The 115,343-nt window shown below is 43.0% G+C and carries 114 protein-coding genes, 12 tRNA genes, 1 rRNA gene, 1 riboswitch and 1 other annotated feature (1 of these 129 only partly in view); of the genes, 26 read left to right on the top strand and 101 right to left on the bottom strand.

Annotated elements, in window-relative coordinates; genetic code table 11:
• From eis to sfsA, 10 genes are all read right to left on the bottom strand, one after another.
• Nucleotides 1-870, bottom strand: the 5' portion of a protein-coding gene (gene eis, locus A5877_RS14465) for an enhanced intracellular survival protein Eis (protein WP_086317026.1). Its footprint begins 312 nt before the window's first position; only the first 870 of its 1,182 coding nucleotides appear in the window; the start codon lies at nt 868-870; its stop codon lies off the left edge, out of view.
• 60 nt (nt 871-930) lie between these two features.
• On the bottom strand, nt 931-1,344 hold the full coding sequence (locus A5877_RS14460) for a DUF3284 domain-containing protein (RefSeq protein WP_086317024.1): 414 nt from the start codon (nt 1,342-1,344) through the stop codon (nt 931-933).
• A 193-nt stretch (nt 1,345-1,537) separates the two neighbouring features.
• Nucleotides 1,538-1,759: a hypothetical protein gene (locus tag A5877_RS14450; protein ID WP_005236947.1), complete on the bottom strand. Its 222-nt coding sequence runs from the start codon at nt 1,757-1,759 to the stop codon at nt 1,538-1,540.
• Between the two features lie 59 nt (nt 1,760-1,818).
• Nucleotides 1,819-3,216 (bottom strand): PTS sugar transporter subunit IIC, encoded by a 1,398-nt coding sequence (locus A5877_RS14445; protein ID WP_005236948.1) that lies wholly within the window; start codon nt 3,214-3,216, stop codon nt 1,819-1,821.
• An 81-nt stretch (nt 3,217-3,297) separates the two neighbouring features.
• Complete coding sequence (locus A5877_RS14440) at nt 3,298-3,615, bottom strand: PTS lactose/cellobiose transporter subunit IIA (RefSeq protein WP_005236949.1); 318 nt, start codon at nt 3,613-3,615, stop codon at nt 3,298-3,300.
• A gap of 38 nt (nt 3,616-3,653) precedes the next feature.
• Complete coding sequence (locus tag A5877_RS14435; RefSeq protein ID WP_005229471.1) at nt 3,654-3,971, bottom strand: PTS sugar transporter subunit IIB; 318 nt, start codon at nt 3,969-3,971, stop codon at nt 3,654-3,656.
• A gap of 134 nt (nt 3,972-4,105) precedes the next feature.
• Nucleotides 4,106-6,820, bottom strand: a complete 2,715-nt coding sequence (locus A5877_RS14430) for a sigma 54-interacting transcriptional regulator (protein WP_086317022.1) — start codon at nt 6,818-6,820, stop codon at nt 4,106-4,108.
• Nucleotides 6,821-6,886: 66 nt separating this feature from the next.
• Entirely contained in the window at nt 6,887-8,161 is a 1,275-nt protein-coding gene (locus A5877_RS14425) for a DEAD/DEAH box helicase (protein WP_086317020.1), read from the bottom strand.
• 14 nt (nt 8,162-8,175) lie between these two features.
• On the bottom strand, nt 8,176-9,177 hold the full coding sequence (locus A5877_RS14420) for a Gfo/Idh/MocA family protein (protein ID WP_086317018.1): 1,002 nt from the start codon (nt 9,175-9,177) through the stop codon (nt 8,176-8,178).
• Nucleotides 9,178-9,195: 18 nt separating this feature from the next.
• Nucleotides 9,196-9,921 carry a DNA/RNA nuclease SfsA gene (sfsA, locus tag A5877_RS14415; RefSeq protein WP_016613175.1) on the bottom strand — a complete coding sequence of 242 codons (726 nt, stop codon included), beginning with the start codon at nt 9,919-9,921 and terminating at the stop codon, nt 9,196-9,198.
• A 182-nt stretch (nt 9,922-10,103) separates the two neighbouring features.
• Between sfsA and A5877_RS14410 the strand changes: the two genes are divergently transcribed.
• From A5877_RS14410 to A5877_RS14405, 3 genes are all read left to right on the top strand, one after another.
• Entirely contained in the window at nt 10,104-10,448 is a 345-nt protein-coding gene (locus A5877_RS14410) for a DUF4828 domain-containing protein (protein ID WP_008381130.1), read from the top strand.
• Between the two features lie 214 nt (nt 10,449-10,662).
• Complete coding sequence (locus A5877_RS17240; protein WP_008381128.1) at nt 10,663-10,827, top strand: hypothetical protein; 165 nt, start codon at nt 10,663-10,665, stop codon at nt 10,825-10,827.
• Nucleotides 10,828-11,068: 241 nt separating this feature from the next.
• Complete coding sequence (locus tag A5877_RS14405; protein WP_008381126.1) at nt 11,069-12,403, top strand: serine hydrolase; 1,335 nt, start codon at nt 11,069-11,071, stop codon at nt 12,401-12,403.
• A gap of 57 nt (nt 12,404-12,460) precedes the next feature.
• Here the strand turns inward: A5877_RS14405 and A5877_RS14400 are convergent, their stop codons facing one another.
• Complete coding sequence (locus A5877_RS14400) at nt 12,461-12,973, bottom strand: GyrI-like domain-containing protein (RefSeq protein WP_086317016.1); 513 nt, start codon at nt 12,971-12,973, stop codon at nt 12,461-12,463.
• 124 nt (nt 12,974-13,097) lie between these two features.
• Between A5877_RS14400 and A5877_RS14395 the strand changes: the two genes are divergently transcribed.
• Nucleotides 13,098-14,297 (top strand): YdcF family protein, encoded by a 1,200-nt coding sequence (locus A5877_RS14395; RefSeq protein WP_086317014.1) that lies wholly within the window; start codon nt 13,098-13,100, stop codon nt 14,295-14,297.
• 48 nt (nt 14,298-14,345) lie between these two features.
• On the opposite strand, the gene A5877_RS14390 is transcribed toward A5877_RS14395, so the two are convergent.
• Together A5877_RS14390 and A5877_RS14385 are read right to left on the bottom strand one after the other, a co-directional pair.
• Nucleotides 14,346-14,855: an HD domain-containing protein gene (locus tag A5877_RS14390; RefSeq protein ID WP_005236965.1), complete on the bottom strand. Its 510-nt coding sequence runs from the start codon at nt 14,853-14,855 to the stop codon at nt 14,346-14,348.
• Nucleotides 14,856-14,979: 124 nt separating this feature from the next.
• Nucleotides 14,980-15,741, bottom strand: coding sequence for an RNA methyltransferase (locus tag A5877_RS14385; protein WP_005236967.1), 762 nt, complete (start codon nt 15,739-15,741; stop codon nt 14,980-14,982).
• Nucleotides 15,742-15,836: 95 nt separating this feature from the next.
• Here A5877_RS14385 and A5877_RS14380 point away from each other — a divergent pair, with 95 nt between their 5' ends.
• The 3 genes from A5877_RS14380 to A5877_RS14370 all read left to right on the top strand — a co-directional run bounded on the left by A5877_RS14380 (nt 15,837) and on the right by A5877_RS14370 (nt 18,217).
• Complete coding sequence (locus tag A5877_RS14380; RefSeq protein ID WP_005236969.1) at nt 15,837-16,115, top strand: acylphosphatase; 279 nt, start codon at nt 15,837-15,839, stop codon at nt 16,113-16,115.
• Between the two features lie 124 nt (nt 16,116-16,239).
• A complete protein-coding gene (gene yidC / locus A5877_RS14375) occupies nt 16,240-17,166 on the top strand; it encodes a membrane protein insertase YidC (protein WP_086299625.1) in 927 nt (308 codons plus the stop codon).
• A 109-nt stretch (nt 17,167-17,275) separates the two neighbouring features.
• On the top strand, nt 17,276-18,217 hold the full coding sequence (locus A5877_RS14370) for an AEC family transporter (RefSeq protein WP_034872197.1): 942 nt from the start codon (nt 17,276-17,278) through the stop codon (nt 18,215-18,217).
• Between the two features lie 284 nt (nt 18,218-18,501).
• Here A5877_RS14370 and A5877_RS14365 read toward each other — a convergent pair whose 3' ends face one another.
• The 9 genes from A5877_RS14365 to rpsB form a co-directional block, all read right to left on the bottom strand.
• Nucleotides 18,502-22,851, bottom strand: coding sequence for a PolC-type DNA polymerase III (locus A5877_RS14365; protein ID WP_005236975.1), 4,350 nt, complete (start codon nt 22,849-22,851; stop codon nt 18,502-18,504).
• A 108-nt stretch (nt 22,852-22,959) separates the two neighbouring features.
• The gene (locus A5877_RS14360) at nt 22,960-24,669 is read right to left on the bottom strand and encodes a proline--tRNA ligase (protein WP_086317012.1); all 1,710 of its coding nucleotides are present in this window, start codon (nt 24,667-24,669) and stop codon (nt 22,960-22,962) included.
• Between the two features lie 69 nt (nt 24,670-24,738).
• Nucleotides 24,739-26,007, bottom strand: coding sequence for an RIP metalloprotease RseP (gene rseP, locus A5877_RS14355; RefSeq protein ID WP_086317010.1), 1,269 nt, complete (start codon nt 26,005-26,007; stop codon nt 24,739-24,741).
• A 150-nt stretch (nt 26,008-26,157) separates the two neighbouring features.
• On the bottom strand, nt 26,158-26,964 hold the full coding sequence (locus A5877_RS14350; RefSeq protein WP_005236992.1) for a phosphatidate cytidylyltransferase: 807 nt from the start codon (nt 26,962-26,964) through the stop codon (nt 26,158-26,160).
• Entirely contained in the window at nt 26,961-27,761 is an 801-nt protein-coding gene (locus tag A5877_RS14345; protein ID WP_005236994.1) for an isoprenyl transferase, read from the bottom strand. Before A5877_RS14345 ends, A5877_RS14350 begins: the two co-directional genes overlap by 4 nt.
• Nucleotides 27,762-27,952: 191 nt before the next feature.
• The gene (frr, locus tag A5877_RS14340) at nt 27,953-28,510 is read right to left on the bottom strand and encodes a ribosome recycling factor (RefSeq protein ID WP_005229434.1); all 558 of its coding nucleotides are present in this window, start codon (nt 28,508-28,510) and stop codon (nt 27,953-27,955) included.
• Between the two features lies 1 nt (nt 28,511).
• The gene (pyrH, locus tag A5877_RS14335) at nt 28,512-29,234 is read right to left on the bottom strand and encodes a UMP kinase (protein ID WP_005229433.1); all 723 of its coding nucleotides are present in this window, start codon (nt 29,232-29,234) and stop codon (nt 28,512-28,514) included.
• 147 nt (nt 29,235-29,381) lie between these two features.
• Nucleotides 29,382-30,263: a translation elongation factor Ts gene (gene tsf, locus A5877_RS14330; protein ID WP_086317008.1), complete on the bottom strand. Its 882-nt coding sequence runs from the start codon at nt 30,261-30,263 to the stop codon at nt 29,382-29,384.
• Between the two features lie 110 nt (nt 30,264-30,373).
• Entirely contained in the window at nt 30,374-31,162 is a 789-nt protein-coding gene (gene rpsB / locus A5877_RS14325; protein ID WP_086317006.1) for a 30S ribosomal protein S2, read from the bottom strand.
• 300 nt (nt 31,163-31,462) lie between these two features.
• Between rpsB and A5877_RS14320 the strand changes: the two genes are divergently transcribed.
• Nucleotides 31,463-31,933 (top strand): arginine repressor, encoded by a 471-nt coding sequence (locus A5877_RS14320; RefSeq protein WP_005236999.1) that lies wholly within the window; start codon nt 31,463-31,465, stop codon nt 31,931-31,933.
• Nucleotides 31,934-32,018: 85 nt separating this feature from the next.
• Here the strand turns inward: A5877_RS14320 and argS are convergent, their stop codons facing one another.
• The 10 genes from argS to A5877_RS14270 all read right to left on the bottom strand — a co-directional run bounded on the left by argS (nt 32,019) and on the right by A5877_RS14270 (nt 42,954).
• Nucleotides 32,019-33,710, bottom strand: a complete 1,692-nt coding sequence (argS, locus tag A5877_RS14315) for an arginine--tRNA ligase (protein WP_086317004.1) — start codon at nt 33,708-33,710, stop codon at nt 32,019-32,021.
• Between the two features lie 127 nt (nt 33,711-33,837).
• Nucleotides 33,838-34,031, bottom strand: a binding site (T-box leader).
• 80 nt (nt 34,032-34,111) lie between these two features.
• Entirely contained in the window at nt 34,112-35,125 is a 1,014-nt protein-coding gene (gene argF / locus A5877_RS14310; RefSeq protein WP_086317002.1) for an ornithine carbamoyltransferase, read from the bottom strand.
• A gap of 136 nt (nt 35,126-35,261) precedes the next feature.
• Nucleotides 35,262-36,281 carry a tRNA (adenosine(37)-N6)-threonylcarbamoyltransferase complex transferase subunit TsaD gene (tsaD, locus tag A5877_RS14305; RefSeq protein ID WP_016621244.1) on the bottom strand — a complete coding sequence of 340 codons (1,020 nt, stop codon included), beginning with the start codon at nt 36,279-36,281 and terminating at the stop codon, nt 35,262-35,264.
• Nucleotides 36,274-36,747, bottom strand: a complete 474-nt coding sequence (gene rimI / locus A5877_RS14300; RefSeq protein ID WP_086316999.1) for a ribosomal protein S18-alanine N-acetyltransferase — start codon at nt 36,745-36,747, stop codon at nt 36,274-36,276. Before rimI (A5877_RS14300) ends, tsaD begins: the two co-directional genes overlap by 8 nt.
• Nucleotides 36,740-37,282 (bottom strand): ribosomal protein S18-alanine N-acetyltransferase, encoded by a 543-nt coding sequence (gene rimI, locus A5877_RS14295; RefSeq protein ID WP_008381099.1) that lies wholly within the window; start codon nt 37,280-37,282, stop codon nt 36,740-36,742. The genes rimI (A5877_RS14300) and rimI (A5877_RS14295) overlap by 8 nt, the downstream gene beginning before the upstream one ends.
• Nucleotides 37,266-37,991: a tRNA (adenosine(37)-N6)-threonylcarbamoyltransferase complex dimerization subunit type 1 TsaB gene (gene tsaB / locus A5877_RS14290; protein ID WP_005237009.1), complete on the bottom strand. Its 726-nt coding sequence runs from the start codon at nt 37,989-37,991 to the stop codon at nt 37,266-37,268. Before tsaB ends, rimI (A5877_RS14295) begins: the two co-directional genes overlap by 17 nt.
• Nucleotides 37,992-38,255: 264 nt before the next feature.
• Nucleotides 38,256-39,236, bottom strand: a complete 981-nt coding sequence (locus tag A5877_RS14285) for a LacI family DNA-binding transcriptional regulator (RefSeq protein ID WP_008381095.1) — start codon at nt 39,234-39,236, stop codon at nt 38,256-38,258.
• 32 nt (nt 39,237-39,268) lie between these two features.
• The gene (galT, locus tag A5877_RS14280) at nt 39,269-40,753 is read right to left on the bottom strand and encodes a UDP-glucose--hexose-1-phosphate uridylyltransferase (RefSeq protein WP_086316997.1); all 1,485 of its coding nucleotides are present in this window, start codon (nt 40,751-40,753) and stop codon (nt 39,269-39,271) included.
• A 3-nt stretch (nt 40,754-40,756) separates the two neighbouring features.
• Complete coding sequence (galE, locus tag A5877_RS14275; protein WP_081118772.1) at nt 40,757-41,755, bottom strand: UDP-glucose 4-epimerase GalE; 999 nt, start codon at nt 41,753-41,755, stop codon at nt 40,757-40,759.
• Between the two features lie 41 nt (nt 41,756-41,796).
• Nucleotides 41,797-42,954: a galactokinase gene (locus A5877_RS14270; RefSeq protein ID WP_008381089.1), complete on the bottom strand. Its 1,158-nt coding sequence runs from the start codon at nt 42,952-42,954 to the stop codon at nt 41,797-41,799.
• Nucleotides 42,955-43,104: 150 nt separating this feature from the next.
• Between A5877_RS14270 and A5877_RS14265 the strand changes: the two genes are divergently transcribed.
• The gene (locus tag A5877_RS14265) at nt 43,105-43,272 is read left to right on the top strand and encodes a DUF3042 family protein (RefSeq protein ID WP_017144401.1); all 168 of its coding nucleotides are present in this window, start codon (nt 43,105-43,107) and stop codon (nt 43,270-43,272) included.
• Between the two features lie 55 nt (nt 43,273-43,327).
• Here A5877_RS14265 and A5877_RS14260 read toward each other — a convergent pair whose 3' ends face one another.
• From A5877_RS14260 to A5877_RS14220, 9 genes are all read right to left on the bottom strand, one after another.
• Nucleotides 43,328-43,684, bottom strand: a complete 357-nt coding sequence (locus A5877_RS14260) for a DUF488 domain-containing protein (RefSeq protein ID WP_016613158.1) — start codon at nt 43,682-43,684, stop codon at nt 43,328-43,330.
• Nucleotides 43,685-43,832: 148 nt separating this feature from the next.
• A complete protein-coding gene (locus A5877_RS14255) occupies nt 43,833-44,234 on the bottom strand; it encodes a rhodanese-like domain-containing protein (protein ID WP_005237036.1) in 402 nt (133 codons plus the stop codon).
• Nucleotides 44,235-44,316: 82 nt separating this feature from the next.
• Entirely contained in the window at nt 44,317-45,288 is a 972-nt protein-coding gene (locus A5877_RS14250; RefSeq protein ID WP_008381084.1) for an ROK family glucokinase, read from the bottom strand.
• Nucleotides 45,288-45,497, bottom strand: coding sequence for a YqgQ family protein (locus A5877_RS14245; protein WP_005229394.1), 210 nt, complete (start codon nt 45,495-45,497; stop codon nt 45,288-45,290). The genes A5877_RS14250 and A5877_RS14245 overlap by 1 nt, the downstream gene beginning before the upstream one ends.
• A 30-nt stretch (nt 45,498-45,527) precedes the next feature.
• Nucleotides 45,528-46,196: a rhomboid family intramembrane serine protease gene (locus A5877_RS14240; RefSeq protein WP_005237037.1), complete on the bottom strand. Its 669-nt coding sequence runs from the start codon at nt 46,194-46,196 to the stop codon at nt 45,528-45,530.
• A gap of 12 nt (nt 46,197-46,208) precedes the next feature.
• Nucleotides 46,209-46,748 (bottom strand): 5-formyltetrahydrofolate cyclo-ligase, encoded by a 540-nt coding sequence (locus A5877_RS14235; RefSeq protein WP_086299630.1) that lies wholly within the window; start codon nt 46,746-46,748, stop codon nt 46,209-46,211.
• Nucleotides 46,749-46,838: 90 nt separating this feature from the next.
• Entirely contained in the window at nt 46,839-47,816 is a 978-nt protein-coding gene (locus tag A5877_RS14230) for an iron ABC transporter permease (protein ID WP_016621237.1), read from the bottom strand.
• Complete coding sequence (locus tag A5877_RS14225) at nt 47,816-48,796, bottom strand: iron ABC transporter permease (protein ID WP_005237040.1); 981 nt, start codon at nt 48,794-48,796, stop codon at nt 47,816-47,818. Before A5877_RS14225 ends, A5877_RS14230 begins: the two co-directional genes overlap by 1 nt.
• Nucleotides 48,793-49,584 carry an ABC transporter ATP-binding protein gene (locus tag A5877_RS14220; protein ID WP_061053916.1) on the bottom strand — a complete coding sequence of 264 codons (792 nt, stop codon included), beginning with the start codon at nt 49,582-49,584 and terminating at the stop codon, nt 48,793-48,795. The genes A5877_RS14225 and A5877_RS14220 overlap by 4 nt, the downstream gene beginning before the upstream one ends.
• 202 nt (nt 49,585-49,786) lie before the next feature.
• Between A5877_RS14220 and A5877_RS14215 the strand changes: the two genes are divergently transcribed.
• The 6 genes from A5877_RS14215 to A5877_RS14185 all read left to right on the top strand — a co-directional run bounded on the left by A5877_RS14215 (nt 49,787) and on the right by A5877_RS14185 (nt 54,615).
• Complete coding sequence (locus A5877_RS14215; protein ID WP_016621235.1) at nt 49,787-50,746, top strand: ABC transporter substrate-binding protein; 960 nt, start codon at nt 49,787-49,789, stop codon at nt 50,744-50,746.
• Between the two features lie 137 nt (nt 50,747-50,883).
• Nucleotides 50,884-51,033 carry a 50S ribosomal protein L33 gene (rpmG, locus tag A5877_RS14210; protein WP_005229384.1) on the top strand — a complete coding sequence of 50 codons (150 nt, stop codon included), beginning with the start codon at nt 50,884-50,886 and terminating at the stop codon, nt 51,031-51,033.
• Between the two features lie 652 nt (nt 51,034-51,685).
• The gene (fosX, locus tag A5877_RS14200) at nt 51,686-52,096 is read left to right on the top strand and encodes a FosX/FosE/FosI family fosfomycin resistance hydrolase (RefSeq protein ID WP_008381069.1); all 411 of its coding nucleotides are present in this window, start codon (nt 51,686-51,688) and stop codon (nt 52,094-52,096) included.
• A gap of 64 nt (nt 52,097-52,160) precedes the next feature.
• Nucleotides 52,161-52,547 (top strand): VOC family protein, encoded by a 387-nt coding sequence (locus A5877_RS14195; protein ID WP_061053912.1) that lies wholly within the window; start codon nt 52,161-52,163, stop codon nt 52,545-52,547.
• Between the two features lie 254 nt (nt 52,548-52,801).
• Entirely contained in the window at nt 52,802-54,196 is a 1,395-nt protein-coding gene (locus tag A5877_RS14190; RefSeq protein WP_016613094.1) for a Y-family DNA polymerase, read from the top strand.
• Between the two features lie 143 nt (nt 54,197-54,339).
• Nucleotides 54,340-54,615: a hypothetical protein gene (locus A5877_RS14185; protein ID WP_008381063.1), complete on the top strand. Its 276-nt coding sequence runs from the start codon at nt 54,340-54,342 to the stop codon at nt 54,613-54,615.
• A 35-nt stretch (nt 54,616-54,650) separates the two neighbouring features.
• Here the strand turns inward: A5877_RS14185 and A5877_RS14180 are convergent, their stop codons facing one another.
• The 4 genes from A5877_RS14180 to A5877_RS14165 all read right to left on the bottom strand — a co-directional run bounded on the left by A5877_RS14180 (nt 54,651) and on the right by A5877_RS14165 (nt 57,104).
• A complete protein-coding gene (locus tag A5877_RS14180) occupies nt 54,651-55,109 on the bottom strand; it encodes a hypothetical protein (RefSeq protein WP_008381061.1) in 459 nt (152 codons plus the stop codon).
• A 67-nt stretch (nt 55,110-55,176) separates the two neighbouring features.
• Complete coding sequence (locus A5877_RS14175; protein ID WP_086316995.1) at nt 55,177-55,545, bottom strand: thioesterase family protein; 369 nt, start codon at nt 55,543-55,545, stop codon at nt 55,177-55,179.
• Between the two features lie 7 nt (nt 55,546-55,552).
• A complete protein-coding gene (locus tag A5877_RS14170; RefSeq protein WP_086299632.1) occupies nt 55,553-56,767 on the bottom strand; it encodes a CCA tRNA nucleotidyltransferase in 1,215 nt (404 codons plus the stop codon).
• Entirely contained in the window at nt 56,754-57,104 is a 351-nt protein-coding gene (locus tag A5877_RS14165; RefSeq protein ID WP_008381054.1) for a nucleotide pyrophosphohydrolase, read from the bottom strand. The genes A5877_RS14170 and A5877_RS14165 overlap by 14 nt, the downstream gene beginning before the upstream one ends.
• 136 nt (nt 57,105-57,240) lie before the next feature.
• Between A5877_RS14165 and A5877_RS14160 the strand changes: the two genes are divergently transcribed.
• Nucleotides 57,241-58,146 carry a YitT family protein gene (locus A5877_RS14160; RefSeq protein WP_005237068.1) on the top strand — a complete coding sequence of 302 codons (906 nt, stop codon included), beginning with the start codon at nt 57,241-57,243 and terminating at the stop codon, nt 58,144-58,146.
• A 44-nt stretch (nt 58,147-58,190) separates the two neighbouring features.
• Here A5877_RS14160 and A5877_RS14155 read toward each other — a convergent pair whose 3' ends face one another.
• The 16 genes from A5877_RS14155 to A5877_RS14080 all read right to left on the bottom strand — a co-directional run bounded on the left by A5877_RS14155 (nt 58,191) and on the right by A5877_RS14080 (nt 75,236).
• On the bottom strand, nt 58,191-58,748 hold the full coding sequence (locus tag A5877_RS14155; protein ID WP_008381051.1) for a YpiB family protein: 558 nt from the start codon (nt 58,746-58,748) through the stop codon (nt 58,191-58,193).
• A gap of 9 nt (nt 58,749-58,757) precedes the next feature.
• Nucleotides 58,758-60,017: a lipopolysaccharide assembly protein LapB gene (locus tag A5877_RS14150; protein ID WP_086316993.1), complete on the bottom strand. Its 1,260-nt coding sequence runs from the start codon at nt 60,015-60,017 to the stop codon at nt 58,758-58,760.
• Nucleotides 60,018-61,067, bottom strand: a complete 1,050-nt coding sequence (locus tag A5877_RS14145; protein ID WP_008381049.1) for a hypothetical protein — start codon at nt 61,065-61,067, stop codon at nt 60,018-60,020.
• 165 nt (nt 61,068-61,232) lie between these two features.
• Entirely contained in the window at nt 61,233-62,486 is a 1,254-nt protein-coding gene (gene ilvA, locus A5877_RS14140) for a threonine ammonia-lyase IlvA (RefSeq protein WP_035007051.1), read from the bottom strand.
• An 11-nt stretch (nt 62,487-62,497) separates the two neighbouring features.
• Nucleotides 62,498-63,487, bottom strand: a complete 990-nt coding sequence (gene ilvC, locus A5877_RS14135) for a ketol-acid reductoisomerase (RefSeq protein WP_008381047.1) — start codon at nt 63,485-63,487, stop codon at nt 62,498-62,500.
• A gap of 50 nt (nt 63,488-63,537) precedes the next feature.
• Nucleotides 63,538-64,014 carry an acetolactate synthase small subunit gene (gene ilvN / locus A5877_RS14130; RefSeq protein WP_005229349.1) on the bottom strand — a complete coding sequence of 159 codons (477 nt, stop codon included), beginning with the start codon at nt 64,012-64,014 and terminating at the stop codon, nt 63,538-63,540.
• Between the two features lie 4 nt (nt 64,015-64,018).
• Complete coding sequence (ilvB, locus tag A5877_RS14125; protein ID WP_086316991.1) at nt 64,019-65,719, bottom strand: biosynthetic-type acetolactate synthase large subunit; 1,701 nt, start codon at nt 65,717-65,719, stop codon at nt 64,019-64,021.
• 2 nt (nt 65,720-65,721) lie between these two features.
• The gene (gene ilvD / locus A5877_RS14120) at nt 65,722-67,410 is read right to left on the bottom strand and encodes a dihydroxy-acid dehydratase (protein WP_008381045.1); all 1,689 of its coding nucleotides are present in this window, start codon (nt 67,408-67,410) and stop codon (nt 65,722-65,724) included.
• A gap of 318 nt (nt 67,411-67,728) precedes the next feature.
• Nucleotides 67,729-67,896, bottom strand: a complete 168-nt coding sequence (locus A5877_RS17235) for a hypothetical protein (RefSeq protein ID WP_176273477.1) — start codon at nt 67,894-67,896, stop codon at nt 67,729-67,731.
• A gap of 81 nt (nt 67,897-67,977) precedes the next feature.
• Nucleotides 67,978-68,253, bottom strand: a complete 276-nt coding sequence (locus tag A5877_RS14110) for an HU family DNA-binding protein (RefSeq protein WP_003126821.1) — start codon at nt 68,251-68,253, stop codon at nt 67,978-67,980.
• Between the two features lie 234 nt (nt 68,254-68,487).
• Nucleotides 68,488-69,798 (bottom strand): ribosome biogenesis GTPase Der, encoded by a 1,311-nt coding sequence (gene der / locus A5877_RS14105; protein ID WP_005237082.1) that lies wholly within the window; start codon nt 69,796-69,798, stop codon nt 68,488-68,490.
• A gap of 163 nt (nt 69,799-69,961) precedes the next feature.
• The gene (rpsA, locus tag A5877_RS14100; RefSeq protein ID WP_061053908.1) at nt 69,962-71,176 is read right to left on the bottom strand and encodes a 30S ribosomal protein S1; all 1,215 of its coding nucleotides are present in this window, start codon (nt 71,174-71,176) and stop codon (nt 69,962-69,964) included.
• A gap of 212 nt (nt 71,177-71,388) precedes the next feature.
• On the bottom strand, nt 71,389-72,060 hold the full coding sequence (cmk, locus tag A5877_RS14095; RefSeq protein WP_005237085.1) for a (d)CMP kinase: 672 nt from the start codon (nt 72,058-72,060) through the stop codon (nt 71,389-71,391).
• Between the two features lie 105 nt (nt 72,061-72,165).
• On the bottom strand, nt 72,166-72,792 hold the full coding sequence (locus A5877_RS14090; RefSeq protein WP_005237087.1) for an SAG1386/EF1546 family surface-associated protein: 627 nt from the start codon (nt 72,790-72,792) through the stop codon (nt 72,166-72,168).
• A 72-nt stretch (nt 72,793-72,864) separates the two neighbouring features.
• Nucleotides 72,865-74,247 (bottom strand): ATP-dependent DNA helicase RecQ, encoded by a 1,383-nt coding sequence (locus tag A5877_RS14085; protein ID WP_086316987.1) that lies wholly within the window; start codon nt 74,245-74,247, stop codon nt 72,865-72,867.
• Nucleotides 74,241-75,236, bottom strand: a complete 996-nt coding sequence (locus A5877_RS14080) for a helix-turn-helix domain-containing protein (RefSeq protein WP_086316986.1) — start codon at nt 75,234-75,236, stop codon at nt 74,241-74,243. The genes A5877_RS14085 and A5877_RS14080 overlap by 7 nt, the downstream gene beginning before the upstream one ends.
• Nucleotides 75,237-75,262: 26 nt before the next feature.
• On the opposite strand from A5877_RS14080, the gene A5877_RS14075 reads away from it, so the two are divergent.
• Entirely contained in the window at nt 75,263-75,478 is a 216-nt protein-coding gene (locus A5877_RS14075) for a ferredoxin (protein ID WP_005237096.1), read from the top strand.
• Between the two features lie 57 nt (nt 75,479-75,535).
• Here the strand turns inward: A5877_RS14075 and A5877_RS14070 are convergent, their stop codons facing one another.
• The 14 genes from A5877_RS14070 to tuf form a co-directional block, all read right to left on the bottom strand.
• Complete coding sequence (locus tag A5877_RS14070) at nt 75,536-76,129, bottom strand: ECF transporter S component (RefSeq protein WP_016613081.1); 594 nt, start codon at nt 76,127-76,129, stop codon at nt 75,536-75,538.
• Between the two features lie 150 nt (nt 76,130-76,279).
• Nucleotides 76,280-76,404: riboswitch (FMN riboswitch) on the bottom strand.
• A 79-nt stretch (nt 76,405-76,483) separates the two neighbouring features.
• Nucleotides 76,484-77,200 carry a pseudouridine synthase gene (locus tag A5877_RS14065; RefSeq protein ID WP_034872188.1) on the bottom strand — a complete coding sequence of 239 codons (717 nt, stop codon included), beginning with the start codon at nt 77,198-77,200 and terminating at the stop codon, nt 76,484-76,486.
• 2 nt (nt 77,201-77,202) lie between these two features.
• Nucleotides 77,203-77,787, bottom strand: coding sequence for an SMC-Scp complex subunit ScpB (gene scpB, locus A5877_RS14060; RefSeq protein ID WP_005229316.1), 585 nt, complete (start codon nt 77,785-77,787; stop codon nt 77,203-77,205).
• Nucleotides 77,780-78,529, bottom strand: coding sequence for a segregation/condensation protein A (locus A5877_RS14055; protein WP_008381030.1), 750 nt, complete (start codon nt 78,527-78,529; stop codon nt 77,780-77,782). The genes scpB and A5877_RS14055 overlap by 8 nt, the downstream gene beginning before the upstream one ends.
• A gap of 14 nt (nt 78,530-78,543) precedes the next feature.
• Complete coding sequence (gene xerD, locus A5877_RS14050) at nt 78,544-79,434, bottom strand: site-specific tyrosine recombinase XerD (RefSeq protein WP_005237104.1); 891 nt, start codon at nt 79,432-79,434, stop codon at nt 78,544-78,546.
• 232 nt (nt 79,435-79,666) lie between these two features.
• Nucleotides 79,667-80,119: a Fur family transcriptional regulator gene (locus A5877_RS14045; RefSeq protein ID WP_005237105.1), complete on the bottom strand. Its 453-nt coding sequence runs from the start codon at nt 80,117-80,119 to the stop codon at nt 79,667-79,669.
• A 109-nt stretch (nt 80,120-80,228) separates the two neighbouring features.
• Nucleotides 80,229-81,092, bottom strand: coding sequence for a S1 RNA-binding domain-containing protein (locus tag A5877_RS14040; RefSeq protein WP_008381026.1), 864 nt, complete (start codon nt 81,090-81,092; stop codon nt 80,229-80,231).
• Between the two features lie 34 nt (nt 81,093-81,126).
• Nucleotides 81,127-81,444, bottom strand: coding sequence for an AzlD domain-containing protein (locus tag A5877_RS14035; protein WP_086316985.1), 318 nt, complete (start codon nt 81,442-81,444; stop codon nt 81,127-81,129).
• The gene (locus A5877_RS14030) at nt 81,437-82,144 is read right to left on the bottom strand and encodes an AzlC family ABC transporter permease (protein WP_005237112.1); all 708 of its coding nucleotides are present in this window, start codon (nt 82,142-82,144) and stop codon (nt 81,437-81,439) included. The genes A5877_RS14035 and A5877_RS14030 overlap by 8 nt, the downstream gene beginning before the upstream one ends.
• A 118-nt stretch (nt 82,145-82,262) precedes the next feature.
• Nucleotides 82,263-84,152 (bottom strand): cell division site-positioning protein MapZ family protein, encoded by a 1,890-nt coding sequence (locus A5877_RS14025; protein ID WP_086316984.1) that lies wholly within the window; start codon nt 84,150-84,152, stop codon nt 82,263-82,265.
• Between the two features lie 309 nt (nt 84,153-84,461).
• Nucleotides 84,462-85,568, bottom strand: coding sequence for an RNA polymerase sigma factor RpoD (rpoD, locus tag A5877_RS14020; RefSeq protein ID WP_005229298.1), 1,107 nt, complete (start codon nt 85,566-85,568; stop codon nt 84,462-84,464).
• 23 nt (nt 85,569-85,591) lie between these two features.
• A complete protein-coding gene (dnaG, locus tag A5877_RS14015; RefSeq protein ID WP_086316983.1) occupies nt 85,592-87,427 on the bottom strand; it encodes a DNA primase in 1,836 nt (611 codons plus the stop codon).
• A gap of 157 nt (nt 87,428-87,584) precedes the next feature.
• Nucleotides 87,585-88,214, bottom strand: coding sequence for a lysozyme family protein (locus tag A5877_RS14010; protein ID WP_016621009.1), 630 nt, complete (start codon nt 88,212-88,214; stop codon nt 87,585-87,587).
• 215 nt (nt 88,215-88,429) lie between these two features.
• The gene (tuf, locus tag A5877_RS14005) at nt 88,430-89,617 is read right to left on the bottom strand and encodes an elongation factor Tu (RefSeq protein ID WP_005237121.1); all 1,188 of its coding nucleotides are present in this window, start codon (nt 89,615-89,617) and stop codon (nt 88,430-88,432) included.
• A 244-nt stretch (nt 89,618-89,861) separates the two neighbouring features.
• Between tuf and A5877_RS14000 the strand changes: the two genes are divergently transcribed.
• Complete coding sequence (locus A5877_RS14000) at nt 89,862-90,221, top strand: YxeA family protein (RefSeq protein ID WP_008381011.1); 360 nt, start codon at nt 89,862-89,864, stop codon at nt 90,219-90,221.
• Nucleotides 90,222-90,349: 128 nt separating this feature from the next.
• Here A5877_RS14000 and A5877_RS13995 read toward each other — a convergent pair whose 3' ends face one another.
• Nucleotides 90,350-91,354 (bottom strand): nucleoid-associated protein, encoded by a 1,005-nt coding sequence (locus A5877_RS13995; RefSeq protein ID WP_005237126.1) that lies wholly within the window; start codon nt 91,352-91,354, stop codon nt 90,350-90,352.
• Between the two features lie 168 nt (nt 91,355-91,522).
• Between A5877_RS13995 and A5877_RS13990 the strand changes: the two genes are divergently transcribed.
• From A5877_RS13990 to A5877_RS13980, 3 genes are all read left to right on the top strand, one after another.
• Nucleotides 91,523-92,362 carry an aldo/keto reductase gene (locus tag A5877_RS13990; protein ID WP_042890321.1) on the top strand — a complete coding sequence of 280 codons (840 nt, stop codon included), beginning with the start codon at nt 91,523-91,525 and terminating at the stop codon, nt 92,360-92,362.
• Between the two features lie 25 nt (nt 92,363-92,387).
• On the top strand, nt 92,388-92,669 hold the full coding sequence (locus tag A5877_RS13985; RefSeq protein WP_005237130.1) for a hypothetical protein: 282 nt from the start codon (nt 92,388-92,390) through the stop codon (nt 92,667-92,669).
• 114 nt (nt 92,670-92,783) lie between these two features.
• Nucleotides 92,784-93,488 (top strand): hypothetical protein, encoded by a 705-nt coding sequence (locus tag A5877_RS13980; protein WP_005237132.1) that lies wholly within the window; start codon nt 92,784-92,786, stop codon nt 93,486-93,488.
• Nucleotides 93,489-93,526: 38 nt separating this feature from the next.
• Here the strand turns inward: A5877_RS13980 and A5877_RS13975 are convergent, their stop codons facing one another.
• Nucleotides 93,527-96,001, bottom strand: a complete 2,475-nt coding sequence (locus tag A5877_RS13975) for a hydroxymethylglutaryl-CoA reductase, degradative (protein ID WP_016621005.1) — start codon at nt 95,999-96,001, stop codon at nt 93,527-93,529.
• Nucleotides 96,002-96,193: 192 nt separating this feature from the next.
• On the opposite strand from A5877_RS13975, the gene A5877_RS13970 reads away from it, so the two are divergent.
• The 4 genes from A5877_RS13970 to A5877_RS13955 all read left to right on the top strand — a co-directional run bounded on the left by A5877_RS13970 (nt 96,194) and on the right by A5877_RS13955 (nt 100,588).
• Entirely contained in the window at nt 96,194-97,354 is a 1,161-nt protein-coding gene (locus A5877_RS13970) for a hydroxymethylglutaryl-CoA synthase (RefSeq protein ID WP_016613067.1), read from the top strand.
• Nucleotides 97,355-97,854: 500 nt separating this feature from the next.
• Nucleotides 97,855-98,832, top strand: a complete 978-nt coding sequence (locus A5877_RS13965; protein ID WP_005237146.1) for an ABC transporter substrate-binding protein — start codon at nt 97,855-97,857, stop codon at nt 98,830-98,832.
• A gap of 29 nt (nt 98,833-98,861) precedes the next feature.
• Nucleotides 98,862-99,782 carry an ABC transporter permease gene (locus A5877_RS13960; protein WP_005237148.1) on the top strand — a complete coding sequence of 307 codons (921 nt, stop codon included), beginning with the start codon at nt 98,862-98,864 and terminating at the stop codon, nt 99,780-99,782.
• Nucleotides 99,782-100,588 (top strand): ABC transporter ATP-binding protein, encoded by an 807-nt coding sequence (locus A5877_RS13955; RefSeq protein ID WP_005237149.1) that lies wholly within the window; start codon nt 99,782-99,784, stop codon nt 100,586-100,588. The genes A5877_RS13960 and A5877_RS13955 overlap by 1 nt, the downstream gene beginning before the upstream one ends.
• A gap of 75 nt (nt 100,589-100,663) precedes the next feature.
• Here the strand turns inward: A5877_RS13955 and A5877_RS13950 are convergent, their stop codons facing one another.
• From A5877_RS13950 to arcA, 10 genes are all read right to left on the bottom strand, one after another.
• Nucleotides 100,664-101,308: a V-type ATP synthase subunit D gene (locus A5877_RS13950; RefSeq protein ID WP_005229243.1), complete on the bottom strand. Its 645-nt coding sequence runs from the start codon at nt 101,306-101,308 to the stop codon at nt 100,664-100,666.
• Nucleotides 101,308-102,696: a V-type ATP synthase subunit B gene (locus A5877_RS13945; RefSeq protein ID WP_005237151.1), complete on the bottom strand. Its 1,389-nt coding sequence runs from the start codon at nt 102,694-102,696 to the stop codon at nt 101,308-101,310. Before A5877_RS13945 ends, A5877_RS13950 begins: the two co-directional genes overlap by 1 nt.
• Nucleotides 102,696-104,471 (bottom strand): V-type ATP synthase subunit A, encoded by a 1,776-nt coding sequence (locus tag A5877_RS13940; protein ID WP_008380990.1) that lies wholly within the window; start codon nt 104,469-104,471, stop codon nt 102,696-102,698. The genes A5877_RS13945 and A5877_RS13940 overlap by 1 nt, the downstream gene beginning before the upstream one ends.
• Nucleotides 104,472-104,502: 31 nt before the next feature.
• Nucleotides 104,503-104,817: a V-type ATP synthase subunit F gene (locus A5877_RS13935; RefSeq protein ID WP_005229240.1), complete on the bottom strand. Its 315-nt coding sequence runs from the start codon at nt 104,815-104,817 to the stop codon at nt 104,503-104,505.
• A complete protein-coding gene (locus A5877_RS13930; protein ID WP_005237156.1) occupies nt 104,810-105,811 on the bottom strand; it encodes a V-type ATP synthase subunit C in 1,002 nt (333 codons plus the stop codon). Before A5877_RS13930 ends, A5877_RS13935 begins: the two co-directional genes overlap by 8 nt.
• Before the next feature lie 14 nt (nt 105,812-105,825).
• Nucleotides 105,826-106,416 carry a V-type ATP synthase subunit E gene (locus tag A5877_RS13925; RefSeq protein WP_016613061.1) on the bottom strand — a complete coding sequence of 197 codons (591 nt, stop codon included), beginning with the start codon at nt 106,414-106,416 and terminating at the stop codon, nt 105,826-105,828.
• Between the two features lie 16 nt (nt 106,417-106,432).
• Nucleotides 106,433-106,906, bottom strand: coding sequence for a V-type ATP synthase subunit K (locus A5877_RS13920; protein WP_005237160.1), 474 nt, complete (start codon nt 106,904-106,906; stop codon nt 106,433-106,435).
• Entirely contained in the window at nt 106,890-108,881 is a 1,992-nt protein-coding gene (locus A5877_RS13915; protein ID WP_008380982.1) for a V-type ATP synthase subunit I, read from the bottom strand. The genes A5877_RS13920 and A5877_RS13915 overlap by 17 nt, the downstream gene beginning before the upstream one ends.
• A complete protein-coding gene (locus A5877_RS13910; protein WP_008380980.1) occupies nt 108,882-109,193 on the bottom strand; it encodes a hypothetical protein in 312 nt (103 codons plus the stop codon).
• Between the two features lie 384 nt (nt 109,194-109,577).
• Nucleotides 109,578-110,795, bottom strand: a complete 1,218-nt coding sequence (gene arcA, locus A5877_RS13905; protein WP_086316982.1) for an arginine deiminase — start codon at nt 110,793-110,795, stop codon at nt 109,578-109,580.
• 432 nt (nt 110,796-111,227) lie between these two features.
• Here arcA and A5877_RS13900 point away from each other — a divergent pair, with 432 nt between their 5' ends.
• Nucleotides 111,228-113,225 carry a beta-galactosidase gene (locus tag A5877_RS13900; RefSeq protein ID WP_086316981.1) on the top strand — a complete coding sequence of 666 codons (1,998 nt, stop codon included), beginning with the start codon at nt 111,228-111,230 and terminating at the stop codon, nt 113,223-113,225.
• An 81-nt stretch (nt 113,226-113,306) separates the two neighbouring features.
• Here A5877_RS13900 and A5877_RS13895 read toward each other — a convergent pair whose 3' ends face one another.
• The 14 genes from A5877_RS13895 to rrf all read right to left on the bottom strand — a co-directional run bounded on the left by A5877_RS13895 (nt 113,307) and on the right by rrf (nt 115,221).
• Entirely contained in the window at nt 113,307-113,759 is a 453-nt protein-coding gene (locus tag A5877_RS13895; RefSeq protein WP_086316980.1) for an HIT family protein, read from the bottom strand.
• A gap of 187 nt (nt 113,760-113,946) precedes the next feature.
• Nucleotides 113,947-114,031, bottom strand: a tRNA-Leu gene (locus A5877_RS13890).
• 27 nt (nt 114,032-114,058) lie between these two features.
• Nucleotides 114,059-114,129 (bottom strand) — tRNA-Cys (locus A5877_RS13885).
• A gap of 41 nt (nt 114,130-114,170) precedes the next feature.
• A tRNA-Gln gene (locus A5877_RS13880) sits at nt 114,171-114,242 on the bottom strand.
• A gap of 10 nt (nt 114,243-114,252) precedes the next feature.
• Nucleotides 114,253-114,325, bottom strand: a tRNA-His gene (locus A5877_RS13875).
• Nucleotides 114,326-114,353: 28 nt separating this feature from the next.
• A tRNA-Trp gene (locus tag A5877_RS13870) sits at nt 114,354-114,427 on the bottom strand.
• Between the two features lie 5 nt (nt 114,428-114,432).
• Nucleotides 114,433-114,513 (bottom strand) — tRNA-Tyr (locus tag A5877_RS13865).
• A 1-nt stretch (nt 114,514) separates the two neighbouring features.
• Nucleotides 114,515-114,590 (bottom strand) — tRNA-Phe (locus A5877_RS13860).
• A gap of 36 nt (nt 114,591-114,626) precedes the next feature.
• Nucleotides 114,627-114,700, bottom strand: a tRNA-Asp gene (locus A5877_RS13855).
• A 4-nt stretch (nt 114,701-114,704) separates the two neighbouring features.
• Nucleotides 114,705-114,777 (bottom strand) — tRNA-Val (locus A5877_RS13850).
• A gap of 23 nt (nt 114,778-114,800) precedes the next feature.
• Nucleotides 114,801-114,872, bottom strand: a tRNA-Glu gene (locus tag A5877_RS13845).
• 11 nt (nt 114,873-114,883) lie between these two features.
• Nucleotides 114,884-114,972 (bottom strand) — tRNA-Ser (locus A5877_RS13840).
• 48 nt (nt 114,973-115,020) lie between these two features.
• Nucleotides 115,021-115,094, bottom strand: a tRNA-Asn gene (locus tag A5877_RS13835).
• 11 nt (nt 115,095-115,105) lie between these two features.
• Nucleotides 115,106-115,221 (bottom strand): 5S ribosomal RNA (rrf, locus tag A5877_RS13830).
• Between the last annotated feature and the right edge of the window lie 122 nt (nt 115,222-115,343).

Raw genomic sequence — 115,343 nt, 5'->3', positions numbered from 1 at the left:
TAGAAACCCTTCCACATCGATGACGCGCGCCATCATGTCCGGGCGCACTTGGTAGTGAGACAATGGTTTGGCCGCGTTTGCTTGTAGGACTTCCCCATCAAACCCTGGTCGATAGTTAATCTGTGCTACTGAATCTGCATGGGAGACGATAAACCGATTAAATCCTTGGTAAGCATTCGCAGTCAAATAGCCCCACTCTTGAATATCGAAACGTCCCCCAGCGATAAAGTAAATCAAGTAGCCTTCAGGGACCCCTGCTTCATTGCGATAAATCGCAAACGTATACGGTCGGCGCAAAACAAACTTGATTTCTTCCCACCAGGGTTGGCGAATCAGCCCGCCTTTTTGATGGCGCGGCAATTGATGATAAATCTCGTGAATGATCGGCTGTGCTTCCTCCCAATCCATGCGTTGAATCGTTCCATTCACTTTCTTGCCATCGGGCCATTGATGCGCATCAACTTCATAAACCGTCCGTTCAAAAGTGTACTCATAACCATATCTGCGATAAAACGCAAAGGAGAAAGGTGCCAGATAGGAAAGAACGATTTTTTGTTCATAGCAATCTTTAATGATTTGTTTCATGATCCGATCGATCCGACCTTGGCTGCGATACTCTGGATACGAAGCCACAAAACCGATCCCTGCCATTGGATAGGTCGTTCCATGAAAATTCACATCAAAAATCGTTGCCATGATTTGGCTCGCTAATTTTCCATCCCCATCGTAGGAACCATAATTCCAAGAATTTTCCGCAAGCTTGCGATAGCGCTTGATATTTGTTTCATTCAATTCCCACTGAAAGGCATAGGAAACCAAGTCCAGTACTTCTTGCGAACCGAATTCGGTCATTTTTTTGACATCTGTCATTCCTTCATCTCCTCTACTTAAAAACACGCAAGAAACGCAAAAAAGGCGTCAGTCGACCCCTTAATATGCTTCTTCCATCATACTCAACATTTTTTTAAACTGCTTGCGTTTGAAATATCCTAGAATCGTGCCTAAGAGCATGTCATTCAATTGCTGAATCATGCCTTCAGAAGTCATTTTCTCTTCATAGTGCAAGGTGCAATGCGCGTCATCTATCGCTTCAATTTGATAGTGTACACGGAAGGTATTTTTTTTCGTCGCTGTTTGGAACGCATAGGCTTGATTCTTCTTGACTGTTTCAATCGTTATGGTGGCATTGCTATCTTTATAAAATTGTTTTAGATAACTATAGCCTTCTAATTGCTCTTCAGTAAGTGTTTGATCTGTCGCTTGTTTAATATCATGTAAAACGGAATCGATGATCGTTTTATATAAAAAGTCAGCGGGTACATTCATTTTTTTAGTGATTTCCATCTTGCGCCTCCTTGTCTTTCTTGTTGCGTTTGTGTCCAATTGAAGCCATGATTCCTCCAATAGCCATTAGAATGACTGACGTGATGAGATTCACCCAGTGGTATTCACCTGACTGCGCGTTAGCGCTGTATATAAATAACATACTACCGATGCTTATAAAAAACAATCCATTTTTAAACATGATATCACCTCACTATTGACTAACGACGTTAAAGTATAGTACTCGACCCCAATCAGTATTTTTGATTGCGTCTTTGGCAAGTTTCGCTGCTTTTTCTTTGTCTTCTGCCGTTGTTTCAAAAATCAACTGAATCCCTTTTTTTTCTTTAAAGGTATACTTGATCTCACCTTCTGTCAGAGACTCAAGTAATGCTTTGATGTTGTCTTGTTGCATCGCGGAATTTACAATAATCATTTTTTCTCCTCCTAAAAAAGATAGCTAGATGGGTGAAGCCACCCATCTAGTTTATTTGATTAGTTCTCTTGGTCTGCTGGATTGATTTTGTTGGCAGCAATAATAAATGGTGCCCAGATCAATAAAGCTACAGCCAAATTAATAATTGTCAAGATGATCGCACGCCAGTCTCCACCGGTAGCTAAGAAGCCGCTTAGGATCGTTGGCATTACCCAAATCACATTTACCACAACTGGTGCAACTAACCCTAAAGTTGTTGCAAAGTAAGCAATCGTTGCTGTAACTAACGGTGCAACAATAAATGGAATGATAAACAATGGGTTTAACACGATTGGTAGACCAAACATTACTGGTTCATTGATATTGAACAACCCAGGTCCAATCCCTAGTTTACCAACTGTCTTATAGTCGGCACGTTTAGAGAATAGCAAGATTGCGATCAAGAGCATTAAAGTCACACCTGCTCCACCAGGCCAAACAAATGCTTCGAATGAACCTGCTACCCATTTATAAGGAACAGCTTCCCCTAATTGATAAGCATTAGTATTTTCAACCATTGCCACACCGTAGATCGATTGTAGAACAGGTCCCATGATATTTGTTCCATGTAATCCAAAGAACCACAAGACATGGACAAGTAAAACAATGATAAATACGGCAAAGTACCCTTGAGAGAGACCCAATAATGGTTTTTGGATCGATTCGGAGATCCAGTCAATTATCGGCATACCGACAAAGCGTTCAAATAGATAGTAAATCAAACCTGAAGCATATAGTCCGGCAATCCCAGGGATAATCGCTGCAAAGGCACGGGAAACTGCTGGTGGCACTGAATCTGGCATTTTGATAATAATATTTTTTTGCATCAATTTTGCAAAGATAATAACTGAAACGAAACCAAAGATGATTGCCGTGAACAATCCAGAGCCACCCATATAGGCGCTAAATGGGAAGTAGCCCCAGCCTGCAGCGCTGATCGTTGAACCATCTGCTGCAAATCCTGATGTAGCACTTGTACTGTTGATCATGTCTACCACGTTTGCTGGTAGTGCTTCTTCTAACGCTAAAGAAAGAGAAGCAGATTGTGGAATACCCATAATAAATGCTGCTAAAGAGACCAGCGCACCTGATAGTGCATCAACATTGTAAGCCTTCGCTAAATTATAACCGAATGAAGCTGAGAAGATAACCGCCATAATTGCTAAGGTACCTGTCCAAACTAAACCATTGACTGCGATCACTGGCGTGAAAAATTTCGTGATTGCATTGTCCGCACCAAGATAAGTGTTTGGAAAATCACGCATGAAGGCGTTCAATAATACTGCAATTGCCCCAGCCATCGTTGCTGGCATCATTCCGATAAAAGCATCCCGCAAGGCAACCAAATGCTTTTGCGCACCAATCTTAGCTGCAACCGGGAGAATGTGTCTCTCCATCCAACTTGTTAATCCATCCATTCTTAATTCCTCCTATAAGTTCTATTCGTCAAAGAAGATTTTTTGATTCATCGACAATAACTACTTCTATCCGTTCAAAGATTATTCGTTATTTAGACGTCGATAGACATCAATGATTTCTTTCGCTAAATCGGTAAATGCGATTGATGTCATTAGGTGATCTTGTGAATGCACGGTCAACAATGTCACGGTCATATGATTGCCTTGCGCTTCTTGTGTCAACAATCCTGTTTGCGAATGATGCGCTTCCACAAGAGATGCTTCAGCATCTTTGATTTTTTGGTCAGCTAATTCGAAGTTCCCTTCTTTTGCTGCTGCGATTGCTTCCATTGCGTCACTTTTTGCATTACCACCATACATGATCAATCCCATAATGGCTTCCAAATTTTGCTCATCCATCTTTAAAAATCCTCCTTACACTTCGATCCTAAAAAATCTTAGTTCATTAATGTTTCTGCTTGTTGCAATACTTTTTCGCCGTTCATCATGCCATAGTCTGCCATGTTGATCACGTCCAAAGGAATGCCTTTTGGTGCTAATTTTTGTTCAAATTGTGATTTCATGAAACGCACTTGTGGTCCTAACAATAGAACATCGACTGGTTTTGACTCCAAATGTTGGTCGGCTTCTGAAGCTGAAACAGCAAAGATATCTGCTTCCATTCCTTTAGCTTCGGCTGCTTTTTGCATTTTTGTCACCAATAGACTGGTACTCATTCCTGCTGAACAAACCAGCATAATCGTTTTTTTCGCCATCGCGCATCTGCTCCTTTCTGTTGTAAGTTACACTTTACTATAAAGCAAAAAGCGTGCCAAAAAAAAATAAGTTCAGACCTTTATTTATCAATGGTCTGAACCAATTTCTCGTTTACACACTCGCAGTTTTTTCATTACACACTAAAATTGTGTGCGGATTCATCATAATTTTTGATTTTGTTTTCTAAAAACATTTGGGTTAAATAGGCGATCTCCTCTTCAGAAAATTTGATTTGATAATTTTTTTCAATTTGTAATAAATGGGTTCGTAAAACATCCATTTCAATTCGGTACCGTTTTTGGAAAGTAGCTAAGTTGACGAAAGTACGGGAAGGCTCCTTCTTCAATAAACTTTCTACCAAAAAGGCTAAATGAATGACTAATCCTGCATCGACGGTTGGTTCTACAATCACATGCAATTGATTTTGAATCTGATGAACGATTCGTTGCAGGCTTTCGATCAGATGATAGACGGACCCAACATGAGTTATCGTATTTTCCAATGAACGCACGATCTTTTCGATCGGCACTTCATCTGAAGCGATTCGTTTTAGCACATTCAAGCGATTGTCATCAAAAACATCATAGGCGGAGAAAAACGGAATGTTTTGATAATCGATCTCGACGGTGCCGGCAATAGCTTTGATCTCATATTCTTCTAGCAAGCCGTCAATATGTTTTTTGAAGGTTTCTTTTTCAATAAATTGCATTTGGATGATCTCGACTTTTGATTGATCGACGACGGGATAAATTCGTTGATAAAGTTTGGCAGCGACACCTTCCCCAGTAAAGCAAGTAACGATGACTGCCTTTTTATTTCCTTTTGCTTCACGAACCGTACGGAACTGTTCTTGTACGATGGTTTCAAAAGAACGCTGAATGTTTTGATAGATATCTTCTAAACTGCGCCCACTCTCTGCCATCCGCAAAGCTTCTAAAACAATCATCGTGCTGACCATCGAAATAGCTTTCGTACGAATCCCCGTCTCTTCGGAAATCAAATTCGCAAATGAATTGAGGGAGCCCATATCGGTTAAAAGCAATAAGCCATTGCTCATCTTCTCTTTGTTTTCATTGATATAATTCAACAGCTGGTCATACATTTGCCCGACTTCCATATCCAAAGACATATTCATTGCCTTGCCATGGTCGGTCTCCAGCAGCTCTTGGGCTGTCTCCAGCATACTGCTGGCAGTTGCCTTGCCATGCATCAAGACAATGATCTCGATTTTTTCAAGGGGCAATGGCGAAGGCTGTTTGACTTGAATCGCTAAAAACATACTGATAAAGCCGATTTCATCAAATGGGATCTCGACATGACGTTCCTCTTCAATGATCGTCGATAAATCCATTGCCACTTGAAATTCGGATTTTAAGTTTTTTCTAATCGTGTTCAAATCCGGATGAACGATCATATGTCCCTCTTTAACACGTTCCAGCGTACTTTGCAAATGCAACGCAAAGGCAAAACGGGCTTTTTCACTATAAGTTCGATCTAACCTCTGACCTGCCAAGTCATAAAGAACATTGGTCAGTTTCCAAATGTCTTCTGGAATCAACTCTTTATGAACAGGGTTTTGGATCAATTCTTCGACATATTTTTCAAAGTAGGCATCCACATCCTTAGAGATCAAGTTTTCTAAATCAACATTGGCTACACCGGTTTCAATCAGTGTGCTGACTTTTTCTTCGATCTCATTGTACACCTGCATATTCCGTTGCGGATCACGAGACCAGACAACATCTGGGTCGCCGGGTTCGAAACTCAGAAAGTCGCCTTTGCCATCTAAAAACCGATCCAAGCGTTCTGACATTTCTTTGATCTTCAACAGCCCTTTTTGAACTTGCAGTGAGCAATCGCCTTTTCGAATCAGGAGGTGTTTTTTCCCATAGGTCCGATAATGTAAGAATGCCTTCGCACAGACGAGTTTCAGGTCGCGCTTGATTTGACCGATGTTGCCTTCTGCATCATAGAGCATAAAGGCCAATATCGCATCTCGCTCGACATCGATCCGCTGATTTAGACGGGTCGCCTCTTGCTTGATAAACAAGGAAATGATTTCATACCGTTCATCTAGCGAACGACTTTCCACATTTGGCAAAGTAATAGCCATGGGAATTCGCCGATTGAAGGTCGTCAAAAAGGTTTCTGATGATTCAGTGGTGGCACCAATGATCTGCACGGCGGCTTCATGAACTTGGTTGCTTTCCCCTAATGGGCGGTAGATCCCTTTGTCAATGAAGGTAAAGAGCATTTCTTGGCCTTCTGGCGGCAGTCGATGGATCTCATCCAAGAACAATATGCCGCCATCGGCTTTTGCCATAAGTCCTGGACTATCTTCTGCAGCACCTGTGTAGGCCCCTTTTTTGATGCCAAAGATGTGACCAAACAACAACTGCGGATTTTGTGCATAATCCGCACAATTAAACGATACGAAAGGAGCATCTTTTTCTAACATATTTGATTCAACCGCAAAGTGATACATACATTCGGCAAATAGGGATTTACCGGTACCTGTCTCTCCAAAAATAATGGTATGGAGTCCTCTAGGCGGATATAAAATTGCTGCTTTGGCTTGCTGGATACTTACTTTTAAAGAAGCTTGAACCCCAACAAGACTTTCAAAACTCACTTCAGAGGAAACATCCACATGCACCGTTTCTTCTAATGGCTCATAAACGACCGGACGGCCGGAACGTTTGCCGATTTTCTTTTCTTTATAAAGCTCACTGAGATAACGGCTTGCATTGCTGCGATCGATTTGTAAGATTTTAGCGACGTCAACTGCGGTCAACCCTTGCTTATGCAGTTCGATCGTTTGAAAAATCTCTTCTTTTCGCGAATTCATTCGATAGCCTCCTCATTTTTTTACACACTAATAATAAACAACGTTAATGGTAACACAAAAAGACGCTCAATGGCGTCTTTTTCCTTTGTCTTTTTGCTTTTTCGTCTTTTTCTTGGTCTTTTTAACAGGAGTGTGTAATTTTTCAGATGTTTTCTTGGAAATTTTCTGCACACTTACTGTTTTCGTTTCTTTCTTGCTTTCCTTTTCGATAACAGGTGCTTCTGTGTGTAATTGTCCCCCATGCAGATAGACTTCCTTGAGTTCTATGGACAATTGATTCGCGATTTTTTTCAAATCCTTCAACGAATGATCTTGAACGATCGTGACGACGGTTCCTTCTTTGCCCATTCGTCCAACACGTCCTGCCCGGTGCAGATAGGATTCTTTTTCTAACGGGACTTCCGTATTGATGACATAAGGCAAATCCACCACATCTAAGCCGCGAGAGGCGACATCGGTCGTCAATAATTCTACTAGTTTTCCTTGACGGAAGCTCTCCAGTGCGCCTTTTCGGGCAAGTTTGTTTTGGTCAGATGCTAATGATGCCACCGGCAAGCCGTGAAACAGCAGTTTTTCTTCTGCATTTCCCATCGCGCTTAATTCATTGAAGAAAACTAAGGCTTGAAAGCTTGGTAAATGAGCAAAGCGCCTTAAAGCATCCACGATTCGTCGTTGCGGATAATTTAAATAGTAGTGATGGATCACGCCTTTGCTCTGATCTTCTTGGGTAACATCAATGATCAGCGGCTCTTTTGTCACCAATGGTCGAATCTCATCAATCACTTCGTTAGCGGTTGCTGAAAAGAAACTACGCTGGATTTGTTTTGGCAATGTTTGATTGATCTTGGCAGCCAGTGTGAAGGCCCCTTCTTTCAATAATTGGTCAACCTCATCTAATACCAACGATTGCAACTGCTGGGTCTTGATTTTTTTTGCTTTGATCAATTCTAACACTCGGCCTGGGGTGCCAATCAAGACCTCGGGCTTGTCTTTCAGTTTTTCCACTTGGCGTTTTGTACTTGCGCCACCAATTAGCGGCAGAACGGTCAAACCAATGGCTTGGGCCCATTCCCGGGCCACTTCTGTGACTTGCATCGCTAATTCTTGTGAAGAAGTCAAAATCAGCAACTGATTGCCTTGCTTTGCCTCGACTTTTGTTAACAGTGGCAAGAGGTACGCCAAAGTTTTACCAGAACCGGTCGGTGATACTCCAATGACAGACTCACCATCTTTTAAAGGGCCAAAGGTTTTCTCTTGGATCAAGGACGGTGCGTGATACCCTGCCGCCTGCCATTTTTCCTGCCAGATGTCTGGCAATTGTGTCAATTCAAATACTGTCATAAATGTTCCATTCCTTATTTTTTATCTGCATCAAAAATGATGCCTGCTTGTTTACGCATAAGAGCGATGGTTTCATTGACACTGCGAGCAAGTTCCACCCATTCCTCATACCGTTGTCCTTGTTGGGGATCATTTTTGTTTTCGATGATGTCTGCAAAGTCTTGTGCTTCTTCGATCATCGGGTTTTCTAAAGAACTTACTGCTAATGCCTGGGTTTGTTTTGTTTTTCGCTCATAAAATGCGGCTTCTTCGATGGCATTGACGGCATTTAGGTCTAATGTACCGTCTTCAAAATAGATTTCTGAACGCAACTCTGAATCAGCGATTTTTCCTGTTTGGATTGTGACATCAAAGTCAGCATAGCGCAACACTGCAGTCCCGATACCATCTACACCAGTCGGTAATTTACGGGCAAAATAATGAACATCTTGCGGTTTGCCAAACCAAGCGACCGCCGCATAAATCGGATAGACGCCCAAATCTGCTAAGGCACCGCCAGAAAAATGTGGAGAAAAAATATTTGGTTCCTCCCCAGCTAGTACAGCGTCATAACGAGACGAATATTTCATATAAGAAAAGTTCGCCCCAAGAATGGCACCGCGTGTCGGTAAGAATTCGGCTACAGTAGAAAAACTTGCTTCATGGATGTTGCGAGCTGCTTCAAAGAATAATACCTGTTGCTGATTTGCCAATTCGATGATCTCCGCCATTTCCTCAGGCGTTGAAAAGGCTGGCTTCTCCACAATGACATTTTTTCCTGCTAAAATACCTTGCTTGGCTTGTTCAAAGTGCAAACTATTCGGAGACGCGATGTAGACCGTGTCCATATGAGCTAAGCCAAAAAAAGTGTCCAGATCGGTCGCATACTCGATATCCCCATATTTTTCTCCAAAACGTTGTGCCGTTGCTAACTTTCTTGAGTATACGGCAACCAATTGATAGCGTTTGGTTTCGTGGGCTGCTTGTACAAATTGATCGGTGATCCAATTTGTGCCGATAATCCCTAAATGAATCATGTTTTTTCCTTCTTTCTTCTATAGATTAGGGTCGTCAAAGACGACATTCAAATCAAAAGGGATTGGTTCTTTGACCGTGATCATCCCTTGGTTTACTTGGCAATTATAGGCAAACACTTCGACACCCTTGCTTTGCGCTTCAGCGATTTTAGTGGCCAGATCCGGTTGCATCTGTCGATGGATCGTGGCGATTTGCACCGCTTCAAATTGGATCATAAACAAAACCGCCGCATAATAGCCAGCTTCTTTGGCATGGATCAATTCATTGACGTGTTTCAAGCCACGAATGGTTGGTGCATCTGGAAAAGCACCGACTTGCTTGTTTTCAAGGGTCATTCCCTTGATTTCTAAAAAGCCTTTTTCTTGTTCATCTGTTTCAAAATAAAGGTCGAATTTTGATGTCCCATAGACAACTTCCCTTCGCAAAAGCGCGATTCTCCCTTTGATATTTGGCAACTGGATCGTGCCATCCAAGAGGCCTTCATAGCCTAAACGATTCGGTACTTGACTATCGATGTTGATCCATTGGTCTTGTTTCTTGACTGAGATCAAGTCGTAATTGGTTTTGCGTTTCGGATTGTCCCAATATTGCAGGGTAACAAGCGCACCTTTGTGCAAGAGCTCTTTTCCTCGTCCGGTATTTTTTACATGGACGATTACTTCTTGACCGTCAACGAGACATCGGGCAATGAACCGGTTGTCTCGCACGAGAAACGTGGCTAAAAGGGTATTCGGATAATTCATTTTTTCACCTGCTCTTTTGAATCATAGCATATTTTGATAAAAACTTCTAAACTTCAAACTAAAGTACCATGCTTTTTTACCTTCTCATGGTATACTTATGGCAATTATTTTCTAGTGCGAAAAAGTGGACACCTGTCCACAAGGCACAACTTGATGAATCGTAAATGATAGGACGTGTATAAATGAAGAAAAGGTCTATTTTGATTGGTTTATCTCTTGCAACGGGCGTGGTCAGCTCCTTGCTGTTGCGAAAAGAAAAACAAAAAAATGAGAATCGCCAGAATTTCATTGGTAATTGGCGTTTTACTTCCAAGACAAAAGAAGATGTCACGATAGAAATAGCCAATGATTATTCGTTGACCATCGAAGGCAAGCCTTTGACTGCTTCCATCGTTGAATTGACTCCGATGCGGTTAGTTTTACTGGACACATTTGGCTATCATTTAGTTCTTGAACAAAAAGGCTCCGTCATTACTTTATATGATGAAGCAGAAGATTGCCACTATTCTTTGACAAAAATCATCTAAAATCGCTGAGAAAGACAAGTTCATGTTTTCTTCACATTTTCTTCGGTCAATTCTCAGACTTTTTATCAGCATTTCTTGGCAATCCATGCTATCATTAACTTAACAAGTGGTTGAACAAGGTGTTCCGTTGAGTGATGTTTGATCGTTCATAGATTAAGGTGTAGGTTCGATTCCTACCTTCCACATTTATTTTAAATAGAAAGAAGGGATTTTTATGTTAACGACCTTTATTTCACTCTTTTCCATCTTTGCTTTAGCTGCATTGTTAGCTGGGACATTCTTTTTAGCAAAATTGGCTATGCAACAAGAAACGAAGGCGGTGAAAGTTCCCGTCAGAGTCCAAAACCAAAACCCGAGAATCCATTCCAATCGTCGCTAAGTGAATCAGTTTGACCCTAGGTCAATTCACAAAAACTTGCCTTCTATTTTATAGGAAGGTAATTTTTTTTGTTAGCTATTATTTACAGTAAACAACCTTAGTCACGTAACGTCTCAGTTTGTCTACTGAGGGATCGGTCTTACGCAATTAAATGCTAAGTTTTCTCTTAGAGTATTGCAACGGTGGATACTCTTTGTTAAAATTTTTGCTTAGATACAACTTTAAAGGAGCTACTACATATATGCAGAAAATAACCAAGTTCGGGTATTCCATCGTTGCTGCTTTGGCAATCCTCTTTGCTGCTGCCGGCTTACCCGTCGTTTCGTATGCTGATGATACAGCTATGAGCGCCGAAGAGATCCAAGATTTTTCAGTCGATGCAAAAGCCGCTTACTCCATTGATTTTGACACAGGCAAAGTGTTGTATGATCAAGATGGTGAGACCGCCATGGGCATCGCCTCCATCACCAAGATCATCAGTCTCTACCTTGTAGCTGAGCAAGTAGAGCAAGGAACCATCGCTTGGGATGATCCTGTCCCTATTTCAGATTATGCCGCGAATCTCAGCGTGTCGCCAAACTTATCGAATGTCCCTTTGCATCAAGACGTTACCTATACAGTAAAAGATTTGTATGATGCCAGTTATATCCAATCTGCAAATGCTGCAATCGTAGCGCTCGCGGAGCTGATTGCTGGGTCTGAAAGTGCCTTTGTTGATCAAATGCAAGAAAAAGTGCAATCATGGGGCATTACCGATGCAAAGATCGTTAATGCTTCTGGCTTGAACAATACTTATTTAGGGGACAATATCTATCCCGGGTCAACTTCCACTGACGAAAACGAACTATCCGCAAAAGATGTCGCCCTGATTGCTCGCCATTTGCTGCAAGACTTTCCAGACGTTTTAGAAGTAACAAGTCTTTCCACCAAACAATTTGGCGAAGGTTCCTATTCGCCTGTCGAGATGGTCAATTGGAACTGGATGCTTCCAGGCTTTACGAATACTAAAGATGGGGTTGACGGTCTTAAGACTGGTACGACAGATATGGCAGGCGCCTGCTTTGTCGGAACCGCCGTCAAGGATGGTCAACGAATTATCACCGTCGTGCTAAACGTCAATGGTCATGCGGAAAATCCAAGCGTACGTTTTATCGAAACAGGTCGGTTGATGGACTACTCCTTCGATGCTTGGGAACAAGTAGAAATTCTACCAGAAAATGCACAGTTAGAAGATACACAGACGGTGTCAGTCAAAGATGGGAAAGAATTGAGTGTTCCCGTTGCCTTAAATCAAGGTTTGACCTTATGGGTACGTGGAGATATGGATGCAACAGCCTTTGAAACAACCATTGACTTTAATGAGCATTATCGTGATTCTGCCCTGCAAGCGCCATTGACTGAGGGCACAGAAGTCGGTACTGTAAGTGCTTCGATTCCAGCTGATACGCTTGGTTATATTGATGCTTCTGATCATGACGAAACTGCAGGATTGGTCACAACACAAACGGTAGAAAAAGCCAACATCTTTGTTCGTGCTTGGCGCGGTGTGTCTACCTTTTTCGAGAATCTTTTTTAATCCAAACCAAAGAAAAAATCTGTCCTGAGCAAAGATTGCTTCTCGGACAGATTTTTTTTATTCTACCGTTTCCACCGTTGCTGCTGCCAAAGGCTCAACAGGGAAAAACAATTCAACTTCCCCTTCTTTAAAATGAGGAAGATATCTTTCTTGGATCGCTGCTGACAAGTGGACGTTATTTTCTGGTAAAACTTCGATCAACATTTTTTCAGTCATCATGGTCAAGTTTTTTTCATCCGTTTTTACAACGAGATAGGTCATTGCGGGCATTTCCCAACGGACCCAACCGACGGGAGGAAAATTTTCTGTATGGACTTGAACGCCTGCCAAATAACGGCCGGTTTCTTGCCAAGGCTCTAACCAATTAGTGCCATCACTCATTAAGCCCCAAAATTCCAGTTCTTCTGCCTTTTGATCGCTCACTAGAAATTCGATCTCTTCAAAATCCTTTGTTGCAAGTTCCCATAGCGCTGGTACCCAAGAAGCTCCTTCTTCCGCTAATCCCTTGCCTTCTTTTCCGATCACATAAAAAGCGGGCCGTTCAACGCGAATCACTTCACCTAATTGCATGTTCCTTCCTCCTTCTTTTCTTCATTTTAGCGAATTGCAAGAAATTCAGCAACTTTGACCTTAGCAACAAGCAATTTTTGTCATTTTTCGGTATACTAGGTGTATCGTTAAAGGAGTGAAAAACATGGATTTTACGCAATTGCTGATTTTTGCCATCAGCTATTTGACGGGTGTGATCGTCGTTCAAAAGTGGCGCAAGAATAAAGATGAGCCAGATATTTTCTTTTTTGAGTGCTGTTGGACGATTTTAGCCCTGCTGATTTATTTAGCCGTCTCAGAATTACGGACAGGCAGTTTCTTTATTCTAATACCAGTTGCCTTCGCCGGCCTTTTTTTATTTTCTTATCGGCGCAACAAGCACCGACTCGTAAATGGCTTGCTCTTTAATTTGTTTGTCTTAGCATTTGGTGGCTACCTAGTCATTAATCTATACCGAACACAAGATATTCTTGTAGGTGGTCTATTGGCTGTTTTGCTAGCGATCTTCTTTGCTGTATTATTATTCGGCTTAGCCATTCTCGTGGTCTTTCTTTACTGGAATTCCATTATTGTTTTACGAAGAGAGTCGCGATCAATCGCCAATCTATTGACCCTGATCTTAGCAATGATTTTGACCGTTTTATTATTTTCAGATACCCTTTTGCACTTTTTCCCGGATTGGATCCGAACCTTATTCGGCGTTGTTCCCCTAAGTCTGATGTATCTATTTGTGGTCTTTTTGAACTTTTTATCGATTTCAGTCATTTATCAGTTCAATCATCCTCGTTACAATCAAGATTTTATCATCGTCTTAGGAGCAGGTCTTTTGAATGGCACCACGGTCTCCCCTTTATTGGCCAAGCGTATCAATAAAGCAATCTCGTTCTACGAAGCGCAATTTAAAGCGAAAAAAACCGCTCCTCGGTTACTGATGTCAGGCGGCCAAGGAAGCGATGAAAAGCTGCCAGAAGCTGTCGCGATGAAAGAATATGCAGTTGCGCAAGGAGTGCCCGAAGGAGAGATTTTAGTAGAAACAAATTCCACGACTACTTATGAAAACATGAAGTTTTCGAAAGAAATCATGGATTCCTTAAAGCCAAATGGCTACAAAGTTATTTTTTCCTCCAACAATTACCATATTTTTCGTGCCGGTCTCTATGCAGATCAAGCACAACTTAAAGCGGATGGTATCGGAGCACCCACCGCCTTTTACTATTTACCAAATGCCTTCTTACGAGAATTCGTAGCGATCCTTTTTATGCACAAAAGACGACACTTAATGGTATTGATCACCTTACTGATCCTTTATGTAGGCGCAGCGATCCTCCAACTTATTTTTGGCTAAGCAAACAAAAAAAGTTCTTTGAACCGGCTGGTTCGAAGAACTTTTTTCTTATTGAATCGTACGATGTTTCTTCCAGAAACGTTGTTGCCATTTTTCTTTCATACTTTCTGTAAGTGGTTCTGATGCTTCTTTGATCGCACAATATTTGTCAACCATTGTGACAATATAGCTTTCTTTATAACGTGGCGGCGCAATCGTTGCTCCCCACATATGTTTCAAGATGATATCTTTTTCTAGATCACTTAGTTCAGTGATTTTTTCAGCATTTTTTACTGCAATTCGTGGATGCATATACGCATGGGTACCTTCATCAAACTTTGTGGTACGCCAGTCATAGTAGAATAAATCATGAAGGAGTCCTGCACGAGCTGTTGCACGAGCATCGCCGCCCCATTTCTTGGCCAATTTGTAACTATAATAAGAGACGCTGATCGAATGTTCCAAACGTGTGGAGTTCATATGCTGCACAAAGTTGGCTAATTTTTTTACAGCTTCTGTTTCTAACAGGTCAGCCACGTAAGACATATATTCGCTATCTTCTTGCCATTTTTCTGTCATAAATTTTTGTCTGCCACCTTTTTTTGATCTGCTTGATTGTTACAAGACAAAGTATAGCACCTATTCATCGAAGATTCTAGGTGAGGTGCAATAGATTCAAATAGTTTAACAGTTCCTTAAAAATCTAACTGACAGAAAAATACATCAAAATTCCGGCTGCAATGGCGACGTTCAATGATTCCGCCTGACCATAGATGGGAATATACACATTTTTGTCAGTCAAAGCCAACAGTTCTGGGTGAACCCCTTGTCCCTCGTTACCTAAAATGAAGGCAGCTGTTTGTTCTTTAGGAAGCTCGGTATAAGGAACGGCTTCTTTATTTAATTCGGTGCCATAAATCGTCACGCCAGCTGAGCGTAGCTGCTTTAGAAATGGCGGGATCGCTCCTTCTAAAATCGGTAAATGATAGTTGCTTCCTTGCATGCTGCGCAAGACTTTTGTGCTGTAAAGATCTGCTGTTCCTTCGCCGAGAAACACCCCGCTAAATCCAGCAGCATCCGCTGTTCGAATCATGGTACCAACGTTCCCGGGATCTTGCACATTATCTAAAATCAACCAATTACCCGTCAGTGTCTGTAAGTTTTGCTCTTGCTTTTCCACCACGGCAAAAATTCCTTGTGGTGTTGGTAAATCAGAAAGCATCGCTGCGATCTCCTCTGTGATCAAATAGCTTTCTTCCTGATAATCATCGAGCTGCCCGTTGGCTTCGCTTAACCCTCGCGGTGTCACCAACAACGCTTTGATAGGTACTTTGGCCTGCAGCGCTTCTTGCACTAAATGCCAGCCATCGATCAAATACGTATTGGTCTGTGTACGGTGTTTTTTTTGTGTTAGTTTTTTGATTTCCTTGATAAAGGTATTTTTTTTCGATTGAATTTCTTTCATGTGGTCACCTCAATTTATTATAGCATGAGTCAATCGATCTAACTTGTTCTTTTACTGAAAAAACGCTATCATTATAAGCAGAGGAGGGATTGTCCATGAAGAAACTACGAATCCATGTTCAAGGGCGTGTCCAAGGTGTCGGCTTTCGTTATACCACGAAAATGCTTGCCGATCAGTTAGGGGTCACAGGATCTGTAAAAAATGAGGCAGATGGTTCTGTTTCGATTGAAGCGATGGGAGATGAAAAAATCATCGATGCCTTTGTTGCCGGAGTGAAAGATTCTCCTTCTCCCGCTGGAAAAGTGAACCAAATCGACATCCAACCAGATGATACCATTAAAGAACGTACTAGCTTTGACGTAGTCTATTATTGATAATTGAATGTTTTCTAAGTCGAAAGATTGATTTTTCAATGAATTTCTCTTTGTACATTGAAATAGTCGGTCTTTTTTAGTATAGTTATTTTTGTCTAAATTTATTGTGAAGAGGAAGAATAGAATGTCTAAAATGAATAAATGGCTGCTTTCATCAGGATTATTTGGCCTGTTATTAGCATTATCAGGCTGTGTCAGTACCAATGCTGATGGTACGCCGAAAGAAACAGGAATGATTTATCGCTTTTTGGTGAAACCTTTAGGTGATATGATCACGATGCTCGTTGAAAACTTCAACTGGTCTTACGGCTGGGCGATCATCGCCGTAACGATCGTTGTCCGCGTCATTATCTTACCATTAGGGATCCATCAGTCTCGAAAAACGATGATTCAAAGTGAAAAAATGCAGTTTCTGAAACCTCAAGTGGATATTGCGCAAGCCAATTTGAAGAAAGCAACCACTCGGGAAGAACAAATGCAAGCGCAAGCGGAGATGCAAAAAATCTATTCTGAAAACAACGTCAGTATGTTTGGCGGTATCGGTTGTTTGCCTTTACTGATTCAGATGCCGATCTTCTCTGCCCTCTACTTCACCGCCCGTTACACACAAGGAATCCAAAACTCTGAGTTCTTTGGCGTATCATTAGGTGACCCAAGCATCCTCTTTGTGGCGATTGCTGGTATTTCCTACCTGGCACAAGGATACATCTCAACCATTGGGATTCCGGAAGAACAGAAAAAAACGATGAAAACCATGTTGATCGTTTCTCCATTGATGATCGTTTTCATGTCAATGAGTGCACCAGCTGGTGTGACACTTTATTGGGTAGTCGGTGGGGTCTTCAGTTGTATCCAAACATTTATCACGAATGTCATCATGAAACCAAAAATTCGTGCCCAAGTCGAAGCAGAAATGAAAGCCAATCCGCCAAAAACGGTGGTTACGCCTCGCAAAGATGTAACTCCTGAAAAAACAGAAGCTGTCAAAAAAGCGTTGAACACGACAAAGCCTAGTGGAAAAGGTCGTAACGCAGGCAAGCAGCAACGTTAGTAATTCTTGACCAAATCGCTCAATGAGTGGTTTGGTTTTTTGTTGTTTTCAAATGGGAATCAGTTGCTTCTTCTTCTGCCTTTCGCTATAGTAAATGAGAGGTGAGCACATGTTTCAAGCATATATCAATATTTTTGTCATTTTCAGTCTCATGTTTATCGGTTATTGGTTGTCTTACAAACAATGGTTTTCTAATCGAACCGCCGATACGTTTTCAAAATTGGTATTAAATGTCTCATTACCAGCCAATATGTTTTTAACGATTATTAAAAACTTTACGAAAGATGAATTTCTTTCATTGGTTTCGGGGATGATCATCCCATTACTTTCCATGATGATCACTTACTTCGCTGGTTATTTATGGCGACGTTTCGCGCAAGTTGAAGCCAAACACCAAGGCGCATTTTCCGCCATGTTTACCTTTTCCAATACGATCTTCATCGGCTTACCGATCAATTTAGCTATTTTTGGTGAAAAAGCTGTTCCTTATGTGTTGTTGTACTATATTGTAAATACGACATTATTTTGGACCATCGGTATTTTTGAGTTAGCAAAAGACAATCCTGATTTTGGTGAAGCCCGGATTTCCTTTCATCCATTGGTCATGCTAAAAAAGATTTTTTCACCAGCCTTGATTGGTTTCATCATCGGTTTGATCTGGATGCTATTCACCTTACCGCTGCCCTCATTTGTTGATGGCCTTGGAAGCTATCTAGCAGATTTGACGACACCCTTATCAATGTTTATTATCGGAATCATCGTCTACTTTGGGGGACTCAAAAATTTGCGAATGACGAAAGACATTGTCGGTGTCTTGTTTGGTCGTTTCGTTCTTTCGCCCCTCGTTGTGTGGCTGTTAAGCAGAATCATCCCTGTTCCTGAATTGATGCTTTCTGTGTTTATTATTCAAGCCTCTATGCCCGTCCAAAACTCTGTCCCGATCCTTGTACGAAACTACCAAGGGGATGAAGAGTTTGCAACTTCATGTTTAGGCTATTCCGTCTTACTGTACATGGTGTATTTGCCTGTTTTGCTTTTTTTCTTTTTTTAGCTATTTAACGAACTTTGTCGAAAAATACTCGTTACCAAAGGCATTCGCTTCTTTCGGTAACGAGTATTTTTCTCCTCTTTGTATGGTAAAGGTTCGATTGATTCGCTACCAAGGCTGGCCCCTATGATTTCCCACAATAGACCACGATCTTTCTGATTTTCGTCGGATTGTGGCTGCTTAGATCGATTTCACAAACAAGACAAAAAAGCACATCATCATAATGGCTAGTATAGCTAGTTTCTGCATGATGTGCTTTTTTTTATCTTAAGTGAACAGCCGGTGGTTTACAACATATCAAACAACGACAACTGATTTTCATCAGGTAAATCTTTTAGAACACCGTTATCCGTCATGTATTCAATCAAAGTCTTAGAAACTTTCCCGCGATTGGCGAGATCTTCTTTCGATAAGAAAGGACCATTTTTCCGTGCTTCCACGATTTGTTTCGCTACGTTTAGTCCCAAACTCGGCACTGCTCGAAATGGTGCGATCAATTTTTTTCCGTCGATCACGAAGTTTTCCGCATCCGATTTATACAGATCGATCATCCCAAATTCATAACCGCGCTCTAACATTTCATTGGCTAACTCCAGAACGGTTAACAGATTCTTTTCTTTCGTTGACGCATCCAATCCTTTGTCAGTGATTTCTTGCATCCGTTCTTTTACGGCGTCTTTTCCTTTTGACATGGCAATCAAATCAAAATCATCCGCCCGGACAGAGAAATAAGCACAGTAATAGAGAATTGGGAAGTACACTTTAAAGTAAGCCACCCGCAACGCCATCAAAACATACGCCGCCGCATGGGCTTTCGGGAACATGTACTTGATCTTCGAACAAGAATCGATATACCATTCAGGGACATTGTTCTCCCGCATCGCTTGCAAGTAAGTGTCCCGCAAGTCGTCAGGGATCTTGTTCCATTGCCCTTTACGAACCGTCTCCATGATTTTAAAGGCCATCCCGTCATCTAAGCCAGCATGGATCAAGTACACCATGATATCATCCCGACAGCCGATTACTTCTGCTAGACTGGCATCTCCGCGACGAATCAGTTCTTCGGCATTACCCAACCATACATCGGTACCATGGGAAAGACCAGAGATCTGCAAGAGCTCTGCAAACGTCGATGGATGGGTTTGATCCAACATCCCCCGCACAAATCGGGTCCCAAATTCTGGGATGCCTAATGTACCTGTTTTGGAGTAGATCTGCTCTTCAGTCACACCTAGCACGTCCGTACCACCAAAAATACGCATCACTTCCGGATCATCCGTGGGGATCGTTTTAGGATCGATTCCTGATAAATCCTGCAGCATCCGAATCACCGTTGGGTCATCGTGTCCCAGGATATCCAGTTTTAAAATATTGTCATGAATGGAATGGAAATCAAAGTGGGTCGTTTTCCATTCTGAATTTTGATCATCTGCTGGGTATTGAATCGGCGTGAAATCATAGACATCCATATAGTCTGGAATAACGATGATTCCCCCCGGATGCTGACCAGTTGTCCGTTTGACGCCAGTTGCACCCTTAGCCAATCGATCGACTTCAGCTGCTCGATAATGGAGATTATGATCGCGCTCAAAGCCTTTTACGAAACCGAAGGCTGTTTTATCGGCTACTGTACCGATCGTTCCGGCACGATAGACATATTCTTCGCCGAAGAGCACTTTCGTATAGTTATGGGCCTCTGGCTGATATTCCCCAGAGAAGTTCAAATCGATATCGGGGACTTTATCGCCATGGAAACCAAGGAAGGTTTCAAAAGGAATATCATGGCCATCTTTGTTCAGACGTGTGCCGCATTTTGGACATTTTTTCTCTGGCATATCATAACCAGAACCATACGAGCCGTCTTCGTAAAACTCAGAATACTGGCAATCGGGACAATAATAATGAGGGGCTAATGGATTGACCTCAGTGATCCCAGTCATCGTTGCTACGAAACTAGAACCGACTGATCCCCGTGACCCTACTAAGTAGCCGTCTTGATTGCTTTTATGAACCAGTTTTTGTGAGATCAAATAGATCACGGAAAACCCATTCCCAATGATCGAATCAAGCTCTTTTTTCAAACGTTTTTCCACAATTTCTGGTAATGGATCACCGTATAGCTCTTTGGCACGGTTGTAACTCAAGTCGGTGATCTCTTGTTCAGATCCGGGAATCTTTGGTGTATACAGATCATCTTTTACCGGAATGACTTTTTCACAGAGATCAGCGATTTTATTTGGGTTCGTCACCACAATTTCTTTCGCTACTTCCGGTCCTAAAAACTGAAAAGCGGTCAGCATCTCATCGGTTGTTCGGAAGTGTACATCCGGTAAACTATGTCGATTCAAGGGATTGGCGCCCCCCATTGAATTGATCAAGACCTTACGATAAATGGCATCTTCTTCGTTCAGGTAGTGGGCATTCCCAGTAGCAACAACGATTTTCCCTAACTCTTCACCCATTTGGATCAAATTCCGAATAATGTCTTCTAGGTCTTTTTCGCTTTTCACGAGCTCCGTTTCTAGGAGATGGGCATAAACTGCTTTGGGCATGACTTCGATATAGTCATAAAACTTAGCAAGTTCCCGCGCTGCATCGACCCCTTTTTGCATCATTGCGACAAAGACTTCCCCTTTATCACAAGCGGTTCCGACTAACAATCCTTCCCGCAATTTCACCAATTCTGAGCGCGGGATCCGCGGGACTTTATCATGGAAGTACTTCACATTCGACATCGAGATCAGCTTGAATAAATTCTTCAATCCCGCCTGTGTTCGGGCTAAGATCGTGGCATGGAAAGGCCGAGCTGCTTTATAGGAGTTCTCGCCCCCAACGTGTCGGTTCAAATCTTCGTGCAGCAGCATGTCATGTTTTTCCATTGCTTCTTTGACAAAGATCCACGCTAAATGACCGGTTGCCTCGGCATCGTAGATCGCTCGGTGATGTTGCTCCAAACTAACGCCGAATTTTTTGGAAAGGACACCTAAACCGAATCGCTTAAACTCTGGATACAAATAACGAGCGAGTTCCAATGTATCAATGACGGGATTTTCTGCTTCTGGAATACCGTATTTTCGATAACTTGTATTTAAGAAGCCCATATCAAATGACGCATTGTGGGCAACTAGAATGGCTCCTTCAGAAAACTCACGGAACAAACGTAAGACTTCTTCTTCCGATTTTGACCCCCGAACCATTTCATCGGTGATCCCCGTCAATTCTACGGTCGTTCGTGATAAAGGATGGCCAGGATCGATGAATTCATCAAAGGAGCCTTCCACGTTGCCTTTATGCATCCGCACAGCGGCCAATTCAATGATGGTGTCGTACACTGCAGACAATCCGGTGGTCTCCACGTCAAACACGATATAAGTGGCATCAGTCAGTGGGACAGGCTTCGGATTATAGGCAACCGCTACCCCGTCATCCACGATATTGGCTTCCACACCGTAAAGAATTTTTACCCCGGCTTTTTCTCCGGCGTGATGGGCATCAGGAAACCCTTGTGCGCCACCATGATCGGTGATCGCAATCGCCTTATGGCCCCACTTGCCAGCTTGAGCGACAAAGTCTGCCACATTGTTGGTTGCATCCATCGTACTCATATTAGAATGCAGGTGAAGTTCGACCCGTTTTTCGCCTTCAGGTGCATAATCTTTGCGGGCCTCGTGTTTGACTTCCAGCAAATCTTGCGCATTCATAACGAGATCTCGCATAAAAGTATCTTCTTGAACACTACCACGCACTTTGACCCAACTACCTTTAGCAATGGCATCAAAGACTTGTTCATCTTTTTCATTATTGGAGAATTTTTTCACACTAAACGACGACGTATAGTCGGTGATTTTCAAAATCAAAATCTTCCGTTTTGAACGCAATTCTCGAACTTCTTTATCAAAGACATACCCTTGGATCGTAACTCTGCGTTCTTCCTCAATGATATTGATCATCGGTGTCACAGGTTCATCGGCAGGAATATTACGTCCCAAGGCAATTGGTCCGTCAAATTCGACTGTTTTGACTTCTTTTTTGCGTTGCTCGTGGGCCATTAAGTTCTCAGCGGCTTGCAATTGGAAGGCTGCCGTTTGTTCTTCTTTTCGTGCTTCAAGTTCTTTCAAGGCTGCCTCAGCCTGTTCTTTGTCTAGCTGCGGCAAGATCCGAAATTTTTGAAACCCGAAAGTCCCATAATTTTCCTCAATGATCGGTAAGTACTGTTGCTGCAAAATCGTGATGACCGCATCATTGTTGACGGGTAAAATCACTTTGTTCTCTTGAATCATAGGCATTTGATTTTTAATCACTTGATGAACTAACGGCCGATCACAATTTTGATTGGCTAACGCTAATGGCCAGTATTCTTGAATGAACTGCTCATCGAAGGAACCATCTTGAGCTTCAATGACAATGCGAACTTCCGCGATCTCTTTAAACGCTAGTTCAATGTGTTGTTTAAAGGATTGATACACCATCACCGGTAATAAACGTTCAAATTGGAAATAAAACGTCCACGCTTTTGATTGTCGATGCACGGTTACTTGTCTGATTTGGGCAGTCTGCATCAACGGATGCTGCCGAAGATTTGGGGCAGCTGCAATTTGGTCTAATAATATCTCAAAGGTCTCTCTTTCTTTTGACAATTGAAGATCCTCCTTTTCTCAGTACTCACTAGTATACCTCTTTTTGTCTTCACTTTCATTAAAAAATCGAGAAAGGAATTCCTCTCTCGATCTACCATTTGTTCCGATTTATTCTTGGTTGGCTAATAAAATCGTCAAGGTCGAAGCGACTTCTTCTTTCCTCACTTCAACGGTTGCGCCAGTATGCTTGATTTTGATCTCCACGATGCCTTCTACGGCTTTTTTACCGATGGTCAAGCGAATCGGACAACCAATCAAATCGGCATCTGCAAATTTGACCCCTGCACGTTCATTGCGGTCATCCACCAATACTTGATAGCCGACTTGGTTCATCATTTCTTCTACTTCTTCACTTAAGGCATTTTGATAGCTATCTTCAATCGACGTTTGGATGATATGCACATCAAATGGGGCAATTTCTTGGGGCCAATCGATCCCAAACTCATTGCCGTATTGTTCGACGATTGTTGAAAGCAGCCGAGAAACGCCCAGACCATAACAGCCCATGATGATTGGTTGTTCATCGCCATTTTCATCGACAACCGTCGCTTCTTGGGCCTCGCTGTACTTGGTTCCTAACTTGAAGATATGCCCAACTTCGATTCCTCGCGTAAAGGTTAAGGTTCCTTTTCCATCTGGGGAAGTATCGCCTTCTTGAACCAAGCGAAAATCGGCAAAGGCTAGTGGTTGAAAATCACGGCCTACATTTGCATTGAGAAAATAGCTCTGTTTTTCTGCCGCTGGGACGATCAGATTCGCCATATCTTGGACATGCTGATCCGCATACAATTGGATCGAATCAGCAAGCTCAATGGGGCTGCGAAGTTGTGTGTCACTGGTCAGATAGGACTCGGCTTCTTCAGCAGTCAGAACCTTCACTTGATCAGCCGCTAAAAAATGCTTGATTTTTGTTTCATTGAGACTGTGATCACCTCGAAGCAATACCATAATGACTTGCTCGTCAACGAGCAGCAAAAATACTTGAACGATTTTTTGCAAATCCGTATCGTGTGTTTTCGCCAGTTCCTCTAACGATAATGATTCTTTATGAACGACTTTTTGTAACTCTAAGTAGGTCTCATGAGATTTTTTAGCGATATACTGACTAGTTGCTAGTTTCCAATTGGCGACATAGTCGCTTTCAGTCGAATAACAGATCAGCTCTTCGCCGATTCCAGACAATGCCAAAAACTCTTTTGAATCTCGGCCACCCATCAAGCCATTATCCCCGACCACTGCCCGATACTCGATCCCACAGCGTTTCAATATGGCATGGTAAGCCATTTCGTAGCGATTATAGGTTTGATCTAAGCTGGCTTCATCGGCGTGAAAAGAATAGCCATCTTGCATGATAAATTCACGGCTGCGAATCAATCCAAAACGCGGCCGCTGTTCGTCCCGATATTTCGTTTGGATCTGATATAAGCTCAAAGGCAGCCGCTTATAAGACGTGATCTCGTTTTTGATCAATGTCGTGAACGGCTCTTCGTGAGTGGGCCCTAAAACGATCTCTCGTTCGTTTCGATCTGTCAACCGATACAAAGACTCACCATACAATGAGGCCCGTCCAGACTCCTTCCATGGTTCATACGGAAGCAAAGAAGGCATCGCCATCTCCACAGCATCGATTTCTGCCAGCTCCTCACGAATGACCCGTTTGATCTTTTCTAACACCCTTTGAGCTAATGGCAAGTAGACATAGATGCCTGCCGCCACTTGTCGAATATACCCTGCCCTAACTAACAGTTGATGACTTAACGTCTCCGCATCGCTGGGGGTTTCCCTCAATGTCGGAATCAAACATTTTGACTGTTTCATTTTTTTCTCCTTTGCTACAAAAAATCATGTTCACCCGATCAACAATTGATTTGCTTGTGCGTCTTATTTTTAAAAGAAGAAACGTTGGATATCATTCCAGGTAACGAGAACCATCAGCAGCATCAAAAACCCAAACCCAATCAGGGTAATGATGCCTTCTTTTTCTTGACTGATTGGCTTGCCTCGCACACCTTCTAAAATATTTAAAACCAGTTTCCCACCATCTAATCCAGGAATCGGCAATAAATTAAAGATCCCCAAATTGATGGAAATCATCGCCATCATGGCGATCACCGTTGTGACACCTTGCGATGCGGCTTGAGAAGACAGTTGGAAAATCGCTACCGGTCCGCCCAATTTATTGATATCTGGTTGGGCGATCAAGTTGCCGACTGCTCTAAAAATAACCAGCGAATTGTCAATGGTCGTTTGTAAGCCACCCAGTAAGATGTCTCCGATCCCAGTTTTTAACGAAGCCGTGATCCCTAAGAAACCGATCGTGGTCTCCCCTGATTCTTGACTCGCAGGAGTTGCTGTCAAATCAAGTGTTTCCGCTCCTCGTTTGACTTCTAGAGTAATCTTAGTAGCTGGGTACTTTTGGATCTCTGTCGTCAATTCTGACCAGTTGGAAACATCGACGCCTTCAACTGCTAGGATTTCGTCGCCATTTTGCAGCCCGGCTTCAGCTGCCGGGGTTCCTGCTTCGATTCCTGTCACGACGGTTGCATCTTGATTCGCGACACCACCTTGCGCAAACACCAACCCAGTGAATAAAACCAAGGATAAAATAAAGTTATTCATCGGTCCTGCAAAATTCGTCAGCATTCGTTGCCACAGCTTTGCAGACTGGAATTGAACGTCTTTTGGTGCGATCCGAACTTCAACGCCATCTTCATGAATGATCGTTGCGTCATGATCCACAGCGTACGTAACCGCTTCTTGTTCATTGCCGTTGATGAAGCCAGTGATCGTCAACTTCTCCTCCAAGTCAAAGTCGGTCACTTCCATGGGGATCGCTTGCTGCAATTGGATCTTTTTGCTTGTATTGATTTTGATGACTTTGCCAGTTGCATCTTGAACCAAGGAGACTGGCATGCCAGGCGTTAATTCAGTCTCATCTTCGCCCCAGCCTGCCATTTGGACATACCCGCCTAATGGCAGCATCCGAATCGTGTAGGTCGTCCCATCTTTCGCTTGATGCGCGAACAATTTAGGCCCCATACCGATGGCAAACTCTCTTACTAAAATACCTGCCCGTTTTGCAAAGAAGTAGTGTCCAAATTCGTGAATCACTACCACCACGGAAAAGATAATGATAAATACAAGTATCGTTTTCATGCTCGTTCCTCTCTTTCACAGCATCCCTCTCATCCAGGGCAGCCTTTCCTTATTTTATCACACCGGTTCCCGTTGAGGAACTCACATTCCCGTTGTAACAAGAATTTAAAAAAAGAAGCGCAAGCCAAGCCTGCACTTCTTAAAAATTTTCTAAAAGACACCGAATAAATACATGATTGGAAACACAAACAACATGCTGTCGAAGCGATCTAAGATTCCTCCGTGACCTGGCAGGATATTCCCTGAATCCTTCACGCCATAGTGACGTTTGATCGCGGATTCCACTAAATCACCAAATTGCCCAGCGATCGAAAAGAGGACCGTCAATAAAATCATGATGGCACTACCGTGTCCAAAATAATCTTTCCCAGGAAATGCTAATAGATACAAACCAGCTACGACCACCGCAGCAGCAATCCCGCCTAGGGCCCCTTCGATGGTTTTATTAGGAGAAATCTCCGGCCATAATTTTCGTTGGCCGTAACGCCGTCCCACCATGTAAGCCCCAATATCCGTTGCCCACACGATAAACAGCCCGAAAACTAAAACAACTAATCCATCCGTTGCTGACCGTGCCGTCAAGAAACGTTCAAACCCGACACCGGTATATAAGCTAACGATCACCGGAAACCCAGCTTCATCGATGGTATACGTATTTTTCGAAATAACCGCGATCCCTAGTAACAAAAGAACGATCAGATAGTACAAGGCACTTTTATCTGTCCCCTCTGGCAAAAAGAAAAACCAGCGTTCTTGAGGCAAAACTAAGATCACCGCTCCGAGGATTGAAAGAATTCCTTCAAAACTGAAAATAGCTAGTCCTTTCATCCGAAATAATTCATAAACACCAATTCCTGCCATTGCTGCTGCCAGCAATTCGACGGCAATACCGCCAACATAAATAATTGGCAGGAAAAAGGCTAATGCGACGACCGCAGTGATTACACGTTGTCTCACTCTTCTTCCTCCTCTGTTTTCAAACCGCCAAAACGCCGGTTTCGTTGTTGAAAGCTCCCAATCGCGTCCTCTAATAACGCAGCATCGAAATCAGGCCAGAGCGCCTTCGTAAAGAATAACTCGCTGTATGCAATCTGCCATAACAAGAAATTACTGACACGTTCCTCACCACTCGTTCGAATCACCAATTCAGGATCCCGCAAAGGGCTTGGTAAAAAACCAGTCATCAAATGCGTCCCCAGCATGTCTTCCGTGAGCTCTGGTAGGGCTTCGCCGGAAGCCGAGAGTTCTTCATAAAGCGCTTGGACAGCTGTCAAAATTTCTGCGCGGCTGCCATAATTCAAAGCAAAATTCAAGATCATTCCCGTATTGTCTTTGGTTTGGTCGATCGCTCGCTTGACCGCTTCTTGCGTGTGTAGGGGTAAAGAATCCGTGAACCCCATCACTTTGACTTGAACATTTTCTTTGATTAGCTCAGGAACAAAGGTGTCGAAAAAGTCGACTGGTAGTTGCATCAAAAAGTCTACTTCCTCGTTCGGCCGTTTCCAATTCTCTGTCGAAAATGCATAAAGCGTCAATACCTTCACACCTAAGTGTGAAGCGTGTTTCGTGATTTTCTTTACCGTCTCCATGCCTTCTTTGTGGCCAGCTACTCTTGGCAAGCGCCGATTTTGCGCCCATCTGCCGTTACCATCCATAATGATCGCGATGTGTTGGGGAATCGGCAGTGATGGATCAAATTCATGTTCAGCCGCTTCTTTGATATATTTGTCTTTTTGTGGAAAAAAACGCAGCATCGTATTCGCTCCTCTTCCAATTCTTGAAATTCATCTTTTACATTATAACAATAATCAGATTTCTTGCCTATGAAAACCAAGAAAAGATTTCCATATTAAGAAAAAACAAAAAAACAGCTGTCATATTCAAGTACATGAGATAGTTTCGCCCATAAAAAAAGAGCCGCTGAAGCGACTCTTCGTCATTCCTTTTAAACTTCAAGTAATTCTTGTTCTTTTTCAGCTGCGATGGCATCGATTTCTTTGATGCTGTTATCTGTAGCAGTCTGCACTTCTTTTTCAGATTCCCGCAAATCATCTTCTGTGATGTCGCCAGCTTTTTCTTGTTTCTTGTAAGCTTCCATGGCATCCCGACGAATGTTACGGACGGCGATTTTCGCATTTTCAGCTTCTTTTTTCACGTCTTTTGCTAATTCTTTACGGCGTTCTTCCGTTAATTGAGGAATCACCAAACGAATCACTGTTCCGTCATTGGCAGGCGTGATACCAATATCACTTTGCATGATGGCTTTTTCAACTTCTTGGATCATTGTTTTGTCAAAAGGTGTGATCATCAAAATTCTTGCTTCTGGAATCGTAATTGAAGCCATTTGGTTCAAGGGTGTTGGTACACCATAGTAAGTAACCATTACGCGGTCTAAGATGCTCGCGTTCGCGCGGCCAGCACGGATTTGTCCTAGTTCCCGCTGCAAGTTTTCTGCTGCTTTTTTCATTTTGTCTTTTGCTTCTGTTAAAATTTTGTCAGCCATGTTATTTCCCCCTTACTGTCGTTCCAATATGTTCACCTAAAATGGCGCGGCGAATGTTTCCATGCTCATTCAAGTTGAATACGACTAATGGAATATCGTTGTCCATACTTAATGAACTTGCGGTTGAATCCATTACTTGCAATCCTTTGGAAATGACTTCTAAATGAGTCAATTCTTCAAATTTCACAGCACTTTGATCCGTTTTAGGATCTGCTGAGTAGACGCCATCAACATTGTTTTTTGCCATCAAAATGACATCGGCGTTGATTTCAGCTGCCCGTAAGGCTGCGGTCGTATCAGTTGAGAAATAAGGATTCCCGGTTCCGCCAGCAAAAATGACGACCCGTCCTTTTTCTAAGTGGCGTTCTGCTCTACGACGAATATAAGGCTCAGCGATTTGACGCATCTCGATTGAAGTTTGGACACGCGTTGGTACACCAGCGTTTTCTAGTGTATCTTGTAATGCTAAAGCATTCATCACAGTCGCTAGCATGCCCATGTAATCAGCTTGGGCTCTTTCCATCCCCATTTGCGCACCGATTTGTCCACGCCAAATGTTTCCGCCGCCGACCACGATCGCCATCTGTACACCTAATTCGTGGACTTCCTTGATCTCTTTAACGATCTCCTGGATGGTCGGTGGTTTGATCCCAAAGCCTTCGTCACCCGCTAATGCTTCACCACTTAATTTTAATACAACACGTTGATATTTTGGTTTGCCCATCATGATTCCTCCGTACATTCTCCAATACTATTGTAGCATATTGGTGCTCTTTCGTTGAAAATTATCTACACTATTTCTTCAAAAACCGTTTTTGCTTAAAAAAAGGGAGCGCACTTCCATGCGTTCCCATCTGTTCGAGGAACAGAATTATTTTTTCACTTGGCTCATTACTTCTTCAACGAAGTTGTCTTCGCGTTTTTCGATACCTTCGCCGACTTCAAAGCGGACAAAAGATTTCACAGTTGCGCCTTTTAATGCAACATATTTTTCAACTGTCATATCTGGGTCTTTAACGAATGGTTGGTCAACCAAAGCGATTTCTGCTTTAAATTTCTTCAAGCGTCCTTCAACCATTTTTTCAACGATGTTCGCTGGTTTGCCTTCGTTCAATGCTTGTTCTGTCAAGACTTGTTTTTCATGATCCAATTCTTCTTGAGAGATTTGTGCTTCGTTCACGTAGCGAGGGTTGATCGCTGCAACGTGCATTGCAACATCTTTCGCAACTGATTCGTCAGTTGTTCCTTCAAGAACAGTCAACACCGCAATACGTCCGCCCATGTGTAGGTAACCGCCGAAAGCAGCATTGTCATCTTTTTCAACAACTTCAAAACGACGGAAGCTGATTTTTTCTCCGATTACTTGTGTTGCTTCGATCAACGCAGCATCCATTGTGCCTTTAGAGGTTTCTAATTTTAAAGCAGCATCCATATCAGCTGGTTTGTTCGCTGCGATTACTTCAGCGATTTCTTTTACTAAGTCTTGGAACATTTCGTTTTTAGAAACGAAGTCAGTTTCTGAGTTCACTTCAACGATTGCTGCTGTGTTGCCGTTGATTGCTACAGATGCTAAACCTTCAGCAGCAATACGGTCGTTTTTCTTCGCAGCTTTTGCCATACCTTTTTCACGTAATAAGTCAACGGCTTTTTCGATGTCGCCTTCTACTTCAACTAATGCACGTTTTGCGTCCATCATTCCTACACCAGTCATATCGCGTAATTCTTTTACTAATTTAGCTGTTACTTCTGCCATTTTTTGTTTCCTCCTAAATGTTTTTAAACAAGATTGCTTGTCTTTAAAAAAAGCTGTTTCAAAGGAGAGTGAGGCTTGGCGCCTAGCCTTTGAAACAGCTCCATCATTTATTATTCAGCTGATGCGTTGTCGCCTTCGACAACATCAACGATTTCTTCGATTGAAGTTGCGTTTTCTATTGATTCAGCAGCAAAATCTTCTTCTGCTACTTGGTCTTCGCCTTGGTTACCTTCGATGAAAGCATCTGCCATTTTCGCAGTGATCAATTTAACGGCACGAATAGCGTCATCATTTGATGGGATAACAACATCGATTTCGTCTGGATCACAGTTTGTATCGACCATCGCTACGATCGGGATATTTAATTTGCGTGCTTCTTGGATCGCGATACGTTCTTTACGTGGGTCAACAACGTACATTACATCTGGAATTCTTGGCATATCAGCAATACCGCCTAAGAATTTTTCAAGACGTTCGCGCTCTTTGTTCAAGCCAACGACTTCTTTTTTAGGAAGAACAGCAAATGTACCATCTTCTTCCATTTTGTTGATTTGTTTCAAACGAGCAACACGTTTTTGGATTGTTTCCCAGTTTGTCAATGTTCCACCTAACCAACGATGGTTAACATAGTATTGACCTGAACGGATTGCTTCTTCTTTGATTGCTTCTTGTGCTTGTTTTTTAGTACCTACGAACAATGCAACGCCGCCTTCTTCAGCAACATTTTTCATGTAGTCGTAAGCTGCGTCTACTAATTTCACTGTTTTTTGCAAATCAATGATGTAGATGCCGTTTCTTTCTGTGAAGATATATTTCTTCATTTTTGGGTTCCAGCGACGAGTTTGGTGACCAAAGTGTACGCCGGCTTCAAGTAATTGTTTCATTGAGATTACTGCCATGTTGTGTTTCCTCCAATTTGGTTTTTTGTTTTCCTCTCTTGCTCTTTTACTCCTTGAAGAACTGAATCGATCAGCACCGCTTCGCAGATGGAACAAGATGTGGGATTGACGTGAAAAACTCACGCCTTAAACAGTATACAGTAGCTAAAAAAGAAATGCAACTGATTCAAATGAAAAACTACGATTCACGATCCAGCTTTTTTTAACACTCTAAATCTTTTCTTATAATATCTAGGTTTTTTCGGCGTTATCTGCTATGATAAGGCTGACTTAATCAATCATGCTTAAAGGAGTTTACCTATGCGAAAAGCTGATCGCCATTTACTTATTAGACAAATCATTACTGAACATACTGTACGCACGCAAGAAGAATTATTGCAGCAATTGGAAGTCCAAGGCGTCTCCGCCACGCAAGCGACTATTTCTCGCGATATTCGCGATTTGAAAATCGTGAAAGTGCCCGATGAGTCAGGTCAGACAAAGTTTGTCATTTTTCAAGGAATGCAAGCTTCTGAGGATGAAAAAGAAGAAGAGCAGCGTTTGATACAGATGATCGAAGACGTTGTCACTAAAGTAGATCGTGTGCAATTCATGACCTTGATCCATACCGTTGCGGACAATGCGCCTTTGCTTTCGGCAGCGATCGATGAAGTGACCATGCCAGAAAAAGTTTGCTCGTTGGCGGGCTTTGATACAGTAGCGGTGATTTCCCGCAGCGACGAAGACGCTGAAACTTTTTATCAATTTATCAGAAACCACGCGGTCTTATAGCGCAAAAACAGCTATAGGATCTAGCTGCATTCTTCACTACAAAAAAGCTGTGCCCTTGTCGAAACAAGAAGCACAGCTTTTTTTGTTACATTTTGTCGGGTGCGTGTAAACCAAGCAACCGTAAATCTTCTTTCAATAGAGTAGTTACTGCATAAACAAGAGCTAGACGTGCGTCTTTTTCCGTATCTTCGGCTAAGATTTTGACATTGGCATAATACTTGTTAAAGGCTTGTGCCAACTTGATGGCATGTTTGGCAATGACGGATGGTTCATATTTTTCCGCCGCTTGCATGACCGTTTCTGGGTAGCGCTGAATCAATTTGATAACTTCCCAGCTCTCAGCGTCTGCCAACGCCAGACTGCTGACAGCAGCGGGATCAAAGTTGGCTTTTTCAAGAATGCTCATGGCACGGGCATGAGAGTATTGCACGTATGGTCCGGTTTCTCCTTCAAAACGGACGACTTCTTCTAGCGTAAAGTCGAAATTATTCAAACGGTCATTTTTCAAATCGTGGAAAACGACTGCCCCGACACCGACTTGTTTTGCTACTTCTTCTTTGTTTTCAAGTGTTGGGTTCTTTTCAGTGATTTGTTCTTTCGCTGAATCGATCGCTTCATTCAATACTTCTTCCAAAAGAACAATCTTGCCTTTTCTTGTAGACAGTTTTTTCCCATCTTTGGTGATCAACCCAAATGGTACGTGGGTCATATCATCTGCCCACTCAAAGCCCATTTCCTTCAAAACAGCTTTTAATTGTTTGAAGTGATAACTTTGTTCATTTCCTACCACGTACAATGATTTTGCAAAATTGTAGGTCCGTTTGCGGTAAAGCGCTGCAGCCATATCCCGTGTGATGTAAAGGGTCGCACCATCGGACTTACGGATCAACGCCGGATTTAAGTCATAGGCAGCCAAATCAACGATTTCTGCCCCTTGGTCTTCTTTTAGCAAGTGTTTTTCTTCTAATAATTCCACGACTTCTGTCATTTTATCATTATAGAAAGCTTCGCCATTCAATGAATCAAAGGAAACTTCCAACATATCATAGATTTTATTGAATTCTTTTAATGATTCATCACGGAACCATTGCCACAAATCCATTGCTTCTTGGTCACCATCTTCTAGTTTCTTGAACCAAGCTCTCGCATCATCTTCTAATTGCTTATCTGTCTCGGCTGCTTCATGAAAATCAACATACAAACGTAATAGTTCGTTGATTGGTTCCGCTTTGACCGCTTCTTCTGACCCCCACTTCTTATAGGCAACGATCAATTTCCCAAATTGTGTGCCCCAGTCGCCTAAATGGTTGATGCGAATTGGCTGATAACCGATTTTTTCTAAAATAAAGCCGATCGAGTTACCAATCACAGTGGAACGCAAATGCCCCATTGAGATGGGTTTGGCAATATTTGGTGAAGACATATCGATCGGTACTGCTTGCTGATTGCCGATGGCTTGATCGCCAAAATGATTTTTTTCTTTGAGAACCAGCTCTAAGACATGGGCAGAGATTGCTTTTTTATCCATAAAGAAGTTTAAATACGGACCGACCACTTCAATTTTTTCAAAAGACGCTTGATCGATTTTTTCTGCTAAGTCTGCGGCAATTTGCTGCGGCGCTTTCCGATAGACTTTTGCTAGCGAGAAGGCTGGGAATGCCACATCCCCATGGTCGGCTGACTTTGGATTTTCCAGTAATTGCTGAACTTGTTCGATCGATAGATCTTCTTTTACTACTTGATGGATCGCTTGTGCGACGATTTCTTTGTTATTCATAGTATCCCTCCTATAATGACTGAACCCATTTTTTGATGAAACGTTGTTTGAAGCAAGCAAACAGTTGTATGTTTTTCATGCAAGAAATGATTGATAAAAACAAAAAAGCCTCTAGCGCATAACTTGCACTAGAGACGAGATTTCCCGCGGTACCACTCTGATTGTCCTATTCGGACCCACTTTTTTCTGATAACGGCAGAATTCCGTTTGCTTAGCAAATTCTCACAAGTGCGTTTCACAATCTGATCAATTCGGCTTCCACCACCCCGAACTCGCTAACTGATACTCGAATCGCTACTTCTCTTGTTTCATCAAATCAAGGCTATTTACTTCCCAGAAAGTATAGCAAAGAAATGTTTGTTTGGCTAGCGAGATTCTGGCATTTTTCAAAAATTTTATTTTTATACTTTAGGAATAAATAGATCCCCGGCAGTCACTGCCATGATCGCTTTGATTGAGTGCAAACGATTTTCGGCTTGATCAAATTGACGAGCATACTTGCTACGAAAGACCTCGTCAGTGACTTCCATCTCAGAAATCCCATACGCCTGCGCTGCTTTTTTGCCATAAATAGTTTGTTCATCATGAAAAGCCGGTAAACAGTGCATAAAAATCACTTGGTCATTTTGCGTTTTTTCCATCAACGATTGGTTTACTTGATAAGGCAGCAGCTGTTCGATCCGCTCTTGAAATTTTTCTTCTTCGCCCATTGAAACCCAAACATCGGTATACACGACATCAGCGCCTAAAACACCTTGATCCACGTCATCCGTCACCAGGATCTTTGCGCCAGAGTGCTGAGCATAGGCTTTTGCTTGTTCGATAATGTTTGCTTCTGGCTGCAAGGCCTTCGGGGTGACGACATGAATATTGACCCCTAAAATCGCACTCGTCACTAACAAAGAATTGGCGACATTGTTGCGCCCATCCCCACAGTATGCGATGGTCAAGCCAGTCAGTTCACCGAAGTTTTCTTGAATGGTTAAAAAGTCAGCGATCATTTGTGTTGGATGCCAGTCATCCGTTAAGCCATTCCAAACAGGCACGCCTGAATAGTTGCCCAGATCTTCGACGACCTGTTGGCTAAAGCCGCGAAACTCGATCCCGTCAAACATGCGGCCGAATACTTTGGCGGTATCTTCAACGGATTCTTTAGACCCCAACTGAATATCATTGGCCCCTAAAAATTCCGGATGCGCCCCCAAATCCACCGCTGCAACCGTAAAGGCTGCTCGCGTCCGTGTCGAATTCTTTTCAAACAAAAGTGCAATATTTTTTCCTTCTAAGTAGCGATGTGGTTGATTGTTGGCTTTCATCCCTTTTAAGTGCTGGGAAAAATCAATTAAATATTGCAGTTCTTCTTTTGTGAAATCTTTCTCTGCTAAAAAACTGCGTCCTTTAAAAACTGATGTCATTGCATACCCGCCTCTCAAATAATTAATAAATATACATCAGAATATCAAATAATGAAATATAATACAAATATATCTTCTGTTTGCTCATAAATGAAACAAAAAAAACACCTAAGAACGGATCTTAGGTGCAATCATCTTAAGAAATCCTATGGGCAAAGCTGACACTTGGATCAGCATTCAATGAAAGGTCTGCTAGGTGCTGCTTTTTCAACGCAACATGGGCATAGGCACCAATCATGGCCGCATTATCTCCGCAAAGGCGCAACGGTGGAATCAACAGTTCTACCTCCGGCAATTCCTGCATTGCTTTTTGTAAAGCGTCACGCAAGCCTTGATTCGCGGCGACCCCGCCAGCGACGATCAGTTGTTTTACCGGATAGGCTTGGCATGCCCGCACTGTTTTGTGAACCAATACTTCGACTACGCTGGCTTGAAAACTGGCTGCTAGATTTTCTACTGACAATGCTTCCTCTCTTTGCTGTGCATTATGCACAAAGTTGATAAAGGAACTCTTCAAGCCACTGAAACTAAAATCAAAATTATCTTCTTGCATCATTGCTCGAGGAAAGTGATACGTATCACTACCTAGATGTGCAAGGCGATCAATTTCTTTCCCACTAGGATAAGGCAAACCGAGAACTCGACCAACTTTGTCATAGGCTTCACCAGCGGCATCATCTCTCGTTTCTCCGATGATCTCAAAAGAGCCATCTTCTGCCATATACACCAATTCGGTGTGACCGCCGCTGACCAATAATGCCATTAAAGGAAAAACCAATGGCTTCACTAGGCGAGCTGCATAAATATGTCCTGCCATGTGATTGACCGGAATCAGCGGTAAGCTGTGGGCCCACGCAAAGGCTTTCGCTGCAGAAAGCCCAATCAACAGTGCCCCAACCAACCCTGGACCATAGGTGACGGCCACGGCTGATAATTCTTCTGGTTGTGTGTTGGCTTGGGTCAATGCTTCGTCGATGCACAAAGTAATCTGTTCGACATGGTGACGACTAGCGACTTCTGGTACGACACCGCCGAAGCGCTGGTGGCTCTTGATCTGCGAAGCAACAATGTTACTTAAAATGGTGTCGCCGTTTTTAATCACTGCCACACTGGTTTCATCACAACTGCTTTCAATGGCTAAAATCAATTCATTCATTTGATTTTTTTCCGCCTACTTTCTTTTCCATAATCAACGCATCCTCTTCAGGATGACTGTAATATTTTTTTCTACGACCGATGACCGTATAGCCCATGCGCAAATAAAGGGCCTGTGCTTGTAAATTCGACACACGTACTTCAAGATAGATCCGCCGACCATCGGTTTGTTCCACGAGCGATTCCATTTGTTTCAACAATTCTTTCGCCAAACCATGCCCTTGATATGCTGGTAAAACCGCTACATTAAACAGCTCTGCTTCATCCAGCACTTGCTGAAAACAGAGAAACCCAATCAGCTCTTGGTTGGTTTTTCCATAACGAAACAAATAGCGACTGTTGCTGTTTTGCAAATCTTGCTGAAATTGCTGCAGATTCCAAGGCGAGCCAAAGGGATAGCTCTGATCCGCCAATGACCAGAGCATTTGCGGTGTCGGGATCGTTTGTTCTGCTTGTTCGTTAGTCATTTAAAAATTTCACCATATCCAATGCGTCTTCATTGCCTTCAGTGTAATACGCCGTTTTGATCGCCTGTGAAACAAACCCGAGGGTCCGATACAAACGTTGCGCATCACGATTGCCCAGGCGAACTTCTAATGTCAAACGGTCGCATTTGTTTTTCCTTGCATAACGTTCCATCTCTCCTATCAAGAAAGAACCGATCCCTTTTCCTTGATAATCAGGAATGATCGCGATATTAGTGATATGGGCATCAGCGCCTAAAATCCGCACCCCGATAAACCCAATCATCCGTTCATTATGCAAGATGCCCAAATAAAGATGTTTGACCCGTGAATAAAGTTCTGACAAAAAGGCGCTCTTGGTCCAAGGCAGTTCCCCAGCATACACGAGACGCTCCACCTGCAGCAGCTCTTTAATGTCATCACCGACTAATTCACGAACAACATACGTTTCCCCTCGTATCTCTTTTTTACGCTCTGGATATTGAATCTGACGGAAAAGAGCCAACTTTCCCGTCATCGTTTTAAATTTTTTCAACATAGGCATCCACTCCCGGTTCATGCGAGGCTAACCATTTTTCTTCGGCTTCAACTAATTTTAAATAGTCCGGTACAAAATCATGGATCGAAGCCACCGGCGCTTCTTCTTTCGCAATAGCAGCTAAAACAACGCCATTCGGGTAATTCCAAAACGACACTTGATTGATATGGGCTGTCGGCAGTTCCGCCTCGATCATGTCTTTAAATTTGACGGTATCGGCGCCGACAAATAGCACTTCTTGACCATCAACTGCTTTTAGCTGGGTCAATAACTCAGACAGTGAGATATGCTGGTCTTTGATCCTTGTTTCTAAGGTACCATTATGCCATTGGTAGGCACCTGCGTAGACATTTTGACGGCGAGCGTCAAACAACGGGACGATCACTTGCGATACGCCCACGCAATTGGCAGCGACTGCTTTCAAACTAGAAACACCAATCAGCGGGATGTTCAATGTTTGTGCCAGCGTTTTTGCTGTTGTGACACCGATGCGCAAACCCGTATACGAGCCAGGACCTTTCGCAACAACGATTTGCTCCAGCTCTTTAGGGGCCATCCCCACCGCCTGCATCAATCCATCAATGGCAGGCATCAATGCTGTGCTGTGGTTTTTGATCGCCATCGTCTGGCTTTGTCCCAACACTTCTTGACCATCGACCACCGCAACCGCCAGTGTCTGGTTTGAGGTATCAATCGCTAATGTTTTCATCTATCTTCTCCCCATTCAAAAAACTCTCTCATATTCTACCATATTCTAATCAAATGCCCAACCAAGTCTCCAAAAAGATGCCTGCGTTTAGAAAAAAAGCAATAGGACAACAATACCCGAACCTTTGAAAAAAGCAAGCACGGCTGCAGTTGCAAACCAGCGGGGCTGTTTAAAGGTTCGGGTAAGGCGATATTCATTTTTTTGTTATTTCATTAAAACTCAGTTGACGTGTGTAACGGTATCCTCCGATGATTCAACTGGTTGCTAAGAAGATTGGCGCGTAATCAGCTCCGTTGCGATCGTAACTTTTCGAGGAACGGGTGCTGCATTCGTAATGATATCCAGCAAGGTCGTCACTGCCAGCTCCCCCAGCCATTCCGTATGAACTTTGATGGTTGACAGAGTCGGAAAGACGTACTTTGCGACACTGACATCATTGAAGCCGATAATTGCGATCTTATCTGGAATCTTGATGTTTTTTTCTTGCAAAGCACGCATAGCGCCAATCGCTAAGGCATCACTGGAAGCAAATAAGGCACTTGGCAACTCTTTGTTTTGCTGCAAATACTCTTTCATCGCCTCATAACCGCCCTCTACTGTAAACGGTGCGCTGAGATGATATTGCGGGTGGTGCAACTTCAACCGACGAAGCCGTTCCTCAAAAATCCGGCGCCGAGGGTCTTCGATTTCTTGGTGATGGTCCTTGGTAAACTCAACGCCTGATAACAAGCCGATCCTTTGGTGGCCTTTTGCAATAAAGTCATCGATCACTAAATCGACCGCTTGTTGAAAGTCCACCACCAGAGAATTGACGCCCTGGGCCAATGCGTCAAAATCGACCATCAACAAATTGGATTGGCTTTTTTTCAATTGACGAATCTGGTGATCATCGAATTTCCCTAGCGCGATCGTTCCATCGACGGCGGTATCAGACAATCCTTCATAGGGTTCTTTCAGCAAACGGATCCCTAATTCTTCGGTTTTGTTTTCAATCCCGATACGGATCGCTAAATAGTAAAGATCCGCTAATTCTTCCTCGGTATCAAACCATTGGATCAAGCGCATACTACTGGTTTCTGGCTGACTCTTTTTTTTATGTTTTGTGTAATTGAGTGCTTCTGCGGCTTTAAAAATTTTCTCTTTGGTTTCAGAACTGACCGATAATTCTGAATCGTAATTCAGCACCCGTGATACAGTGGCTGGCGAGACGCCAGCCTGTTGTGCAATATCTTTAATCGTTGCCATCTTCCAGCCTCCTTTTTTTGCGGGGAACTTTTTTATAAAGTAGCTATAAAGCGAGCAAAGGCCGCTTGCCCTGTCTGGTCTCGTTTAAAGACGCCTGCATGCGTCAATACTTGTGTAAAGACTTCTCCTAATGCATTGCGCAAAATCTGCGACACGTTTTCGGCATTGCATTCTGGGTGCTGGGCTTTGATCGCATCTGCCCACGGTATATGGTAAGCCGCGATCTGATTGGGCTGATCCAATAGATAAGCAGTCACTTCTTCTAGTTCCGGAGCTAAACGCGGTGGGAGAACTGCCAAACCCATGACTTCAATCAATCCGATATTTTCTTTTTTGATATGCTGCACTTCTTGATGTGGATGAAAAATGCCGTCAGGATGTTCTTTGGAAACATTATTATCCCGCAAGACTAAGTCCATTTCAAACAGCTCTCCTTGCTTGCGGGCGATCGGTGTCACTGTATGATGAGCCGTCCCATCTTCTGAAAAAGCAAGGATCGAAACACTTGGATCTGAGTACTGTTGCCATTGGGCTAACACATATTGGCAAGCGGCGGCTAATTTTTGTTTGTTTTTCGCTTGTAATCGTATCACCGACATTGGCCACTTCACGATCCCCGCAGCTACATCAGGAAACCCAGTCAAAGAAAAGTGTTGTTCGATTGGCGCTTTTGCCATGGCAAACGTATGCCGCCCTCCTTGGTAATGGTCATGGGACAAGATCGAACCCCCAACGATCGGCAGATCGGCATTGGACCCGACAAAATAATGCGGCATCACTTCAATGATCTGCAACAAGCGAGCGAAGGTTTGCAAATTGATTTTCATAGGCCGATGGTCTAAAGAAAGAAAAATCGAATGCTCATTGTAATAGGCGTAAGGAGAATATTGGAAGCCCCACGCTTCATTATCCAAATTCATACGAATGATCCGATGATTGGTCCGCGCTGGGTAATTGACCCTTCCTTGGTAGCCTTCATTTTCCAAACACAACATACATTTCGGATAATCTACAGAAGCAGCGGTACCTTCTTGGGCAATTTGCTTCGGATCTTTTTCAGGTTTTGATAAATTGATCGTGATCTCGATCTCCCCATACTCCGTATCAACAGGAAAGACGATATTTTTAGCGATGGCCCGAGTCTTGATGTAATCATTTTGACGGCACAGCTCAAAGAAATAATCCGTCGCTTCTTTAGGATCATTGGCATAATGTTGCGCAAAAAAAGCATTGACTACTGAAGGTGGTGGCGTCAAAAAGTCCATCAACTGGGCTTCAAAGATTTCTCTTTCTGCGTGAGAATCGCCAATTTGCTGATTGCTCAATGCACATGCCACCAGTTCGTCCATCATTTCAATCGAGGAACGAGCAACAGAACGAATTTCGCTGGGCTCAAAAACAGCTTCCCCGATCATAGCTAGTACTCGGTTTTGCAAATAAACACGATCCATTTCCATCCAGCCGCCAGCCTTGATTGCTAAAGTGACGAAATCGCTGATTGTTTGGCTGATCGTCATTGGTTATTCCTCCTGCCCTTGATACCCATTTGGATGGCTGACATGCCAATTCCAAGCAGTCTCGATGATTGCTTCGACGTCGGTATAGACTGGTTTCCAGCCTAAAACCTTTCGTGCTTTTTCACTCGATGCCACTAAGGTACTTGGATCACCGGCACGGCGAGGCGCCACTCTGGCTGGGATCTCTTTTTTCGTTACATTGCGGGCCGCTTCCACCATTTCTTTCACAGAGTACCCATGATTGCTGCCTAAATTGAAGACATTGCTCTCATTGCCTTTTTGTAAATATTCTAATGCCAACAGGTGAGCAGCGATCAGATCTTCGACATGGACATAATCACGAACACAAGTCCCATCTGGAGTATCGTAATCCTCCCCAAAAATCGCGACTTCTTTTCGTTGTCCTAAAGCAGCTTGTAAGATGATCGGTACTAAGTGTGTTTCTGGATCATGGTCTTCACCGATCGAAGCATCCGACTTCGCGCCAGCCACATTGAAATAACGCAATGCGACATACTTCATACCATAGGCTTCATCGCACCAACGCATCATTTTTTCCATGATCAACTTGCTTTCGCCATAAGGATTTTTAGGATTTGTTGGGGTTTCTTCCGTGATTGGACTATGATCAGGTTCCCCATAGGTTGCTGCTGTAGAAGAAAAGACAATATGTTTCACTTGATGTTCCTTCATCACTTCTAAGAGGACCTGCATCCCATACACATTATTGTTGAAATATTTCAATGGTTTTTCTACGGATTCACCCACCAAAGAGCTAGCAGCAAAGTGAATCACGCCATCGATCGTTTCTTTTTCAAATACCGATTGTAAAAATGCTTTGTCGCGAATATCCCCTTCATAAAAGGTTGCTGCTGGATGGATCGCTTGGCGATGTCCTGTCAGCAAATTGTCAACGACAACGACTTGTTTTCCTTGTCCGATCAATTGATCGACTGCATGAGAACCGATATAGCCGGCTCCTCCTAATACTAAAATCGCCATATTTTCAGCCTTCTTTCTAAATTCCTTCATCATTTCTTATTCTACAGTTTTCGTGCACCATCATCAATACTTGCTTGATAAATGTCGGTTGCGTAGCCGATTTCTGCTAAATAGGTTGCTTTGACGGACGCTTCAAAATCAGCCCATTCACTTGCTTTGACCAATGCGATCCCGCAGCCGCCAAAGCCCGCACCAGTCATCCGCGCACCTAAAACAGCAGGATGCGCTTGAGCAGCTGCGACTAATGTATCTAGTTCACGCCCTGTCACTTCATAATCATCCCGCAATGAAGCATGCGAAGCATTTAACAACTGGCCGAATTCTTCAAGATCACCAGCAGTCAAAGCGGCTTTTGCTTTTAATGTCCGTTGGTTTTCCGTCACTGCATGTTTCGCCCGTTTGATCAAGCGTGGATCATCGATCAATGCTGTATTTGCAAAAAAGGTTGCTTCGTCTAATGCACCCAATGAATCAACGGCTAATGATTTTTGCAAACGAGCTAATGCTTCTTCACATTCTGCACGTCGTTCATTGTATTTAGAATCAGCCAATTCGCGGCGCTTATTGGTATTCATGATCGCTACGACATAATCACCAAATGCCGCTGGTACGACTTCATAATTTAAAGTGTTCGTATCTAAAAGCAATGCATGGTCTTTTTGACCCATTCCGATCGCAAATTGATCCATGATCCCTGAGTTAACGCCAATAAACTCATTTTCGACTTTTTTGCCGATTTTAACTAAGTCCAAGGTCTTCAAAGTTAAATCAAAGAGATCTTTTAGACAAACCCCCGTCAGCAATTCAATCGATGCCGAAGAAGAAAGACCTGCGCCATTCGGAATGTTGCCATAAAAAGCGATGTCAAAGCCACGATCGATCCCTTGCCCCGCTTCTTTTAGGAAACGAACGACCCCTTTCGGATAGTTTGTCCAATCATCTTCTTTTCGGTAATCTAGCTCATCTAACTGAAAGGAGATCACGCCTTTTTCTGGAAAATTCTCTGAATAGAGTTGGATCAACTGGTCTTCACGTTTTCGTGCTACTGCATACGTCCCTAATGTGATTGCCGCCGGGAAAACATAACCGCCATTGTAATCTGTGTGTTCACCGATCAAGTTGATTCTCCCTGGCGCAAAATACATGCCTGTGCCTGCTGTTCCAAATTTATCAATAAATATCTGTTGCAATTGCTCCATTTTTCTCACTCCCACTTTCTTTTTAGTAAACTTATTGTAAATTATTTACTAAATTATTTCAAGCGTTTTCAATCCCAAAAGTGATTTTTTTTGATATTTTTTCCGTTTTCATTCATAATGAACCTATAACTAAAGGCGAGGTGTTTAATGATGAAACGATTTCTTTCAGGATTTTTAGTAGGAACAGTCGCAACGGTTGCTGCAGCTGCAAGTGTTGTTATGACGGTCAAGAAACAAGTGATTGATCCAATTGACGAACAACAAGCAGATCATGATGAAAAACGGAAACGTGCGATGCGTAAAAGCGTTGCCCGCTAATCATTTGCTACAAAGAGCCGTCAGCCTTCAATAGGCTGGCGGCTCTTTTAGGTAATCATTCTGCCTTCTCCAGTAAGTCCTGCAAAATCACGGCTTGATTTTGTTCTTCATTTTTCGCTCCGTATAGTAAGGTCACGGTCTGTTGTTCAGCAACCAACGCTTTTAACCGTGCCAAGGCATCTTTAGCTGGCGCTTTCTCTAATTCTTGTAGATAGCGGCCTTTAAACGCATCAAAACGTTCAGGATCATGCCCAAACCATTTGCGCAATTCAGTACTTGGTGCGACTGCTTTGAGCCATAGATCGATCTGGGCTGCCTCCTTTTTCATTCCTCTAGGCCAGATGCGATCCACCAATACTCGATAGCCATCTGTCGTTTCCGCCACTTCATAAATTCTTTTTCGCTTGATCAACGCACACTCTCCTTATCGATAGACCTAAGTTCAAATAAAGGCAAAAGCCCACAATGTAAATTGAACAATGACTTACTTGAAACACTCCATTTGGTGTTTCGTCACTCATTCAAATTTGCTTGTGTTCTTTTGCCTTGAGTTCTCTGTTTTATAAACTATTTTTCTTTTTCGTCTTGCCGCTCCAACCTTCATACCCTTCTTTTAGGATATAGACATTGGTAAAGCCTTCTTTACGTAATTTATTTGCTGCGCGAATACTCAACGATTTACGCGTGTCATATAAGTAGATTGGTTGATCTCTACGAAATGCGCTGAAGGAATTGGTTAAAACCGTAAAGGGAATATTACGCGCCCCTAAAATATGCCCACTGTCAAATTCATTTTTTTCCCGAACGTCGATCACTTGGGCTTTCTTCATTCCTGCTTTAAATTCATCTTCTGAGATGATCGTTGCTGAACGGCGTCCCATAATTTGAAAATACGCCCAGTTCAAAGCGATTGCTAAGATTATTAATGCCAAAACCAAGTTTAGCCACATAATTGGTGTCATTTCTTCTATTCCTCTCTATTGTAACAAACATTCTTTTTTGATTTATGCTGCTTTAATCTATCCTTGCCTAGCAGCTTGTCATCTATGCTTTTGCTGCAAACTGCAAAGCTAATGATGCTGCCCCAATCACACCGGCATCATTCCCAAGTTCGGCCAATTTGATTTCAGTACTTTCCGTTACCTGTGGGAAGGTAAATTGAGCAAAGTAGGCAGCAACCCGTTCACGTAAAAATTCACCGGCTGCCGATACGCCTCCACCTAAAACGATACTTGATGGATTTAATGTGTTTCCTAGGTTTCCGCATGCCAACCCAAGGTAGAAGCACACTTTATCAACGACCATCAAGCCAAATGAATCGTTTGCTTGAGCCGCTTCAAAAATATCTTTACTTGAAACATCTTCCCCATTGTCCAGCTGTTGTTTCAATGCCGAGTCGCCAGCATATTCTTCTGCCAACTGTCGAGCAACTCGCACAACACCCGTCGCACTAGAAACCGTTTCTAAACAACCACGTTTGCCGCAAGTACATTCGAACCCTTCAGGATCAACAGTGATATGACCGATTTCTCCGGCACAACCAGCAACCCCATGAAGCAATTGCCCTTCCATGATGATACCGCCGCCAACACCTGTACCTAGTGTGATAAAGATGACATCAGGATTGTTATCCCCTGCCCCTTTCCAACGCTCACCTAAAGCTGCTACATTGGCATCGTTATCGATGGCAAATGGGATTTTTGTGCCTTTTTCAATCAGTTCTTTGACTGGCTGAAGTGTTTTCCAGTTCAGATTGTAGGCACCTATGACGGTTCCTTTGTCACGGTCGACACTTCCTGGTGTCCCCATACCAATACCGATAAATGCTTCCGGCTGTAAGCCATATAATTCTAGGCGATGATTGATCGATGCCACGATTTCTGGCACGATATGTGAGCCTTCATCAAGAATATTGGTGTCAATACTCCATTTTTGCTGAATCTCGCCTTCGCTCGTTAAAATAGCGAATTTCACCGTTGTTCCGCCTAAATCAATTCCGATGATTTTTTTGTCCATCACTTGTTTTCCTCCCGGCTTTCTTCAATTCGATGCTCCCGCGTAAGAATTCGCCGGGCAGTCAGATATACATCCCGATCTATCAAGCGACTGTCATAAAAGTTTTTCAACTCGATTTGCATCAGTTCTATATCGTAGATCCGCTTGCCGACATATACGTAAACACCAAATTGTTTCAGTAATTGTTGTACGTCATATAACGTTTCCATTTAACCACTTCCTGCTTATTATACAAGTAATTAATATTTTTTAAAACCATATATCACAAAAATAGCCAATAAGAAAACAAAGAGTCCGCCAGAGAGGATTCTGGTGTGGATCGAATATTTTCCATAGTTCTTTGGCAATGCCAAAAGATTCCCTAACAATAACCCACCGAGGATCCCGCCAATGTGTCCCCACATATCAATCGTTTGATCAAACACCCCAAAAACCAGGTTCAATCCAACGAATAGGGCAAATTGCCGTACCATTGCTTGGATGCGGTAATCATTTCTAAAATGCCAACCTAAAATCAAAAATGCCCCGAAAAGCCCGAATAATGAAGTACTAGCGCCTGCTGATTGAACCCCTATTTGGTTGAAAGCAAAACTCATGGTATTGCCCATGATGCCGCTTAGTAAATACAAGGCAAAAAAACGGCTATGACCATAGATGGCTTCTACTTGTTGCCCCATATAATAGAGAATCACAGAGTTGATTGCAAAATGTGCCAACCCGAAATGCAGAAAGATTGGGGTAACGAAACGCCAATATTCATTTAAATAGACGACAAACGGACCAAACATCACCCCGCCTGATTGAATAGAGGGACTAAAATAACCCAAGATAAACACAATAGTTTGGATAGCTAAAAATAGATACGTGAAGATCGGCTGATTCAGCCATCTTTTCATTTGAGAATTCATTGACGTGCTCCTTTACGTGCGAATAAGCGAATCCGTATAGATTTTATCGATTGGAATGTCGAATACATCTGGTGTCCATTGATCGTTGAATTGTTCTCCGAAGACCAAAGAAACGGTCTTGCCATCAAAAGCTGACAAGAAACGATCATAATAGCCGCCGCCAAAGCCGATGCGATAGCCTTTTTTCGAAAAAGCCAAGCCGGGAACAATGAGTAAATCCAAGTGATGGGCTTCTTGCTCACTGATCGGCTCTTCAACCCCAAATGCCGACGTTTCATAACGCGTTGCCGGCTCCACATGATAAAACTGCAATTTTTTTTGTTGTGCTTTCGGCACTGCGATTCGTTTGTTTTGTTCAAATCCTTTAGCAAAAATAGCCGCTGTATCAAATTCAAATGGCAACGAACGGATCACTCCTACTGACTTAGCCGTTTGCCAAATCTGAGAAGAAAACAGCAACTGCAAAATCACCGTTTCTTTCTGCTGCTTTTGTTTGCTCGGCATTTTTTTTAATGTTTGGATCATGTGCTCTCTAATGACTGGTTTTTCCATTGGATCACTCCTCTCAGAAATAGTACCAAAAACTGTGTCCAAATAGCAAACTAGAATCGCAGATTTCTTGGCAAGATCATGACTATCTGCTCATCCTTCTTTACGCCGGATCAGTAAAAAGACAAAGTACGGTGCCCCCACGATAGAAATGATGATACCAGCTGGGATCTCACCGCTTGTCAATAGTAAACGACCGATCGTATCACTTACTAAGACCAGCAGACTGCCGATCATTCCCGCTAAGAAAAAGGCACTGCGAGATTCTCTGCCGATGAGTCCCTTGGCGATATGAGGCGCCAATAAGCCCACAAAGGCTAAATTACCGGTATAGCCAACCGTACTGGCAGCCAAACCAACCGCAATCACTAAAAACCACGTCCGCAACCGTGTCAAAGAAACCCCTAAGCTAATTGCCTGTTCCTCACCAAAACCAAGCAGATTAAGTTTAGGTACGGTCCAGAAAGCTGCGACAGACAATACGATGACCCAAGGAAGCAGACTGGTAATTTGCTGCCACGAGGTTCCCCAGATAGATCCAGAAAGCCATGCTGTTACAAAGCGATAGCGGTCTTTTGATAATTCCACCGTAAAAAGTAAAGTAGCCGCGGCCAACCCTGCATTGACGGCGATTCCCGCAAGCAGCACTCGCTCCATCGACAACAATTGGCGGTGTTTATAGGCAATCAAATAGACCAGTACAGCAGCCAACAAGCCACCGAAGATCCCAACGACAGGTAAAAGCTGCGATCCTTGGGTATAAACCCCTAAGTAGATCATTACAAAGAGACCCGCGCCATTGTTGATTCCTACGATACTTGCATCAGCCAGCTCGTTTCTCGTCACCCCCTGCAAGACAAAACCAGAAAAACCAAAGGCACCGCCGGCGATCAGCGCCAGACAAGCCCGTGGTAGTCGAAACTCAGTAAACGTCAGTACCTGACTCGAAGAAGCCGTACCTTGAAAGATTGCCCCTAATGTCTGAAAGGTTAAGATTGTTTTTCCCACCATGACACTTCCTAAAAAAGCGGCCATCACCAGTAGAAAAAAAACAAAGAGTGTTTTTTTCATCAGTCTTCCCTCCGTATCTTGACCAATAGAAAAGGCACACCGATCAATGCCATCAGTATCCCAAAGGGTGTCTCAAAAGGGGGATTGATCAAGCGACCTGCCAGATCAGCGGCCATCACTAGGGTCCCACCTCCAATGATCGTCAAAGGCAAAATTAATTGGTAGTTTTTGCCCACCATCCCCCGCACGACATGAGGAACCATTAAGCCGACAAAGCTGACCGGTCCTACAAGCGAAACCGCCATTCCCGCCAAAACTACGACTAACAGTAAGGCAGATGCCCGAATCAGATGCGGGTGCTTGCCTAATGAAATGACGGTGTCATCTCCTAGTGCTAACAGATTGAGGGCTTTTCCTAGCCGTAGCACAAAAACGATGGCGATCAGATAGATGGGGCCCACAAAACGCAGTTGCTGCCAAGTCACATTCGCCGCACCACCGATAAACCAAAAGGCTATCTCTTGGTTTAAATCAAATTGCAATGACAGAGTTTGACTAATGGCTGAGAAAAAAGAACTTAATGCCACACCAGCCAAAATCAGTCCCGTGGGCGACATGCCTAGTTTGGCGTATCTGGTCAGTAAAAAAAGCAGCCCAGTTGCCGCAAACGCACCAAAAAAGGAAAACAGCGCCGCTTGACTCGGTTGCACACTAGGAAAGAGGATAAATGCGATCGCTAGTCCCAAGGCAGCCCCACTATTGACACCTAAAAGACCACCATCTGCCAAGGGATTTCTCGTAATCCCCTGCATGATGGCTCCTGTAACAGCAAAACAACTTCCTACTAGAAAAGCAGCCAAAACACGTGGCAACCGAATATTGCGCAAGACTTGATGCAGCTGATTCTCATAATCAAAAGCAAAGACGGCATCCCAGATCGTTTCAAAAGAAAGGTCCGCTGCTCCTTGAGTGATCGCTAAAAAGAAACAGATAATAAAGCAGCCACTAAAAAGCAGCAGCAGCCAAGGAAACTTTTTCATATCTGCGCTCCTAACTCATAGGTCAAGACCAGCGGCTTTGTACTATTAGGAAAGGTACCTAACACGGCATCGATCTCAAACAAACGCTGCAGCCATTCTTTGGTCAGCACCGTTTCCGGTGTACCGGAAACCAAAAGCTCTCCACCTTTTAATGCGTAAATATAATCAGAAAAACGTGACGCATGATTCAGGTCATGAATCGACATAATGATCGTTTTCCCATAGGTTTTATTGATTTGCTGTAATAAGAGCAAAATTTCTAATTGATGCGCAGGATCTAAAAAGGTTGTTGGTTCATCTAAAATCACGATATCCGTATCTTGCGCCAGTGCCATGGCGATCCAAACGCGCTGCTTTTGTCCCCCTGACAGCGTACTGATCACTTCTTCTGCCAGTGCCGTCAAACCAGTTGCCTGCAAAGACCAGTCGATCGCTGCAAGATCTTGTTCCGATAGACTATTCAGTCCTTTTTGATAGGGAAAACGACCGTAAGAAACAATTTCGCGAATCGTCAAGCCAATCGATGAGTCGCTAACTTGTGAAAGCAGCGCAATCTTTTTAGCCACTTCTTTGGTTTTGATGTTCTGGAGGTTTTGTGTATCTAATAGGACCTCACCAGACAAAGGCTGTAAAATTCGGGCGAGTGCCTTTAAAAATGTCGATTTTCCACTGCCGTTCGGACCAATCAAGCCGATGATTTTCCCTTCTGGAATCTCAATTGTTAGATTTTGCACAATTTTTTGTTTTTGATAGCCGACACTCAAGTCAACTGTTCGTAATTTCGCCATATTCGTCCCCAAAATAATTGATTGATAATGCTTATCAATTATGAATGTAATCCTACTATTCGTCAATAGTTCTAAAAAAAGGAAATAAAAAAATAAGATTGACAAATCAGCGTTTCTCCGTAATAATAGCAATCAGCAAATGAGAATTATTCTCAATTAAAATGATAAGTGCTCATCTTTTAACAAAGGAGGAAGTTTTTCTATGAAACAATGGTCAAAAAGAAGTACTTGGCTTACCCTGCTAGCAGCCTGCTCCCTTACTCTACTGGGTGCTTGCGGTACGAATAATGACTCAACGGATAGCAGTGGATCAGCCACTACTTCTTCAGAAATAGCAACAACCTTTACCGATGCGATGGGAAATGAAGTCACTGTTCCCGAAAACCCACAACGGGTGATCGGTAGTTACTTGGAAGATTATTTGGTCGCTTTAGGGGTAACCCCGGTTGCTCAATGGACAGTCGGCAATGACAGTGATCAAGCATACTTGCAAGACAAACTAGCAGATGTGCCAAGAATCAACTATGATCTGCCCTATGAAGATGTCTTGAGCTTTGAGCCAGACCTGCTGCTGATGGATAGCAATTCCATGGTGGAAGGCGACAAATATGATCAGTACAGTAAGATCGCGCCGACCTATGTGGTCACAAATGGCGAGGAAGTAACCTGGCGTGAACGTCTGACAGATATCGCAAAGGTCTTACACAAAGAAGAGGAAGCTGCCCAAGTAGAAGCTGATTATGATGACTTAGTCGCTACTACCAAGGAAACGTACGCTGATCAAATCCAAGGCAAGTCAATTGCTGTTTTATGGGTGGTCAATAATTCTGTCTTCATGGTTTCAGAAACAAAATCAAGTGGTCAACTGCTGTATCACGAACTCGGTTTTGAAGTTCCCTCGCTTGTTTCAGAAATCAGTGAAAGTGCCACTGCTGACTGGTCTGCCGTTTCTCTGGAAAAATTGGCAGAATTGGATGCCGATTACTTGATTTTAGTGAATAGTGATAAAGGCGCTGATTTTTTCAGCGAACAAGTCTGGCAAAATCTTGATGCAGTCAAAAACAATCATTTATGGGAATTCGGTCCTGAATCAAGCTGGCTCTACAACGGTCCTATCGCCTATACCAAAATGATCGAAGATATCCAGAGCAAATTGGACTAATGCGTTTCAAGTAATTCGTCAAGTAAAACTACTTAACAAATTTCAGGAAAAAGCTAGCATTCCCGCACAAAACATGCTATTATATTTTAGTCTGAGAGATTTCTTAGAGGATTCTTGTATCGTTAGGGGGGAAAATCATGCGCGTAAACATCACATTAGAGTGCACTTCTTGTAAAGAACGCAACTACTTATCAAACAAAAACAAACGTAACAATCCTGATCGTTTGGAAAAGAAAAAATATTGCCCACGTGAAAGAAAAGTTACTTTACACCGCGAAACAAAATAATACTATTTAAGAAGTTCGCAAACGCTGATAACCAAGGCGTTTGCGAACTTCTTTTTTTTCAGACATTTTGCAATGATAGCTGCTGCATTTTTATTTCCCTCTTTACACAACCACTCCCCTATTTTCACTTATTTGCTTTGAACTTTTGAGCCAACTTTTTCTTTGAAGCGACGTATAAATAAATTTTAATGTATAATGTAAAAAAGAAACTAATGTTCAACAAAGGCGGCACATAGAACATGAACTAGCTTTTTCTTCTAGCTGTCCTTTCAATATACTTTGAGTGCCAGTCGATCCTTTCATGCTATACTGCCTATAGGAGGTGAACCCATGCTTGGCAATTTTACGTATCTACCTAGTAACTATCGTCTGTTTTATGGCGCTTTTCTTTTTGCTCTTATTGGAAATATGCTTTTCATTTTCATTAAACACCCTGCTTGGACCTTTAGCTTACCGACAGTGATTATCCTCTTCTTAATAAATGTCTTCTTTTGGACAAAATACAAGAAGAAAGTTATTCCTTGCACAACTGATGCACTGTTTTATGTTCTGCTCTTCCTATTGGTATTTTACAATCACTAACATAATGCTTATTTTGATACTAATTGTTTCTCTTTCCCCTATTTCGTCATAACGAAGGAGTGTTGATGCGATGGAGATTTCCCATATCACGTTGATCGTACAGAATTTAGCAAAGACGACAACGATGCTGGAAACATTGTTTGAAGCAGAGGAAATTTATGATAGCCGAGACCAGCCCCATTCTTACTTCCCAGAAAAATTCTTTTTGATCGATGGCTTATGGCTTGCTGTTATGGAGGATGCCTCCCAGAAGCTGCCGAAAACGTATAACCATATTGCCTTTAAAATCGATCAAACTCAAATCGATTCCTTGATTACGCGCATCCAAGGACTAGGATTGAAGATCGAAAAAGATCGTTCTCGTATCAAAGGCGAAGGTGCTTCCATTTACTTTTACGACGATGACAACCATTTGTTTGAACTACATACTGGTACGTTGGCTGAACGGTTGCACCATTACCGTCTGACAGAAACGAGGTAATCTTCATTGCTAGCAACTGCATTGACTGTTATGGAAAGAATTCCCACAAGAAAGGAAGAAAACAATGAAACTAGATATGGTTGGTATTATCACAAAAAACATGGAACAGGCACTGGCTTTTTATCAAGTACTTGGCTTCACGCCATTAGGTCAGCACTCAGAAGATTATATGGAATTAGCAAACGACGGGGTTCGCATCTCTTTGAATAGCCGCCAGATGGTTGCCGGGATCTACGGACATGCACCAATGACTGTTGGTGACACAATTGAATTAGCCTTTTTATGTGATTCCCCTGAAGAGGTTGATGCCCTTCATGCAAAAGTCGTAGCTGCCGGGTATCAGTCTTTCAAAGAACCTTGGTGTGCCTTTTGGGGGCAACGCTATGCCATCGTCAAAGATATAGACGGCAATCTCTTAAGTTTGTTTGCAATGCTACCTGCCGAAAATTGATTTAAGCTACGACAGTCGGTCCAATGGATCGGCTGTTTTTTTAATCACACCTTCGGGTAAAAAGACAAAATCACGTTTTTATGTCCAATCGGATTCTGATAACCTGAAATGAATGTATCCCTTATAAAACCACGTTTCCCATCATTATAAGCCAAAAATAATCTCTCTATAAAAAAACAAATCCACCCATCCGCTCCTGTTCGCTTGACAAAAAAGAACAAACGTTCGTATAATCTCGGTAAGGAGTGATAAAAATGGGTGGTTTTAATTATGCGCTCGAGCCAAAACGCGATATCTTATTTATCGATGTCAAAAGTTTTTATGCTTCTGTCGAATGCATCTCGCGCGGCTTAGACCCTATCCAAGCGATGCTGGTCGTCATGTCTCATTCTGACAATACTGGAAACGGCTTAATCTTAGCGGCTTCCCCAAAGGCAAAATCGGCTTTAGGAATTTCAAATGTGACCCGCAATGACAATCTGCCGACGCATCCCGATTTGTACAAAGCATCGCCACGTATGAGTTTTTATATCAAAGAAAACACCAAAGTCAATGATGTCTTTCGCAAATATGTTGGACAAGATGATTTGCTGCTCTATTCAATCGACGAAACGATGATGGATCTGACCCGTACACTGGATCTTTTCATTCCTGATAACACGATTTCTCGCGAAGAAAAACGTTGGCTGATTGCCCAGCAAATTCAAAAAGACATTTACGAAACAACGAAATTGTATGTCACCATCGGTATTGGTGACAATCCTTTGTTAGCAAAACTAGCTTTAGATAACGAATCCAAACACAACCGTTCCTTGATTGCCGAATGGACCTACGAAGATGTCCCGACAAAAGTTTGGCAAATCAGCCCCATGACTGAGTTTTGGGGAATCGGTCGACGCACAGAAAAACGACTTCACTTGATGGGGATTGAATCTATTGAACAATTGGCTCATGCCAGTCCTGATCTTTTGCGCAGTCGCATGGGAATCATTGGTGAGCAGCTCTACCATCACGCTCACGGCATTGACCGCACCATTTTAGCCGAACCGACACCGCAGGTCATGGAAAAAAGCTACGGCAATAGTCAGGTCCTACATCGCAATTATTATTTACAAGAAGAAATCGAGATCGTCATCAAGGAAATGGCAGAGCAAGTTGCCGCTCGAATTCGCCGCCATCATTGTCAGACCGCTTGTATCAATGTTTACATCGGCGTAGCCTTTGGTGAAACTGCCTCTGGCTTTTCCCGACAAATGAAAATCCCGCCAACTGACAATACACGTAAGCTTGTTGCTCATTGCCTATTTCTCTTTCGAAAATTTTATACCGGGCAAGTCGTTCGCCACATCGGTATCACCTATTCAAAATTGGTTTATACAGAAAATGTCCAGCTGGATCTTTTTGAGCAAGCAGAAACGCAATTACGCCAGCGTAAATTAGATTTGATCATCGATAAGATTCGTGAGAAATACGGCTTCACTTCGATCGTTCATGCCACAAGCCGAATGGAAGGCGCTCGTGCCATTGCACGCAGCAAATTAGTCGGTGGTCACGCTGGTGGTCTAGATGGGATCGCCAACATAGGACCTGTCCATCAGCAAAAAGAAAAAGAACCGTTTGCTGATGGTTCAAAAAATACTGGCACTTGACTCGTTTTTCTTTCCTTTTCGATGACAAATCTTAAGATAACATTAACAAACGATCCATTTTTTAAAGATTTATGTAATTTCGAGGCCCCCATCTCCCCCTTTACTTCTTTCTAAGGTACTTTAATAGCAAGGAGTGTGAGCAGATGAAAATTGACAAAATCGAATACAAACGAGTCATCAATGGTGCGGGACACCTTGAGTACGATTTGCTGCAATATTTAGAAAAGAATCGGGCGACTGCTGCACAAAACCTGAAACAGTCTGAGATCGATTACCTTCTGGAAAAAGATATTCAGCATCGGATCATTCAACATGCTCGTAAGAGTTTCTTTGGCGATACAATCGTTTTAAAGGATGAATATGCCGAAGATTATCTTTTATTAAAAAAGTATACGGATATGTTCCAAGAAACATTCTAAAAAAAAACGCAGAACCAACTGGTTCTGCGTTTTTCTTATTCTTCGAAATGTTCTTGATAAACATCATCAACCGTTTGATTTGGGTCGATCACGATATACAGACTCTTCGTTTTTTCACTGATTTTTGTTGATTGGTATACATTATCCAATCCTTCCGTATCTTTGTCCTTGTATGGGAAATAAACAAGATCCGGTGTACCGTTACGGTAAAGAATTTCCATCCGTTCAATATCTTCATATTTCAACGCACGAGCAAACATCCCTAATTCAAGTCCGCCTAAGTTGATGTCATGTGTTGCCACATGATCGCCTTCTTGAAAGATTTCAATTTTGAACCCAGCACATGGATGAATCTCAACGAATTCGCTTCCGTGGATACGGCCAAAACTGGTCGTGATTTGTTTGATCCATAAGTCACCGATGTAACGGCGCTCGATCGTCCATGTTTCTCCATTACGGAAATAAAATTTTAAAGCTTTCATTTCTCTAGCCATGACAAAACGCTCCTTTTTATTAATAATACATTTTAATTCTAACACATAGTCGCTACTGGGACACAAATTAACTTTGGTTTTCGTTGACTTTTTTCATAAACCGAGAGATTTCCACCGCCGCTCGTTGATGAGTCCCTTTAGCAATGAGTTGTTGCGCCCCATCGGTCACCTGATAATCAAACTGGAATCCTTGTTCTTTTTCCCATTGTATAAGAACTGTGATTGTCGCTCCGACTGGTGAAGGTTTCAAATGATCGATCGAAAACTTTGTACCGACGGTGGTAAACCCTTTATCTAAAGTAGGCTCAAGTGCTTCCCAACAGGTGTTTTCCACCATTGCGACTAGTTGAGGGGTTGCTAAAACCGCTAAACCGCCAGAACCCAAAACAGCCGCAGTGTCTTGAAGGTCAACGAGAAAGTCTTTTTTGCTTTCCATTCTTCAGTTATCCCTCCTTCGCTAAATATGCTTGGGCAAACGCCAATAGTGCTTCTTTTTCATTAGGGATTTTTCGTGTGATGACTGCAGCTTCGGCAGCGGCCAAGACTTCTTTGAGCCACGGACCAGAAGAACGATCAACTGTCTGCAGTAAATCACGTCCATTGATCGCCAGCTCCTTCAGTGAATGGATCGGTAGCTGCTGATAGCGCTGACTGATTTTTGCAGGATCATTGGGCAGCTTGTCATAACGCAATAATCCTTCAGCTAAACAGGTTGCTTCTAAACCGAACTGATACAACAGCAGATCGTTCCATTCGCCGTTTCGACGCATTAGCAGTGCTTGATAGACCGTTTGTACTTGGCGGATGCAGTCATTCGAACATTTCCAAGCTTTTAAAAAGCTGCGGACTGCCTCAGGAGCTAAACCGATTTGGTCAATGAGCAATACCCAAGCCGTCGTTTCGTTTTCTAATGGGATCGCTGGCAGGTCTGCCATCCGCAGTAACGCCTCACCGTATTCCCGTAAGCCTGGGCAATAGATATAGCATTCGGTTTCTACTAGTGCTCGTAGTGCTTGGTTCCGATGATTGCCTAACAGCAATTTCACGAATTCAATCATGATCCGTTCAACAGAGATTTTCCCCAACAAGGCATGATTCGCATGGATAGCAGCCAATGTTTCTGTTTCTAAAACAAAGCCCAATTGACTGACAAAACGCAGCCCCCGCATCATTCGTAGGGCATCCTCATGGAAACGTTCCTGCGGGTGACCCACTGCTCGTAAAATCTGATTGTCGATATCTGCCAGACCATCGAAAAGATCAATGATGACCCCATCTTCTTGAAGTGCCAATGCATTGATGGTAAAATCCCGCCGCTTTAGATCTTCTTTCAAGGAACGGACAAAATCAACTTTGTCAGGTCTGCGATAATCCTGATAGGCGGCTTCGGTTCGAAAGGTGGTAATCTCATATTGCGCCTGTTCCCACAAGACCAGCACCGTCCCATGCTCGATACCAATGTCAATGGTTCGAGGAAAAAGCGCCTTGATTTCGGCTGGAAACGCACTGGTAGCAATATCGACATCATGGATCGGCTGGCCTAAAATCGTATCCCGCACGCTGCCGCCAACAAAGTATGCTTCATAGCCCGCGGCTTCGATTTTTTTTAGGAGTGGCGCAGCTTCTGCAAATTCTTTTGGTAGTTTAGTCAGCTTCATGTACTTTCCCATCTTTTCTTTCAAAACGATACGCATCCCGCTGATTGAATTTTGCCATATTTTCCTCAAACACTTCAGTCAGGTCGATGTCTAGTGAATTGGCCATGATCATCGTCACAAAGAGTACATCGCCCAGTTCTTCTGCCACGGTCTTTTCAACTTCATCGCTTTTTTTATTTTTTTCCCCGTAATAGTGATTTACTTCTCGCGCCAATTCGCCAACTTCTTCAGTCAAACGAGCCATTTGGGCGAGGGGGCTGAAATAGCCAGTTTTAAATTGTTGAATATAGGCGTCGACTTCTTCTTGCATCGATGCCAAGGAACGTTTATCTGTCATCTTCTTCACCCTTTCTCGTTTATCTTACCAAAAGAATGGCTGCCTGCCTAGATAGAGCCCCCTCAGGATTTGTTGTACATTCAATGATTTCGTGCTACATTGATACTTGTGGAAGTTGAATAACGGAGGAAACAGGATGCGGGCATTTTTTTCATGGCGAACGATTCGCGACATTGTTTTGATTATTTTCGGTACGAGTATTTATGGCTTCGGTCTAGTCTATTTAAATATCCCAAATGACTTAGCAGAAGGCGGTGTGACAGGGATCACCTTGATCCTGCGAGCCTTATGGGGAATCAATCCTGCCATTAGTACATTGATCTTAAATATTCCGATCATTTTGATCGGTGGCAAAATTCTTGGTCGACGCTCATTAGTGTATACGATTTTAGGAACCTTTGGTTTGTCTTTTTGGTTGGCATTTTGGCAGAGTGTTCCCCTGTTGATCGATCTACAGCATGATCTACTGATCGTCGCACTCTTGGCTGGTTTGATTGCAGGGATCGGTAGTGGGATCGTCTACAAAGTCGGTGGAACAACAGGTGGCGTCGATGTACTGGCGCGCATTTTAGAGAAAAACTTTGGGGTGACGATCGGGCGGTCGCTTTTGATCTTTGATGTGTTCGTCCTGTTGCTTTCTTTGACCTATATAGATTTGAACCGCATGATGTATACCTTGATTTTTTCTTATGTCTTCACTCGTGTGATCGATTCGATCTTAGACGGCGGCTATTCAGCCAAAGGGATTTTAGTGATCAGCAATCATAGCGAAGAGATAGCTCCTGTTTTAATGGATGAATTGGAACGCGGTGTCACGTTTTTACAGGGCGAAGGGGCTTACTCAAGAGTATCGAAACAAATCATTTATATGGTGGTCAGCGGACGGGAGATTTCTGAAGTCAAGCGCATTGTTCATGACTTTGATCCGCAAGCGTTTGTTTCTGTCATCAATGTCCATGAAGTCGAAGGCGAAGGCTTTACCTACTTAAGACCTAAGTCACGGTTCTTACAGCGCAAAGCAGCGGTCTCTAAAACAAAATAAAGACTAAAAAAGCAGTCCCGGTTAAAGGACTGCTTTTTTATTTGTCAGCGGCTTTCTTCTTTTTGTTGGAGCAAGTGCCGATTTACTTCATCGGAAAGTTCCAAGAAGGCATCACGATCCCCATTTTCCAATGCTAGATCGATCTGCCGATACAAGGTATCAATTTTGGTTTTTGCTTCTTCTTTTTCAAGGTACTGGGTAACATGTTGGGTCATTTCTTGATCCAAGTGGTCGTTCCAACGTTCATAAGGATTGTCTTCTAAAACTGCTAAATAAAAGGATTGCGACCAAGAATCTGGAAAGAGACATTCAAGATACAAGGGTTGTTTCCAATTCATGCGAATCTCGTGAAAAATCTGATCAATGTCATAAAAGGTCTGTCCTTCGATACTCAAGACAAAGGGTTCGCCTCCAACTTCCGTACTGCGGACACTTAAGCCCCGTTTGGCTGCGGCTGCCCCTTCTACAAAATGAACATTGGCCAAGATCGCTTCATGGTTCGCCAGATAGTTTAACACCCAAGAGACTTCTCGGCGGCTGAAGGAAACGGTCGAAACTAACCAATTAAGAAACTTTTTCTTTTCTTGTACATTGATGTTCATTTCTCTCACCTATCTTTCTAATAAGTCCTCCACGATCGACTGTACTTCTAAATCACCTGGTTCGTGTGCCAAATAATGTTGTAGCAAATGAAGAGCTTCAGGTAAACGCCCTTCTTCACGTAAGAAAATGCCATATTCCTTCATAAACGCCGGTTCATGGTGCAAATCAGCATTGGCTTCTTCGTAATAGTTTGCTGCTTTGTCAAAATCTTCTAACGCATTGAAGGCTTGCGCTAGATTCCATAAAGCGTGAGGCTGTTCATTGTCTTCCATTCGCTCGATCGCCAAGATCGCTTCTTGCCAACGCGCTTCATTCAAGTATAAATTACTTAAAGTCAGTAATGTATCCTCTTCTTTTTCACCAGTTTCCAGTGCTTTAAGTAAAAATGACTCGGCTGCTTCACTGTCATGAAGTCGGTAAGCATTCTCGGCAGCAAAATGATAGAAATCCACTTGATATGGATCTTCATGAATCCCTTCTTCGATCACACGTTGCGCTTCTTCCAGCTGTTCTTCTTCTTGCAATGCTTCAGCCAAATAAAGATACAAGGCCCGGTATTGGGGATTCATGACCCGCAACTGCTGCAAGTAGCGAATCGCTTGTTCATTTTCCTTCAGCTGCAAATAGACTAAAGCCGTTTGAAAGAGACGCTCGTCCGTCTGTTCGTCTTCTAAGCTTGCTTCAAAATATTCCAACGCCTCTTCAAACTTACCTGCCATACTCAATGACGTTCCGGTCCGTTCAACGATCGAAATCCCCGAAATATCCGTAATATCTTCTTCCAGCAATCCTTGATAAAGGCCAACAGCTTCTTGATAGCGATCCGTTGAAAAAGCTAACTCAGCTAAGGCAAAACGAATCAAGGGTTCCTCTGGCACAAGGCTTTGCGCTTCTTTTAATTTGGCTTCGCTGACTTCCGGAATACCGATCAGTTGATAGAGATCCGCACTCAATAACAAGGCTTGCAGATAAGCTTCACTCGTTGGTGGTATTTGATCGATATAGGTGAAGGCTGTTTCAATCTGGTCTTCTTCCATCGCAATTTCCGCTAAAGGAAGCAGCAAAGCTTCATTTTCAGGATGCCGCTGCTGCAAGGTTTCAAATAACGTTTTCGCCTCTTCTAAAAAACCGATCTGCAGTAATTCATCGCCTAAAGCGCCAAGTGTTTCATCATCATCTTTTTGCAGTGCTTCGGTAAAATTCAATTGTGCTTCAGCCAACTCTTCTGCGGCTAGTGCTTTTAACATTTTTTCACTATAAGTTTCCATTTAGACCCCTCGAATCTCATTGATTAATCGCTGATAAGTCTCCATCGTTTGGACAAGATCTTTCTCCTCGATTTCCGTTCTGCCCCCTATTGTACCAACTTTTGCCAAAAATAACAGTTTTTTTTCTTTTTGCTGCAATTCTAGTACACGGCTGAAATATTCGCTTAAGGAAAAAGACTCGGGCAATTCGATAGGAAAGCCTAATCGTGCAAGCCATTGGCAAAATACTGGCAGATCGACAGTCAACTGCTGCTGCTGGACTGTCCAAATAAAATGAAACAAAAAGCCAAAGAACAATTTCATCGCATCAGACAGCAAGTGACCATTTTCTGTTTGATAAGCAGCATCGGCAAAGAGTTGCCCAAACTCCTCTAATTCGCGTCCCGACTGCTGATACAATTGGATCAGCTGATTGGTATAAGCTGCCAACGAGTGTCTCATCAATGCCTGATGACTGGGGTACGTTCGATAAAGTTCCTTTAAAAAATCGCTATCGGCAAGCACGCCACCACGGATCAGGGTCAAAAAGTCGACAAGTTTCCCATCGATTTGCTTTTCGGCAATCGTCTGATCGAAAATAACAAATTGTGGTGCATTAGGATTTTCCAGCATCGGGATATCTGGCTTTTTCACAACGATCGCTGTTTCTTTGACACTTTTGGCTAAGGCCCGCAAGGAAACAGGAATCAACCAAAGCTGTGTCGATAGGACCGAAGTCGCATGGATAAAACTGCTCAGTGCCAATACACCTTCATTCCCAAACCCGACGATCAACAAGGACTCTTGCTTTGAAAAGCGACCGAAGAAATCCATCGCGGCCTTAAATTCACTAAAGTTGTTGCAATACATTTGGTTGGTACAAATATACCAATTGACCTCGCGCGGCAAAAACAGGCGGGTTACTTTTTCTGAAAAGCGGTCATAATAACGCTGATTCGTCAAAATGATCACCTGCTGCGGCTCGATCGACTGTCCTTTCATGACCGATGCCAATGTTTCCCCGTAAGAAATCTGGGTTTCTTGCTCATTTCTGTAAAAAACAGCTTCCATCGGCTCACTCCTTTGTTGCTACTACTTACTATTATAGCAAGAAGCCGTTGAAACACCTACTAAATCGCTAACCATTAGGAAGTATTTTCGCCGATTTGTCCCATGATTCTATGCCAAAAAGCAAAAAACATGGTTTCCTGTATTACAAAGGAAACCATGTATTTTCTAAACCAAAAGCGAGTAAAGTGATTGATTTTGCTGAAGGTTGATGTAGCCTTGATCAAACTGTTCAATTCGTGACAGTAATGCGGGTAGATCGTTTTTTTGTTTCAACAAGATTCCCAGCATTACTGGTCCTGTTCCACGATTGATTTTTTTCGTATATTCAAACCTCGTGATATCATCATCAGGCCCTAATACATGGCTAACAAATTCCTTCAACGCACCGGGACGTTGTGGGAAATTGACGATAAAATAATGTTTCAATCCTTGATAAATCAGTGATTTCTCTTCGATCTCTGCCATGCGGGAACTATCATTGTTACCACCACTCACAATACAGACGACCGTCTTGCCTTTGATTTGCTCTTTGATCTCATCCAGAGCTGCCACGCTCAAGGCACCAGCTGGTTCAGCGACGATCGCTTGTTTGCTGTATAATTCTAGAATCGTTTGGCAGATTGCACCTTCTTCCACTGTTACCAATTGATCCACATAGCGTTTGGCATGGGCATAGGTCTGAGCTCCGACTTGTTTGACTGCCGCACCATCGACAAAGGTTTCAATATGCTCTAAAGCCACCGGTCCTTGGTGATCAAAGGCTGCTTGCATCGAGGCGGCCCCTACAGGTTCTGCTCCAACAACTTTTATATTTGGCTGCTTTTCTTTCAAATAGGCTGCGGTCCCGCTGATCAAACCACCGCCACCAATGGCAGCCACCACTAAATCGATCGATACTTGTTTTTTTTCAGCATCCGCCAACATTTCCACGGCTACTGTTCCTTGTCCTGCGATAATATTGGGATCATCAAAAGGAGCAATGAAAGCCATTTGCTTTTCTTTTGCAAATTGTTTGGCAGCCTGCGCCGCCGCATCAAAGGTATCTCCCACCAATTCGATTTTGACGTAGTCTCCGCCGAAAAAGAGAACTTGCGCGATTTTTTGTTGCGGCGTCGTTGTTGGCATGAAAATGACCGCATGGATCTGCTGTTCTTGGCAGGTATAAGCAACGCCTTGGGCATGATTTCCGGCACTGGCACAGACGACGCCACGACTGGTCTGCACAGGATCTGCTTGGGTGATCGCATAGTAGGCACCTCGTAATTTGAAGGAGCGGACTTTTTGCAAGTCCTCTCGCTTCAACAAAACCGTCGCTTGGTATTTTTCAGATAAAAAGCGATCATACTGCAGCGGTGTATGACTAACTGCTCCCCGCAGTCGTTCATATGCTTGTTCGATTGCAGAAACTGTCACCAACAAACGCGCCACCTCTAATCTTTCGCAACAAACGGCATCATTTTCCGTAACTCGCTGCCGACTTTTTCAATTTGATGGTTGCCGTTTTCTTCACGCATTTTATAGAATTCAGGGAAGCCATTTTGATTGTCTTCAATGAATCCTTTCGCGAATTGACCATTTTGGATATCTGTCAATACGGCTTTCATGTTTTCTTTGGCTTGTGCGGTGATCACCCGAGCACCGGAAACGTAGTCGCCATACTCTGCCGTATTCGAGATCGAATGGCGCATTTTTTTGAATCCTCCTTCATAAATCAAGTCAACGATCAGTTTCAATTCATGACAAACTTCAAAATACGCCAATTCCGGTTGGTACCCGGCTTCTACCAATGTTTCAAAGCCAGCTTCGATCATGCTGGTCAAACCGCCACAAAGTACGGCTTGTTCCCCGAAAAGATCGGTCTCGGTCTCTTCTTTAAAGGTCGTTTCCAAAACGCCGACCCGTGTGGCACCAATGCCTTTTGCATAAGATAAAGCTGTCGCTTGTGCGTTGCCAGTCGCATCTTGATAGACTGCAAATAAGGCTGGCACCGCAAACCCTTCGGTAAAGGTTCGACGCACCAAGTGGCCCGGTCCTTTAGGCGCAACTAGGAACACATCCACCTCTTCTGGCGGCGCGATCACATCAAAATGAATATTAAAACCATGCGCAAATGCTAATGCATTGCCGGCAGAAAGATTCGGTTCGATCTCATTTTTATACAACGATCCTTGGATCTCATCGGGTGCCAAGATCATGACTACGTCCGCTTTTTGAGTGGCTTCGGCTACTGGAAAGACTTCAAATCCGTCGTTTCTTGCAGCTTCTGCTGACTTTCCTTCACGAATGCCGATAAAGACTTCATGACCTGTGTCCCGTAAATTTTGCGCATGAGCGTGCCCTTGAGAGCCGTAGCCGACGATCGCAATCTTCTTGTCTCCTAGATTATCTGTAACTTCCTCGTTGTAATATACTTTTACCATACTTGTTTCCTCCGAATTCTTTCTTTATTTTAAGCAATTCAAAATTGCACTTACCCTCTTGTAAAGCCAGTGACACCCGTTCGTGCCAACTGTTTGATCCCGTAGGGACGCAAAACTTCGATGCATGCTTCTACCTTTTTCGTATCACCGGCAACTTGCACAACGATCGTTTTCAGTGCGACATCGACAATGTGCGCTCGAAACGGATCAATCACTGCTTGGATCTCCGAGCGGCTAGTGGTTGGTGCATTGACTTTGATCAGCACCAGCTCTCGTTCGATATGAGGAACTTCTGTAATATCAGAAACCTTCAAGACATCTATTTGTTTATTTAAATGCTTGGTCACTTGTTCTGTTTCTGCCAAATCGTTCACGTTGACGATGATCGTCATTCGTGAAAACTCTGGCCGTTCCGTTGTGCCGACAGAAATACTCTCGATATTGACCTGCCGGCGGTTTAAGACACTCGTGATGCGGCTCAAAACACCTGCTTCATTATGGACGATTGCTGCTAATACCCGTTTCATCCCCTTAGACCCCCATCATTTCATGATTGGCTTTCCCCGGTGGGATCATCGGCAACACATGCTCTGAGGGCGAGACCATTACTTCGATCAGTTGCGGCCCCGTATGTGCAAAAGCTTCCGCTAGCATAGCAGAAAGCTGAGTGGGTTCATCGATCCGACAGCCTTCGATGCCATAAGCTTGTGCTAGTTTAACAAAATCAGGTTGCTGTGCAAAAACAGAGGCAGAGCGTCGTTTGCCATGAAATGTTTCTTGCCATTGGCGGACCATTCCTAACGAACGATTATTCAACAAAACAAATTTGACATTCAAGCCATACTCATTCAAAATAGCAAATTCCTGGTTTGTCATTTGGAACCCGCCATCGCCAACAAACACCACGACCATTTTTTCTGGATGAGCAAATTGGACGCCAATTCCCGCAGGGATACCATAGCCCATCGTGCCTAGTCCGCCACTGGTGATCAACTGCTTAGGAAAGCGAAACGGATAATACTGCGCGACCCACATTTGATGCTGCCCAACATCGGTGATGACGTAAGCCTCTCCTTTGGTCAAACGCCCTACTTCTTCGATGACTTTTTGCGGTTTGATTTCTTGTGCTTGAGTGCGATCATAGCGATAAGGTTTTTCCGTCTTCCGTGTTTGGCATAGATCCGACCAAGCAGACCACGTTCCTCTAGTTGGCGGATACCGTAGCATCTGTTGCAAAGCAGCCTTGGCATCGCCGACGATTGGGATCTTTGTCTCTACAATCTTGCCAATCTCCACCGGGTCGATGTCGATATGAGCAACGATGGCCTGCTTGCCGAACTGACTGCCGGCAGTCGCTAAGCGATCATCGAAGCGAGAGCCGATATTGATAATCAAATCGGCTTCTGATAAAGCCATGTTCGCCGCATACGTTCCATGCATACCGCCCATGCCCAAGAAAAATTGATGATCATTTGGCAGTAAGCCTAAGCCGAGCAACGTTGTGACTGTCGGCAACTTGTACTTGGCAATAAATGCATTTAATTCAGCCGCAGCTTCAGCCGCGATCACGCCTGCACCAGCCAGTACCACTGGTCGCTGTGCTTTTTCTAAAACGTGCATCAATTTTTCAATTTGCAGACGGGAAGGCTCTGCATTCGGTTGATAACTTTTCCTTGTGATCGGCAATGAGCAGGTTTCAGCGGTTTCTTGCAATGTAATATCTTTCGGAAGGTCGATCACAACAGGTCCCTTACGCCCAGTTGAAGCGATGTGAAAGGCTTCAGCGATCACTTTCGGTAAGTCATCCACACAACGGACTTGGTAATTGTGTTTCGTGATCGGCAACGTGATACCTAGAATATCCGCTTCTTGAAAAGCGTCTTTGCCAATTCCTGGTACGGCCACTTGCCCCGTGATAACCACCAACGGTACGGAATCGCTCATAGCATCGGCAATGCCCGTGACGACATTCGTAGCACCTGGACCACTTGTCACTAAAACGACCCCAACATTGCCAGTAGCTTTGGCATAGCCTTCAGCGGCGTGGATCGCGCCTTGCTCGTGACGCGTCAAAATATTCGGAATCGCTGCATCATATAATTGGTCATATAACGGTAAGACGGCGCCACCCGGGTAGCCAAAGATCATTTCGACGCCTTGCTCTTGCAAGCTGTCCACTAACACTTGCGCGCCAGTCCTTAGATGCGATGCTTGATAGTCGATGTTTTCCATTGCTACTCCTCCTCATCAGGTACTCGCATAATCCCGCCCGTATTCGCAGAGGTCACTAAAGCGGTATAACGTGCAAGCCATCCTTTTTTTACTTTTGAACGAAACTTCGGTCGTTCTTGCGCACGCTTGGCAAGCTCTTCTTCTGAAACTTGCAGATTTAGCGTTCGATTTGGCAAATCAATAATGATCTCATCGCCATCGTTGACTAGTCCTAATGGACCACCGGCTGCAGCTTCCGGAGAAATATGTCCAACTGCGATCCCCCGCGTCGCTCCTGAAAAACGGCCGTCTGTAATCAAGGCGACATCTTTGCCTAACCCACGACCAACGATGCTTGAGGTAGGCGCCAACATTTCTGGCATACCTGGTCCTCCTTTTGGTCCCTCATAGCGGATCACTACAACATGTCCTTTTTGTACGGTATGATTGTCGATGGCAGCAACTGCTTCATCATGAGAATCAAAACAGATCGCTTTCCCTTTGAATACTTGTACACTTGGATCGACCCCGCCAACTTTGATGACACTGCCTTCTGGGGCGATGTTTCCGTACAAGATCGATAGACCGCCAACTGGACTATACGGGTTTTCTTTCGGATGGATAACTTCTTCGTTGTGGATCTTCGCTTCAGCGACATTTTCTCGCAACGTCTTACCGGTAACAGTCGGTCGATCGGGATGAATCGCTCCCTCGATATCACATAGCTCCCGAATGATCGCTGAAACGCCGCCAGCTTCATGAACATCGTGCATCGAATAGGCTGATGATGGCGCGATTTTTGAGAGATAAGGCACTCTTTTAGCGATTTCATTGACCCGTCTTAAGTCATAATCGATCTCAGCTTCATTGGCGATCGCTAATGTATGCAGCACTGTGTTGGTGGAACCCCCCATCGCCATGTCTAAAGCGAAGGCATCATCAATAGCTTCTTTGGTCACGATGTCTCGAGGTTTCACTTGTTTTTCAACAAGATCCATCAACTTAAAGGCGGCTTGTCTAACTAGTTCTCGTCGTTCTTCAGACACGGCAAGAATCGTACCATTGCCTGGCATTGCCAATCCTAAGATCTCTAAGAGACAGTTCATTGAATTGGCAGTAAACATCCCTGCACAGGAACCGCAAGTCGGACAGGCATTTTGTTCCATAAACTCAAAATCTTCTTTTGTCATATTACCCGTCTTGTACGTCCCAACGGCTTCAAACATGGAAGATAAGGTTATTTGATGTCCCCGAGGATCAATGCCGGCTTTCATAGGACCGCCGGAACAAAAAATTCCTGGTACGTTGGTCCGCATGGCTGCTAAGATCATGCCAGGAGTGATCTTGTCACAATTTGGGATATAAAATACGCCGTCAAACCAGTGGGCATTGATGACGGTTTCTGCAGAATCAGCGATCAATTCTCGGCTAGGTAGCGAATATCGCATACCGATATGTCCCATAGCAATGCCATCATCTACGCCGATTGTATTGAACTCGAAAGGGATGCCGCCAGCTTCACGAATCGCTTCTTTTGCGATATCTGCTAACTCCCGTAAATGCACATGCCCAGGCACGATATCGATATAGGAATTACATATCGCAATAAATGGCTTGTTCATATCATGGATATTTTTAACTTGTCCTGTGGCATAGAGCAGACTCCTAGCTGGCGCTGCATCGATCCCTTTTTTAATTTGATCACTTCTCACACTCATCATCTCCTGCATTTTGGAATAAAAAAAAGCATCCCGGTTATAAAAAACTGGGATGCTTTGCCAGAATCCCATTTTACTTACGCAAATAGGACTCAAACAAACGGATAATTTTTGCTTCCGTGTTCTAAGTCCTGGTATCAATAATAATGACTAATAAATATTGATTAAAATTGCGCATAGAAAATGGCTCCTTCATTAGAAATAGTAACGTTCTTGTAATTGTTTACCAATATACCCTTTGCAAAATCACTTGTCAACGAATTTTCTGAATTTTTTTTCAATAATGACAATTCTAAGGAACCCTTTCTCACATCAGATGTCATTTAATCGCTTGCTTATTTTGATAAAAATGACTTTTAAATCACCTTTAATCTTGCGTGAAAAATGAGGTGTGCCAGCAACCATTGTTTTTTTTAGATCAAAAGAAAAACAAAAAATAATTTTGAATTTTCTGACAATAACAACCGATTCTTTTCCCATTCGTTCCGCCTGCATGGTGGCAGTCCCTAGTTAGACAAAAGAAAAAACCCTTGATTACTCAAGGGTTTCTACAAGACTCAATTATTTCACTGCGTCTTTAAGAGCTTTACCTGGTTTGAATGCAGGTACTTTGCTAGCAGGGATCTTGATTTCTTCACCAGTTTGTGGGTTGCGTCCTTTGCGTTCTGCACGAGAACGAACTTCAAAGTTACCAAAGCCGATCAATTGAACTTTTTCACCGTTAGCTAAAGCGTCTTGAATTGTTGAGAATACAGCGTCTACTGCTGCAGTTGCGTCTTTCTTAGTTAAGTCAGTAGCTGCTGCAACTTTTTCGATTAATTCTGCTTTATTTGCCATGGATGGTTTCACCTCCTGATATTTTTTTTGATGTCATGCATCAACAAAAATCTTGAGTGGTCCAAGGTTTTTGTCAAATATTGATTACCATCAATATTCTGATATAACGTTATCATAAGAACCTTGTAATATCAAGGATTTTAACGTTTTTAGGGGGTTTTTTTTTGGTTTTTTCCCATTTTTCTAGAAAAGGACAGATTTCTTTGTAAAAAGAAACAAAGTATGATAAAATCTCTATTTTCTTCTGCGTGGAATGATCCGAATCGGCGTTCCTTCAAAAGTGAATGCCTTGCGGATTTGATTTTCTAAGAAACGCGCATAAGAGAAATGCATCAGTTCTTCTTCGTTGACAAAAATAACAAAAGTTGGCGGTTTGACAGCCACTTGCGTCGCATAAAAAATCTTCAAACGTTTGCCTTTGTCTGTTGGTGTTGGGTTGATCGCCACCGCATCCATAATGACGTCATTCAACAACGCAGATGGAATACGCATGTTTTGATTCATGCTGACTTCTTCGATCAACTGCGGCAACTTATTCAAGCGCTGTTTCGTCACTGCGGAAACGAAAATGATTGGTGCATAATCCAAATATTGGAATTCATCTCTGATTTCTTCTTCAAAATCACGCATCGTATTCGTTTCTTTTTTCAATGTATCCCATTTATTGACAACGATAATGATTCCACGGCCTGCTTCATGGGCATAGCCAGCGATCCGTTTGTCTTGCTCGCGAATTCCTTCTTCGGCGTTCAAGACCATCAAGACGACGTCTGAGCGTTCAATGGCCCGCATTGCTCGCATGACACTGTATTTTTCAGTAGATTCGTAGACCTTCCCTTTTTTACGCATGCCGGCGGTATCGATCATGGTAAATTCTTGACCGCTTTCGCTGGTAAAATGGGTATCGATCGCATCACGAGTCGTTCCTTCGATATCTGAAACAATTACTCGCTCTTCTCCAAGAATCGCATTGATCAAAGAGGATTTCCCGACGTTTGGTCGACCGATCAAACTAAACTTGATGATGGAATCGTCTTCTTCTTCCGCTTCATTGGTAAAGTGTTTGACTGCTTCATCTAGGACATCACCGATCCCTAATCCATGACTTCCTGAGATTGGGTATGGATCGCCCAGACCTAAACCATAAAATTCATAGATATCGTTGCGCATCTCGGGATTATCAACTTTGTTGACCGCTAAAATCACGGGTTTGTTGCTTTTGTATAACAAACGAGCCACAAGCTCGTCAGCATCTGTTACTCCTTCACGAGCACTCGTAATAAAAACAATGACATCTGCTTCATCGATGGCGATTTCTGCTTGATGCTTGATTTGATCCATAAACGGCTCATCACTTAAATCGATCCCACCAGTATCGATTACGCTAAACTCACGGCCTAGCCATTCACCAGTGGCATAAATACGATCTCTGGTCACTCCTGGAGTATCCTCAACGATCGAAATTCGTTCTCCAGCTATCCGGTTGAAAATGGTCGATTTCCCCACATTCGGACGTCCAACGATCGCTATTGTTGGATTTGACATTTTTTACCCTCCATTTAAAAAAGCAGTCCTTGTACGCTGCTTCTTGTATTCAATCTTACTTAGTTTACCTAAAGCCATGGAAAGTTGCAAGCTTTCTCGGCAAACAAAAAATCAGCTTATAACAAATTCAAACATCGAATCGTTATAAGCTGATGGCATACAATTACTCTTCGTCGCTGTCTTTTAAGGCATTGCCTAAGATATCACCCATGGTAAACCCAGTTGATTCTTCTGGCAATTGATAATCATCCTCTGAAACTTCTTGTGTTTCATTGGTGTTTTCGGCTTTTTCTAATGCTTTAATACTTAATGCGATTCGGTGTTCTGAAGGGTTCACTTCGAGCACTTTCACTTGCACTTCATCGCCTTCTTGTAAGACTTCATGTGGTGTCGCAATGTGTTTATGGGAGATTTGTGAAATATGGATCAGCCCTTCAACACCTGGGAAGACTTCCACAAACGCACCGAAGCTTGTCAAACGTTTAACAGTCCCAGTTAAGACACTGCCAACAGCCGCTTGTTCTTCAATATTGGTCCAAGGTCCAGGCAATGTGTCTTTGATTGAAAGAGACACACGTTCTTTGTCTGCATCAACAGATAAGATACGGACGTTGACGGTATCTCCAACAGACAAAACGTCACTCGGTTTGCCAACATGCCCATGTGAAATTTCAGAGACATGGACAAGTCCATCGATGCCGCCTAGGTCCACGAAGGCACCAAAGTCAGTCAAACGAGCTACTTTCCCTTCTACTTCTTGTCCTTCATATAAATCAGCTAGTAAAGCTTCTTTTTGTTTTGCTTTTTCTGCTTCAACAACAGCTTTATGAGAAAGGATCAAGCGGTTTTCAGAAGGCTCGATCTCAACGATTTTAAAGGTCAATGTTTTCCCTTTGTAATCTTCAAAATCCGCAACAAAATGATCTTCGACCATTGATGCTGGAACAAACCCACGAACCCCTACGTCAACCACTAATCCGCCTTTAACGACGTTGGTGACTGGTGCTTCGATGATTTTTCCTTCTTGGAAATCTTTTTCGATATCTTCCCAAACTTTTTTCGCATCTAAGCGACGTTTAGAAAGGAGATAGCTGCCATTTTCTTTGTCTTTCCCAATTGCTGAAATCACAACTAATTCTAAGACATCCCCTACTTTGACTGCTTCGTTGATGTCTTCAACAGGTAAAGTCGATAATTCTTTTGCAGGAACAACGCCTTCGACACCGGCGCCTTCGATCCCTACGATCGCTTGTTTATCCTCAATGGCCAATACCTCGCCTTTAACGATATCTCCAACTTTTACTTCTTGGAAATTGTCTAAAGCGGCTTCCATTGATTCATTTCCACTCTCAACCTGATTATTTTCAAATTCTGTCATCTCTCATGTCCTCCTAACCAACAATTCTGCAATAATTGCACTACATCTTTTAGTTTAAAATAGAATGAAAAAAAAATAAAGCGATTTCTCTTATTTTCCTAAAAAACTACGGTTTTTTCGTTGAAAAAGTCTTTTCACGTCTGTTTTCTTGCTTGCTTTCATCTTTTTCGTAGGAAAAATAAAAAAACAATGGGGAACACCCATTGTTTTCGCTAGTCGATCTTTTCTTGGATCGTTTTTTTGATCGCTTCTACGACTTGCTCGATTGTTAAACCGGAGGTGTCAATTCGAACGGCATCTGTTGCTTGTTTCAAAGGGGAGACTTCCCGATGAGAATCCAAGTAATCTCTTTGCTGAATCTCTTCTTTTAAAGTTTCATAATCGGTACCGATCCCTTTTTGCTGATTTTCTTTGAAACGGCGCTGCGCCCGTTCTTCCACACTTGCTACCAGAAAAATCTTGACTTCTGCTTGTGGTAAAACCGCCGTACCAATATCGCGGCCATCCATCACGACACCGCCATCTTTAGCGATCATCTGCTGTTGTTGGACTAGTTTTTCGCGGATCGCAGGGTATGCCGATACCTTCGAAACTGCGTTGGTTACTTCTGGCTGACGGATCGCTTCTGTGACTTGCTCTCCTCCTGCAAAGACCTCTTGACCGTGTTCAGTCGGTTCAAAAGTGATGGGGTATTGATCGATCAAAGCAGCGATCGCCGCTTCATCCTCTAATGAACAGCCGCTTTTTAAGGCCAAATACGTGATGCTGCGGTACATGGCCCCGGTATCTGTATAAATAAACCCTAAATCATTGGCGATGATTTTTGCCACGGTACTTTTCCCAGATGACGCCGGACCATCAATAGCGATGTTGATTTTTTTCATTTTTCTTACTCCTCGTTTCCCAACGATGTGTATTCCTTCATCGTTTCTGCTTATCGTTCACCTTGGCTTCTTCCTACCAAGAAAAAAAACCGCCAAAGCGGTTTTTTATTTAATTCGTAATGTGTCGCCAGGGTATAGCATGTAGTTGTTTGGATCAATCCCATTTAATTGATATAGGGTTTCAACTGAGATGCCTGTACGGGCTGCCACTTGTTCAGGACCTTCACCTGCTTGCACCGTCGTGTATTCCTCGGTACCAGTCGCTCCTTGCCCTTGATTATTTTGCGTAGTGTCTTGCCCTGCATTGTTTTCTTGTTGAGCCGGCTCACTACTACTTGATGGCGTCGTTGAAGCTGGTGCAGAACTGCTACTGCTTGATGAAGAACTTGATTCACTTGTTGACGAACTCGTTTCACTTGTCGATTCAGCAGTTGATGATTCCGTTGTTGATGACTCGGTTGTCGAAGATTCTGTCGTACTTTCTACTGTACTGCTTGAACTTGCTGCGGTCGGGGCATCACTGTTATGATTCAATACCCAAATACCGGCACCAACCGGAATTGCCACGATCAAGAAAAGCAAAACTAAAACGATCGTCAAAAAGAGTGAATTCCCACGCTTTTGTTTTCTTTGTTGGGATCTTGATGCAGAATCATCGTATTCTGTATCATAGATTGGTTGTTCCCACGGTTCTTGATTTTCTGAATTGTAGTCATTGTCTTTCTTGCTCACTCGTATTCCCTCCTAGTTTCCTTCCGATGTATTATACCATAGGTAAATAAAAACTGTCCTGCAAAATACGATTCAATTTATATCTTTAAAAATTTTTATTAAACGTTCTTGCCAATGAAGGATGACTTTTTTTTCTAAAAGCTCTTCTTCCACTGCCAATTCGATCCCGTCATTGTCGCAACAATAAGGATTTGCTGATGCTTCTTCCCCAAAGTGCGCCAATAAAAACTGGCGACGACAGCCGGTAAAATGAATATAAGCCAACATTTTTTGTAATTGTTCTTGCTTTTGCTGTTCGTTTTGTTTTAGCGTTTCCAGCCAAAACGCAGCCCCCAACTCCTTCATCTTCTTCTGCCATTTTTCTTGCAGCGGTGTCAAAGGTCCTTTCATCTTTTTCTGATCCATTCGTTCTAAAGCACGGCGTTCTTCTTTGTTTTCTCGCTGAAAGAAGTAGTGAATCTGCTCATCGTGTTCCTGATAAAGCAAGATCGCACTGCTTTGTTTGCCATCGCGGCCTGCTCGACCGATTTCCTGACTGTAGTTTTCCAGCGAATCAGGCAAGTCATAATGGATTACAAAACGAATATCTTCTTTATTGATCCCCATCCCAAACGCATTGGTTGCGACGAGCAATTTTAGTTTATTCTGAGAAAACTGCTGCTGCAACGTTTTTCTTTGATCGCTCGCTAGACCACCATGATAATAGCCTACCGAATAGCGCTGACGCTGTTTGTTATAGACTTCTTCGACTTTGCTTCTTGTGGAACAATAGATGATCCCAGCCCCGCCTAAGCGGCTGAGATAGTCTGCTAATGCCGCATCTTTGTCTGACGTTTTCTCTACGAACAAGCCGATATTGCTGCGGTTCATCGAATAACGGTAGACATTGGCATTCTTTGCTAACAACACTTGCCGAATATCTGCTTCGACTTGCGCCGTAGCAGTAGCCGTCAATGCTAATGTGACGGGTGTCTTCAAACGTTTTTTTACTTCACCAAGCTGCAAGTACTCTGGTCGAAAATCAATGCCCCATTGGGAAACACAATGAGCTTCATCCACCACGAGCATAGCGATCTTAGCTCGTTCGAGTTGCTGCAAAATGGCTTCTTGCACGATCATTTCTGGACTTAAGAACAAAAATTTGTACTGCGATAAATGCTGCATCACATAGTGACGATCGGTAGGGTCCAGTTGACTATTAAACGCAATCGCGCGTTTTTCCCCTTGCTTTTGTAGGCCATAGACTTGATCTTCCATTAAAGAAACAAGCGGTGAGATAATGATTACGATGCCATCTATGAGGTACCCTGGCAGCTGATAACAGAGACTTTTGCCATTCCCGGTAGGCAAAATCGCTAACGTATCTTGCTGCGCTAAAACACTTTCGATGACTTCTTTTTGTCCTTGACGAAATGTTTTGAAGCCAAAGTACTGATTCAGTGCGTTTTCTAACATCGAATCCCCCGTTTCTGAGCAATCTGTAACAAACGAATCGTCAAAAAATCAGTCGTAAGAAGCTCCTGTAATTCTTGATAGCTGTTTTTCCAAGAAGTTGCTGGCAGCTTATTCATCAATGATGTATCAAAGCGCTGATACGGAAATGTCGGATCAAGCAGTGCCCACTCAATCAAATGATCATTAACGGTTCCTCGTTTGATCCTTCTTTTTTCCATGATCTGCTCAACAGAAGCTCCTTGCAAGAACAATGCACGACTTTCCAGCATACTTTGATTCAGATTCCTATTTAGAAAAGGCGACAATCCTTGAAACAGAACCATCTGAGACTCTTTTTCAACCAGGGCTAAAAATTGATGGATCGCAGCTCCTACATAAAGATTGTCCCAAGGCTTACCTTGTACAGATTCTGGCAAAAGTTGGAAAAACGCCTGCCCCAGAAGATCAGGACCAGATAAGGTACCCGCTAAAAAATCTGCGACTTCTGCGGGAAGTTGGGCAAAAACTGCCGAAAGTTCTCGATGAGTGATCTTTTTGATTTCAGGGTATTGATGGATCAGTCGACGCACAGGTTCTGTATATAAAGGCGTGTTCTCAACAGGAATATACTGATTCGTCACCTCTTGATATGCAGCTGCTTGAACCAGCAGTCGGACAAAACGCCACGCCTCCTCCGTCGTTCGTCCATACCGAAAATAATCCGTATGATGCAACAACATTTCTCTTGACTGTTCATAATTTGCAGCGGTCCTTTTGAGCAGCAGACCATCTGAATCTCGACTTAGCATCCCTTGTTGGATCAAGTCAGCGATCGTCTGTTGATACTCCCTCTCATTCAACTGTGGCAACGCTTGAAAAAGACCTAATCGATCATAAAAAAAGGCATAACTCAAGACAGAGCTAGTGCGCTTACCAATGAGAATTTGATAAAGTGTCGATGGACGCAACTTGTCAGTATCAGAAAACAGCGCTAAAATAAAAGAATCCATATCTTCCTCCCAGAAAGGACTAAAAAATGTCACAACGCTGTAAAATTGTTCCTGAGCGCTGCATTGCTTGTGGACTATGTGCGATCTATGCTCCCGAGATCTTCGATTATGATGAAGATGGGATCGTTTTATTTGCCCAAGAACCGAGTGCACGGCAACAGTTTATCATAGAAGAACAACAAGAAAAAGTCAAAACTGCTTATCGCAAATGCCCCACCAGAGCGATCCTTATAGAAAAATAAAAAAGTCGACCTGCCATTAACAGACCTTTCGTCTGCCACAGCAAGTCGGCTCATTTTTTATTTTCCTATAGCAGAATGATGGGGCTGCTTACGAGCCAACCATGGGAGCAGTTTGGCATGTAGTGCTAAAAAGACGGCACTGACGATCGCTCCTTTAACCAAATTGAAGGGTAAAATCCCGATCGCCACATATTGCGGCAAAGACATCCCTAAAAATTGATCGGCTGTGACCCCGAAAAAGCGTAGATAAAGCGGTGTGATCACAAATAGGTTCGCCACACTCATAAAAATCGTTACCGACAAGATACCGCTGATGACACCAACCATTTTGTTTTTGGTGTGGATACCTTTGCGGAAAAAGTAGTACATTGGCAAAGTAAAGGCACATGATGCTAAAAAGCTTGCCGTATCTCCCACCATATCAGCAGGTGAAAAACCAGATAAGAACAAATGCAGGACCGAACGAATGAAGGCAGTCACTACCCCACTCCAAGGACCAAATAAAAACATCATGATCATCACGGGAATATCACTAAAATCGATCTTTAAAAAGCTGAATGCCGGAAAAATTGGAAAAGCGATAAATTGCAAAATTGTTCCCATAGCAGCACACATGGCGATCGTCACCATTTTTCTTGTTTTGTTGTTCATCAGTATAAATCCTCCTAAGTTCAGGATTCCTCTTCAAACGAACCTATTAAATTTCCTCGGCTTTCTTGTCGGCGCCAGACAAAAAATGCCCTCTTTTTTCCACAGGGAAAAAAGAGGGCATTCGAAATAGCCATAAGCAAATCAAATACGCTCTATCTTCTTTATCCAGACTGTACTGTCGGTATCGGAATTTCACCGATTCAGCTATTTCCGAAGAAATAGGTCGTGGACTATAACCACCGGTCGGGAATTGCACCCTGCCCCTGAAGACGAACCTTTATTCTATTTATTACATGTTCTATTATACACAAAATCTAAACATTAACAATAGTTACGTTTTCAGATACTTTTCAACTATTTTGCACTGTTTTTCAGCTGGCTGACTTCTTTCTTCGACAACTCTCGGTATTCCCCTGGACGAAGACCTTTTAAATCTAACGGACCATAGTTTTCCCGTTTTAGTTTTTGTACAGGCAAACCAACTGCTTTTAGCATGTTTTTGACTTGATGATTGCGACCTTCGTGGATCGTCAATTGCACAATACTAGATTGTGCCGTTTGGTCTGTCGATAAGATTTCAAAGCGAGCAGGCGCGGTCTTACGCCCTTCGATCCGAATTCCTTTTGTCAATGGGAGCAGTTGCTTTTTATCCGCAATGCCTTTGACCTTGGCAACATACACTTTTTCGACTTCGTGTTTTGGATGCATCAGTGTCTGTGACAATTCCCCATCATTTGTCAGTAGCAGCAAACCGGAGGTATCATAGTCCAAGCGGCCGACTGGATACACCCGTTCAGGGACTTCAGCAAAATAATCCAAAACGACTTTGCGTTTTTTATCATCTGTTACAGCTGAGATCACGCCACGAGGTTTATAGAACAGATAATAGACATGTTGTTCTTGTTCGATCGGAACGCCGTCCACTTCAACGACGTCTTTTGAACCGACTTGGACCCCTAATTCTTTGATTACTTGTCCATTGACTCGCACACGGCCTTCGGTTATCAATCCTTCAGCTTTTCTTCTTGAGGTGATGCCGGCATGGGCAATCACTTTTTGCAAACGTTCCATCTTCATTCTCCTTCTGTTTCTGCTTGTTTGTAGCGGTCGTAAAAAAGATCAAACGGTGCATCTTCTTCAAGTTCATCTTCCATTGATTGGATGTCAGGCAATTCAGCCAAACTTTTTAAGCCAAAATAATCCATAAAGTATTCCGTCGTACCGTATAGGATCGCTCGTCCTGGTCCGTCCACGCGTCCCTTTTCTTCAATCAGCCGCTTTGCCACCAGTTTTTGGACCGAACCGCTGGATTGAACGCCGCGAATCTCTTCTACTTCCATCCGAGTGATCGGTTGCTTATAAGCAATGATCGACAAAGTTTCCAAAGCGGCTTGCGACAATGAACTCCCCATCGGTGATTCGGCGTATTTCTTCAATAAAGGGGCAAATTGCTTTTTAGTGGTTAAAATAAAATGATTGCCAACTTCTAGAATATGCAACGCGGTATGTTCATTTTCTTCATATTGCTGATTTAGTTCCTGCAAATGCTGATAGACACTGGCAGTATTACTTTTGACTAAATAACTCAGTTCTTCAAGTCCGATCCCCTCATCACCGACGACGAATAAGATCGCTTCTAATTCACTATATTTACTCATCTTCTTTACCTGTTGGATAGAGCAGAATCGACGCATAATTGTCTGATTGCTCTACTCGAATCGTTCCTTTTTTCATTAATTCTAACAGTGCCATAAAGGTTACCACAACTTCTGTTTTATTGTAAGAAGTAAAAAACGAATCAAAGCTGCGGCCTTTTTTAGCACTCACATGTTGCATCTCCAACTGAATCGCCGCCATCTTTTCATCGATGGTGCTTTCATCAGGAGAAATCTTGGTTTCTAGTACTTGGCGATTTTTCTTTTTCTCGATCATTTTTTGAAAAGCCAAAAAGAGATCGATCGTGTTGAATTGATTGGCTCTTAATTGATCTTCTTCCTCTTTGTATTCATCGACATCCATCGGATCTTTCGTGTAATACAAACTGCGCTCTTCCGCTTTTTCTGAAAGCTGTTCGGCTGCGTACTTAAATTTTCGGTATTCTAGCAGTTGTGCCACCAGCATATCCCGCGGATCTTCTTCGTACTCTTCGACTTCAGCAATCAACTCTTGTTTAGGCAACAGCATCTGGCTTTTGATCGCCATCAAAGTCGCCGCCATGACTAAATACTCTCCAGCGACTTCTAATTCTAAAATTTTCATGGCATGGATGTACTGCATGTATTGTTCGGTGATGGTAGCAACTGGAATATCATAAACATCGATCTCCAGTTTTTTGATCAAATGAAGCAGCAAATCCAACGGTCCTTCAAAGACAGCTAATTTTATTTTGATTTCTTCCATTCCATCCTCGATTTCTAGGCGCGCGGAAAGTGCTGCTTGTACACTTCCGTCATCCGTTTCTTCGTTATATGCGTGTAAATCTGAGTGGTCGAGATGTCTGCGTGCCCTAGCAACTCTTGAACCGTTCGTAGATCTGCCCCGTTTTCTAATAGATGGGTCGCAAAACTATGGCGCAGCGTATGGGGAGTCACATTCTTGGTGATCCCAGCTTGTCGAACCAAGGCTTTTAAATTTTTCCAGATCCCTTGACGAGACAGTTGCGTACCATGGTTGTTTACAAACAGATGGCTTTCATCCGGCGTTTTTCTCGTCAAATACGGACGCGCATCGCTGAGATAGGTTTCGATCCATTGAATCGCTAAGTCCCCTAATGGAACGATCCGTTCTTTGTCGCCTTTTCCGGTTGTTTGCAACAATCCCATACTTAAATGCAGATCGTTTAATTTTAACCCGATCAACTCACTGACGCGCAAGCCCGTCGCATACATCACTTCCAAAATCGCTCGGTCACGGATGCCCAAAACTGCTCGCGTATCCGGTGTTTCGATCAACCGCTCCACTTCTTGTAAACTCAAGGTATCAGGCAGCTTCTGCTGTTTTTTTGGTGAATCAATATGCTGCATTGGATCATGATCGGTAAACCGTTCTTGACGCAAAAATTGATGGAACCTTCGCAAACTGGAAACCATCCGAATCACGGTTGCCGAGGATTTTCCCGCTTCTTGCAGACTTTGCAAAAAAGACAAAACGATCACTCGGTCGATCTGCTGCCACTGAGTGACTTGTTTTTTTTGTAAAAACGCAAGATACTGTTGCAGATCTCGCTGGTAGCTGGCACGGGTATTTTGGGATAGCCCGCGCTCAATGGTCAAATAATGAAGATAATCAATGATTTGTTCGTTCATGGGCTTCCTCTACTTTCAGCTTTTTTATCATATCAAATTCTGGCTCGTTAAGATAGTAGCTTGCCAATAAAAAAGAGGCATCTACCCGTATCTTTTGCCCAAGGAAACACCCGAATCATAGCAGATTTTTCGGTTTCTTTCAAATCGGAAAAAAGAGCACTCTTCCTATTGGAAACCATCTGACTATCATTCGGGTGATAACAAACGTTTATTTAAGATCGCCAAAGTACAATCACTCGGCTTTGCTTTGGCACTTTTGACAGACACCATGAAAGGTCAACCGATGATCCTTTACTAAAAAATGGTACTTTTGTTCAACGATCTCTTCGACACTGCCCAGCAGATCCTCTTCGACTTCTTCAATATTGCCGCATTCCAAACACAACAAGTGATGATGAAAGTGTTTGGCACCTTCTTTACGTAGATCATAGCGAGCGACACCGTCATTAAAGCTGACTTTATCGACAATTTTCAGATCCGTTAAGATCTCCAATGTTCGATAGACGGTTGCCAAGCCAATCTCAGAATTTTTTTTTCGCACAAAAAAGAAAATCTCTTCTGCGGATAAATGGTCTTTCTCATTTTCTAATAAGACCAACAACGTCGCTTCTCGCTGAGGAGTTAATTTAAACCCCGACTCGTGCAATTGTTTCTTGGTCTTTTTTAACGCTGCTGTTGTGTTCATAGTTGCCTCCGTATGCCGTTAATTTATAACGATTCTAATCTGAGTGAAAATCACTCAAGACAAACATTGTAATCATTATAAATTAGAACGATAAAAGAAACAAGTATTCTCAATTAGGTTTTTTGATAAGAATCGTAAAGCCGTCTTTTTGCTCAATCAAACGCTGTTTCATCAAGGTTCCTAATGCCCGTTTAAATTGGCCTTTACTAATACCAAATGTTTGCAAAATCTCTTCTGGGGCTGATTTGTCCGTGAAAGGAATTTTGTTCTCAGGCGCTCGTTCTAAAAAGGTTAGAACCATGGCGGCATCATTTGAGATCGCCTCGTGGGCTCTTGGTTTCAATGAAAGGTTCAAGACACCATCTGGACGAATCCCAATCACTCGCCCTTTGACCACTTCCCCAAGGCGCGGCTCTTGATACCGTTCTGATGGATGGACGAAGCCAATATAAAAATCATCCGTCAGCAAGTAAGTACCCGCTAACTTCAAACGGTACACGCTACCTGTAACATCTTGATTCTTCATTTGCTCCGTACCATTTTTGCTCAATGCCTTAAAAATTTTCTCATCTGCTAATGAAGCCCAAATACGCTCTTTGTCATCGACCCGCAAGCTGACCATCAAACGGTCGCCTTTTTTGGGCCAAAGTTCCCGCATTGTTGGCAATTCATCTAATGAAACCACCATATCTTTGTCTTTCAAACCGATATCGACGAAAACGCCTAAGTCGCGACGGCTTCCTGTGACTGTACCAAAGGCATAATGCCCTTTGCGGCTTTTCGGAATATTCGTAGTGAGCACATTTTCTTGCTTTTGATTTTGATAGCCAAACCCTTCGACGGCTTCACCTAAATGATGTTCGCCTTCTTCCTTGGCTAGTCGGAAGGTAACCCCGCCTTTTTGAACAAAATAATTCTGTTCGTTTTCATCAATGATCAATCCGCTGAATACGGATGCTAATAAGTCTTTCATCTATTCTCTCCTTTTTCTTTAAAACTGCTCGTTCCTATAAAAAGAAACGCAACAGCGCCATAGCAATAACGCCTGTGATAACGATTTTCATCAAATCTTTGGTATAATACCCCACCAATAATGCCGGGATACAGGCAATGGTTTCTTTAACTTTCAAAATGGGGAATTGACCTTCACGAAAGGTCAGTAAATTTTGCACCAACAATGCCGCCAAAATACACAACGGTAAATAACTCAAAAAAACGGTGAAAGGTTCCGGGAAGACGAGCTTCTTAGAAAATAAAAAAGGAACGATCCGCGGAAGCCAAGTAACCAATCCACATACTAGCATCAGTATAACAAAATTAGTCATGGTGTGTCACCGTCCCAACCAAACATCCTGCCAGTGTCGCCGCAATTACCGCAATCTCTGCGGTCGAAAAACGCATAAATAAAATCAAGGTCACCACAACTGTCCCTAGTATCAAGAGCGTTTGCTGGGTTTTCTTCTTAAGCGGTCGCTCTACTTGAAATAAAAAAAGACCAACAAACATAGCTACTAAGGCAAAATCTAAGCCTAACGCTTCTGGATCTGGAATAAATGAACCCAATAAACCACCCAAAAACGTCGCAAAAATCCAACTCAAATAAGCCATTACGTTCAACCCGTGGGTCCATTTCGCTGTGACTGGTTTGTCTTGTTGCAGTGCCGTCGTCAAAACGCCATAGGATTCATCAGTCAAAAGTGTCCCGATACCAATGGCAGAAAGCAACGGTGTCTTTTTAAAATAGGAAGCTACTGACAAACTCATTAAAAAGTGTCGTAAATTCACTAAAAAAACTGTTGCGACGATTGTCATGAAAGGTGCTTGAATCGCTAGTAAGGCGCAAATGATAAATTGAGCACTGCCAGCATAGACAATAATAGACATTAAAATAATTTCTAGAATAGACAACCCAACGCCTTTTCCCACAACCCCCATTGCAAAACCAATGCCCAGGTACCCAAGAATCGTTGGTACACAAGCAATGACCCCGTCTTCAAACCGATCATATCTCTCAATTTTCTGCACAAAAACCCCTCCTTGTTTGAACGATTATCTCTCATCATATCGAAAACAAGGAGGGGAAACAAGTATTTTTCACATGTGCATGTAATAACTCTGAAAATTTTCTAGTGACTCAGGAGACTTAGCGAACGGTGTGATCGTTCCCATTGCCTCTGAAATAGCCAGTTTTGGCGTTTACCGTAAATAAGTATAGCGGGAACGCTGAATCATCCGTTCCTTTAAGCAAGCTGCCTTGGGCATTTGTCGCATAAAAATTGTAATAGCCCTCACCATTGACGATTCGTACACGTTCAAAAGTATAGCCGCCTTCTACCACATAACCGCGAGCAATCGCTGTGGCGATGATTTTTTCTTGGACACCATCTGCCCACACCCAGGCGCTATTGTTTACATCATTCAAATCACTTTGGCGGGCTGGAATAATTGGCTGATTGTTGGTATTTGTTGGTGTATTCGGCGAAAGCACATACTCTTCTTCAGAAGTACTTTGCGCGGGCGTCGCAGCGCTTGTAGATCCGCTGCTCGAAGCGGAAGCGTTGTTCTCGGAAGCCGCCGCTTGTGCTGCTTCTTGGGCAGCTTGTTGTTGCGCCACTGCTTGTTGGGTAGCTGTTTCACGCTTCGTCAAGGCAGTATCGACTTTACGTAGTTCCGTCGTAAGACTTTCAACCAGTGAATCGATTGGCAAAGCTTGGATTTTTTTCATCAAGGCATTGTAGTTCTCACGAGTGACACTCGCCGGTGCTTCACCGTCACCACTTAAAGCCACCATGCTCTTCACTGCATTTTGAACTTCCTCGATCGCGCTGAACTCTTTTTGTCCCATGTCGATGGCTTGATTGATCAACTCATCAAAGGCATCCCCGTTCTCACGCTTCGCCATTGTGACAGCAGTCGCTTCTTTCAACGAGACTTCTTCCAACTGATCCTCCACAACTGCAGGACTGCTGAAATAGCTATTGATCTCTGTCAAAGCTGCTAATTTGTCAGCAATTGTCTCTGCTTCTTGTGACAAGACATCGTATCGTTCGTGGTCTTGAAAATCTGCCAACTGATTCGTCACAGCCGTCAACTGTTCTGCTGTTTTTTCGCTTTTAATGAACACTCGCTCATCATTTGTATAAAAATCATTCAACTCATTTTCGATCTGATCTAACGTACGGTTCTCTTGCGCCAGTTGCGTTTGTCGGGCAGTTTCTTGTTGCTGCTGTTGATAGTAATAAGCCCAACCACCACCCGCTGCCACTAACAAACAAGCCGCTGTAATATAGAGTGCTTTGCGAGGGCTCTTCTTGCTTTCACTGGAAGAAGACGTTTCTTCTTCAGCAGTCGCCTTTTGTGGCGTTTCATCCGCTGCGGTGATTGGTTCAGGAATTGGATCGATGACTGGTTCTGGCTGCTTCTCAGCTTCTTCAATAACTGGCTCCGTCACCACTTCCTCCTCGCTTGACGGCAGAGGTTCCTCGCTGGCTTGCATCTGACTTTCCTCTTCAGCAGAGGAAAGATCAATGGCGGTTTCTTCTGCTTCTAGAGCAGCTGCTGCCTTTGCTTCTTCATCAAGTTTGTGCTGTCGGATATAAGCGGCCAAAATCTCAGAGTCATGCTGTTCATCCGTACTCAGTGCATCGGTCTCATTAACTTCTTCACTGGCTGAAATTGTGTGTTCTTCTGTAGACTCAGAGTTTTCCACTGTTTTTGGTTCTTGTTTAGACTCTGATTCAAGTGTTGTTTTTTGCTCATCAGAAAAAGCCTCTTGCTGTGCAAGGTCGATCGTTTCTTCATTCGAGGATGGCCGATCGCCTAAGTGCTCCTCCATTTTTCCAATCGGAACATTTTTAAAGTCAGACCAGCGAATATCATCGTTTTTGTTTTGTAGCTCTTCTGGCGTAACGGAAGAGTCAGATGATGGTTCCTGTTCATTCTCCTTTGCTTGGTTCCATTGAAACCCGCAATTGGGACAAACGGGTGTTTCTTCTATTGCTTGAAATCCACATTCAGGACATGTCTTCTTCATTGATTCAAACTGACTCCTTTTGTTTTTTGCATTTCCTTCTATGAAGCAGTACCCTACCAGATCAAACGCTTGACGCGCCCACTGCTTCCTATTTCAAAGACCGACAAATAATGGGTCTTTTTTCGCATTTCTTTTTTATTACTCAATTGTGCAGATGCACAAAATTAAATTTATCACATTCTAGGCAATTAGCCAACACTTGCTTGGTTACGTTTTTATTAAGTTCTTTACTTATCCTATGGAGAGATGACAAAACCTGAACAAAAAAGACTTTCCAAAGGGGACCTTTGGAAAGTCAATAAACCTTAATTATTCTAAGAAATCTTTCAATTGTTTTGAACGAGATGGGTGGCGTAGTTTCCGTAACGCTTTTGCTTCAATCTGACGAATCCGTTCTCTGGTTACCCCAAAGACTTTGCCGACTTCTTCTAAGGTCCGAGTACGGCCATCATCGATTCCGAAACGCAAGCGTAGCACATTTTCTTCACGGTCAGTTAACGTATCCAATACATCTTCTAATTGCTCTTTCAAAAGCTCATAAGCCGCATGCTCTGCCGGACTTGTAGCATCTTGGTCCTCAATAAAATCACCTAGATGAGAATCATCTTCTTCACCGATTGGTGTTTCTAATGAAACGGGCTCTTGAGCGATCTTCAAGATTTCACGAACTTTTTCCGTTGGCAAATCCATTTCTGCGCCGATTTCTTCTGGTGTCGGTTCGCGTCCTAAGTCTTGCAATAATTGCCGTTGGATACGAATCAATTTGTTGATGGTTTCCACCATATGCACTGGGATCCGAATGGTTCGAGCTTGGTCAGCGATGGCACGAGTGATCGCTTGACGGATCCACCAGGTCGCATAGGTCGAGAATTTAAACCCTTTGCGATAATCAAATTTCTCAACGGCTTTCATCAAGCCCATGTTTCCTTCTTGGATCAAATCAAGAAATTGCATTCCCCGACCCACATAACGTTTGGCGATGCTGACTACCAAACGTAAGTTGGCTTCTGCCAAACGCTGTTTCGCTTCTTGGTCGCCTTCTTCGATTTTCAGAGCGAGAGCCACTTCTTCTTCTGCGGTCAAAAGCGGTACCCGACCGATCTCTTTCAAGTACATCCGCACAGGGTCATTGATTTTCACACCAGTCGGTGCAGACAAATCTTCTTGAGGTTGGGTTTCTTGTCGTTTTTCATTACTCTTTAAACTATGGACTGAAGGCTCTCCATTTTCATCCACGACACTGATGCCGGAATCCTCCAGTTTTTGAATTAGTTTGTCCATTGCATCAGCATCCAAAGTATAAGGCGTTGCTAAACGATTGGTAATGTCATCGTAAACAACTTGCCCCTTTGTTTTGTTTTCTCGGATGTATTCGGCAACTGCTTTGTCATACGTTTTTTTTGTTTCTTCTGCCATGAAAGAAAGCCCCTTTCAGTTCGCTATTTAGCTTGTTTCAACCGTTTGGTCAAATCAATGATTTCGATTGCAAGTTCAAGTTCTAATTGCTGGTTTCCTATTTGTCTTGCTTCTTGCTGCTGGATTCGTTTTTGATTGATTTCTTCAGCAATGCCCGACTTTTGAAAGACCTGCAGAATGTCCTGAAATTCTTGTTCAGTCCCTTCCTCAGAAGCTTTAAGATCTGCAATATAGATCACCATTTTTTTCATTGAATCTTCTTTTAAAAAATCTAAGAACTTTGCTAAAACAAAGTGTTCTTCTGTTTCCATATACGCATCAAACAGCAGATACAGTTGTTGATAACGATCATGGATAAAGGATATACCACTCGCTCGAAAGCGATGGTTTAACGTACTGTCATGAAACAAACGGTACAATAATAATTCTTGCGCTTTTTCCACCTGTGTTTTGGGCTGCTGCCGTGTAGGCGGCGTAAAGACCACAGGGGTGTCTGTTGGCGGCGGTGGCGCTACATCTTGCATCGTCCGTTGCTCTTGCCGGTTTTGCTTAAGATGCTGCTGCAAGGTCTCACGACTCAAATTGAACTCTGTAGACAACTGAGTCAAATAGCGGTCTTGCTCCAACAAAGAATCCACACGCTGCAATTCATTTAAAACAACTTGGACATAGTCCAGTTGCTCCTTCTCATTGGCTAAATTGCGATTCATCCGATGATAATCCATCTTGAAGGCAAAAACGGTTTCTTTGCCGTGGACAGCTAGTTTATAAAAAGCTTCTGTCCCATATTTGCGCAAATACTCATCTGGGTCCATCCGTTCCGGCACTCGCACCACAGATAATTTCAAACGGCTATTGTTTTGCAGAAGCTCGATCCCGCGGTTTGTCGCTTCAACCCCTGCACTATCTCCATCGTAACAAAGAATCACTTCTTGTGCCACTCGCTCGATATGGGCGATCTGCTGATTGGTCAAACTGGTCCCCATTGAGGCGATCCCATTTTCGATTCCTGCCTGCCAAGCGGCAATCACGTCCATAAATCCTTCAAATAAATACACTTGGCCATCTTTGCGCATCGCACGGCGTGCTTTGTCAAAGTTGAACAGAACCTCGCGCTTGTTGAAAAGGATCGTTTCTGGACTATTTAAATATTTCGGCTGGTCTTGATCACCAACTTTTTCGCTTGCTAGCCAACGACCAGAAAAACCAATTGTTTTTCCTTGAGGATTACGGATCGGAAACATGATTCGTTGGTAAAAGCGGTCTGCCAATGAGCCATCGTTTCGTTGAACAAAGAGCCCTGTATCAGGAAAAAATTCAGCTTTGGCTTGTTCATTCAAAAAGACTTTCTCCAAAAACGAGCGTTCATTCGGCGCAAAACCAATATTGAATTCTTCGATCAATGCCATCGTCAATCCGCGATCCAATAAATAATCAAGCGCTTCTTGGCCAGCAGCCGTATTCACCAACATGTGATGATAGACCTCGGCGGCTTTTTCATGCAGCGCAATCAATTGACTCGTTTGTGAGGTCGCTTCATTGATGCCTTCTGATTGCTGGTATTGCGGATCAAGAGGAATATCGTTCATTTCTGCTACTTTGACGACTGCTTCAGGAAAACTGATGCCTTCAAGCTCTTGCAAAAAACCGTAAACATTGCCCCCACGACCGCAACCAAAACAATGAAAAATTTGTTTGTCTTCTGCAACGGAAAAAGAAGGTGATTTCTCATTATGGAAGGGACACAAACCAAAATAATTCTTTCCAGATTTCTTTAACTGGACATACTGTCCCACGATATCAACAATATTGCTGCGTTCGCGAATATCGTCAATGATCGTTTGAGGAATTCGTGCCATCCACTCACCTCCATTTGGTAAGTATTCATCGTTTATTAGGTAAAAAAACGCACTAATAGGTATCAGTGCGAAGAATAATTAGACGGAATCACTCATAATGATTTTACCATATTCTATTTGTATTTCAAGCTTTTTTACTTCAGTTATTTTGTGACAATCAGGAAAAGAACCCTGCCGTAACATCGATTTTCCATCGGTTCAATTTTATTAGATCCGCATAGAACATATTGCCGCCATTGTGATACAAATGACCGCCATTATAAAAGACCGATTGGATGCCCCAATAACGATAGGTCTGTTCTGTATCATTGCCTAATAACGGGGATAAAACCTCTCTGGAATATGTTTCTGCTAATTCTAAGGTGTTCACGCCACCCCGTTCAGCGACATAATCAATATAATCTGTACCAAAATTATAAGCCTGGACTGCGGTCCAAAGATCACAGTTCATTTGCTCTGCTTTTTCGATCAACTCGGCTAAATAAGAAACCCCTTGTTCGATGCTTTGTTCTGGCGTATCAAATTGGTTTTGTTTTCCATATACACTTTCAGAACTTTGCATCGGATCATTGCCTTGTCCTTTTGACTCCGTCAGCATGATACTCATTGCTAAAGACTGATATTCAGAGATGTCGTGGGCTTGTGTCTGCTGTGCGATTTCCGCTTCATACGCATAGACAGCTTTCAATGCCGTGTAGTTTCGATAGCCCCAAACCCCTGCTCCAATCAGCAGCAGCAAGAGCGCAAACTTCAGTACAAATCCTAGGAAACGTCGAATTTTTCTCATCAAATACATCCCATCTTTTCTAAGTCAGAATCTATCGTACTATGAAATGAACAGGCTGACTAGAATTTTTTCTCTCCTAAAAAATCCTTAATAAAATCACAAGATTATTTAGAAAAAAACAAGCAATCCTAAGCTGATGGAGGGATTGTTGCTGGTCTGACATGAAAAAGGAAACAGTGCTCCTTCAGATAATGGAAGCACTGTTTCACTGATTTTTATTTTTCGATCGTGGTCACGATACCAGAACCAACTGTTCGTCCACCTTCACGAATGGAGAAAGTCGTTCCATTTTCCACAGCGATTGGATGGATCAATTCCACATCGATCGTTACGTTGTCACCAGGCATAACCATTTCCGTTCCTTCTGGTAAAACGATATTCCCAGTTACGTCCGTTGTACGGAAGTAAAATTGTGGGCGATAGTTATTAAAGAATGGGGTATGGCGACCGCCTTCTTCCTTTGTCAACACATAGACTTCTGCTTGGAATTTCGTATGTGGTGTGATGGAACCTGGTTTTGCTAACACTTGGCCCCGTTCAATTTCATCCCGGGTGATTCCCCGTAATAATACTCCTACGTTATCACCAGCTTCCCCAAAGTCCATCGTCTTACGGAACATTTCTACTCCTGTCACGACTGCTTTTTGTGTTTCAGGTTTGATTCCGACGATTTCTACTTCATCACCGACTTTTACTGTTCCGCGATCGATCCGACCAGAAGCAACGGTTCCCCGTCCAGTAATTGAAAAGACATCTTCGATTGGTAATAATAATGGTTTATCAGTGTCTCGTTCAGGTGTTGGGATATATTCATCTACCGTATCCATCAGCGTTAAGATCGCTGCTTCAGCCTCTGGGTCACCTTCCAAGGCTTTTAAGGCAGAGCCTTTGATCACAGGAATGTCATCACCTGGAAAATCATATTCAGTCAGCAATTCTCTGACTTCCATTTCAACTAAATCGATCAACTCATCATCATCGACAAGGTCAGTTTTATTTAAAAAGACGATCAAATGTTTCACACCCACTTGACGAGAAAGCAAAATATGTTCACGGGTTTGCGGCATTGGGCCATCTGTCGCTGATACGACCAAGATTGCGCCGTCCATTTGGGCAGCCCCTGTAATCATATTTTTCACGTAATCCGCGTGTCCTGGTGCATCGATATGGGCATAGTGCCGTTTTTCTGTTTCGTATTCTACATGGGCAGTATTGATGGTGATACCACGTTCGCGTTCCTCAGGAGCCGCGTCGATACTTGCGTAATCTTGCGGATTGGCAAGTCCTTTTTTCCCAAGAACTGTGGTAATAGCAGCAGTCAAGGTTGTTTTCCCATGGTCGACGTGTCCTATCGTTCCGATATTAACATGGGGTTTGCTACGATCATAATGTTGTTTTGCCATATTGTTTCCCTCCTAGAGAAAGTTGAGTCGTTCTTTGACTCGAATCATATTTTGCGATTTACGCTTCCAAATTCATAAGTATCAACTTATTTTTTGTAAGTTTAAATCTACTCTTATTATAGGTCAAAATTAGTCAAAGTCAAGTGAGATGTCTCGTCTGCTAATCCCTAAGAATTTCTTTGCTTTTTTCGATCTATTGGACGTAGGACAATTTTTATGAATAATAGAAGATGAGGTGAGAAATGTGAAAAAAATCATTGCAACGCTGGTTTTTGCAGCAATTTTCCTTGGTGGCTGTTTTGCTACTTATCATTATTACTATGGTGGAAGTGACTACTATACAGTCATCAGGGATGCCGGCGAGCACGACACGGAAATTAGTGATAACGGAGTTGCCGAAGATGTCTACCGTTACACACAAGACGCTTACAGTTCCTCTGGAGAAGTCAAAACGGTCAAAATGAATGAGCACCGTTCCGCGCCTTTAAGAGAAGGTGCCTATTTGAAATTATTGGTCAATCCTAATAAAGGTGTTCTGAGCTGGGAAGAAGTTTCTGAAGAAGACGTTCCCAAAGCCGCCCTTGAGAAACTGACCGATCAATAATTGCTGATATTGATCAAAGATATCCAGAAAAAAAGCAGAGACTCCTCATTACTTAAAGAGGAATCTCTGCTTTTTTGTGCTCGTTCTATGTTGTTAGCTCCGCATCATCCACACATAAGACCTTTGTCCTACATCCGATTAATTACTTCTTCTACATTTTTGATCGTTACGGAAATCGTTCCGTCTGGATTATTGATAAATTCGATCAAATTTGGATCTCGGTAAACATCCAAAGGAACGATCAATTCGATCCCGTTAGATAATTTTAGTTTTTGTTTCCCGAATTTTTTCTCTGAGATCTCACGGACATCCCGCATCATTGGTGCCTGATTGACAAATCCTTTTTCAGCCACTTCTTCTTGAAAAGAAAGCTGAGCGGTAATATTGTCTTTAAAGACTTTTTGCGCCACTTCACTGACATCAATGTGTCCTGACTCTTCGATCGTGTCGTAAACCGCTTCTTTTAAATCGGCAACAACGTTATAGGTAGGTGTTTCAAATTTCTGACCAATTTTTTCCGCTACTTTTTTGATGACTTTGACGTTTTCTTCTAACGAGGGAATCGGTTCGGCATCAATGACTTTCGTTGAAAAGTAGGCATATTTTTCACCTGAAAAGCTATATTTCTTTTCAATCAGTTCAAAGTCTAAGCTCTCCACATCAATTGTGATCCCTTCATCGGCCTTTTGAGTTTTACCTGCTAGTAAGGCACGATGCAAAATCAAATTGTTTTCGATCCCAGCTTCCCCATTATCAATAAAGTGCGTATAGCCGTCTTGATAGTTGACCTTCAAAAATGCCAACTGCATTCTTGTATCAAATTCATACAAGACCACAAAGGCATCCGCACTTGGTGCATCTTCACTTTCCTTGTACGCTTCATACCACCGTTGGACGATCGCTTCACTGGCTGCGACAAAGTCTTCGGGTGCTTGTTTGACCAGTTGAGCGATCATTGATGTTTCGAGTAAACGCCCTGTTTTGGTTTGCGGTGTTGCAAGTTTCTGTATTTTTTTCGTCAAATAATCGCGGATGTATTCCGTGGTCAAATCGAGTTCAACTTGAGAAAAAACCGGATCACCAGTTTGACGGTCAATAATGTGTAATATCGCATGTTTCAAATAAATATCCATTAGTTACGCTCCTTATCCATTTGTCTAGTGTACAAAAAAAATAGGCGAACTGACAAGAGCCAAACGTCATTTTTCTTATTGGTCACTTCCTTTTTGAAAGATGCATTCATTGGAAAATCCGTCCTCGTCTGCTAAACTAAAGGTATCACAGAAAACGGAGGAATGAACATGAACAGCTATACGTTATCAAACAATGTAACCATCCCTGAGTTAGGTTTTGGCACATGGCAAACACCAGACGGCGACGTTGCCGTAGCATCAGTCAAAAAAGCACTGGAAGTAGGTTACCGCCATATTGATACAGCCCAAGGCTATAAAAATGAAGCCAGTGTTGGTCAAGCGATCAAAGAAAGCGGCATTCCCCGCGAAGAACTCTTTTTGACTACAAAATTGTGGAATGCGAACCATTCCTATGATCTTGTGATGTCTTCTTTTGAAGAGTCCTTAGAGAAACTACAAACAGACTATATCGATCTTTTCTTAATCCATTGGCCAAACCCAGTAGCCTTTCGTGACAACTGGCAAACAGCGAATGCAGAAACATGGCGCGCTTTTGAAGAATTGTATCAAGCAGGCAAAATCAAAGCGATCGGGGTCAGCAACTTCTTGCCTCATCATTTTGAAGAATTGAAAAAAACAGCGACCATCTTCCCAATGGTCAATCAGATTTTCCTTGCACCTGGCGAGTTACAAGAAGAAGTGGTGACTTATTGCCAAGAACACGATGTATTGCTTGAAGCATACAGCCCATTAGGTACCGGGAAGATATTTGATGTACCAGAAATGAAAGCATTAGCTGAAAAGCATCAAAAATCAATCGCTCAAGTTGCATTACGCTGGTCTTTACAACATGGTTTCTTGCCATTACCAAAATCAGTCACACCAAGTCGGATCGAAGAAAACATCCATGTCTTTGATTTTGAGCTATCTGAAGAAGACATGAATACGATCGATCAATTAGATGGCGTCGTTGGGAAAGCGACCAATCCAGATACGACAGGGTTTTAATTTTACTCTCTATAAGGAGAAGCCTATGAAGACAACTGATTTGATTCACCTCTCCCCTGCTGTTCAAAAAGCCTTACATGCTGATTTTGTTTTTCTTGTATGGCCAGGCAAAGTCCAACATTTTCCGGCGCGTCAATGGTCGTCTAGCGACTATCAGCAGATGCTGGCTGAGAAACTCACTGGGGAAGTACGCTTTTTTCTTTGGGAAAACTACTTAGTCGCCACTGGAGACAAGGAGCTTTTGATCCTAATGCCTAAGTACCATCAAATCAATGATCTAGTAGAAACGCCAACGCCGCTTCTTTAGCAGCGCTGGCGTTTTTTCAGGAAATATATAATTTTTTTTGTATTTTTTCATGAGAATGACTGTTCTTTTCTGCAAATTTTCCTTATAATCGATAGTGATCGAGAGGAGAAGATTATGAAAAAGAAACAATTAGCAAAATTGAAACAACAATTCCGCCCGTCTTATGAAACAGCTCGACAACAGTTGTTTACAGCGATCGAGCGCAAAACAGCAGATAAGTTCGACCTTCCGACAACTGTTTATATCAATCCTAAAAATCAAGAGGAATTATTGATTGAATTGTTGAAGGAAACACCCAAAGAACAAAAAATCGCTGTTCCTTTAGATGAGAACTTCAAAATCGTCGTGAAACGAATTCAACGCTTAGAAGCTGGCTTACTTGATCGTTTCAGCGATAACTTAGTCGATGAGATCGCTGCTTACTGGTTACCGACCAATCCGCAAGAAAGTGCGGCACCTACCTCCGCTCCTGCGAAAGAACCAGCAGAAGTGAAGGAAGAAACGGCACCAACTATACCTGCATCAACTAAAACTAAAGAAGTGGAAAAATCAACGGCTGATGATTCTGACGAATCCATGACTTTTTCAGCATTTGCCGAAAAAATCGCAGCATTCCCTAAATTTTCTGCAAAACAATCTTCAGGAGAAACGACCGTGATCGAAGCTTCCCCGAAAGAAGATCGTGTTCTAGCAACAATTTCTGAAACAGAAAGTGATACTTTTACCATCGAAACCGCTCTAGAACGCAAATACAAAGTAAAACTAGAAGTCATTCCATTGATCGAGGCGTATGCCCACACGGCGATTTCTAAACGATAAACAAAAGGTTCTCTAGGAATTTCCCTAGAGAACCTTTTTTAGTTGCGTATTTCTGTTAAAAATTTACGGGCTTGCTCTTGGTTCATTTGACTCGCCGCTCGCAGCTTAGCTGCCAGCTGATCGATCTCAGTTCCTTTTGCCCCAACTGAAATAGCTAATGAACGGGCTTGCATGCTCATATGGCCTTGCTGAATTCCTTCTGAAACCAATGCCCGCAAAGCTGCCAGATTCTGAGCCAACCCGACACTTGCCGCCAGCGAAGCTAACTCACTCGCCGTTTCAACACCGGTCAAAGCCAACGCCGCTTGGGCTTTTGGCAATACTTTTGTGGCACCCCCGACTGTGGCGATCGCCAACGGAAGTGTGATACTACCAATCAAACGGCCTTCTACTATTTTCCAAGAAGTCAGCCCTTGCATGCGACCATTACGGGCAGCATAGCCATGACAAGCTGCCGAAACGGCACGAGTGTCATTTCCGGTAGCCAAAATCAGCGCTTCAACGCCATTCATGATCCCTTTGTTATGGGTGGCGGCACGATATGGATCAATCTTGGCAAAATCAGCTGCATGAACGATTTTTTCGGCAACTTGTCTACCCTTTCCGATCTTGCTCAGTTTGTCAAAAGGCACGGAGCAAGTGGCTGTTACTAACGATTCCGTGGCAAGATTACTTAAAATACTAAAGAGAATTTCTTCTTCTGGGAACCACTTCCGAAAGAGGTCGGCCACTCCTTCTAAAATCGAATTGATGATGTTGGCGCCCATGGCATCTTTGACATCAACCAACAAATCGATTGAGACATAGGCTGTTGCTAATTCAGATTCTGTTGGCGAGAAGTTCCGACTAATCACTCGTCGTAAGCCCCCGCCGCGTTTTACGATCGAGGGATACGCCGCGTTCGCCACTGCAAAAATCGCCGCTTGCTCTGTGTTGACTTTTGCCAAAATGGCATCCGGGTCCTGAACAGTCATAAAGACGATCTGGCCTCGAAGCAAACGTTCTTGACTGGTCGTTGTAATGGGCCCAGCCATTTTTGCTCCATTGCTCATCGCTGCAATCACAGAAGGTTCTTCTGTGGCTAACGGGACATTGTATCTCTTGCCATTCACTTGCAGATTCAACCCCACACCTAAGGGAATCTCCACTTCACTGATCTGGTTTTCGATCAAGTGATTGGCGGTTTCCTTGTCTAATGCCATTTCTTGAAAAACCAAGGATTCGGCTGCTGTGATCGCCCCTTGTGCTTCAAGAAAGGCTAGTCGTTCGTTAGGCGTAAGGGCGTAAAACTTTTTTTTTTCTGTTTTTTCTGATGCCGACTCTTCATGAAAATCGGCTTGACTTGCTGCCGCCGAAGGGTTTTCTAACAGCATCGCTAGCCCTAACCCGCCACCGACACATAAAGAGGCGATCCCATAACGTTCTTGTGTGTCTTTTAGCTGATAAGCGACGGTCGTTGCGATCCGAGCACCGGTTGCTCCAATCGCATGGCCAAGGGAAATGCCTCCACCGTAACGGTTGACTTTCTTGGGATCCAAACCAAGTTCACGTTCTACTACGATCGAGGAAGCTGCAAAGGCTTCATTGATTTCAAAAATACCGATATCTTCAATCGACAGTGCTTGCTTTTTCAGCAAAGTATCGATTGCTTTGATTGGTGAGATTCCCATGATCTCTGGGGCAAAGCCAACTTCAACGATCTCTTTGATCACTGCCAGATAAGGAATCTGATGCTCCTCACAATAGCTTTTTGAGGCGATCAAGACCATGGCCGCCCCATCATTGATGGTTGAGGCATTCCCAGCAGTCACCGTACCGTCCTTTTTGAAAACCGTTTTTAGTTCAGCTAATTTTTCGACTGTCGTAGCGGCGCGAATGCCTTCATCCTGGGAAACGGTAGCAGACTTTTCGGTCACGGGTACGATCTCTTGCTCAAATTTCTTTTCCGCTTGTGCTTTGGCAGCCTTCATTTGGGAGTGGTAGGCAAATTCATCTTGTTCTTGTCGAGTGATGCCATATCTTTCTGCAACAGTTTCAGCCGTTAAGCCCATCGGTTTGCTGCTAAAAGCGTCTGTTAAGCCATCATGCATCATTGTCGATACTGGATTTGAATACTGATCATCCGCCTTGTTATAATAACTGAATAGCGGCGCATTCGTCATACTTTCGATCCCACCTGTCAAGACGACTGATGCCTTGTTTAACTGAATTTGCTCCATGCCCATTAGAATCGCTTTCATTCCCGAACCGCAAACTTCGTTGATCGTTGAGGCTGGAATATCTGAAGAAAGCCCACTTTGCAGGGAAACTTGGCGACTTGGATTTTGCCCACTGCCTGCTTGCAGGACATTTCCGATAATCACTTGTGCGATATGTTCTTTTGCTTGTTGGTTTCTTGCCAACAAGGCTTTCGCAGCAATTGTTCCTAATTCTACTGCTGAATATTCTTTTAATGACCCATGGTATTTGCCAATTGGCGTTCTTAGTGCGTCGATAATGACAACTTCTTCCACGTACGTCACCTCCTCTTGAAATATATCATTAAATCCTCCAAAAAAGAATACCCCACATCAGCTTGCTGTGCCCTTTTCTACTTTCTTTAATAAAGTTTAAATTCTAATCAATTCTTTTTCATTTTTTTCAAAAAATATGATACCTTAGAACGTGTAGCCTACTAAGTACGTAGAACATAAAGGAGCGACGGAATGAACGTTGGTATTGATAAAATAAATTTTTATGTCCCCCCCTATTTTATAGATATGGTTGATCTAGCTCACGCCCGAGAGGTCGACCCAAATAAATTTACGATCGGGATCGGTCAAGATCAAATGGCGGTCAATAAAAAAACGCAAGATATCGTCACCTTTGCCATGCATGCGGCAAAAGATATCCTCACAAAAGAAGATTTACAAGCAATTGATATGGTGATCGTCGGCACAGAATCCGGCATCGATGAATCAAAGGCTTCGGCAGTGGTTTTGCATCGCCTATTGGGTATTCAACCATTTGCCCGCTCCTTTGAAATCAAAGAAGCGTGTTATGGCGCAACAGCAGGCTTACAGTTTGCTAAAGCCCACGTACAAGCCAATCCAAAAAGCAAAGTTTTGGTGGTGGCTTCAGACATCGCCCGGTATGGCTTAGCTTCCGGTGGAGAGCCCACTCAAGGCGTAGGTGCAGTTGCTATGCTGATCTCTGCAGATCCAGCGATTTTGCAGTTGGATAACGATAATTTGATGTTGACGCAAGACATTTATGATTTTTGGCGTCCCGTTGGTCATCAATATCCAATGGTAGATGGCCACTTGTCAAATGCCGTCTATATCGATTCCTTTAAACAAGTTTGGCAAGCCCATTGCGAAAAAACGCAACGCACAGCAAAAGATTACGCTGCATTGAGTTTCCATATTCCTTATACAAAAATGGGAAAAAAAGCCTTATTGGCTGTTTTTGCCGAAGAAGAAGAAACGCAACAAGAACGCCTGATGGCTCGCTATGAAGAATCGATCGTTTACAGTCGTCGTACCGGCAACTTGTATACGGGTTCATTGTACCTAGGCTTGATCTCTTTATTGGAAAATTCCTCCAGCTTACAAGCCAATGATCGGATAGGACTGTTTAGTTACGGCTCAGGAGCGGTTGCTGAATTTTTCAGCGGCGTATTGGTACCCGGTTATGAAAAACAGTTAGCACAAGCTGCTCACCAAACGTTACTTGATGCCCGTCAAAAACTAACGATCGCTGAATACGAAGCAATGTTCAATGAGACCATCGATATTGATCAAGATCAATCCTTTGAGGATGATCTGCTTTACAGTATTCGTGAAATCAAAAATACCATTCGTTATTATAAAGAAGAAAACGAGTGATGTTAAGAAAAACTTTGTTTATTTTCAAGCAAGAAAGCTTGATGAAACAAAGTTTTTTTCTTTCTTTTTAATTTGTTGAAACAAAGCATCTTTTTCAGACTTTTTCTGATTGTTATTCAAAAATTTTCAGATAATTCAGGAAAAACATTTGACAGTCCGCTTTTTTTTGTCTATACTAAAAACAATTCAAGTATGGAGGAACTTTTTTATGTTAAAAACGACCGTGTCCCCACAACTGAATATCTTTTACTTTAGCTACTTTAGATAGTTTGTATTCATAACACATTATGGATGCAAACCGCAAAACGAGTTTTGTTTGTATCTATGATGGCTAAAGCATTTTAACTTGAACTTGCAGCCATGTAGAAAATCTTCTAAATGGTTGCCAATATACGTTTACGCTTGGTATAGGATCGAATCCATTTAGACGATTGTCTGAATGGATTTTTTTGTTCAGGTAAACCCCAATTAAAAAAGAAACGTTTATAGGAGGAGTTACAATGAAAATGAAAAAATGGATCACAACTGGATTATTAACGGCTTCACTACTGGCACTGGCAGCTTGTGGGGAATCAAACAATGCTTCTGAGGGAAACGACGGATCAAAAACAGTCGGTGTCTTGCAACTCGTGGAACATGGCTCCTTGAATGCCGCCTACGAAGGATTTAAAGAAGGCTTAGCAGAAGCGGGCTACACAGAAGGTGAAAACCTGACGATCGAATACCAAAATGCGCAAAACAGTCAAGACAACTTAAAAAGTATGAGCGAACGCCTAGTGAATGCCAACCCTGATCTTTTATTGGGCATCGCTACCCCTGCTGCTGTTTCGTTAGCAAATGAAACCACTGATACCCCAATCGTGGTTACCGCAGTTACTGACTTAGTTGGGGCAAAATTAGCCGACTCAAATGAAGAACCCGGTCGCAACATCACCGGTACGTCAGACATGGTACCCATTGAGCAGCAGATCAATTTGCTGTTAAGCATCGTCCCTGACGCCAAGACGATCGGCATTATGTATAATGCAGGTGAAGCTAACTCGAAAATTCAAGCAGACTTGGCAGAAGAAGCCTTAAAAGCTGCTGGAGTCGACGTTAAAGTATTGACCGCCAATACCACCAATGATGTGCAGCAAGTGACCACTAGCCTGGCAAAAGATGTCGATGGCATTTATATTCCAACAGATAATACCTTTGCCTCTGCTGCTGCAATCGTCGGTGAAGTGGCGAAAGAAACCAAAACACCGATCGTCGCAGGTTCCGTGGAACAAGTCGATGATGGAGCTCTAGCAACTTATGGTATTGACTATAAATCACTAGGCATTCAAACAGGAAAACTAGCAGCAAAAATTTTGGATGGCGATGCAGAACCAGCTACCACACCCGTTGAAACAGCGGAGAATTTAGAGTTAGTCGTCAATGAAGAAATGGCTGCAGCTTTAGGGATTGATCCTGCCAGCATCACTGCCCCAGAATAACCATACTATTTTAGATTTGAGGAAATCATATGAATTTAGTCGACACGTTCTTACTATTACTACAATCTGCCACCTCTCAAGGGATCCTTTGGGCATTGCTGGCAATCGGGGTATTTTTGACCTTCCGTATTCTGGATATCGCTGATTTAACTGCAGAAGGAAGTTTTCCATTAGGTGCAGGGATCGCTGCAATCAGTATTACGAATGGCGTTTCCCCCATACTAGCCAGTTTGATGGGCTTTGGCGGTGGCATGTTAGCCGGCTTGGTATCCGGACTACTGCATACAAAACTAAAGATCCCAGCCTTGTTGGCCGGGATCATCACGATGACTGGGCTTTATTCCATCACAAATCGTGTGATGGGTGCTCCCAACATTGCCTTGTTAGGACAAGACACGGTCTTCACCCAATTTCAAGCAATGGGTCTGACCAAAAACAATGCCGTGATTCTTGCGGGCTTTCTCTTCGCAGCTATCGTCATTTTGTGCTTGTTCCTCTTTTTCCGTACAGAGATCGGCTTAGCATTGCGCGCAACAGGTGATAATTTAGCTATGAGTGAAGCCAACGGCATCAACACCGATAATATGAAGATCATCGGTTACATGATCTCTAATGGCTGTATCGCCCTTTCAGGTGCTCTTTTAGCCCAAAACAACGGTTTTGCTGACCTAAACTCCGGAATCGGTACGATCGTGATTGGCTTAGCATCGATCATTATTGCAGAAGTTTTATTTGCCAATAAATCTTTGCTTTTGCGGTTGATCACCATCGTGATTGGAGCGATCGTTTATCGCTTTATCCTGGCCGTCGTTTTCGAGTTCAATGTCGAAGCCAATGATATCAAACTGGCATCCGCAATCGTCTTAGTCATCTGCCTCTCGTTACCGCAGCTTCGTTCAAAACTAGGACTTAAAAAGATGCTGCCAAAAACCAAAGGAGGCCAATCCTAATGACTTCAGTCTTAACAATCGAAAATCTACACCAAACCTTTGAAAAAGGGACGATCAATGAGAACCATGTCTTGCGAGGCATTGACCTGACGATGAATGCCGGAGATTTTATCACGATCATCGGTGGCAATGGTGCCGGAAAATCGACCCTTTTAAACAGTATTGCAGGAACGATCCCAACAGAACAAGGAAAAATCACCTTAGATGGGAAAGACATCACCCGTTTATCCGTTACGAAACGCTCAAAGGATATTAGCCGAGTCTTTCAAGATCCACGTATGGGGACAGCGGTTCGTTTGACTGTTGAAGAAAACTTAGCACTTGCTTACAAACGGGGCCAAGTCCGAGGGTTTGCGACAGGCGTCAAAGCAAAAAATCGCGCGTTTTTCCAAGAAAAATTAGCCAGTCTAAACTTAGGCTTAGAAAATCGTCTTTCTGCCGAGATCGGTTTGTTATCAGGCGGACAGCGTCAAGCGATTACCCTCTTGATGGCAACATTGCAACAACCTAAATTGATTTTATTAGATGAACATACCGCTGCCCTAGATCCAAAAACCTCGTTGACTGTCATGGCATTGACCGATCAATTGATTCGTTCACAGCAGTTGACGGCCTTCATGGTTACTCATGATATGGAAGATGCCATTCGCTATGGCAATCGCCTGATCATGCTTCATCAAGGCAAGATCGTCGTGGATATTGCCGGTGAGCAAAAGCAACATTTAACAGTCCCTGAATTGATGGAAATGTTCCATCAAAATAGTGGTGCTGAATTAAAAGATGACCAACTGCTCTTACGCTCTTAACAAGCAAAAAGACACGTAGAAAGGAACCCCCTTCTACGTGCCTTTTTTGATTCTTCCAAATGATTGGCAAAATCCTTACTTTGCTTCATTTTCCGCAATGATATCTGTGACCTTCATCAAGCGGGTCAATGTTGCTCGTTCGTCTTCTGCCAGATTGCTTTCGATGTATTGAATGGTTTCCGTCAGCTTGGGAATCGTCATATACTCTAACGCATTGACTCTTCGCCTCGTCCGCTCGATCTCATTGGCCATCAGTTGACAGGTTTTCTCGATTTCGGCCAACTGAAGCATCACTGGCAGCATCTGATCAAGATGAGACAACGAGAGATCCAGCTCACTGGTGGTACTTACAAAACCGTAGGAAAAGTCATCATCGGAGCTCTCTTCTTCGTAAACAGGATTTAACACTGGCACATCCATATTCATGATGGTCCGACTTTGTACATCTAGGGTCACTTTATTTAAAGGGATCATAAATGCTTCTTGCAAAACGACATCGGGAATACTACTAGAAGCCAGCACATACTCTTCCATCCCTGCTTGCAGCGCAGTTTCCATTTTTTTACGAAGCTCCTGGTTTTTCTTTACTAGCTGAATGAATTGGCGCACCAGCTCATCTTGCTTGTCTTTCAATAATTTGTGACCACGGGTTGCCGTCGTCAGCCGTTTTTTCAAACGACTTAGTTCCATCCGAGTTGGATTGACATTTAAGATCGCCATTAAGAACTCACATCCTCGTCCGTTGGGTAATAGGCGTCGATAAATTCTTCTTTGATACGGCTCAACTCTTGTTTTGGCAAGGTAGCTAATAGCTTCCAGCCTAAATCTAACGTTTCTTCAATCGTCCGGTTGGTTTCAAATCCCTGGTTGACATACTCTTTTTCGAAAAGATCTGCAAAACGCGCGTACTTTTTATCAAGATCAGACAAGGCAGACTCTCCTAAAACGATCGATAACTCTTTGGCAGCTTTCCCATCGGAATAGGCGGCATAAATTTGATTCATCGTTGCCGCATGATCTGCACGGGTCTTACCTTCTCCCGTTCCTTTGTCCTTCAACCGAGAAAGACTTGGCAAAATATCCACTGGCGGATTGATATTGCGTTTGTAAAGGTCCCGCGACAAAATGATTTGTCCTTCTGTGATATAGCCAGTCAAATCAGGAATCGGGTGGGTTTTATCGCCATCTGGCATCGTTAAGATCGGAATCTGTGTGACCGATCCTTCTTTGCCCATCAAACGTCCTGCCCGTTCATACAGTGTAGCTAAGTTGGTGTATAGATACCCTGGGTAGCCGCGACGTCCCGGAACTTCTCGGCGGGCAGCGGAGATTTCTCGCAATGCTTCGCAGTAGTTCGTCATATCGGTCATGATCACTAAGACGTGCATGCCTTTTTCAAAAGCCAAATACTCTGCTGCAGTCAATGCCATCTTAGGAGTAGCGATCCGTTCGATTGCTGGATCGTTGGCAAGGTTCATAAACAAAACAGATCGATCTAATGCACCGGTTTTGCGGAATTCATCCACGAAAAATTCAGCTTCTTCAAACGGAATCCCAATTGCTGCGAAGACGATCGCAAAATTGCCTTCTTGGCTGGGTACTGTTGCTTGTCGTGCGATTTGAGCAGCGATCTCTTTATGAGGCAAACCAGAAGCAGAAAAGATTGGTAATTTTTGTCCACGAACTAATGTATTTAAATGATCGATCGTTGAGATCCCAGTTTGGATAAATTCATCCGGGAAGTCCCGTGCCATCGGATTGATGGCTTCACCGTTTACATCGATGCGTTTTTCGGGCAAGATTCTCGGGCCATTATCTTTTGGTTTTCCTAAACCGTCAAAAACCCGACCCATCATATCTAGAGAAACCCCTAAAGTTAAACCAGTTCCTAGAAACCTTGCTTTGCTTTCTTCAGCACTCAAATTACTGGTACCTTCAAATACTTGGACAACAGCATTGTCATCACTGACTTCCAGTACTTGACCTTGACGGATCTCGCCTGTGTCCATGCGGACCTCAACGAGTTCGTCGAATTTAACGCCTCGAACATTTTCGACCACCATTAAAGGGCCGGCAATTTCGGAAACTGTACGATATTCTTTTAACATCAATGAACACCTCCAGTTTCAATGATTCGTTGTAACTTTTCTTTGATGTCATGCTTGATCGTATCCAAGCGGGTCAATTCTTCTTCAGGAATGTATTTGCTGCGGGCGATGCGCTCACGCAGATCAACCGTTCCTTTTGTGATCTCATCTAAGTAAGCACCTAGCTGCAGTGCACGTTGGGCTTGTTCATTAAAGTAAAGAATATTCTCCAACATTTTGAACTGCTTATTGCGAGATGTATACGTGTCAACATCATCAAAGGCGTTTTGCTGCAAGTAATCTTGTCTCAAAGAACGGGCTGTCATCATTGTCAAACGGTCTCTTTGAGAAAGAGAATCCATCCCTACCAATTGAACGATTTCTTCTAAACGGCTTTCTTCTTGGAGAATCGCCATTGATTCATTGACTAGCTCCGACCAGCGATCGCCTAATAATTGATCTAAATAAGAATTGATTTGATCTTCATAAAGGGAATAGGAATTCATCCAGTTGATGGAAGGAAAATGCCGTTTTTGCGCCAGCATACTATCCAATGCCCAGAAGACTTTCACGATTCGTAAGGTATTTTGGGTGACCGGTTCTGAGATGTCTCCACCAGCAGGTGAAACCGCACCAATTGCGGTAATGCTTCCTTCCCGAGGCTGTGTGCCTAATGAATGGAAACGCCCCGCTCGCTCATAGTATTCCGCAATTCGACTTCCAAGGTACGCCGGATAGCCTTCATCTCCTGGGATCTCTTGCAATCGTCCACTCATTTCCCGCAGCGCTTCTGCCCAACGTGATGTTGAGTCTGCCATGATAGCAACACTATAGCCCATGTCACGGTAATATTCTGCAATCGTGATTCCTGTATAGATTGAGGCTTCCCGAGCAGCAACTGGCATATTCGACGTATTGGCGATCAAGACCGTTCGTTCCATGATTGACTTGCCGGTATTTGGATCGATCAGTTCAGGAAATTCATTCATAACATCCCGCATTTCATTGCCTCGCTCGCCACAGCCGACATAGACCACGATATCCACATCCGACCATTTAGCAATTTGGTGCTGAACAACCGTTTTTCCGGCACCAAATGGTCCGGGAACGGCAGCTGAGCCGCCTTTTGCCACTGGAAAATAGGTGTCGATGACTCGCTGTCCAGTGACCAGTGGTTCGCCTGGATTTAATTTAGCAGTAACGGGACGTGGTTGACGAACCGGCCATTTCTGAACCATCGTCAAGTTTTTTTCACCCTCAATGGTTTCTAAGACACAGATCACTTCAGTAATAGCAAAATTCCCTACCATGATTTCTTTGACGGTTCCTTCATAGTTTGGTGGCACCATGATCTTATGCTCGATCACCGATGTTTCTTGTACTGAACCTAAAATGTCGCCACCTTGTACGGTATCACCGACTTGTACTTGAGGGACAAAGGTCCATTTCTTTTGGCGATTCAGTGGATCGATGGTAACCCCTCGTTCCAAAAAATCACTTTCTGTTTGCGACATAAACGTATCTAATGGTCGTTGGATCCCATCAAACATCTGAGTCAACAAACCTGGTGCTAGTTCGACAGACAATGGTGCGCCTGTCGTTTCCACGGGCTCGCCTGGTCCGATTCCCGCTGTTTCTTCGTATACTTGGATCGAAACCAGCCCTTTTTTGATCTCAATGATCTCACCGATAAGGCCCTTGTCACTGACTTTGCAGATTTCGTGGATTTTTGCGCCACTTAATCCTGAGGCGGTGACCAGTGGTCCCGATACTTTTTCAATTGTGCCAAATGCCACATTTATTCCTCCTAGCTGGCTGACTTGTCTGTTATGAATCTAATATATTCATTCCTACCGCTTTTTCCACATTTTGCTGAATTCGTGCCATGCCGATCCCTAAACTACCCGTACTACTTGGAATCGGAATGATCGCTGGTGTCGGTACTTCTTCATAGCGGCGAACGATCGGTTCTAATTGTTCAATCAGTCGCTCAGTCAAAAAGATTACCCCATAGGCTTCAGCCATTTCTTCTAGTTGTTGGGCGGCTTCATCCAAATCGCTGACTGGAAAGATGTCGATCCCTAGCCCTTTGAAAGGCAAGATCGAGTTCTTACCACCCATCATTGCTATTTTTTTATGCATAACTATCACGCACCCGACTTCTTAAAATCTCTTCCGGCACCTTATTGATTTTCCCAATCAGGAGAATACGCAAGTTCTTGCTTTCAATTTCCTTGGCGTACAAGTACCCTGCCAATGCTGAAGGGCCAAAAGGAACAATTTTATGTTCTTTGAGCTTCGCCATTAGAAAATTGTCTTTGCGTATATCAAAGGTATTCAAGGTCTTCTTCTCTACCAACTCTTCATAGCTGTGATTGATCAGTTCTTTATAAGGAGTCCCTTGCAAATATGCCACAAATGCCTCAAGGGAAGTCGTGATCTCAGCTAACAATTCTTTTGCAGGTAGGTTTCCATGATCGGCTAAAACTGCGCTGATAAAGCCGCGCTTGCGTTTCATCGCGTAACTGCGCAACGTTGTTGAAATGTTGAAAATATCGATTTGTCGACGAATCAAGCTTTGCAGCAGATCGTCGTCGTATTCTTTGCCAATCGTCCACAATTGTTCCCAATAGTGGTTATCAAAGATGATGTCGATCGATTGGACCTCATGGTAGTTCTCAATATAAGAGAAGACTTCTTCCACACAATCAACCATCTCTTTGGCAACAAGATTGCTTTTTCTGGTCTTGACCAGATCCTTAAGGACGGAAAGCGGCTGGGTACCAATTGGGACAAGATATTCAGAAAAATCTTCTTGCATGTACGCCGCTTTTACCAAGACTTTCAGATTTTGATAGTCATATTTCAAAGCAAAGAAATCAACGATCGCTTTTTCCGGTGTCAGCTGATACATCGTGTCGTATACCCGTTTCAACTCCGCCATCAACACATGTTCAAAGTCGTGTACACGATCATCCTCGTTGATGAAGTCACCATAAACCGTTTCTTGCAACATACCGTAGATTTCTTCTGCGCTAGCAGCCGAGAGCATCCGCTCATAGCGGCTGCGATCGAATAATTGCGATTCATACGTCCGAATTCTCGTATTTAAGGTATTGTATTTGATGTCATTCATCTGTTTGCACCTGCTTACTGTTCAAAAATCAATTGCAGTAACGTATTACTTAACTCTTCTTTGTTGGCTTCTAGTAGCGCATCAAAAGTAAAATTCAACTCGATCGCTTCTTGTCGCAACAAAAAGCCACCCTTACGAGGGATCGTTTTATTTACCAGTTCCAGCTGAACATCTGGGGCAGATGCCTGCAATTTAGCGAGGAGCTCCTCATCCACTAAATGGCGGGTCTTCTCACCTAAAAGCAACTCAACCTCACCAGTTAACCTTGCATTCGCCAAGCCATTAGCGATAAACGCATAAAATGCTGCTTGATCCATCGTATTTAAACGGGTCAAAGCCTCAGTAAACAGCTCATCTAAGACCGACTGCTTTGCTGCCAAGACCTTGTTTCTTGATTGAATATGCACATCTGAGATTTCCAAATACATCGCCGCACGTTTTTCTTTTTCATAAAAAGCTAACCGCTCACTAAGCTCTTTTTCTAATTGCGTTCGCTTCAAGTTTTCTTGATTTTCACTTTCTTTTTTCGCTTCTTTGATTTGCAGCTGGTATTTCTTTTCCGCATCAGCGGTTATTTTGTCAGTTAAACGTGTAATATCAGACATTCACTTTTCCCTCCTCTTAATTCAAGACAAGCAAGAAGGAAATAACGAACCCTAAAATACAATACGTTTCCATCATCGCTACCAAGATAATTCCTTTGGTCACATGTTCTGGTTTTTTGGCTAAAATCTGCATCGCAGCACTTGCGGCACGTCCTTGCCATTTTCCGGCTACGATCGCTGTTAATGCGATTGGCAATGAAGCAATAAACAAGTACAATCCGCGATCGAATGAGAGCGAACCGCTGATTTGACCAAAGATCATAAAGGAAATTACGAACCCGTATAACCCCTGAGTACTAGACAGCAACTCTAAGATCAACGCTTGTCCGAATTTCTCTGGCTGCTCTGAAATCAAGCCTGACGCTGCTTCACTGGTCATCCCAACACCAATCGTTGATCCGATACCGCCGCAAATCGTTGCGGTCGCTACACCTAAAGCTGCAAAAACAATTCCACCATTTTCGTAAAAGAAACTAATCCAATTTTCCATTATTGTCCTCCTGTAACTTCTCTTCTGAGATGATCTCTACATAGTTTTCATTTGATTTGAAGGGGTCAAAGGCACGTCCGCCCCCCGTAAAGAATTTTCCAAAATACTCTAAATACTGCAAACGGATACCATGAACATACGCACTAAGGTAACTTAAGAAAATATTTAGGCCATGCAATGCCACAAATAATAAGATACCAACCGTAAACCGGGCTGCTGGCGGCAGGTAGCTGATGATCAAGTTGAAGGCTGAGGCGATACTTCCGCCGGCAACCCCTAACGCCATCAGACGGGTGTAACTGATCAAGTCACCAACATAATTGGTCACATCCATCAATCCGTACAATCCAGAACCGATTTTTCCTGCTAAGGTTTTACCTTCTAAACTGCCTCCGATGGCCACTGCTAATAGACTGGCAGCGATCATTACGATCCCAATCATTTGTAACGGTGTGTCAGGGAAAAGCAGCATTCCTGCGGCAACAAAAGCCACACTGATCAAAAAGACGATCCATGAACCGGCTTGGAACATCGCAGCCAGTTTCTGGTCTTTTTTCTTCCATAGAATATAGAATTTCAGCGCCAAACCAAACATGATCTGGATGTACCCAAAGATCACGGATAAGACTAAGATCTGGTTGACATCATCCTGGGCAGACAACAGTTGGAATGAGAATTCAAATCCGAAGAAGTTGCCATAGATCAAGCCCCAAATAATCGTGGGGATCGAGCATAACTGAAAGAGGGTCAAGTTTTGTTCCAGCCCTTTGCTGAGGTGGAACAGCTTTTTACCAAGAAACGTCGCCAGAAACAAAAGCAAACCATAGCCAAAATCGGCAACCATCATCCCGAATGCCACCATATAAAAAGGCGCCATAAATGGTGTCGGATCTAACTCGTCATATTGCGGCAAGCTGTACATCCGAACAAGTCCTTCAAAAGGTTTGATCCAACGTGCGTTTTCTAATAAAATCGGCACATTACTAATCTCTTTTTCCGTCACTTCTTGGTATTCGAGGTAATAGTTATCCGTAGTTCCTTTTTTGATGCGTTTTTCTAATTCGGCCGTTCCATCAACAGGAACCCAGCCAGAAAGCGAGACCGCATGAGTAGAACGTAAAAGCATCTTATTGCTTTTTAAGCGGGTGATTGCTCCATCTAAATACTCGGCAACGATCCGCAAAGTTTCTTGCTCGTTTGTCATTGCACGAAGAGAGGCTTTGATCTCTTTTTCTTCATCAATTAAACGTTGGGATTTTTCTTTCATCGTTTGCAGATCTTCTTCTGGGATGCCCTCATAAGGGTAGATGTATTGCTCAAAGGCTACTTTTTTAAGAAGTGAAGTTACTTTTTCTTTTACATCTTTGTGGAAAAGGACCAGTAAATAAGTGGTTGTTTGTGATTGATAAACAGTTTCCACATAGACGAGCGGCAGCTTCTCACTGTTCGTCGTAAAGTCAGCCATTTCAGAAGTGGGAATCGAACCTAGCAAGCCACCTGATTTTTTTAATTCCTTTAAAACCGCTGGACGCTCTTTAAAATACTTCCAAATCGACAGCTCTGCTTCTTGTGCTAATACATCGCGTTTTTCTTGATCGATCAAGCGAAGACGTTTGTCTTGTTTACGAAGGGTCTGGCATAATTCTTGCCAGGGATAGGTGTGGGCTGTTTCAGCCAATTCTTGAAGGGTATATTTTTTGATTGGTTGCCGCAGTTGTGCCAGCATTCCTTTTTTGGGTACATATTCTTCTAAAAAATTTAAGCTCCAGTTGACTTGACCAAACTGGTTCTCCATTTCTTCTTCAGACTGTTCCTCGCGAACCGGTGTCAAAACACCCGTCGTTTCTTCAGAATCGTAGTATTTCTCCGAAGAAAGCAGTTCTACGCCCTGAAAGTCTTGCAGCTGCTCTAAAACAGCTTCTTTCTGATCGTAAAAGGTCAACAGACTGAACTTTTGCATTTTTGCAATTGCCATTTATGTCACAACCTTATTTATTATTATTGCCAATGCTTCTTCCTTTAACTCATTAGGGATCGTTCGTAGTGTTTCCACTTCTGCTTTCGTTTTAGCCATGAGCGGTTCTTTTGACTGTGTTAACTCAGCTGCGATTTTTTGATTGATTGCTTCTTTTTGTTGGGCTTCTTTTTCTGCCAACTCTTTTTTAAACGCCTTCAACCGTTCTTCGCGTTCTTGTGCCAATTGTTTTTTTTCTGCTTCCGCTTCTTGGTTTTTATTTTCAGCAAATTGCTCTGCTTCTTGTAATAATCGAATTGCATCTACTGCCATTTTCTCACCTGCTTTCCCTTTTTTTCCGCAAAAAAAACCACTACAAATCAAGCATATGGCATTCGCTGATCGTAGGGTGTCAAAAATCAATAAGTGGCAAATACCTTCACCTATTTCCGTTTTCTAATATAACCGTACCATAAATTTAGCGATAGAACAAGGTTCCTAGCGTTTTTTTATAGTCTTTACATATAAAAGTCACAAAAATTACACATTTTCACAAAAAGAAATCCTTTTCAATTTATAGGGGGTTAAATGATGACAAAAAAGAAAGATTAGAAACAGAATGCCGTTTCAAATCTTTCTTTTATTTTTCTCTCTTCTATTTCTTAACTTTCATAATTTCAAAGCAAAAATCCGTAATTAAAATAACAAAGATTCGTCCTACTCACGAATAAATGGCATACTCATACAGCGTGGACCTCCACGTCCGCGAACCAATTCACTTCCTGAGATCTCATTCAACTTGACGCCTGCCTCTTTTAACAACCCGTTGGTGATGGTATTGCGGTCATAGACCACGACTTCCCCTGGGGCGATCGCCAATGTATTGGAACCATCATTCCATTGTTCTCTGGCTGCTGCCGCTAAGTCGTCACCACCACAGCGAATCAAGTGTACTTCAGGCAAATCTAAATAACGGCAAAGAATGTTTTCCAACGTATCTTTTTCCTCATATACTCGCACACCGTCCTTGTGTTTAGTGATTGAATACAGCGAAAGTTCTCCCTCGATTTCTGGATGGATCGTGAACTTATCATGATCCACCATCGTAAAGACCGTATCTAAGTGCATAAATTTTCGTTCTTCACCAATATTAAATGCCAAGATATGTTCAAAACTCGGTTCTGTAGCAAAAATCGTTTCGGCAATTTTTTCGATAGAAGCAACCTCGGTTCGTTGAGAGATACCGATCGCCACGATTTTATCAGATAAAATCAGCTGATCGCCGCCTTCCATCCGCGTCGTTTCGTCCCGATGATACAAAAAGTTCGTCTCATTGCGGGAAAACATCGGGTGGTGCGTAAAAATTTGTTTTCCGTAGAGGGTTTCTCGTCTTCTCGTTGCAGAATACATTCGATTCAAGGAAACGCTATGACCAATCGTAGCAAACGGATCTCTCGTGAAATACAAGTTTGGCATTGGATCGATCAAAAAAGGATATTCCGTTTCAACGATCGTCGTTAACTTGCTAGCTCTTGGAATTTCTACCTCACTTTTTTTCAAGCCCGCCATCGTATGATCGATAAAGGAGCGATTATCTTTGATCGATAGGAAAAAATTGCGCACTTCGTTGCGAATCTCTTCATCAAGGATCGTTGTCTCATTTAAATAATCTTCTAAAAAAGCTTCTTTGGCACCGGTCGTCGACAATGTCTCTGCAACAAGATCTTCCAAATAAAGGACTTCCACCCCTCTGTTTCTTAACGTCTCGGCAAAAAAATCATGCTCTTTTTGTGCTTGGTCTAGAAAAGGAATATCATCGAACAACAAGCGATCAAGATAATCCGGCATCAAGTTTTCCAATTCTGCTCCTGGACGATGCAACAGCACCCGCTTTAAGGGCGCAATCTCAGAAAAGATCTGTATTGGCTGGTTCATGGACTTTTCTCTCCTTCTTGGCAATTTTGTAGAATAACTTATGTCATTCTTTTTTTTGATTCTACATCACATAATTATTCATTTCTTCGACTCATCGTGTTTTTTCTACTCGTGATTCAAAGTTTTTTCGGATCATATAGTTATAAACATGCATTTTAAAAAAAAGAAACCCCCGATAAAAAAACAACTAATAAAGAATATAAATTCTAGATACTTTAATTTACCGCCTTTTTCAATTGTATATTTTTGTTAAAAAAACAGCAAGGCAAAAGAACTGGCGGACTATAGCCCTAGTTGCGAAACCAGATTGAACTATCTTTGTTTTTTTGGATCATTTCATGATTTTCAAATGATACCGCTATCAAACAGATGAATATTTGATATGATTCAAGTATCTTGATACTAAAGAAACGTCTATAAAGGAGCGATTTGATGAAAACGCAACGTCAGCTTTACTATGGTGCCGACTACAATCCTGAACAATGGTCTAAAGAAGTCATTCTTGAAGATATGCGCTTAATGAAAGAAGCAGGTGTGAACTATGTAAGTATCAATATTTTTGGCTGGGTCAATCTGCAGCCAGATGAATCCACCTATGATTTTGACTTTCTGGACTGGTTGATGGATCTTTTATATGAAAACAATATCATGATCGATCTTGCAAATGGTACAGCATCTCCTCCCGCTTGGCTTGTTCAAAAACACCCTGAGATGCTGCCTGTGACCATTCATGGCAATCGACTGGTTCATGGTGCGCGCCAGCACTACTGTCCGACTTCCCCTATCTATCGTCAATATGCCGCCGATTTGTCTGAAGCAGTCGCAAACCGTTATGCTAATCATCCAGGGCTGGTCATGTGGCATATCAATAATGAATATACGTGTCACATCCACGAGTGTTATTGCGATCATTGTCGGAAAAGATTTCAGACATGGTTAGCAGAGAAATATCTGACCATCGCTGGATTGAATGATGCTTGGTCAACGAAGTTTTGGAGTCAATCCTATGGCAGCTGGGAGGAAATTTTCTTACCAGAGGCAATGCCAACCTTCAAAAATCCTGCACAGCAATTAGACTACCGTCGGTTTCTTTCCGACATGAATCTGGAACTTTATCAAATTGAAAAGGCGGCGATTGCAAAATATTCCCATGACATTCCTTATATGACCAATCTTATGGGCTTACACAAATACGTAGATGGATTTAAATGGGCACCTGAAATAGATGTGGTCAGCTGGAATTCGTACCCGAATCCCTTTGAAAAAAACCCTTACCCGCAATTTCTTGCTAACGATTTAACCCGCAGTTTGAAGAAAAAGCCATTCTTGATCATGGAGCAAGCCACCAGCGCCGTTAATTGGCGACAAATCAACGGGGCCAAGACCCCCAACCAGTTGCGTCTTTGGAGTTATGAAGCGCTAGCTCATGGTGCTGATGGTATCATGTTCTTTCAATGGCGACAGTCTCGTGGCGGTGCGGAAAAATTTCATAGTGCGATGGTGCCTCACGGAGATCCTCAGTCAAGCCGTATCTTTCGTGAATGTGCACAATTAGGCAACGAATTTTCGCAACTATCCGAAATCGTTGGGACGCGCTTCTTGGCTGATGTCGCAGTTGTCTTCGACTGGGAAAATTGGTGGGCGCTGGAATTGGATGCCAAACCAAGAACCTTAAAATACATTCATCAGTTACGCAGCCTGTATGCCGCACTTAGGGCGTTAAATCTGAGCGTAGACTTTGTCCATCCTTCCGAATCCCTAGGCGGCTATCCTTTAGTGATCGCCCCAAATCTCTATTCAGCACCCGAAGCATTCGGTAAGAAGATCCATGATTACGTGCGACAAGGCGGCATCTTCTTGACCAATTTCTTTAGTGGGATCGTCAATGAATATGACCAAGTCTATCTTGGGGGCTATCCAGGACTGTTTAGGGACACCTTAGGGATCATTGTAGAAGAGTTTTACCCAATGAAAGCGGCTACCCATCACCAAATTGACTTCCAAGGTCGTCGGTACGACAATTCTCTATGGGAGGAAGTCATCCATCTAAAAGGTGCGAAAGCTTTGGCAACCTTCCATTCCGGTTATTTGACCGATAAGCCAGCCATTACCATGAACCGGATCGACGATGGATATGCGTATTACGTAGGAACAGAATTGTCCCTTGAAGGTCTAACAACATTTTTAACGAGCATTCTGGAAAATCACAATTTAACGACTCATGCCCAGCTCTTCTTGGCTGCTCCTACTGAAGTCTCCGTTACCTGCCGCAAAGGTGCTGGCTATACACTCGTCTTTCTCTTAAACCATACCGAGCAGACAACAGAAGTGAAGCTGAAAGCCGCTGGAGTAGACCTTCTAACCAAAGAGACCAAACAGTTGACAGTTCTGAAACCAAAAGAAGTCGCAATTCTTAAGTATATTGATTGATCTAAGGAAAGAACCTCCATGAAGCGATCGCTTCATGGAGGTTCTTTTATTGAGGTTACTAGATTAGAAAGGTTCATTAGACTAACGATAGGCGTTTTCTAAATAAGAGCTTATCTTTTGTCTTCGCTCTCCATCTCTTTTTTCTGAATAGTGATACTCTGGATTAGTCCAATGGGATTTGTCATACAACCAAACAGGCATTTTTTTCGCTTCGTCGGTTTCCCATTCATAACGAGGAAAAAGATGTGCATGAAGAAAGTTATCGGTATTTCCCAATAGTTCATAATTGATTCTCAATGGAGAACAAGCCTGTATTATAGCATCTCCTAAAAGAGTCATATCAGTTAAGAAAATCTGTCGCTCGCTTAAATCTAGATCATTTAAAGAAGCCACCTCTCTTTTAGGTAATAATACACAATATCCGGGAAGAAATTGGACATCGCCATAAACAGCAAAACTGCCAGGCAATTCTTTGATCACCATTGGATTTGTCCCATCTATCGCCGATTTGATTCTATTCTCATACCATTTCAATTTGATCCCCCCTCTTTCCTGTTCCTTGCAGCTATTCAAGTAAAAACTATACAAGATTAAGGAAAGGCTTTCAATAGTAACAAAACAAAAAAATCTTTGCTATATGAGTTGTCCTCCAAAATCGTATTTGTAGACTTTTATAAACAAAAAAATGTATCAATCTTATAAAAGACTGATACATCAATGATACCGGCGGCCGGGGTCGAACCGGCACGCCCTCAACGGGCACTGGATTTTGAGTCCAGCGCGTCTGCCAATTCCGCCACGCCGGCATGTTGAAAGGTTAGTATTTAGTACTAAGGCGGTAACCGGATTTGAACCGGTGATGAAGGTTTTGCAGACCTCTGCCTTACCACTTGGCTATACCGCCATTATACTATTGTTGCAATCTACAATCAAGTGAAGATTGTACTGGGGTAGCTGGATTCGAACCAACGCATGACGGAGTCAAAGTCCGTTGCCTTACCGCTTGGCTATACCCCAAAAATGAAAGGGCGAATGATGGGAATCGAACCCACGAATGCCGGAGCCACAATCCGGTGCGTTAACCACTTCGCCACACCCGCCGTAATAAGAAACTATTGAAATATATAATGGCAGGGGCAGCAGGAATTGAACCCACACTAACGGTTTTGGAGACCGCTGTTCTACCTTTAAACTATGCCCCTATAAATGGAGGAGAGTGGATTCGAACCACTGAACCCTAAGGAACGGATTTACAGTCCGTCGCGTTTAGCCACTTCGCTACTCCTCCATGGTGGCGCGGGACAGAATCGAACTGCCGACACATGGAGCTTCAATCCATTGCTCTACCAACTGAGCTACCGAGCCATATAAGAAAATATAAGTTTTACAAAAATAATGAAACGGTCTGGACGGGACTCGAACCCGCGACCTCCTGCGTGACAGGCAGGCATTCTAACCAACTGAACTACCAAACCGTAATGGGGGTTAACGGGATCGAACCGCTGACCCTCTGCTTGTAAGGCAGATGCTCTCCCAGCTGAGCTAAACCCCCGGAGGTTGTTCATTAAATTGTAATGATCCGTACGGGATTCGAACCCGTGTTACCGCCGTGAAAGGGCGGTGTCTTAACCACTTGACCAACGGACCTAAGTTTAAAACGGAGAGTAAGGGATTCGAACCCTTGAGACAGCGATAGCCATCTACATGATTTCCAATCATGCTCCTTCGGCCACTCGGACAACTCTCCAGCCTAAAAGAAGCTCATTACTCTTGCTTGTTTTCTCTTATTAGAGAACTCCGGCAGTAGGACTCGAACCTACGACATCATGATTAACAGTCATGCGCTACTACCAACTGAGCTATGCCGGAAAAATTGAAATGCGTGGCGACGTCCTACTCTCACAAAGGGAAACCCTTCACTACAATCGGCGCTAAGAAGCTTAACTTCTGTGTTCGGCATGGTTACAGGTGTATCCTTCTTGCTATCGCCACCACACTATTCAATTGAGTAAGTGTTGCTCACTCAAAACTGGATCGAAGAAATCAAAACGCTACGAGTTTACGTGCTTTTTTCTTTTTGGTTAAGTCCTCGATCGATTAGTATCAGTCCGCTCCAAC

Origin of the sequence: Enterococcus sp. 3C7_DIV0644 (assembly GCF_002141235.1) — a bacterium.
GTDB lineage: Bacteria > Bacillota > Bacilli > Lactobacillales > Enterococcaceae > Enterococcus_D > Enterococcus_D entomosocium.
This window is presented reverse-complemented; position numbering and strand designations above follow the sequence as displayed.

Bases quoted from the DNA above. Each gene is read 5' to 3' on its own strand.
- A5877_RS14070 (WP_016613081.1), bottom strand. From the start codon at position 76,129: ATGAACAACAAAACAAGAAAAATGGTGACGATCGCCATGTGTGCTGCT.
- A5877_RS14025 (WP_086316984.1), bottom strand. From the start codon at position 84,152: ATGAAGAAGACATGTCCTGAATGTGGATTTCAAGCAATAGAAGAAACA.
- A5877_RS14245 (WP_005229394.1), bottom strand. From the start codon at position 45,497: ATGGAAACGTTATATGACGTACAACAATTACTGAAACAATTTGGTGTT.
- A5877_RS14225 (WP_005237040.1), bottom strand. From the start codon at position 48,796: ATGAAAAAGTTTCCTTGGCTGCTGCTGCTTTTTAGTGGCTGCTTTATT.
- A5877_RS14460 (WP_086317024.1), bottom strand. From the start codon at position 1,344: ATGGAAATCACTAAAAAAATGAATGTACCCGCTGACTTTTTATATAAA.
- A5877_RS14265 (WP_017144401.1), top strand. From the start codon at position 43,105: ATGAAACGATTTCTTTCAGGATTTTTAGTAGGAACAGTCGCAACGGTT.
- A5877_RS14155 (WP_008381051.1), bottom strand. From the start codon at position 58,748: ATGAACATCAATGTACAAGAAAAGAAAAAGTTTCTTAATTGGTTAGTT.
- A5877_RS14045 (WP_005237105.1), bottom strand. From the start codon at position 80,119: ATGAACACAACAGCAGCGTTAAAAAAGACCAAGAAACAATTGCACGAG.
- ilvB (WP_086316991.1), bottom strand. From the start codon at position 65,719: ATGGAAAACATCGACTATCAAGCATCGCATCTAAGGACTGGCGCGCAA.
- A5877_RS14410 (WP_008381130.1), top strand. From the start codon at position 10,104: ATGAAGAAAAGGTCTATTTTGATTGGTTTATCTCTTGCAACGGGCGTG.
- xerD (WP_005237104.1), bottom strand. From the start codon at position 79,434: ATGAACGAACAAATCATTGATTATCTTCATTATTTGACCATTGAGCGC.
- A5877_RS14270 (WP_008381089.1), bottom strand. From the start codon at position 42,954: ATGGAGCAATTGCAACAGATATTTATTGATAAATTTGGAACAGCAGGC.
- A5877_RS14320 (WP_005236999.1), top strand. From the start codon at position 31,463: ATGCGAAAAGCTGATCGCCATTTACTTATTAGACAAATCATTACTGAA.
- A5877_RS13945 (WP_005237151.1), bottom strand. From the start codon at position 102,696: ATGTTAAAAGAATATCGTACAGTTTCCGAAATTGCCGGCCCTTTAATG.
- yidC (WP_086299625.1), top strand. From the start codon at position 16,240: ATGTCTAAAATGAATAAATGGCTGCTTTCATCAGGATTATTTGGCCTG.
- fosX (WP_008381069.1), top strand. From the start codon at position 51,686: ATGGAGATTTCCCATATCACGTTGATCGTACAGAATTTAGCAAAGACG.
- A5877_RS14370 (WP_034872197.1), top strand. From the start codon at position 17,276: ATGTTTCAAGCATATATCAATATTTTTGTCATTTTCAGTCTCATGTTT.
- A5877_RS14445 (WP_005236948.1), bottom strand. From the start codon at position 3,216: ATGGATGGATTAACAAGTTGGATGGAGAGACACATTCTCCCGGTTGCA.
- A5877_RS14145 (WP_008381049.1), bottom strand. From the start codon at position 61,067: ATGGAAGCTGTTTTTTACAGAAATGAGCAAGAAACCCAGATTTCTTAC.
- A5877_RS14150 (WP_086316993.1), bottom strand. From the start codon at position 60,017: ATGGAAACTTATAGTGAAAAAATGTTAAAAGCACTAGCCGCAGAAGAG.
- A5877_RS14165 (WP_008381054.1), bottom strand. From the start codon at position 57,104: ATGACAGATAAACGTTCCTTGGCATCGATGCAAGAAGAAGTCGACGCC.
- tsaD (WP_016621244.1), bottom strand. From the start codon at position 36,281: ATGAATGAATTGATTTTAGCCATTGAAAGCAGTTGTGATGAAACCAGT.
- A5877_RS14380 (WP_005236969.1), top strand. From the start codon at position 15,837: ATGAAGAAACTACGAATCCATGTTCAAGGGCGTGTCCAAGGTGTCGGC.
- A5877_RS13935 (WP_005229240.1), bottom strand. From the start codon at position 104,817: ATGCATAAAAAAATAGCAATGATGGGTGGTAAGAACTCGATCTTGCCT.
- A5877_RS13950 (WP_005229243.1), bottom strand. From the start codon at position 101,308: ATGGCGATCTTAAATGTCAATCCAACTCGGATGGAACTAAGTCGTTTG.
- A5877_RS14035 (WP_086316985.1), bottom strand. From the start codon at position 81,444: ATGACTAATTTTGTTATACTGATGCTAGTATGTGGATTGGTTACTTGG.
- A5877_RS14215 (WP_016621235.1), top strand. From the start codon at position 49,787: ATGAAACAATGGTCAAAAAGAAGTACTTGGCTTACCCTGCTAGCAGCC.
- A5877_RS14040 (WP_008381026.1), bottom strand. From the start codon at position 81,092: ATGAAAGACTTATTAGCATCCGTATTCAGCGGATTGATCATTGATGAA.
- A5877_RS14255 (WP_005237036.1), bottom strand. From the start codon at position 44,234: ATGACACCAATTATGTGGCTAAACTTGGTTTTGGCATTAATAATCTTA.
- A5877_RS17235 (WP_176273477.1), bottom strand. From the start codon at position 67,896: ATGGGAAAAGAATCGGTTGTTATTGTCAGAAAATTCAAAATTATTTTT.
- rimI (WP_086316999.1), bottom strand. From the start codon at position 36,747: ATGACTAACGAACAAGCAGAACAAACGATCCCGACACCGCAAATGCTC.
- rpsB (WP_086317006.1), bottom strand. From the start codon at position 31,162: ATGGCAGTAATCTCAATGAAACAATTACTTGAAGCCGGCGTACACTTT.
- A5877_RS14395 (WP_086317014.1), top strand. From the start codon at position 13,098: ATGGATTTTACGCAATTGCTGATTTTTGCCATCAGCTATTTGACGGGT.
- der (WP_005237082.1), bottom strand. From the start codon at position 69,798: ATGTCAAATCCAACAATAGCGATCGTTGGACGTCCGAATGTGGGGAAA.
- A5877_RS13965 (WP_005237146.1), top strand. From the start codon at position 97,855: ATGAAAATGAAAAAATGGATCACAACTGGATTATTAACGGCTTCACTA.
- A5877_RS14400 (WP_086317016.1), bottom strand. From the start codon at position 12,973: ATGCAATTAGGTGAAGTGATTCGCGTTGAACGGCCCGCTTTTTATGTG.
- A5877_RS14235 (WP_086299630.1), bottom strand. From the start codon at position 46,748: ATGGAAAAACCAGTCATTAGAGAGCACATGATCCAAACATTAAAAAAA.
- A5877_RS13955 (WP_005237149.1), top strand. From the start codon at position 99,782: ATGACTTCAGTCTTAACAATCGAAAATCTACACCAAACCTTTGAAAAA.
- tsf (WP_086317008.1), bottom strand. From the start codon at position 30,263: ATGGCAGAAGTAACAGCTAAATTAGTAAAAGAATTACGCGATATGACT.
- A5877_RS13960 (WP_005237148.1), top strand. From the start codon at position 98,862: ATGAATTTAGTCGACACGTTCTTACTATTACTACAATCTGCCACCTCT.
- A5877_RS14085 (WP_086316987.1), bottom strand. From the start codon at position 74,247: ATGTTAGAAAACGCACTGAATCAGTACTTTGGCTTCAAAACATTTCGT.
- A5877_RS14230 (WP_016621237.1), bottom strand. From the start codon at position 47,816: ATGAAAAAAACACTCTTTGTTTTTTTTCTACTGGTGATGGCCGCTTTT.
- A5877_RS17240 (WP_008381128.1), top strand. From the start codon at position 10,663: ATGTTAACGACCTTTATTTCACTCTTTTCCATCTTTGCTTTAGCTGCA.
- A5877_RS14010 (WP_016621009.1), bottom strand. From the start codon at position 88,214: ATGAGAAAAATTCGACGTTTCCTAGGATTTGTACTGAAGTTTGCGCTC.
- A5877_RS13915 (WP_008380982.1), bottom strand. From the start codon at position 108,881: ATGGCAATTGCAAAAATGCAAAAGTTCAGTCTGTTGACCTTTTACGAT.
- dnaG (WP_086316983.1), bottom strand. From the start codon at position 87,427: ATGGCACGAATTCCTCAAACGATCATTGACGATATTCGCGAACGCAGC.
- argF (WP_086317002.1), bottom strand. From the start codon at position 35,125: ATGACATCAGTTTTTAAAGGACGCAGTTTTTTAGCAGAGAAAGATTTC.
- A5877_RS14385 (WP_005236967.1), bottom strand. From the start codon at position 15,741: ATGAAAGAAATTCAATCGAAAAAAAATACCTTTATCAAGGAAATCAAA.
- tsaB (WP_005237009.1), bottom strand. From the start codon at position 37,991: ATGAAAACATTAGCGATTGATACCTCAAACCAGACACTGGCGGTTGCG.
- A5877_RS13910 (WP_008380980.1), bottom strand. From the start codon at position 109,193: ATGGCAGTAGATGCAATTCGATTATTACAAGAAGCAGAGCAATTTGCT.
- A5877_RS13925 (WP_016613061.1), bottom strand. From the start codon at position 106,416: ATGTCTGATATTACACGTTTAACTGACAAAATAACCGCTGATGCGGAA.
- A5877_RS14440 (WP_005236949.1), bottom strand. From the start codon at position 3,615: ATGGATGAGCAAAATTTGGAAGCCATTATGGGATTGATCATGTATGGT.
- rpmG (WP_005229384.1), top strand. From the start codon at position 50,884: ATGCGCGTAAACATCACATTAGAGTGCACTTCTTGTAAAGAACGCAAC.
- A5877_RS13970 (WP_016613067.1), top strand. From the start codon at position 96,194: ATGAACGTTGGTATTGATAAAATAAATTTTTATGTCCCCCCCTATTTT.
- A5877_RS14240 (WP_005237037.1), bottom strand. From the start codon at position 46,196: ATGAATTCTCAAATGAAAAGATGGCTGAATCAGCCGATCTTCACGTAT.
- A5877_RS14160 (WP_005237068.1), top strand. From the start codon at position 57,241: ATGCGGGCATTTTTTTCATGGCGAACGATTCGCGACATTGTTTTGATT.
- galT (WP_086316997.1), bottom strand. From the start codon at position 40,753: ATGACGATCAGCCAAACAATCAGCGATTTCGTCACTTTAGCAATCAAG.
- A5877_RS14075 (WP_005237096.1), top strand. From the start codon at position 75,263: ATGTCACAACGCTGTAAAATTGTTCCTGAGCGCTGCATTGCTTGTGGA.
- A5877_RS14360 (WP_086317012.1), bottom strand. From the start codon at position 24,669: ATGAAACAGTCAAAATGTTTGATTCCGACATTGAGGGAAACCCCCAGC.
- argS (WP_086317004.1), bottom strand. From the start codon at position 33,710: ATGAATAACAAAGAAATCGTCGCACAAGCGATCCATCAAGTAGTAAAA.
- A5877_RS14345 (WP_005236994.1), bottom strand. From the start codon at position 27,761: ATGCTGCGTTTTTTTCCACAAAAAGACAAATATATCAAAGAAGCGGCT.
- A5877_RS14390 (WP_005236965.1), bottom strand. From the start codon at position 14,855: ATGACAGAAAAATGGCAAGAAGATAGCGAATATATGTCTTACGTGGCT.
- A5877_RS14080 (WP_086316986.1), bottom strand. From the start codon at position 75,236: ATGGATTCTTTTATTTTAGCGCTGTTTTCTGATACTGACAAGTTGCGT.
- A5877_RS13990 (WP_042890321.1), top strand. From the start codon at position 91,523: ATGAACAGCTATACGTTATCAAACAATGTAACCATCCCTGAGTTAGGT.
- A5877_RS14110 (WP_003126821.1), bottom strand. From the start codon at position 68,253: ATGGCAAATAAAGCAGAATTAATCGAAAAAGTTGCAGCAGCTACTGAC.
- A5877_RS14170 (WP_086299632.1), bottom strand. From the start codon at position 56,767: ATGAAGCTGACTAAACTACCAAAAGAATTTGCAGAAGCTGCGCCACTC.
- rseP (WP_086317010.1), bottom strand. From the start codon at position 26,007: ATGAAAACGATACTTGTATTTATCATTATCTTTTCCGTGGTGGTAGTG.
- rpsA (WP_061053908.1), bottom strand. From the start codon at position 71,176: ATGACAGAATTTGAAAATAATCAGGTTGAGAGTGGAAATGAATCAATG.
- tuf (WP_005237121.1), bottom strand. From the start codon at position 89,617: ATGGCAAAACAACATTATGATCGTAGCAAACCCCATGTTAATATCGGA.
- A5877_RS14175 (WP_086316995.1), bottom strand. From the start codon at position 55,545: ATGGAAAGCAAAAAAGACTTTCTCGTTGACCTTCAAGACACTGCGGCT.
- A5877_RS14190 (WP_016613094.1), top strand. From the start codon at position 52,802: ATGGGTGGTTTTAATTATGCGCTCGAGCCAAAACGCGATATCTTATTT.
- A5877_RS14435 (WP_005229471.1), bottom strand. From the start codon at position 3,971: ATGGCGAAAAAAACGATTATGCTGGTTTGTTCAGCAGGAATGAGTACC.
- A5877_RS14405 (WP_008381126.1), top strand. From the start codon at position 11,069: ATGCAGAAAATAACCAAGTTCGGGTATTCCATCGTTGCTGCTTTGGCA.
- scpB (WP_005229316.1), bottom strand. From the start codon at position 77,787: ATGAGTAAATATAGTGAATTAGAAGCGATCTTATTCGTCGTCGGTGAT.
- A5877_RS14220 (WP_061053916.1), bottom strand. From the start codon at position 49,584: ATGGCGAAATTACGAACAGTTGACTTGAGTGTCGGCTATCAAAAACAA.
- A5877_RS14250 (WP_008381084.1), bottom strand. From the start codon at position 45,288: ATGGACAAAAAAATCATCGGAATTGATTTAGGCGGAACAACGGTGAAA.
- galE (WP_081118772.1), bottom strand. From the start codon at position 41,755: ATGGCGATTTTAGTATTAGGAGGAGCCGGCTATATCGGTTCTCATGCA.
- frr (WP_005229434.1), bottom strand. From the start codon at position 28,510: ATGGCTGACAAAATTTTAACAGAAGCAAAAGACAAAATGAAAAAAGCA.
- A5877_RS13920 (WP_005237160.1), bottom strand. From the start codon at position 106,906: ATGGAAAATTGGATTAGTTTCTTTTACGAAAATGGTGGAATTGTTTTT.
- rpoD (WP_005229298.1), bottom strand. From the start codon at position 85,568: ATGGCAGAAGAAACAAAAAAAACGTATGACAAAGCAGTTGCCGAATAC.
- A5877_RS14430 (WP_086317022.1), bottom strand. From the start codon at position 6,820: ATGAATTCGCGAAAAGAAGAGATTTTTCAAACGATCGAACTGCATAAG.
- A5877_RS14285 (WP_008381095.1), bottom strand. From the start codon at position 39,236: ATGGCAACGATTAAAGATATTGCACAACAGGCTGGCGTCTCGCCAGCC.
- A5877_RS14185 (WP_008381063.1), top strand. From the start codon at position 54,340: ATGAAAATTGACAAAATCGAATACAAACGAGTCATCAATGGTGCGGGA.
- A5877_RS14450 (WP_005236947.1), bottom strand. From the start codon at position 1,759: ATGATTATTGTAAATTCCGCGATGCAACAAGACAACATCAAAGCATTA.
- A5877_RS14425 (WP_086317020.1), bottom strand. From the start codon at position 8,161: ATGACAGTATTTGAATTGACACAATTGCCAGACATCTGGCAGGAAAAA.
- cmk (WP_005237085.1), bottom strand. From the start codon at position 72,060: ATGAAAAAAATCAACATCGCTATTGATGGTCCGGCGTCATCTGGGAAA.
- A5877_RS14055 (WP_008381030.1), bottom strand. From the start codon at position 78,529: ATGGAAGAAATCAAAATAAAATTAGCTGTCTTTGAAGGACCGTTGGAT.
- pyrH (WP_005229433.1), bottom strand. From the start codon at position 29,234: ATGGGCAAACCAAAATATCAACGTGTTGTATTAAAATTAAGTGGTGAA.
- rimI (WP_008381099.1), bottom strand. From the start codon at position 37,282: ATGTTGAAAAAATTTAAAACGATGACGGGAAAGTTGGCTCTTTTCCGT.
- ilvC (WP_008381047.1), bottom strand. From the start codon at position 63,487: ATGGTAAAAGTATATTACAACGAGGAAGTTACAGATAATCTAGGAGAC.
- ilvN (WP_005229349.1), bottom strand. From the start codon at position 64,014: ATGAAACGGGTATTAGCAGCAATCGTCCATAATGAAGCAGGTGTTTTG.
- arcA (WP_086316982.1), bottom strand. From the start codon at position 110,795: ATGAACCAGCCAATACAGATCTTTTCTGAGATTGCGCCCTTAAAGCGG.
- A5877_RS13995 (WP_005237126.1), bottom strand. From the start codon at position 91,354: ATGGATATTTATTTGAAACATGCGATATTACACATTATTGACCGTCAA.
- A5877_RS13980 (WP_005237132.1), top strand. From the start codon at position 92,784: ATGAAAAAGAAACAATTAGCAAAATTGAAACAACAATTCCGCCCGTCT.
- sfsA (WP_016613175.1), bottom strand. From the start codon at position 9,921: ATGAATTATCCGAATACCCTTTTAGCCACGTTTCTCGTGCGAGACAAC.
- A5877_RS14180 (WP_008381061.1), bottom strand. From the start codon at position 55,109: ATGGCTAGAGAAATGAAAGCTTTAAAATTTTATTTCCGTAATGGAGAA.
- A5877_RS13930 (WP_005237156.1), bottom strand. From the start codon at position 105,811: ATGAATGACATCAAATACAATACCTTAAATACGAGAATTCGGACGTAT.
- A5877_RS14195 (WP_061053912.1), top strand. From the start codon at position 52,161: ATGAAACTAGATATGGTTGGTATTATCACAAAAAACATGGAACAGGCA.
- A5877_RS14420 (WP_086317018.1), bottom strand. From the start codon at position 9,177: ATGATTCATTTAGGGATTATCGGCACAAATTGGATCACCGATCAATTT.
- A5877_RS14065 (WP_034872188.1), bottom strand. From the start codon at position 77,200: ATGGAACGTTTGCAAAAAGTGATTGCCCATGCCGGCATCACCTCAAGA.
- A5877_RS13900 (WP_086316981.1), top strand. From the start codon at position 111,228: ATGAAAACGCAACGTCAGCTTTACTATGGTGCCGACTACAATCCTGAA.
- A5877_RS13985 (WP_005237130.1), top strand. From the start codon at position 92,388: ATGAAGACAACTGATTTGATTCACCTCTCCCCTGCTGTTCAAAAAGCC.